We start from the raw sequence: 92,018 nt of genomic DNA, 5'->3' as shown, positions 1-92,018 counted from the left end.
GTCGGCAGACACGTAAGCGGTATCGCACTGAAAAGGAGGCTCGTGACGCGCTGGCCGAGACTTCGCAGGCGGTCCGTCGGGGCACCTATGTTCCAACTTCGACGTTGACCGTTGAACAGGCGTGCTCGGATTGGTTGGCGGGTAAGCGGGTCCGTGGAACGACTGCTACGAATTACGCGAATGCACTGCAACCTATTCGGGATCGGTACGGCGAAGAACCGGTGCAGAAGATATCGAAGCGGCACCTGGACGACCTTGTTACCGATCTGCTTGCCGGGACCGCCAAGAAAGCCAACGGCCGGGACCGGAGGCCCTGGGCGCCGGAAACGGTTAATGCCACCTTGGACCGATTCGAGACGGTATTGGATTCTCTGATTGCTCAAGGCAAATTGGTTCGCAATGTTGCTGCGCTGGTCGACAGGGTGCCGGCCAAACGGAAGAAGCGGCATAACACTTTCTCCGAGGATGAGGTACGAAAGGTGCTGGCGGCGGCGTCGAAGGATCGCAACGGCCATGCTTGGCACCTGGCGTTGTCCGGTCTTCGTCGCGGTGAGATCGGTGGGCTTCGGTGGTCGGACATCGACCTGGAAGGCGGGACTTTGACCATCGCCAACAACCGGGTGTCGGTGAATGGACGGGCCGAGGAGTACGAAACAAAGTCGGAGGACTCGGACCGCACCCTGCCGTTGACGGCGACGTTGAAGGCAGAACTGAAGGCAGCGCGCAAACGGCAGGCGGCGGAGAAACTGGCGCTCGGTGAGGCGTACGGCCCCGGGACACACGTGGTGGTCGACCCAGCCGGCTACCCGTACCATCCGGACACCCTGACGGACTACTGGGAGAAGATCACCAAGGCGGCGAAGGTGCGGCGGATTCGGCTGCATGACGCTCGTCACACTTGCGGCACGTTGATGCATCTTCAGGGTGTGCCGATCGCGGTGATATCGGAGTGGTTGGGGCACGCTGACAGCGCCTTCACGATGCGGACCTACGTGCATTCCCAGAACGACGCGCTGGCCTCCGCAGCGGGCACGTTGGAGGCTGTTGTGACAAACCGTGACAAAACGGATTCAGCGGTACCGCGCAAGAAGCGGCGGCGGAATCGGAAAACGGCTGGTTAAAGCCTGTTCCCGAGTGGAGCCGCCTGGGGGAATCGAACCCCCGACCTTTTCATTACGAGTGAAGCGCTCTACCGACTGAGCTAAGGCGGCATGCCGTTCGGCGTGGCGAGTCTATCGTCTCCTACCGCCGAACGCGAAAACGGGTGGTCAGGGGGCTTGCGCGGCAATGAGGCCCGCGACCATGGCCGCCACCGCAAAACGCGGTTTGACATTGTGGTCCAAGGCCTCACGACAGGCGAGGACGGCTTCGACCGACCGCAACAGACCCTCGGGACGTATCCGTTCGGCCAGGTCACGGGCCTGATCGGCCATATCGGGGTGGTACAGGGTGACATCGGTGGCCGCTGCGCCGGTTCCGAAACGCAGGGCCAGGGCATCGCGGTAGAGGCCGGCCACATCGATGAGGGCGCGGTCGAGGGCATCGCGGCCGGTGCGGGTGGCACGGGACTTCTGGCGGCGTTCGAGGTCTTTGAGCACACCGGCGGAACCGCGGGTGGCGCTCGCAGCGCCTTTCCCGGTGCCACCGGCGCCGAGGGCGGTCGCGAGCTCTTCCCGTTCGCGTTCGTCGCGGTCGGCGTTCAACTGCTTGGCCTCGTCATCGGCGGCCTTGACCAGTTCGTCGGCGGCGGCATAGGCGGCACCGGGGCGGGATACCGCGGCCACCAATGCCAGGGCTCGTTTGCGCCGGGTCCGGGTTTCCTCATCGGTGGCGAGCCGGCGCGCCCGCCCGATATGGCCGCCGCTGACCGCGGCTGCCCACGCCGCGGTCTTCTCGTCGATCCCGTCCTGTTCCCGCAGAACCCGCGCGATCGCCGGGACGGACGGTGTCACCAGATGCATATGTCGACACCGGGATCGCAGGGTGATCGATATGTCCTCCGGGTCCACCGACGGGGCGCACAGTAGGAACACCGTCCGGTCCGGCGGCTCCTCGACCACTTTCAACAGCACATTGCCCGCTGCTTCGGTGAGACGATCGGCGTCCTCGATCACCACCACCTGCCAGCGGCCGGTACTCGGCCGACGGGCCGCGATCTGCACGATCTCGCGCATTTCCTTGGTGGAGATGCTCAACCCCTCGGGAACGACACGACGCACATCACCGTGTGTACCGGCCATGGTGGTGGTGCAGGCATGACAGCGACCGCAGCCCGGCGTGTCCAGGTTGGTGCACTGTAGGGCGGCGGCAAAACAGAGGGCGGCGACGGACCGGCCCGAACCCGGTGGTCCGGTGAACAGCCACGAATGTGTCATCGCCCCCGCCACCACCCCCGACCGGGCGGCGACCGCGGCGGCGGTCAGCGCGGATTCCACCGCTTCCTGGCCGACCAGACGATCGAAGACACCCGCCATGCGCTACACCCTAATGGGCCCGGTGTCCGTACCGACCATCCACGGCCGACCCGAGGCGAGGAGCCGGAAACAGTGGCATCGAAACCATCCGAGCACGGGTGGTCGGGTACGTTACTCCGACTCGCCACCCGACCGCGACGATGCACGGCTCGTCGCCTTCTTGGCCGTCGCCTTGGTCGCGGTCTTCTTCGCCGGAGTCTTCTTCGCCGTGGTCTTCGTGGCGGTGGCCTTCGCCGCGGCCTTCTTGGTGGAGGTCTTCTTCGCCGCTGTCTTCTTCGCGGCCTTCTTCACCGGACCGCGCGCCCGCCGATCGGCCAGCAGCTCCGAGGCGCGCTCGTCGGTGATCGTTGCGACATCGTCGCCTTTGCGCAGGCTGGCGTTGGTTTCTCCGTCGGTGACATACGGGCCGAACCGACCGTCCTTGATCACCATCGGCTTCCCGGTGGCCGCATCCGTACCGAGTTCCCGCAGCGGCGGTGCCGCCGCGGCCTGTCTACCGCGGCGTTTGGGTTCGGCGTAGATCTTCAACGCCTCCTCCAGGGTGACCGTGAAGATCTGGTCCTCGGAGGCCAGCGAACGAGAATCGGTGCCCTTCTTCAGGTAGGGACCGTAACGACCGTTCTGGGCGGTGATCTCTTCCCCCGACTGCGGGTCGACACCGACCACACGGGGCAGCGACAGCACCTTCAGGGCCTCGTCGAGGGTGACGGTTGCCGGGTCCATGGACTTGAACAACGAACCGGTTCGCGGTTTCGTGGTCGACTTCTTGGTCGTTTTCTTGTCGTTCGTCGAATCTTCGACCGGCTCGGGCAGGATCTCGGTGACGTACGGGCCGAACCGGCCCTCCTTGACCACGATTTCATGTCCGGTCACCGGATCGACGCCGAGGGAGCGTCCCTCCTGTGGGGTGGCGAACAGCTTTTCGGCCACCTCGGGCGTCAGCTCGTCGGGGGGAAGGTCATCGGGCAGATTCGCGCGCTGGGAGACCGGCTCGCCGTCGCGAGCGTTCGGGTCGGTGACCATCCGTTCCAGATACGGGCCGTATCGACCGACCCGCACCACGACATCGCGGCCTTCCGCATCGGTGAACAGCTTGATCGAATTGACCTCGCGGGCGTCGATCTCGTCGAGCCGATCACCGACCATCTTCTTCAACCCACCGGAACGGGCGACCGACCCCTCGGCCCCGTGATCACCACCGAAGTAGAACCCGGTCAGCCAGTTGCCACGCCGCTCCCGACCGGCCGCGATGGCGTCCAGATCGTCTTCCATGGCCGCGGTGAAATCGAAGTCGACCAGCCGGCCGAAATGCTCCTCCAACAGGCCGACCACGGAGAACGCCACCCACGACGGCACCAACGCACTACCGCGTTTGTACACATAGCCGCGGTCGAGAATGGTCTTGATAATCGACGAATAGGTGGACGGCCGGCCGATACCCAGCTCTTCCAGGGTTTTGACCAGCGACGCCTCGGTGTAGCGGGCGGGCGGGTTGGTGGCGTGCCCGTCCGGGGTCAGTTCGACCGCGGTGACGGCCTCGCCCTCGGACAAGTCGGGCAGGCGGTTCTCCGCGTCGTCGGACTGACCGCCCGCCTCCTCGTCGACGCTCTCCACATACGCCTTCAGGAAGCCCGGAAAGGTGATGGTGCGTCCGGATGCCGCGAATACGCATTCCTCGCCGGTCCCGGCGGTGCCGGTGATCCGCACCGTCAGGGTGGTGCCCCGGGCGTCGGCCATCTGCGAGGCGACCGTGCGCTGCCAGATCAGTTCGTAGAGACGGAACTCGTCCTCGTCGAGCCGCGAATGCAGCTGACCGGGCGTGGCGAAGGTATCGCCGGCGGGTCGGATGGCCTCGTGCGCCTCCTGAGCGTTCTTGACCTTCCGGTTGTACTGGCGCGGAGTGGGGTGCAGGTATTCCGCTCCGTAGAGCTGGGTGGCCTGGGTGCGGGCGGCCTGGATGGCCGACTCGGACAAAGTGGTCGAGTCGGTGCGCATATAGGTGATGTAGCCGTTCTCGTACAACCGCTGTGCCACCCGCATGGTGCGTTCCGAGGTGAACCGCAGTTTGCGGCCCGCCTCCTGTTGCAGCGTGGACGTCATGAACGGCGCATAGGGTTTGCGGGTGTAGGGCTTGGACTCGACCGACGACACCGTGAGGTCGGCGCCGTCGAGCGCTTCGGCCAGCCGGCGGGCATAGGCCTCGTCCAGCACGACGACCCGTGGCGCGCCCAGCGTATTCGTCTGGGAAGGGGCCTTGAGCCGCCCATCGGGGCCGAAATCTCGGCCGGTGGCGACACGAGAGCCATCGATATCGATCAGCCGCGCCGCGAAGGTACGCGGGTTGGTGGTGTCCGCCGCACCGCCCGCGTCGAGCTTGGCGGCGATATCCCAGTACTCCGCCGAGCGGAATGCCATTCGCTCGCGTTCCCGCTGCACGATCACCCGGGTGGCGACCGACTGCACCCGGCCCGCCGACAACCGCGGCATGATCTTCTTCCACAGCACCGGGCTGACCTCGTAGCCGTAGAGCCGGTCCAGGATGCGGCGGGTCTCTTGGGCGTCGACCAGGTCGTTGTCCAGTTCCCGGGTATCGGCGGCGGCCGCGCGGATGGCCGGTTCGGTGATCTCGTGGAACACCATTCGCCGGACCGGAATCTTCGGCTTCAGGGTTTCCAACAGATGCCAGGCGATGGCCTCACCTTCCCGGTCGGGGTCGGTGGCCAGGTACAGCTCGTCGGCCTCGGCGAGCAGGCCCTTGAGTTCGGTGACCTTGCTCTTCTTATCCGGGTTGATGACGTAGATGGGTTCGAAGTCGTTGTTGACATCGACCCCGAGGCGGGCCCATTCCTGACCCTTGTATTTGGCCGGGACATCGGCCGCACCGCGCGGCAGATCCCGGATATGGCCGACGGAGGCCTCCACCGTGTAGCCGCGGCCCAGATAGGGCGCGATCTTGCGGGCCTTGGTCGGGGACTCGACGATCACGAGACGACGCAGGGGGCGCCCCTGGTCGGCTGCACTGCGGTCTCGTGTTGCCACCGGTGGATACACCTTTCCTCTCGACCTGCTCGGCACCACTGGCGCGGGCGCGGCTGGGGTAATGGCGGCAACAAACGTTCGAAGCCACCAGAGACGTTTATACCTTGACGCTGCGCATGGTCGAGCGGTTGCGAGAAACCACGGGCACAGGCGTCGACGCGTTCAGTATGCAGGGTCGCGGGTCGGCCATACCGCGCGGTGTGATGCGGATCTACCCAGATACAGCTCGTCCCTCACCACCATAACGGGGGTGAGGGACGAGCAGAATGTCCCGTGCTCAGCTGAGCGCGCGGACCCCAGTGGCCTGCGGGCCCTTGGTGCCCTGGCCAACCTCGAACTCGACCTTCTGGTTCTCCTCGAGGGTACGGAAACCCGAACCCTGGATCTCGGAGTAGTGAACGAAGACGTCAGCGGAGCCATCCTCCGGCGCGATGAAGCCGAAACCCTTCTCCGCGTTGAACCACTTCACAGTTCCCTGTGCCATTCTGTTCCTTCTCTTTTCTTACTCGGAACGGCGGACAACTGGGTTTCGTCCACCGGGCCCGTTCCGACCGCTGCACTGTTGGCTTCTTTCCGATGAAAACCGCCTTGTACACCGGTCGCAACATCGATCCCCTGCCGACGGTTTGGACTTTACATCCGTCCCTCGAACACAGAAGCTTGCGACCAGGACCCAGTGAACCATGTCTTCAAGCAATTCGACAGCGGAGTTACCGACAATTTGCAAAAAAGCTGATCTTGCGAATGCGCAGATAAGGATTGGATTGCTGTATTCTGAACTTCCGGTATGTTTGCCTCTCGATAACCAGGATTCGGTCCGGCAACCCTACTGTGACCCAGATCGCTATTGGGTATCGAAATCGCAGGTAGCGCAACTTGGACGCGCACGTTTCACACTTTCTGGCCGCCTGGAAGGCTTGGCGCCGTGAACCCCCCGGGTGAAGAACGCCGATCAATGGACACGATCGGCTCCAGTTACGGCCAATTGTTGCTGAATTGTGTCCTGAAAGGCAAGCCTGACGGGGAACTCCAACCAACCCATATCGCAGAGCTTCCGGAACGCGCCGCCGCGATCGCCGACTGGCCGGCATGGGTTGCCCCCGCGGTTGTCGACGCATTACGAGCCACGGGTATCGATGTCCCGTGGCGTCATCAGATCGCAACCGCCGAAGCGGCGATCTCGGGCCGCCATGTCGTGGTCGCCACCGGCACCGCCTCGGGCAAATCGCTGGGTTACCAACTGCCGGTGCTGAGCACACTGCTCGACGACCCCCGAGCGACCGCGCTCTACCTGGCACCGACGAAAGCACTCGGCGCCGACCAACTGCGGACCGTAGCCGCACTCACCCATGAGGGTCCGCTCCGCGATATCCGCGCCGCCGCATACGACGGCGATACCCCGGGCGAGGTCCGGCAATGGGTTCGGACCAGTGCCCGCTGGGTCTTCACCAACCCCGACATGCTGCACCTGGGAGTGCTACGCGCCCACCCGCGCTGGGCGCGCCTGTTGCGCCGCCTGCGCTTCGTAGTGATCGACGAATGCCATGCCTACCGAGGAGTATTCGGTTCGCATGTGGCGCTGGTGCTGCGCCGGCTGCGGCGCTTGGCTGCGCACTACGGGGCCGAACCGGTTTTTATCCTGTGTTCGGCGACCACGGCGGACCCCGCGGCGGCGGCATCCCGACTGATCGGCGCGAACTGTGTTGCGGTCACCGAGGACGGCTCCCCGCGCGGCCCACGCACGGTGGCGTTCTGGGAACCTCCGTTGCTGTTCGAAAGCGGCGGAGAAAACGGCGCACCGGTGCGCCGGGGAGCGGCCACGGAGGCCGCCCGAATCACGGCCGAACTGGTGCTCGCGGGTGCGCGGACGCTCGCCTTCGCTCGTTCCCGCCGCTCGGCCGAGCTCATCGCCATGGATACCCGCAGACTGCTGTACGAGATCGACCCGGTGGTGGCCGAACGGGTGGCCGCCTACCGGGGCGGCTACCTGCCGGAGGACCGGCGAGAGTTGGAGGAAGGGCTGGCCAACGGTTCACTGATGGCCGTTGCGACCACGAACGCGCTGGAACTCGGGGTGGATATCGCCGGCCTGGATGCGGTCGTGCTGTCCGGTTTTCCGGGCACGGTGGCCTCCTTCTGGCAGCAGGTGGGCCGGGCGGGCCGGGACGCCCGTGGCTCGTTGGCGCTACTGGTAGCCCGCAACGATCCCCTCGACACCTACTTGGTGCACCACCCTCGAGCACTACTGGAACGACCGGTCGAGGCCACGATCACCGATCCGGGCAACCCCTATGTCCTCGGCCCGCATCTGCTGTGCGCGGCAACGGAACTGCCGCTCACCGACGAGGAGGTGGCGCACTTCGGGGGCGACCGGATCATCCGTGACCTGGCCGCTCGAGGCCTCATCCGCCGACGGGAGAAGGCGACCGCCGGGATGGCGCGCTGGTTCGTCACCGCCGCAACCGAACCGCACGACTCCGTGGATGTTCGTGGCGGTATCGGTTCGCCGGTGGCCATCGTGGACAGCGAGACCGGCCGACTACTCGGCACCGCCGACGCCGCCCGCGCCCCCGCCACGCTGCACGAAGGCGCGGTTCACCTGCATCGGGGCGAAACCTATGTCGTCGAAGAACTGGATCTCGACACCGGCATCGCATTCGTCCGCGCCGACGACCCCGGCTGGACGACCAACGCCCGCCAGGTCACCTCCATCGAGATCGAGCAGGTACTGGATCATCGGATGTATCGCGGGGTGACCACCGCGCTGGCGGAGGTTCGGGTAACCGGGCAAGTGGTCGGTTACCTCCGCACATTGCCGACCGGGGAGATTCTCGACCTGGTGGAACTGGATCTACCCACCCGAACCCTGCCCACAACCGCTGTGTTCTACGCCGTGACCGCCGAACTGCTCGAACGAGCGGATATCGACCCCACCGAGCTGCCCGGCGCGCTCCATGCCGCCGAACACGCCGCGATCGGCCTGCTACCGCTGGTCGCTACCTGCGACCGGTGGGATATCGGCGGTGTCTCCACCGCCGAACACCCGGATACCGGCCTGCCCACCGTATTCGTCTACGACGGACAACCCGGGGGTGCGGGCTTCGCCGAACGCGGATTCACCCAACTCCGCAGCTGGCTGACGGCCACGCTCGATGCCATCGACTCGTGCGGCTGCGGCTCCGGGTGTCCGTCCTGTGTGCAGTCGCCCAAATGCGGGAACGGCAACACTCCTCTGGACAAGGCGGCCGCGGCCCGGTTGCTGAGGGTGGTGGTCGCCGACCTGGCCTCCGAACCGGGAGATGGGCTCGCAACCACGTCCTGAGCACGCAATATTTCGGCAGAACAAGGAGTTCGGAAACTCGGTCAATTGTCCAGTTATTGCGCCCGGCAGCGGATACCAATGCGTCGTTAACCGAATGATTGCCATTCCCGATTCAACCCACCCGTCCACAACATATTGCCTCATTCCCCGGTTCCACGTGGAGAATCTTTGACGACGCAACAATTCCGGTTGCTATGTAATTCGAATAATTCCCGTTAACAAATTTCGGCGCGGATGCTTCACTCCCCTGGTTCGATCCGACCGGCCCGCGCGATCGCGCGTACGCTGTGCGAGCCGAACACGCCTCCCGGCACTTCTTCCTCCACCGAGATCACCGCATCCCAATCGATGACTTCGCAGCGGGTGAGCCGAACCCTCATCCGGCGAGTGAGGGCCTCCGCCTCTGCGCAACCGGCCTCGGCACCGCGCAGGAGCGCGCTCGCCGCGGCAAGCGCTGCAAGATCGGCACCGGCCTGTGCATGGTGCCGCGCCACCGCGACAGCGCCGACCTGTACCACCGCGACCGTCACCATGAGAAGTCCGACCAACGCCAGAGCCGTCGCCACACTCGCCGCGCCCCGGTCATCCCGCCACCCCCTTCGTTTCGTCACGGTATTTCTCCCGGTTCCACAATGGCGACCGCCTCTGCTCGCAACACCAGCAGGGGCAGCAGCGGCGACCCGGCGGAGACCCGGACAATCACATGGTCACCCTCTCGCCGAATGGCTATACCCGCGTTCTCCGGCGCTATTCGCCGCGCCGCCGCCACCGCATTCACCCGATCCCCCCGGGCATCCAACCGAGCGGCTTCCCGCGCCGCATCGACACACCGCACCTGGGTCGATGCGGTCAGCACGGCACCGATACACAGCGCGACGGCGACGGCGATCGCTCCCAACGCGATCGCTGCCTCGACCGTCACCCCGCCCCGGTCACCACGAAGCGAACCCGCATCCGGCCGTATCCACGCCGCGGCCGCTACACCCCGGTGTTCAACGCTTTGTCGATGATCTTCGTCAAGGCATCCGGGATACTGTCTCCGGTCACCACCCCGTACAGCACGGCGCCGAACGCCGCTGCCGCGATCGTGCCGATCGCATATTCGGCGGTACTCATCCCCTCCTCCCCATTCCAGAACCGCAACAGCCGGGCCCGCACCTCCCACGACATCGCATGCGATCCCTGGATCGCCCGCCGTACCGAATCGATACGCATTAGCTTCCCCTCTCTCCCCCGTCCGCACGGCCCATCCATACGGACACGTCTCGTTCACCGGCTCGGGTGATGCGTTCACAGCAGACCCCCGTCGAGCACCCGCGTGGCCAGACCGATGATCACGGGCACGATCCCCAGGCAGATGAATGCCGGCAGAAAACACAGGCCCAGCGGACCGCCGATCCACACTCCCGCCCGCTCGGCCCGGGCCGCGGCCATATCCTCGACCTCCTCGCGGCGCCGGCTCGCCAGCTCGCTCACCGCATCCGCCAGCGCAGAACCCGAACGCGCCGAACGCCGCACCATACGTGCCAGCGATTCGAACTCCGGTGTGGTCACGGTGGCGGTACCGGACCTCCCCCACGCGAGAGCCGGGTCTGCGCCCAGTGCGAGCAGATCGGCCGATCGGCGTAGTGCCGTTCGCAAAGTTTGCGGAGCGCTCGGGAGGACCGCGCGGACCGCCGTGGCGGTCGGCAGGCCCGCGCGCAGGCAGGCCGCCAGGAGATCGAAGACGGTTGCGGCCGCAAGCGGATCCACGCGCACCCGATCGGAACCGCGGACCGATTTACGCGGTCGCTCGGGCGTACCACGCAGGCGAACGATCACCGGACGCGGCGCCGGGATAAGCAGTACCGCCGCCGCCGAGAGTAGGTACGACAGCCCCACCACAGAGTTCATCTCGATCTCCGTGGGTCGCGCGCGCCTCTGTACCGCCACTGTTCGGGCTTTCGGTGCCCCACCGTGTACGTCACGGAACAGCCATGCCGGGAACGCACCCACCTCGGGTGGGATCGTTCTCGGAAACCTTTCACAGCAATACCTTTCGGGTGATGGCATCGGTCCAGAGCAGACCGGCGCAGGCCAATGCGGTACCGAGCGGAAGTAGATAGGTGCCGGTGGTGGATACGAACAGGACTCGCAACGGTTCGGCACCCATCAGCTGTCCCAGCACGATCCCGAGCACCGGCAGTCCGGCCAGGACCGTAGCGGTGGCGCGCGCACCCGCGAGAGCGGCATCGGTACGGTTACGGAACCGGATGCGGCCGCTCAGATCCGTACGGGCCGCGGTCAACAGCTCGGCCAGGGCTAGCCCGTATCGTTCGGCCACCTGCCACGCATCGGCGATCCGGTCGAGTTCCACGGCGATCACCGAGCCGGGACACCGCAGCCCATCGGCTCCGGAACCACCGAGCCGGGAACGCGCCGAACTCACCGCGAAGACCTGCGCCGCTATCCCTTCCGCTTCCTCCGAGGCAGCCTGGGCCGCGGCGCTCGGATGCGCGCCGACGCGCAGTTCACCGATAACCGTCTCCAATGCGGCAAGTAGTCGGCCGCATTCGTCACGGTGGCGGCGGTCTCGGTGTATCCACCGCATCCTGATCACGATCGTGCCCAGGACGAGTATCACGGCGATGAGTGGACCACTCCCGAACGCGAACGCCACGACGCAGCCGATGCCGAGGCCGCAACGAAGCAGGATCGCCGTGGTGGGGTGCCACGGTCGTGTCCTTCGGCCGAACAGGTCACCGAACCGCCGCCGCCCCGCCGCGGGCGGTACGAGCAACAGGGCGAGCGCGCCGCATATCAGGGGGGCGCTCATGGTCGCAGCCGATCGTGCAGTAGACGGTCCAGCGTGGTCCGCGCGGGGGTGGGCTCTGTAGCATCGGCGCACCACGCGGGGTCGATGCGGACATGGCCTCCGTCATCACGGGTGACCACGCCGATCTCCCGCAATCCACGGGATCCGTCGGCCCGCCGGTATACATGCAACACCACTTGGACCGCTGCCGCGAGCTGGCTGTGCAGGGCGGCGCGGTCCATACCGCCGAGCGCGGCGAGCGCCTCCAACCTGGCGGGGACCTCCCGGGGGGAGTTGGCGTGTACGGTGCCCGCTCCGCCGTCGTGCCCGGTATTGAGCGCGGTGAGCAGGTCACCGACCTCCGCGCCGCGCACCTCACCCACAACGATCCGATCCGGACGCATCCGCAGGGCCTGCCGGACCAGATCGCGCACGGTGATCTGTCCGGCGCCCTCGATATTGGCGGGACGGGCAACCAGCCGAACGACATGTGGATGCGGTGGGGCCAGTTCCGCCGCATCCTCCACGCAGATGATCCGTTCCTGCGGGTTCACTTCGGCGAGCAATGCGGACAACAAGGTCGTTTTGCCCGCCCCGGTACCGCCGACGACCAGAAAGGCCAACCGAGCGCGGACGATTTGCCGAAGTAACGCCTCCGCCTCGGCAGGGACGGTGTTCAAGGCGGCGAGTGCGTCCAACCCCTGGGTCGCCGGCCGCAGAACACGCAGCGACAGGCAGGTCCCACCATGGGCGATCGGCGCCAACACCGCGTGCAGTCGGACGCCCAGGGTTTCCCCACGTGCGACATCGAGCGCGGGCAACCGCCCGTCCACCCAGGGTTGCGCATCGTCGAGGCGGCGCCCCGCGGCAAGCGCGAGCCGCTGCGCCAGTCTGCGCACCGCTATCTCGTCGGGGAAGGTGATCGAAGTCTTCTCCAGCCCACGGCCTCGGTCCATCCACACGGCGTCCGGTGCGGTGACCAGGACATCGGCGATATCGGGGTCGTGCAGCAGCGGCTCCAGCACCCCCGCACCGGTCAGCTCGGTCTGGAGTAATCGGAGCGCACGTAATAAATCGGTATCGCCGAGCATCCCGCCGGACTCGGCACGGATCGCCGCCGCCACCCGGGCAGGTTCCGGTGCGCCGGATTCACCCGCCAGCCGCTCCCGGACCCGTTCCAGTAGGTCGGCGGTGACCACCCCGGTGGTTTCCGACGTGGTCACCGGTTCGGGGGCGCTCGACGCGGACCGTCGCGTCCGGGACCGCAGCACGGGTGGCGGCGCGGGTAACGCCGAGTTCGCACCGAAAAGCTCTGTCTCGTCGGTCATCCTGCCCTCCGCTCGGCCGGAGGTTCCAGCACCGCCAGCACCGCATCGCATGCCTCGCGCAGCGGTCCGCGCCGCAACCGCAGACCACCGCGTTCGAGCCGAGCGGACAGGCCCGGTTGGGCACGAACGGCCGCCAGTAACGGCAGATCGAGTATTTCGGCGATTTCGTGACCACGGAGATTTCCCGGCGCGGGGCCGCGAACCACGAGTGCCTGATTCGGGTTTCGGGATGCTATCCATCCGGTGACGGCCTCGGCCGCGGCAACAGCTCTGATCCGTGCAGGCACCACGAGCACCACCAGGTCGGCCACCTCGAGTACCTGAGTGGCATGCGGACCGCGCTCACTGGATATATCGCAAACGACCAGGTCGCCCGCACCGCGACCGGCCTCGATCACCGCGTGGACCGCGGCGGAGCCGAGATCGCCGGAACATGGCGCGCCGCGAGCGCACGACAGCACCGACAGTCCGATACCGGCCTCGGGAAGGGCGTTGTGCAGGGCGGCGGCGGCCACGCGTCCGTCGTCGACCACGAGATCCGGCCAACGCAGGCCCGGCGCCTGCTCGATACCGAGCAACAGATCGAGTCCCCCACCGTAGGGCGCACCGTCGACCAATATGGTGCGCGGACGGAAGCCGGTACCGGCCGATCGCAATGCCGTGGCCGCCGCCAGGGTCGACGCTCCGGCACCGCCGCCGGTGCCCGCGACGGCCACGACGATCCCGCCGTCGGCGCGGCGCTCGGCGTGTTCGGCGAATTTCTCGATGAGTCCGACCGCGGCGTCCGGTAGCGCCACGACCCGTTCGGCGCCGACGAACGCGGCGGCCCGCCAGTCGTCCAGACCGGGTTCGCCCTCGGTGACCATGACGATGCCGGACCGCCGAGGATGCCCGGCGGCGGCGTACCGGAGAGCGGCCTCGGTATCGAGGACGATGAGCGACGCGGTGACCCATGGGTGTCTACCAATGGGTGGTTCGTGTTCCTCGAGCTGTCGCCCGGCCGCCGCGGCGACGCGACGGACTTCTTCACGCAACCGCCCCTCGCCGACGAGCGCCAGGGCCGGGGTCGCGTGTTCCGCTGTCGGATCGTGGTCCATGCAGGCCAGCCTCGCCGAAACAACGGCGGATCGATCGGCCCTGATACCGAATGTGGATAACTCCGGAGCTGTGGACAACTGTGAAGAATTCCGCGACCGGCGCCGTCACAGTGGGATCGGAGGAGAGGCCGCCGATGGAATGAGCATGCCGGAATGGCCACGACGAAATATTTCCGCGTCACTCCGAAAATCGTGTGCCGCCCGTAAATAGAGGACGGCCCCAGCCGGGGGGGGAGGAGGCTGGGGCCGTCGGGTTCAGCCCCGGGGGGTCGGGCTGAACGCGCCTGGAACATGTCCAGGTGCCAGCAATACTACACCCAAGAACCGGCCACCATGCAAGTCCGACTCGGGAAAAGATCCTTGTGTCGTGTTACCTACAGCACAGCCGGAAAAGCCACCGGGTATGACCGCCGAGTGAGGCGCGGGAGACCGGATCCGCACAATTGCGATGCCTATCCTGGACGTGTGACCGCCCTTGGCAACACAACAGGATCTCCGAACGACGCGAGCTGCCGGAACGGCCGTATCGCCGCCTTTTTCGACCTCGACAAAACACTGATCGCGAAGTCGAGCGCATACGTATTCAGCAAACCCTTCTTCGCCCAGGGGCTGATCAATCGTCGTACCGTTCTGGAGAGCAGCTATGCGCACTTCATGTTCCTACTCTCCGGAGCCGATCACGATCAGATGGAACGAATGCGGGCACATCTGACCGATATGTGCGCCGGCTGGGATGTCGAGCAGGTGAGATCGATCGTGTCCGAGACACTTCACGAACTGGTCGAGCCGCTGATCTACGCGGAGGCGCTCGATCTGATCGCCGATCACAAGATCCGCGGCCACGATGTGGTCATCGTCTCCGCCTCGGGTGAGGAGATCGTCGGGCCGATCGCCGAGGCGCTGGGCGCCACCCACACCGCGGCAACCCGTATGACCGTGGTGGACGGCAAGTACACCGGCGAGGTGGAGTTCTACTGCTACGGCGAGGGCAAGGTCACCGCGATGGAAAAGCTTGCCGCCGAGGCGGGGTACGACCTGTCCCGGTGCTACGCCTATTCCGACTCGATCACCGATCTGCCGATGCTCGCCGCGGTCGGTCACCCCACGGCGGTGAATCCCGACCGGAATCTGCGTCGCGAGGCGACGGCCCGGGGTTGGCCGATACTAACCTTTTCCAATCCGGTATCACTATGGGCGCGATTCCAGGCACCGTCGTCGACAACCCTGGCCGCGGTCGGAGTGGGCCTGAGCGCGATGGTCGCAGGTGCGCTCACCTACCGTTTCCTACGCCGCCGCTGATCCCGGCCGGCTCCCACCGGGCATACACCAACAGTGAGAAGATTCACTGCGCTAACCGCCATTGATGGGCTGACGACCAGGAATTTCGAGCTAGAACTCCGATCGAAATTCCGAGGTTCGATACCCGGTCGGCACTTGCTGTGAGTGCGCTCACAGTGGTAAAAATGGAGGCACGGAAGGACGGAAGGCCAAGGCTGAACCGGAAGAGAAGGTGCAGTCTCCCGACCATCCTTCCCGGCACGGACGCCAGGAACCCACGCGGAGCTCGCCGCGATAAAGGCAAAAGCGTTGTGGGCCTGCGAAATCCGGATCGCCGGCGGCGATGCCTCGCACAGTCTGCGGGGATGAGCCGTGGTGAGCCCCGGAGGAACGCCGAGGCCGTGAACACAACCCATTCCAGCACGCTTGGTACCCCGGCGGTCCGTGCTAGCGGGCGGTGAGGTCGTCTACAGCGACAACGCCGCCCGCTTCGATGTGTACGCCCCTATCAGCCGGCGGCGGCATTCGCGATCGACATCGCCTCGCGCGCACCGTCCTCCAGTGCGCCGCAGCACAAAATCACCCAGCCGCCGACTCCTTCGGCGGTCCCGGTGGCGAATCCGGCGGCGCCATCCAGATACGCCTGCCGCCGCCGCAACCAGAACACTTCGGGCACTCCCAGAGCATGCGGGTCCAGCCCGCTGGACACCGTGACCAATCGAGCGGCCGCCCGCGCCACGATCCCGTCCGCGGAACCGAAGGGTTGGAGAGAGAGCAGCTCACCGTGCACCACGGCGGCCACCACCGGGGCCGGCGCCGCGGATCCGAGCACCGTCTGCGCGAGTAGATCCAGGCGCTCGGAAACCCCCGTATCGGCCCGAGGGCGGCCCAGCCGGTCCTTGTCCTCCACCAGGTCCGCCGCGGCGAGCAGATGTAGACGGGCCAATGCCTGCAACGGCGCCCGCTGCCAGACACCGGTCAGATTACGCAGACCATCCCCGTCCAATGCCTGCCCCACCCGCAGCGCACCGGCCAGAATCGGATCGGGGGCACCATCGGCAGGCAGTTGGGTACTGCCACCGTCGATCGCCGCCGAGGAACGCGCCGCCCGCACCGCTGCCTCGGCGGCCGTGGCGGGCCAACCGCGTCGGTTCGCCTTGTGTCGATGGACCTCGGCGAGGGCGTCACGGGCCTTGTCGGCGGCCGCGCGCACACCGGGCAGGTCGACGAGAGGTTGCAGCGGATCGGTCACGGGACGAGGCTACTGCCGCGGGCCCGGTCACCCCACGAGCAGGTCCCGTCCCGGAATCGCCGCGAGCAATCGCCGGGTGTATTCCTCCCGCGGGGCGGTGAAGATTTCCTCGGTGCCCGCTGCCTCGACGATACGACCGCCCTGCATGACAAGCACCTCATCGGCGATCTGCCGAACCACGGCGAGGTCGTGTGTGATGAACAGGTAGCTCAGGCCGAGCCGATCCTGCAGTTCATCGAGCAGGTTCAGGATCTGCGCCTGGACCAGGACGTCGAGTGCGGACACGGCCTCGTCGCAGACCAGCAGTTCCGGTCCCGACGCCAGCGCGCGGGCAATTGCCACCCGCTGCCGCTGTCCACCCGACAGTTCGCTCGGGTAACGACCGAGCACATTGGCGGGCAGCGCCACTTGGTCGAGCAACTCCCGTATCCGGGCCTCACGTTCCGCTCGGGTGCCGATGCCGTGGATACGCAGCGGCTCGAGCAGGCAGCGGTGGATCGAGTACATCGGGTCCAGGGATCCGTACGGGTTCTGGAACACCGGTTGCACGCGTCGGCGGAAACCGAGTTGTTCGGCGTGGTTCATCCGGGTGATGTCCTTGCCGTCGAAACGGACCGACCCCGAGCTCGGGGATATCAGCCCCAGGACGAGCTGAGCGACAGTGGATTTCCCGGACCCCGATTCACCGACCAGGGCGGTGGTGGTGCCGCGACGAAGCCGAAACGAGATATCCTCCGCCGCCACGCGTTCCGTCGACTTCCAGGGCACCGATCCTCGGACCCGATATCTCTTGGTGAGCCGGTCGGCCGCCAGAATCGGAGCCGTTTCCGGCGCGGCTTCGTCCATCACATCACCCGCCGGTCCGGCGGTGACCGATATCCGGCTCCGCCGTTGCGGGCGGCGCGCCGATGCCAGTGAGGGTGCCGAGTCCACCAACCTCCGGGTGTATTCGTGACGCGGGTCGCGCAGTAGCTCGGCCGCGGGGCCGGACTCCACGACCCGCCCCCGGTACATCACCACCAGGTGCTCGGCGCGTTCGGCGGCCAGCCCCAGATCATGGGTGATGAGTAGCATCGCGGTCCCGAGTTCCGAGGTGAGCCTGCCGATATGGTCGAGTATCTGCCGCTGCACGGTCACGTCCAGGGCCGAGGTCGGTTCGTCGGCGATGAGCAGGTCCGGCCGCCCGGAGAGGGCCATGGCTATCAGCGCACGCTGCCGCAGTCCGCCGGACAGTTCGTGCGGATACCGGTCGAGCCGGTACTCGGCATCCGGTATCCCGGCTGCTTCGAGCAGTTCCACGGCGCGCTCCCGAGCCGCCCGGCCGCGGGCGATACCGTTCGCGGCGAGCGTTTCCCGGAGCTGGAAACCGATCTTCCACACGGGGTTCAGGTTCGACATCGGATCCTGCGGTACGAAACCGATCCCGGTTCCCCGCAACCGCACCAGTTGTGCCCGCGAGGCCTCGGTCAATTCGCGGCCATCGAAACGAATGCTTCCGGACACCACTCGCCCCCCGCGCGGCAGCAGACCGATGATCGCATGGGCGGTGGTCGATTTCCCGGACCCGCTCTCCCCAACGACGGCAACGGTCTGTCCCCGATGGACGGTCAGGTCGACACCACGCACCGCATCGACCTGGTTCGCCCCCGTCCCGAAGGCGATACGCAGATCGCGGACCGTCAGGAGCGGGCTGTCGGGATCGATTGTGGTCGGCCGACCGGTCATGGGCGCCTCCTGCGAGATTTGGGATCGAGGGCGTCACCCAGCGCGTCACCGAGCACGATGAACCCGAGTACGGTCAAGGCCAGCGCGGCAGCCGGATAGAAGAGGATCAGCGACCCCCCGCGCAACTGCTGCTGACCGGTGGCGATATCGGCGCCCCAGGAAATCTCCGTCGGCGGCAGCCCGACACCGAGGAACGACAGGGTCGCCTCCGTGACGATGAAAACACCCAACCAGATGGTGGTCACCACGAGCACCGGCCCGAGCGAGTTCGGCAGGACATGCCGTACCAGAATGTCGAACCGCGAGGCTCCCAGCGCCTGCGCCGCCAGTGTGTACTCGCTGTTCTTGGCGGAGATGACCGCCCCGCGCGCGATCCGCCCCGCCTGTGGCCAGGTGAATCCGGCCAGGGTGACGATCACCAGCCAGATGGTGCGCTCCTGCGACAACTGCATGAGCACGATGGCCGCGAGCATGAGCGGTATTGCATAGACGATCTCGGAGATACGCGAGATGATCGAATCGAGTGCGCCGCCATAGTAGCCGGCAAGCGCCCCCAATGTCGCGCCGACCAGTACGAACAGCAGGGCCGCGCCAACCCCGGTCAGTACCGAGGCGCGAGCCCCGTAAACGGTGCGCGCGTAGATATCACAGCCCTGTAGATCGAATCCGAACCAATGGTGCGCGTTCGGCGGCAGCAGACTGTTCTCGATCACGCAGTACCGCGGGTCCTGATCGGTGAACAGTCCGGGAAACGCCGCGACCACCAGCACGATGACAATGAGCGCGACGGAGACGAAGAACAGCGGATTGCGCCGCAATCCCTGCCATGCCTCCCCCCACAGCCCCCGCGGTGCCCCGCTGATATCCACCCGGTCGACGGCCTCGACCGGCACCTCTTCGGGAGGCGCGACCCAACGCTGTTGCCCCGGCCGAATCGGGGACCGCTCATCGGGCATGACCACACTCCTGTTCAGGCATAGCGGATCCGCGGATCGAGAACCACGTACAGCAGGTCCACCACCAAGTTGGTGAGCAGGAAGACGACGATCAGTACGGTGACGAAGGAGACCACGGTCGGCGCTTCTCCCCGTACCACGGCCTGATAGAGCGTGCCGCCGATACCGGGGATATTGAAGATGCCCTCGGTGACGATGGCGCCGCCCATCAACGCGCCCAGATCAGCCCCGACGAAGGTAACCACCGGGATGAGTGAATTGCGCAGAATGTGTACGGTCACCACGCGCCGCCGACCCAGTCCCTTCGCGGTCGCGGTGCGCACATGGTCGGCGTCCATGTTTTCCGCGATCGAGTTCCTGGTCAGCCGCAGCACATAGGCGAACGACAGCATGCCGAGCACCAGGGCGGGAACGACGAGTCTGGAGAAACTCGCGTTCGCACCCACCGTGACCGGCGCGATCCCCCATTCGACCCCGAAGAAGTACTGGGCCAGAAAACCCAGGACGAAGACCGGTATCGCGATCACCACCAGGCTGAGCACCAACATGATCGAGTCGAACGGTCTGCCCTTGCGCAGACCGGCGAAGACCCCGAAGAGCACGCCGAAAACCGTTTCGAACACCACGGCCAGGAAGGCCAATCGGAAGGTGATCGGGAACGCACGGGCCAGTTCGTCCTTCACCGGCCGCCCGGAGAACGAGGTGCCCAGATCGAGGGTGAAGATTCCCTTCAGGTAGTACAGATACTGCACCAGGAACGATCGGTCGAGGTGATAGCGGGCGCGCAGTTGCGCTTCCAGGGCGGGGGTCAGGGTGCGCTCACCGGCGAACGCGGCGACCGAGCCCCCGGAGACCCGATAGATCAGGAAGTAGATCAGCAGGGTCGCGCCGAAGAACACCGGGATCATCTGCAGCAGTCGCCGCCCGATGTACCACGCCATAGGTTCTCCTCGTAGTCTCCCGGAATCGCGTTCGCCAACCGCTCATTTCAGCTCGATGTTTTCGAAGTCGGCCAACCCGTTCCAGGCGAAGATGACATTGTGGACCCGTTCGGAATAACCGGCGGTGTTCACGTAGTCGAAGATCGGGATGGTCGGCAGATCACGCAACAGCACCTGCTGGGCCCGCCCGACCCACCGCCACGACTCGGATTCGGTGGGCGCCGCCTCGGCCGCCGCGATGAACGAGTCGAATTCTGGGTTGCGGTAGTCGAAGTCGTTGGTCTCCGAATGGCTCAGGAAACTCGGTTCCAGGAACTGCAACATGGTGGGATAGTCGCCCTGCCAACCGGATCGGAAGGCCCGGCCGACGCTGCGGGTGGTGATCCGGTCCCGCAACTGTTTGAACGTCGGATATGCGATACCCACCGCATCGATGCCCAGTGTGTTCTTGATGCTGTTGGCAACGGCATCCACCCAGGGCTGGTGGCCACCATCGGCGTTGTAGGCGATCTCGAAACGACCACTCCACGGCGATATCTCGTCGGCGCGCGCCCATAGCCGGCGCGCCTGGTCGGGGTTGTATTCGAGTACCTCGGCACCGGGTAGGTTCGGATCGAAACCGGGTAGCACGCTCGAGGTGTAGTCACGCGGGGGTTTGCGGGTACCGCGGAAGATCTTGTCGGCGATGGCCTGCCGGTGAATCGCCATCGATATGGCGTGTCTGCGCAGCTGTCCCTCCTCACCGTCGAAGTGCGGTAGGCCCGGCTGGGTTCCGATCCACTGGTTCTGCGCCGTCGGCGCCTGAACGGCCCGGTCGCCGAGATCGTCGTCCACAACGGTCAACGCGCTCACCGGAACGGTGTCGAGCACATCCAGATTGCCGGCGAGCAGATCCGAGTAGGCGGCCTCGAAATCGGAGTAGAAGATGAAGGTGAGGCCTTTGTTTCGGGCCGGACGACCGCCGCGATAGGTTTCGTTGGGGACCAGCTCCAGTTTCACGTCGTGCTGCCAGGCATCGCCGTCGGCGAGGCGGTAGGGGCCGTTGCCGATGGGGTGCTGCCCGAACGCCTCCATATCCCGAAACGCCGCCTCAGGCAACGGATAGAACGGGGCGTAGGCCAGTCGGGTGCGGAAATCGATGGTGGGAGCCACCAGATCCACGGTGAAGGTGAGATCGTCGATCACCCGAAGGCCCGACATCGTCTGCGCGCGTGGTGGGTCCGCCTGGACATCGTCGAATCCCACGATGGGCGCGTAGGTATAGCTCTGCAACTGCGCATTGGTGATCAGTGCGCCGTAGTTCCAGGCGTCCACGAACGAATGGGCGGTGACCGGGGAACCGTCGCTGAACGTCCACCCCGGTTTCAACCTGATCCGGTAGTGCTGCTGGTCGGTGGTCTCGATGGACTCGGCCACCTCGTCGTGCAGGCCGCCGTCGGCATCGATGCGGCGCAACCCGGCGAACAACCGGTCCACGATGCGACCGCCACCGTTCTCATTGGTGTTGGACGGCACCAACGGGTTCTGCGGTTCCGACCCGTTGACGGCGATGGACTCGCCCAGGGCCGGGGTCACCGTGCAGGCGGGCAGGGCGGCGGCGCACACCAGCAGCAGCACCAGTCCGATGATCCGGGTCACCGTCCACGCGCCGCGCACCTGTACCCCCATCCCCTACCACGAAGAGTCGACCGTTCGACCATAGCCACCGCACCCGTGACCTGTCCGGTGGTGCGCCGGATCACCGGCGAGTTTTCCGAGGCCGTTACGTATGACACCACCGGTGCCTGCGCCGGAAACATGGGAGGAACTTCTCGACGTGGCGCAGGTAACAGTTAGGGTCGAGAGCGGCCCGCATACGCAGGTGATCCGAAGGAAGTGACGAGATGACCGAAACCGCCGAACACTCGGAGGCGTATCCGCCCAGCGCGGAGTTCACGGCCGACTCGAACGTCGATGCCGGTATCTATCAGCGCGCCGAGCAGGATCGTGAGGCGTTCTGGGCAGAACAGGCCGGACGTTTGCACTGGCACCGTCCGTGGACCCAGGTGCTGGACTGGTCGCAGGCCCCGGTCGCGAAATGGTTCGTCGACGGCCAACTGAACGTCGCCTACAACTGCGTGGACCGTCATGTCCTCGACGGGTACGGCGACCAGGTGGCCATCCATTTCGAGGGCGAGCCCGGCGACTCCCGGTCCATCACCTACGCCGAACTGCTCGACGAGGTGGGTCGGGCGGCCAACTACCTCACCGAACTCGGACTCGTCGCGGGCGACCGGGTCGCGATCTACATGCCGATGATCCCCGAGGCCATCGTCGCCATGCTGGCCTGCGCGCGACTCGGGCTACCGCATTCGCTGGTGTTCGCGGGCTTCTCTCCGGCCGCGCTGCGGCAGCGTATCGACGATGCCGGCGCGCGGCTGGTCATCACCACCGACGGCCAGTGGCGCCGCGGTAAGACCGCCCCGCTCAAGGAGGCCGTGGACGAGGCACTCTACGCCCACGGCGATGTGCCGGCCTCCGTCGAACATGTGCTGGTGGTCCGCCGAACCGGTATCGAGGTTCCGTGGACCGAGGGCCGCGACCTGTGGTGGCACGAGACCGTGGCCGGCGCCGACCCGAAGCACGAGGCCCAGCCCTTCGACTCCGAACACCCGCTGTTCATCCTCTACACCTCGGGCACCACGGGAAAGCCCAAGGGCATTCTGCACACCAGCGGTGGATACCTCACCCAGGTCTCCTACACCCACCATGTGGTCTTCGACCACAAACCGGGGCGCGACGTCTACTGGTGCACCGCCGATATCGGCTGGGTGACCGGACACAGCTACATCGTGTACGGTCCGCTGTCCAATCGGGTCACCCAGGTCGTCTACGAGGGGACGCCGAATTTCCCTGACGAACACCGGCATTGGCAGATCATCGAGAAGTACGGCGTCAGCATCTACTACACCGCCCCGACGCTGGTGCGCACCTTCATGAAATGGGGCCGAGAGATTCCGGATTCGCACGATCTGTCCAGCATCCGGGTGCTCGGTTCGGTGGGCGAACCCATCAATCCGGAGGCCTGGCGCTGGTATCGCGAGGTGATCGGCGCGAACCGCGCGCCCATTGTCGATACCTGGTGGCAGACCGAGACGGGCGCCATCATGATCTCGCCGCTGCCGGGCATCACCGCCGCCAAACCGGGCGCGGCCATGGCTCCGCTACCCGGCATCTCCGCGCAGGTCGTCGATGAAGAGGGCAATCGGGTCGAGCTCGGGGAGACCGAGGCCAACGGCTATCTCGTCCTGGACAAGCCCTGGCCGTCGATGCTGCGCGGCATCTGGGGTGATATGGAGCGTTACAAGGCCACCTATTGGGACCGGTACGCCGAGCGGGGCTGGTACTTCGCCGGCGACGGCGCCAAACTCGACGCCGACGGCGACCTGTGGGTACTCGGCCGCGTGGACGATGTCATGAATGTTTCCGGCCATCGGATCTCCACCGCCGAGGTGGAATCCGCGCTGGTCGGGCACGCCGGGGTGGCGGAGGCCGCGGTGGTGGGCGCCAGTGACGAGACCACCGGACAGGGCATCGTCGCCTTCGTCATCCTCACCGCCGGCACCACCGATACCGGTGACGCGCTGGTGGACGAGCTCAGGAGCGTGGTGGCACGGGAGATCAGTCCGATCGCCAAACCTCGGGAGATCCACGTGGTGCCGGAGTTGCCCAAGACCCGCAGCGGCAAGATCATGCGGCGTCTGCTTCGTGATGTCGCCGAGGGGCGGGAGCTCGGAGATACCTCGACGCTGGTGGATCCGAAGGTCTTCGAGGCGATCCGAACGAGTCGCGCATAGGTAGCTCCGTCTTCGGGTCGGGTCACCGCGTGTGGCCCGACCCGAGGATTTACATACCAATCGGTTTCCATTGCGGACGGACCGTTAGACTGGCTTACGGTGTGCCGGGAAGCCTGGTCGGCGCGTGGTCGTGTACCCGGGGACCATCGGTTCGCCGAGCGGCCGCGGTGATAGCACTCCGACCCGCCGAAAGGTTGCTCGTGCCGAAGACCGCCCGCTCGGAACTCGCCCGGTATCTACGCACCGAGACGGTCGGTGGTTCACTCCTCCTGATCGCCGCCGCGATAGCTCTGCTGTGGGCCAACTCGCCCTGGGCGTCGAGTTACACAACGATGACCGGGACCGTACTCGCCGTCCCACCACTACACCTGGAACTCACTCTCGCCGAATGGGTGCAGGACGGGCTGCTCGCAATCTTCTTCTTCGTGGTCGGGCTGGAACTCAAACGCGAACTCGTCGTCGGCGAACTCGCCGACCGCAAACGCGCCCTACTGCCGATCATTGCGGCGGTCGGTGGAGTGGTGGCTCCGGCGGTCATCGCATACTGCGTCGGATTCGGCATCGACGGCATGGACCGCGGCTGGGCCATCCCGGTGGCCACCGATATCGCCTTCGCCCTGGCGGTATTGGCCATGACCGGTTCCCGGATCCCGGCCGGCGCCCGAGTGTTCCTGCTCAGCCTCGCGGTGGTCGACGACCTGCTGGCGATCATTCTGATCGCGGTGCTGTTCACCACCGGTCTCGCGCTGTTGTGGCTGTTCACGGCGATTGCCTGCTGTGTCGCGTGGTGGGCGGCCCAGCAGAAGCGGCTGCGTTCCCCGCTGATCTATCTGCCCTTGGCGTTGGTGACGTGGTACGCCTTGCACGAGGCCGGGATCCATCCCACGCTGGCCGGTGTGGCGGTCGGTCTACTGACCAGGGTGCACCCGGATCCGGATGAGGAGGAATCGCCCGCCGCCAGGTGGGAGCACGCCTTTCAGCCGCTCTCGGCGGGGTTGTGCGTTCCACTGTTCGCGCTGTTCGCCTCGGGTGTCCCCATGAACGGCGACGTCCTCGGTCGACTGTTCACCGACCGCCTTTCCCTGGCGATCGTGCTCGGTCTGCTCATCGGCAAGATCACCGGTATCTTCGGGAGCAGTTGGGTGGCCGTTCGGACCGGGATCGCCGAACGTCCCGCATTCCTGGGGTACCGCGATATGTTCGCACTGTCGGTGCTCGGCGCGATCGGCTTCACCGTTAGCCTGCTCGTGGCGGAACTCGCGCTGCACGATAATGCCGATGCAGCCGAATTGGCCAAGGCGGCAGTGCTGGTGACGTCCATGGCCGCGTCACTGGCCGGTTCGGCGCTACTGTTGCGGCGCGGGCGTGTCCACCGAGCACGGCGGGATGCGGATGCGCTAGAACCAGAAAAGCAAGGCCGAGCAGGGCCGGAACAGGGAGAGGTCGACCACGTGAGTGTCACACAGGGCGGTAACGGAACCGATGCGCGAGGCGGCCATTCGGTCACCTCGATTCCGCTGTCCGATATCGACCCGCATGCCTCGGCCAGCTTCGGCAGCCTGGTGCGCGACGCCGCCGAACAGGTCTCCACACTGGTGCGCGCCGAAGTCGAACTGGCCAAGGCCGAAGTCACCGGCGAGATCAAGAAAGGGCTCCAGGGCAGCGTCTACTTCATCGCCGCGCTGACCGTTCTGCTGTTCAGCAGTTTCTTCTTCTTCTTCGCGGTCGCCGAAACCCTCGACATCTGGCTGTATCGTTGGGCCGCGTTCTGGATCGTCTTCGCGCTGATGCTTCTGGCCACCGGGACACTGGCATTCCTCGGCTACCGCAAGGTGAAGAAACTGCGCGCCCCGGAGCGGACCATCGATTCGCTCAAGCAGACGCGCACGGTGCTGCCCGGCGGTCTCGGCGGACACGAACGGCGGGACGAGACGGCCGCGGCACAGCTGGACAAACTCACCCGCTGAGGCGGGGCAGGCACGGTGGAGGGCCGGGCGTTTACTACGCTCGGACGCCGTGGCGTCGAACTTCCCACCGGATCCGTCCAGCGTCCGATACGACGGCCCGTGGACACACCGTGATGTGCACGCCAATGGCATCCGACTACATGTGGCGATCGCCGACCCCGACCGGGTGGACGCGCCGCTGGTCGTGCTGTTGCACGGCTTCGCCGACTTCTGGTGGACGTGGCGGCATCAGTTGCCGGCCCTGGCCGAACTCGGATACCGGGTGGTCGCGGTCGATCTCCGCGGGTACGGCGACAGCGACAAACCACCCCGTGGCTATGACGGCTGGACCCTGGCCGGTGATATCGCGGGGCTGATCCGTGCCCTCGGCCACGCCGATGCCACCCTCGTCGGCCACGCCGACGGCGGCCTGGTGTGCTGGGCGACGGCCGTGCTGCATCCACGACTGGTGCGGTCCATCGCACTCATCGGCTCCCCGCATCCGGCGGCACTGAAGTACGCGGTGCTGCGCGACAGTGCCCAGCGTCGGGCCTGGCTCCCCGATTTCCTGCGCTACCAACTCCCCCGCTATCCGGAGCATCGGCTCGTCCGCCACGACGGCGCGGAGGTCGAGCGACTACTCCGCCAACGCTGCTCTCACACCTGGTCGAGCACGGCGGAATTCGCCGATACCGCACACCGGATGCGTTCGGCCATCCAGATCTCCGGGGCGGCGCATTGCGCCCTGGAATACCAACGCTGGGCCTTCCGCAGCCAGTGGCGTCCGGACGGACACCGATTCATGACGGCCATGCGCCGACCCCTCGATATCCCGGTGCTGTCGTTGCGCGGCGCGCTGGACCGGTATGTCCTGGCCGATACCGTCGCCCGGGACGCATCGCTGCGCCCGAACGGCCGAACGGTCACCATCGCCGGGGCCGGGCATTTCGCGCACCAGGAGAAACCGGAGAAGGTCACCGCCGAACTGGCCGAACTGCCGGCCTCCTGAACCGCATCGGCGCACCGGGTTCAACTCAGCACACAGGGGCCGGTGGCCACCGGTGTGACGGCCGCCGCCGCACTGTCGATGCGCCGGCGGATCTCGTTCAGGGTGAGCACATATCCGGTGTCGTCATCGGTGACGGCGGCGCCGAACACCACACCCAGCACCTGCCCCTGAGCGTCGACCAACGGGCCGCCCGAGTTACCCGCCCGCACCTGGCCGCGGACGGTGTAGACCTCACGTTCGACCGTGCCGTCCCGGTAGATGGTGGGACCGGTGAGGTCGAGTACCTCCCGTACCCGGGCCGCGCTGGCCGTGTACCGCCCGCCACCGGGGTAGCCGAGCACGATGGCACTCTCACCGGAACGGGCCGGCTCGGACGCGCGCGGGATCACGGGCGCGGTGAGTCCCGGCACGGCCAGTACCGCCACGTCCATGGAGGGATCGAAGTCGACAACGGTGGCCTCCAGCGGTCCGACGGAGGTATCCACCGCGACATGGGTGGTGCCCGCGACCACATGCGCGTTCGTCAGCACCCGTTCCGGCGCGATCACGAAACCGGAACCTTCCAGCGCCCGCTGGCAACTCGGCGCCGACCCGCGAATCCGCAGCACACTCTGCTGCAACGAGGCCGCGACCGGACTGGCCAGCACATTCGGGTCCGGCGGTTCCACGGCGGCGATCGGAGCCCGCCCGAACGGTCCGATCACATCGGGCAACCCGGAGGTGTTGAGCAGGCGGGAGAACTCGTTGGGCAGTTGGCGCAGCCAGTCCGGTGCCACCCGGTTGACATCGGCGAGCACCCGGGAACCATTGATGGTCGTGGCGATCGCCGGTTGCGAGGACGTGGCCAGCGGCAGGGCCAGCAGCCAGGCCGTCACCAGCACCGCGCCCGCCTGTAGCACCGCGCCCACGGCACTGTCCGCACCGCGTGCGAACGGATGCCGCATACCGCTGCGCGCGGCACGGCCGAGCACCATGCCGGCAACCTCACCGACAATGACCAACAGGACGATCAGCAGCACACCCGCCAGCACCCGGCTGCGTCCCTCTTCGATATGGATCAGGATGTGCGGTGCGATCAGAATGCCGGCCACCGCGCCCAACACCACTCCGAGAAAGGCCAGGGCGGACGCCACCGCACCCTGCCGCCACCCGGACGAGGCGGCCAGCAAGGCGAGTATCACGACCGCGATATCGAGCCATCCCGACGCGCTCACAGCGACATCCCCACGGCCGCCAGTGCCGCGTCCAGATCGCGCACATCGGAACGGTCCCATTCCCGTTCCCATCCCATCGATGTGACGAGTCCGGCCAACACTCCACCGGTGAAACCCCAGACCAGCATGCCGTCCACCTGGAAGGCGGGGCTCTGGTAGCCGAGGGTGCTGCGCACCAGGAACCGATTCGCCGGGTCCAACAACTCCGTCATCGGCACCCGAACCACTCGTTCGGTCTCGCTCCGGTCCACTACTCGCACCTCACTCGGCGTTCGCCAGTACGCCACCACGGGTGTCACATCGAACCGTGACGGCGGAACGAACAGTTTCGGCAATACCGCGACCGGCTGCACACCGGCGCGATCCAACCCCGTTTCCTCGTAGGCCTCACGCAGCGCGGTATCGATCGGACCGGTATCGCCGGGATCGACCGCACCGCCGGGAAAGGCCACCTGTCCACGATGCTGACGCATGGTGGACGCGCGTTGGGTCAGCAATACCTCGGCATCCGCCGGAAGTCCACCCGGTGCGGATGGATCCGCCTCCGCACTACCACCGAAAAGCACCAGCACCGCCGCCTGTCGCGGTTCGCCGGCCACCGCCATCGCACGGCGCAGGGCACGAGTGCGCCCCAGGCTGTCGGAGAAATCGAGATGCCCCGGTTCCGCCGCCCGGCGCAGCCAGGGCGGCATCCGATCCTCGGTCATGCTCGGACTCCCAGAGCAGCCGCGACAGTATCGGCGATGTCCTCGACATCTCGGAACGGGCGCGCGACATAGTCGGCGATGGAACCGTCCGGCCGCACCAGCACGGTGATCGGCAGGGCGGTGGGCGCGCCCGCCACCGTCCGCACGGTTGCCTCGGAATCCTGTAAGCCGGGTAAACGCAATTCCGGACCTCCCCGCCCGCGCAGCTCGTCGTTCAGCGCGGCCAACAACCTCAGTGCCTTCGCCTCATCGGGATCGCTGTGCACGGTCAGCACGGCAACCGCCGCCCCCGCGCGGTTCGCGTACTCCTGTAGCAACGGAAGTTCGGCGCGGCATGGTTCACACCAGTACGCCCACAGGTTCAACACCGTGGGCCGCCCCGCCACCGCCGCGGCGGCGTTCACCGGCATTCCATCGGCCAGACAGCGCAACGACAGCCCGGACCACGGGCCGACGTCCCCTGCCGAATTCGTGGTTCGGGGGCACTGCGCCACCCCCGACGCCGCCCGTAGCCCGGCGTCGATCCGTTCCGCATTCTGTCGCACGGTGGCGGGTCCGCCGGTCTCGGATTCGTTTCGCGGCCACAGCGCCACGGCGGCGGCCACCACCACGATCACCCCCGTCAGAAGCCACCGCCACAGCACCGGTACCCGGCTCACCGGCTCACCAGCTCGAGCAGATGCTCCGCTTCCGGTCCCTTCACCAACGCGGCGGCGGTTTCGAACTCCACCGGCCCGATTCCGTACGAAGGGCAATCCTTGGCCAGCACACAGGCCCCGCAGGCGGGTTTACGCGAATGACACACCCGGCGGCCGTGGAAAATCACCCGATGGGACAGCATCGTCCACTCTTTGCGTTCGATGAGTGCCCCGACCGCGTGCTCGACCTTCACCGGGTCTTCCTCGCTCGTCCAGCCCCAGCGCCGCACCAGACGACCGAAATGGGTATCGACGGTGATACCCGGTACTCCGAATGCGTTACCGAGAATGACATTGGCGGTTTTGCGTCCGATGCCCGGTAAACCGACGAGTTCCTCCATGGTGTGAGGTAATTCACCATCGTACTTCTCGACCAGGGTTTGTCCGAGACCGATCAACGCATTCGCCTTGTTCCGGAAAAATCCGGTCGGACGGATGTATTCCTCCAGTTCGGCCCGGTTTGCCTGGGCGTAGGCCCGAGCGTCCGGATAGGCGGCGAACAACGCCGGAGTGGTCATATTCACTCGAACATCCGTGCACTGGGCCGACAGAATCGTCGCCACTGCGAGTTCGAGCGGATTAGTGAAATTCAGCTCACAGTGCGCGTTGGGAAATGCGACCGCCAATTTCCGGTTCATACGCCGGGCACGGCGCACCAATCCCAACCGTGTTTCCGCTCGTCGGGACCGGATTCCACGTTTCGGGGCGCCACCCGTCGCCGGGCGCGCCGAAGCCACCGCGGCGGGGTCGGCGAGCTCGTTCCCGGCGGTTTCAGAAGGGTGGACACGCACCCATCCACCATACGGAACGGTCCTACAACGTTGCCTTCCCAGTTCTACTCCCGTATTCCATCTGAGACCTCGACAGTGTTTACTGCTCGGCATGCAAGCTCTCGCTGTGGTGCTCTTCCCAGTGGTGTTGATGCTGTTCGCGCTCATCATGGAGCGGTTCGAGAGTCGGCTGCGCAAACTCCTCGAACCCGACGAGGAAGTCCAGCTGTACCTGGACAAGGCAAGTAACGCCGAGGTGGACGAGCTGACCAAACTCGGTCTGCCGCCCGCGGCGGCCCGGGTGCGCAGACGACGGACCCGCACCCGGGAAGGTGAACAGGATCTGGATATCGCGCGCGCCAGTTGACGGTATCGAATCGCGCCGCCCGGAGGCGGCGCAGGTCGGGGACCCTTCGCGCCTCGACTCACCCCCTCCGCGCCGCCGCTGATGCGACGTCGCTCCCTTCGGTCCGGACCCGGGCAGGCCTCGATCACACGGCCGACCTTCTGCCTTGACGTGGTGTCTGTCACTACGCGGTCAGGGAACCGCGTAGACTGCACTGTCGGCCGACCCGCTTCGGTCCAGGACTTACAGCCATTTCCCTAAGGAGCACATTCGTGGACGAGGCCCTCGCCCGAGCAGGTATTTTCCAAGGCGTTGAGCCCAGCGCGGTGGCGGCGCTTGCCAAGCAGTTGCAGCCCGTGGATTTCCCGCGTGGTCACGTCATCTTCAACGAGGGTGAACCGGGTGATCGGCTGTACATCATCACGGCCGGCAAGGTGAAACTGGGTCGCCGCTCCCCGGATGGTCGGGAAAACCTGCTGACCATCATGGGACCGTCGGATATGTTCGGCGAGCTGTCCATCTTCGACCCCGGCCCCCGCACCTCCACCGCCACCACCGTCACCGAGGTACGTGCGGTGACCATGGACCGGGACGCACTCAAGTCCTGGATCGATCAGCGCCCGGAGATCGCCGAGCAGTTGCTGCGCGTACTGGCCCGTCGTCTGCGACGCACCAACAACAATCTCGCCGACCTCATCTTCACCGATGTCCCCGGCCGGGTTGCCAAGGCCCTGCTGCAGCTCGCGCAGCGTTTCGGTACCCAGGAGGCCGGCGCCCTGCGGGTCACCCACGACCTGACCCAGGAGGAGATCGCCCAGCTCGTCGGCGCGTCTCGGGAAACCGTCAACAAGGCGCTCGCCGATTTCGCCCACCGCGGCTGGCTGCGGCTCGAGGGTAAGAGCGTGTTGATCTCCGACTCCGAGCGCTTGGCTCGCCGAGCTCGCTGACTCCGTCCGGCCGGACCCGAGTGTCCGGCCGGACCCTCGACTCACCCCTCGGAACGCAGATACTCCAGCTGTGCCTCGACCGAACTACACGCGGCGGGCCACAGACTCTCGTCCACATCGGCATACACCACCCGCACCACCGCCATGGCATCGGCGTCCGGTCCGAGTTCCCGTAGTGCGGCGCGAACCTGGTCGAGTCGCTCCCGCCGATGCGTGATGTAGTACCGGGCCACCGGCTCCAGATCGGGATGGTCCGGACCGTGCGCGGGCAACAGGACCCGCCCCGACCCCGCCTCGACCAGCCGATCCATCGACCGCAGATAGGCGGCCAAGGCGCCGGGCGCAGACTCCAGGACCGTGGTGCCCCGGCCCAGAATGGTGTCCCCGGTGATTACGGCGTCGTCCAGCACGAAACTCATCGAGTCGGCGGTGTGGCCGGGGGTGTGCAGCGCAGTGAGTCGAAGCCCCGCGGCCTCGATCTCCTCACCATCGACCAACGGCTCCCCCGTACCACGCAGATGAGCCGAGTTCACCGCCCGAACCGGGGTCCCGGTCCGCTCCACCAAGGCGTCGATGCCGCCGGTGTGATCGTGGTGGTGGTGCGTGATCAGGGTCAGCGCAATATCACCACCGGTCGCCTCGACAATGCCCGCGATATGCTCGTCGAGATCCGGACCGGGATCGACCACCACACAATCCGAACGTCCCGGTGCGCGCAGAATCCAGGTATTTGTGCCGTCGAGGGTCATCTGTCCCGGATTGTTCGCCAGCAGCACCGACGCGGTCGCGGTGACCTGGCGTAACCGTCCGTACGCGGGATGGGTTGATGTCATCGGATATACCCCGGTCTTCGAAAAACTGTGGCGCGAGCCGGTTTCAGCGCACTTCGGCGATGAGTTCCACCTCCACCGGTGTGTTCTTGGGCAATTCGAACACACCCACGGCCGAGCGCGCATGCTCGCCCGCCGGACCGAACACCTCGCCCAATAGCTCCGAGGCACCGTTGATCACCAACGGCTGATCGACGAAACCCGGAGCCGAGGCGACGAAACCGACCACCTTGACGATCCGCACCACCTCGTCGAGGCCGACCAGATCGTGTACGGCGGCCAGGGCGTTCAGGGCGCACCAGCGCGCCGCGGCCACCGCTTCCTCCAGGGAGACCTCGGCGCCGACCTTGCCGGTCGCCGAGAGCCGGCCGGAGACGAACGGAAGCTGTCCAGAGGTGTAGACATGCGAACCGCTACGGACCGCGGGTACATAGGCCGCGACCGGCGCCACGACCTCGGGCAGAGTCAGCCCGAGACGTTCCAGATTGGCCCGCCAATCGGTCCCGGGCCCGTTCACCGTCGAATCCGACATCCCGGGCCTACTGCTTCGGCCGCTTGAGGTAGGCGACATGCTGCTCGCCGGTCGGGCCGGGCAGCACGGTTACCAGTTCCCAACCGTCCGCGCCCCACTGATCGAGGATCTGCTTGGTCGCATGGGTCAGCAGCGGCACGGTCGCGTATTCCCACTGGGTCGTATCGCTCATGGGCCGAGCATAGGGTGTGCCTGCCGGCGCGCTCACGGCAGTGTGGCATGCGATACAGCGGTGGTTCGGCGACCCTGTTGTTCATCGGCCTCGACAACATCCCGGTATAGGCTCGCGACCGTGGCAGTACCAACAACGGAGTCGGACAAGGCCGAATCGGAGCCGAAAACGGGGTGGCCGGAGCGGGCGGCCAACGCCCGGCTGCACTATGTATCCGGTAAGGGCGGCACGGGTAAGTCGACGGTCGCCGCGGCACTCGCGTTGGCACTCGCCGCAGGTGGACGTCGCGTACTGCTGGTCGAGGTGGAAGGCCGTCAGTCCATCGCCCAATTGTTCGACCGACCGCCACTCCCACCCACCGAAACCAAGATCGCGACCGCCGACGGTGGCGGCGAGGTGGTGGCGCTGGCCCTCGATATCGAACATGCCTTCCTCGAATACCTGGATATGTTCTACAACCTGGGTTTCGCGGGACGCGCCATGCGCCGAATGGGCGCGATCGAATTCGTCACCACCATCGCACCCGGCCTCCGCGACGTCATCCTGACCGGCAAGATCAAGGAGTGCGTGGTCCGCACCGACATGAAAGGCGCACCCGTCTACGACGAAGTGGTGGTCGACGCCCCACCGACCGGTCGGATCGCCAGTTTTCTGGACGTCACCAAGGCCATGGCCGAGGTGGCCAAGGGCGGGCCCATCGCCGGACAGGCCGAGGGTGTATCACTGCTTCTGCATTCGGACCAGACCATGGTTCACCTGGTCACCCTGCTCGAGGCCCTACCGGTCCAGGAGACCATGGACGCCATCCACGAACTGACCGGCGCCGATCTGCGCATTGGCAGTGTGATCGTGAACCGCGCGGCCCAGAGTCCGCTCACCGCCGAGCAGCGCGCCCGCGCCGCAGCCGGTGAGCTGGACACGGCCGCGATACGCGCCGGACTGGAAACCGCCGGAATCACCCTGTCCGATGAGGATTTCGCCGGCCTGCTCACCGAAACCACCGAACACGCGACCATGTTGCAGGAACAGGACGACAACGCCCTACAACTACTCGACCTCGACGTGGCCCGGCTGACGCTGCCCGCGCTGTCCGAGGGCATGGATCTGGGCGGTCTGTACGAACTGGCCGCCTATCTGAGGGAACAGGGAGTCCGATGAGCATCTCGACCGTGGGCCCCGCCCCGTGGAACATCTCGCCGATCATCGGCGACCGGCGAACCCGAATCGTGGTGTGTTGCGGTTCCGGTGGGGTCGGTAAAACGACCACCGCGGCCGCCATCGCACTGCGGGCGGCCGAGGAAGGCCGAAAAGTGGTGGTGTTGACCATCGATCCCGCGCGCCGGCTGGCCCAGTCGCTCGGCGTCGCCGATCTGGACAACAACCCGCAACGGGTGGAACTCGGGCCCGAGGCGCGGGGCGAACTGCACGCCATGATGCTGAACATGCGGCGCACCTTCGACGATATGGTGCTCGACCACACCACCCCGGAGAAGGCGGAGCAGATCTTCGCCAACCCCTTCTATCAGGCCGTGGCCTCCTCGTTCGGCGGCACCCAGGAATACATGGCAATGGAGAAGCTGGGGCAGTTGGCCGCCCGCAACGAGTGGGATCTCATCGTCGTCGACACTCCGCCCTCGCGTAACGCGTTGGACTTTCTCGATGCGCCGAAGCGACTCGGCAATTTTCTCAACGGGCGGATGATCCGAGTCATCATGGCGCCCGGACGTGGGGTCGGGCGGTTCGTCACCGGGGCGATGAGCCTGGCCGTCCGGGGCGTCTCCACCATTGTGGGCGGCCAGATGCTCAAGGACGCCTCGAATTTCCTGCAATCGCTGGAATCGTTGTTCGGTGGCTTCCAGGAACGCGCCAATCGCACCTATGAGATGCTGTCCAAACCGGGAACCTATTTCCTGGTGGTGGCCGCGCCGGAACCGGACGCGCTACGGGAGGCCTCGTTCTTCGTGGACCGGTTGTCCACCGAGCGGATGCCGTTGGCCGGGTTGGTGCTCAACCGAACCCATCCGGCATTGTGTTCGCTGTCGGCCGATCACGCGCTCACCGCGGCCGACCGGCTCGCCGAGTCCGATCCGCTGACCACCGCGGTATTACGCGTTCACGCCCACCGGGTGACCACCGCGCGACGGGAACGGCATCTGCTGCACCGGTTCACCGGAGCCCATCCGCGAGTACCGATCGTCTCGGTGCCCGCATTTCCGTTCGAGGTCGCCGATCTGACGGCATTGCGGGCCGTGGGTGGCCGGCTGGCCGGGGAGCCGTCTCATACGGGCGACCGGCCATCCACGGGATAAAGGCGTTACATCGCTACCTGATGCCGGCGCTGGGCCTGGAAGAAATCGGCCCACGAGGTCACTTCCGGGTGCTGTTTCAGCAAAGCCCGACGTTGCCGCTCTGTCATACCACCCCACACGCCGAACTCGACCCGATTGTCCAGGGCATCCGCACCACATTCCATCAGGACGGGGCAGTGCCGGCAGATCGTGGCCGCCTTGCGCTGCGCTGCGCCACGGACGAACAGCTGATCGGGATCCACTTCCTTGCATCGAGCCCGGGAAACCCAGGCGATCCTCGCTTCGGCCTGCTCTACGTTCAATCGAGCGACGGGGGATGTCGTTTGCATTTGATGTGCCCCTTTGCAGTCCGAACACCGGGTCAACGGCGCTCCGGAATCGCGTACACCCCACAGCAACCCAACCCCGCTGGGAAGTGCACCACATTCCACTTTGAGTGTTAGCTCTATCACACTGAGCTCTCAATCTAGGTAAAGGTATGCCGCGAGCGCAAGACCGAATGGTGAATTTCTGGTACGTCCGTGCCTGCAATCGTTCGATTCCCCAGGTCGTCGACCCGGGCGCCCATTCGTAACCGTGATACAGCCCCGCGCCGTATCCCATCCCGCGCGCATACCGTCGCCCGCCCGGCCGGGCGGGCGACCACCGAGAACCCGCCACAAGACATTCCGACCAAACACGCGCGCGGAGCTCGAAGGGTCACCCCGTAGTCTGTGAACCGTGTCGATCACACATTCGCTCGCGAAGCTGGCCGGTAGCTGTGCGCTTGCCGCCGTGCTCGTTGCCGGGCTGTTGTTCCCGATCGCCGGTGGTTTCGGTATCGCATCCAACCGGGCCGCCGATGCCGTCGACAATGTGTCCGCGGAATTGGTTGAGGGCAACGTACCCGCGGTCTCCACCATGGTCGACGCGGCCGGGAATCCGATCGCCTGGTTGTACGAACAGCGACGGTTCGAGGTGCCCAGCGACCGCATATCCAACGATATGAAATTGGCCATCGTCTCCATCGAGGACCGGCGTTTCGCCGACCACGACGGCGTCGACTGGCAAGGTACGCTCCGCGCGTTCCTCACCAATACCAGTAGCGGGGAGGTACAGCAGGGCGCGTCGACCATCGACCAGCAATACGTGAAGAATTTCCTGCTGCTCGTCGACGCCAAAACCGATGCCGAGCGGCGCGCCGCCACCGAGACCACCCCGGCGCGCAAGATCCGCGAGATCCGGATGGCGCTCACTCTCGACAAGGAACTCAGCAAGGACGAAATTCTGACCAGATACTTGAATCTGGTCCCGTTCGGCAACTCCTCCTACGGTATTCAGGACGCCGCCCAGACCTACTTCGGCATCGACGCCAAAGACCTCGACGTGGCCCAATCGGCCATGTTGGCAGGAATGGTGCAGAGCAGTTCCAAGCTGAACCCATATACCAATCCACAAGGTGTGCTGATCCGGCGAAACACCGTGCTGGACACCATGATCCAGAACATCCCCAGCCGTGCCGAGGAATTCCGGGCGGCGAAATCCAAACCACTCGGTGTACTTCCCGAACCGAAAGGGCTGCCGCGCGGTTGCATCGCTGCCGACGACCGCGGCTTCTTCTGCGACTACGCGCTGCAATACCTGGAAAAGGCCGGAATCACGCGGGAACAGATCGAAAAGGGCGGTTATCTGATCAAAACCACCCTGGATCCCGCCGTGCAGGATTCGGTGAAACGTGCGGTGACCCAAGCGGCCGATCCGCATCTGCCCAATATCGCCGAGGTGATGTCGGTGATCGGACCCGGTCAGGACAAACATCCGATCCTGGCCATGGCGAGCAGCCGTACCTACGGCCTGGATCGCGACGCGCATGAAACCCTGCTTCCACAGCCGTATTCGATGGTCGGTGACGGCGCGGGATCGATTTTCAAACTCTTCACCACCGCCGCTGCGATGGAAAAAGGCCTCGGTATCAACGCCCAGCTCGATGTGCCCGGTCGATTCAACGCTCAGGGCATGGGTAACGGCGGCGCGCCCAACTGTCCTCCCGCCACCTACTGCGTGGAAAACGCGGGCCGCTACAAATCGCCGATGTCGGTGACCGAGGCCCTGGCCACCTCACCCAACACCGCGTTCGTGAAACTCATCCAGGCGGTCGGCGTCACCCCGACCGTGGATATGGCGGTACGCCTGGGTATGCGCTCCTACACCGAACCCGGGACCTCGGGGCTGGAGAACAACCAAAGCCTGGCGGACATGATCAAGAGCCAGAATCTGGGCTCGTTCACCCTCGGTCCGGTGGCCGTCAACCCTCTGGAACTGTCCAATGTCGCCGCCACCCTCGCCTCCGGCGGTCGCTGGTGCCCGCCCTCCCCTATCCAGGAGGTCCTGGATAGGGACGGCAGACCGGTGCCGCTGACCGAACAGGCCTGCGAGCAGGTCGTCGAACCGGGACTCGCCAACACCCTCGCCAATGCGATGAGCAAGGACTCCGCCCCCGGCGGTACCGCGGCCTCCGCCGCGGCCGCGACCGGGTGGAACCTCCCGGTCGCGGCCAAGACCGGAACCACCGAAAGCCACCGATCCTCGGCTTTCCTGGGTTTCACCAACTCGCTCGCTGGTGCGGTCTACATCTATGGCGACAGCCCGACCCCCGGTGAGATCTGCTCGTTCCCGCTGCGCAACTGTGTCAGCAACAACTCCACCGGTCTGTTCGGTGGTAACGAACCGGCCAGAACCTGGTTCAGCGCCATCAAACCCGTGGTGTCGAACTTCCCCCCGCCCGCGCTGCCGCCGCTGGACGACAAGTACGTCCGAGGCGCACAGAACTCCCAGGTACCCGATGTGGTCGGAATGACCCGCGCCGAGGCGACGGCCGCGCTGACCACAGCCGGCTTCAAGGTCACGGCCGTGGATCAACCCGGCTCCGCTCCGAAGGGCACGGTGACCGGCTCGGCTCCGAACGGCTCCGCGATCCCCGGGTCGCTGGTGACGATCTACGTCAGTGACGGGACCATACGCTCGGCTCCGCCACCGGGACGTCCGGCCGCTCCACCACCGGGTATCCCGGGGCTGCCACTGCCACCATTCCTGCCGCCCATCCCTATACCCATACCGCGTTGACCGGATCCCGTCAGGGGGTGATATCGCCCCCTGACGGGATCGGCCGCACAATGCCCCACCGAGGACACCGGTCCCGACCAGAGACCTTCGAGCGTCGGATACCGCCCCGAACCCGGTGCGGCAAACGAACCACTATCCGGAAACGGACCGCTGGGTCCTACAGCCGTGCCTTGACGGCGGCGGAGATCCGGGAACCGTCGGCCTTACCTGCGGCCAGTGCGGTCGCCACCTTCATCACCTGCCCCATCTGCCGCATACTCGGCCGCTCACCGAGTTCCTCGGCGACCTGGGCGATAGCGGTTTCGGCGAGATCGGCGACCTCGGCCTCGGTCAGCTGGGTCGGCAGATACTCATCGATGATCCGCGCCTCGGCGTGTTCGTTCGCCGCGAGTTCACCCCGCCCCGCCTGGGTGTAGACCTCCGCGGACTCGTTGCGCTTCTTCGATTCCTTCGCCAGCACCTTGGCGATCTCGTCATCGGACAGTTCACGCGCCTGTGAACCGGCGACCTCGGCGTTCTGGATGGCGGCGAGCACCATGCGCAGGGTGTTGAGCCGCAAGGTGTCCTTGGCTTTCATGGCGGCGGTCATATCCGCCCGCAACCGCGATTTGAGTTCCGACATGTGCACAGACGGTAGCCGCTGCATACGCATGCGCCCATCAAATATAGGTGCGTTCCCAATCTATGGTGCGCGCACTCGAACGCGGTCACCTATGCTGGGCAAATGCCCGTAATCTCGACCTCCGCTCTTCGCCGGACGGCGATCGGTGCCGCCGGAGCGGCGGTAGCCGGAGTCGGCTACGCCTCGCTGATCGAGCGCAATGCCTTCGTCCTGCGAGAGGCCACCATGCCCGTACTGCGGCCGGGATCGGCGACGCTACGGGTCCTGCACATCAGCGATCTACACATGATGCCCGGGCAGAAGCTCAAACAGCAGTGGTTGCGCGAGCTCGACCGCCTGGAACCCGACCTGGTGGTCAATACCGGCGACAACCTGTCGCACCAGAAGGCCGTACCGGCGGTCGTCCAAGCGCTCGGCGGACTGCTGTCGCGCCCCGGGCTCTTCGTCTTCGGTAGCAACGACTATTTCGCGCCGGTTCCCAAGAACCCGCTGAAGTACTTCGACAAGAACCACCGCCGCACCCACGGTGCCCCGCTGCCGTGGAAGGATCTGCGCGCCGCCTTCACCGAGCGGGGTTGGCTCGACCTCACCCATGTGCGTCGCGATATCGAGGTGAGCGGTATCCGCATCGCCAGCGCCGGGGTCGACGATCCGCATCTACAGCGCGACCGTTACGACACCGTCGCCGGCACCCCGAACCCGCTCGCGGATCTGCGCCTCGGCCTCACCCACTCGCCCGAACCACGAGTCCTCGACCGCTTCGCCGAAGACGGATATGACCTGGTCCTGGCCGGTCATACCCATGGGGGCCAACTCTGCCTGCCCGGCTACGGTGCGCTGGTCACCAACTGCAATATCGATCGTTCCCGGGTCAAGGGCCCGTCCAAATGGGGCGCGCACACCCGATTGCACGTCTCGGCCGGTATCGGCACCTCACCGTGGGCGCCCTACCGTTTCTGCTGCCGCCCCGAGGCCACACTGCTGACCCTGGTCCCCGCCCCGCCACGGCGACCGAACTCCGATTCCGGCCAGGGCCGCTCCACCTCGCAGGCCATAGCCCGCTGAGTGGGTCAGCCCGCCGAGTGGGGCGAATCAGGTGCAGAAATCCGTATTCACCTGCCGGTTTAGCGTCTGACCCCACACTGATGTAAGCTACCTCAGGTCCGCTTCACGGGGTGTGGCGCAGCTTGGTAGCGCGCTTCGTTCGGGACGAAGAGGTCGTGGGTTCAAATCCCGCCACCCCGACTCGTGTGTGGAGACACGGAATAGGCCCCTGACCAGGAGTGATGGTCAGGGGCCTAGCTCTTTGTCGAGCCGGACGGGTATCCGAATTTCTGGTCCGGCCCGCGGCAGTCGGCAAGCGTGTGGAACGGTCAGCGCCCCCGGATACACCGGCTCGAGTGGTCGGTTGCACCACTCGGTCATCTCGGCGAAATGGGCGGCGATCTCGCCGGTGGTGCAGGCCAGGGCGGAACGTCCATATATCGGTGGTCTCCCATCAGGCCGGGCAGCAGTAGGTACGGGCGGCAAGTTCGGCGGCGCGGCTGTCGTACTCGGCGGAGAAGTCGCAGCGAGGCACGGTGCAGGGGCAGCTGGGTGGCAGTTCCGGCCGCATTCGACGCAGGAGGCGACCTTGACGGGGATGATGCGCCGAAGGTTACGGAAACGACAATCCACGGTGGGGCTCCTATCAGAGGTGTGCGGCGACGGAGGCACCTGGGACGCCAGGCACCGCGCCTGCTCCACGGTGTGGGTCGACGGCGTACGGGATGGGAACACCGGGGACAGTGGTGGGTGGAGGAGTGGGAGCAGTGACGCGGGTGAAGAACGTGCTCCACGCGTACTACGCGATTCATCCGTCGTGTGATTTCGGCGCCGCGGCCGACTCCATGCGATCTATCACCATCTGCCGAAAATGGGCGCACTGGGTGAAGTCCTCGTGATCGCAACCGAGGGCGCATTCGATGATTTCGAGTGACGCCTGAAGAGCCGCGATGCGGGAGCGAAGCGTCTCCGCCTCCTCGCACAGGATGTCCCGGCGCGTGGCGGGATCGGTGGCCGCGGTCAGAGAACGGACGGTGTCGAGGGAGAGCCCTGCATCCTTGGCACGCAGAATGACGGCGACGCGGGTGAGGTCGGCGCTCCCATATCGGCGACGGCCGGCAGCGTCGCGGGCAGGCGTGAGTAGCCCCATCGCCTCCCAGTGACGCAGGACATGTGTGGCCAGACCGAAGCGTTCGGCGAGGGCTCCAATGGGAATCGATGTGCGGTCGCTGTCCACGGGCCTCTTGCGCTCACTTGACTTCATGTCGACATTAAGTCGCAGACTCTCGCTCATGGCCAAGGAAACGGTACAAAAACGACAGCCCGCGGACGACCTCATCGCGCTGCTCGACACAGCTGATCGACTGCCGAGCGCTGTTGCACTGCGGGCACGTTCCTACGACTTGCTCAACGCTGGACCTGGAACGTCGGCAGTGGATGTGGGGTGTGGCGCCGGACGAGCTGTGGCGGAACTGGCCGAACGAGGCGTGAGGGCCATCGGCGTAGACCCGAGCGAGCCGATGCTCGCCGCTGCCCGCAGCCGGTGGCCCGAAGCGGACTTCCGGAACGCAGGGGCGTAGGTCTACCACTGCCGAACGCCTCGGTGGACGCATACCGAGCCGACAAAGTGTTCCACGAACTGGCCGAGCCAGAGCGAGCCTTGATAGAAGCCCGCAGGGTTCTCGTGTCCAGGGGACGGATCACGCTGATCGGCCAGGACTGGGACATCATCGTCATCGACTCCGATGATCCGGTCCTCACCCGCGCCATCGTGCACGCCCGCGCAGACATGATCACCGGACCGCGCACCGCCCGCCGGTATCGTAATCTCCTCTTGGAGGCCGGCTTCCAGGATGTGACGGTGGAGGTGCGGACCGAGGTGTTCACCGGACCGGCGATGTTGCCCATGCTCACCGGACCGGCCGAAGGAGCCTACTCCATAAGCGCTGTCACACGTGAGCAGGCGGATGGCTGGATCGCCGAGCAGCAGGCGCGGGCCGAGGCCGACCGGCTCTTCCTGGCGCTGCCGATGTTCATGGCTGCGGCGACGGCACCGCGGTAAAAGTCGGCGGCCCCCTTTGCCGGCCGAAACGACCTCGCCAACGCCTACCAGGCGGCCGGAGGCCAAAAGAGACCACCCTCATCAAGAGACCACCCTCACCCAACCTGATCAGATCCTCGGTGGCACCCGCCCAAGGCCCTGGTCAGCCGCGAAATACCCCGCTCATGCCCGTCGCGGGCTGCCCAAGCTGCGCAGCAGAGAAGTGCAGCAACCTCATCCCTCCCGATCGGCCTTCAGCAGTCGGTTACGGCCGATTGACCGGCCATTGCTCTTGAAGTCCACTCGGCCGAGAGTTCAGGACGAAGAGGTCGTGGGTTCAAATCCTGCCATCCCGACTCGGGTGTGAAGAAATGGCAACAGCCCCTGGGCGGTAGGTTCGGTCAGGGTTCCCGCCCGCTACCCCGTTTCCGGAAGCCCTCCGAAACACCGCGCGGGAACGCATGGACATCGGCCTGTTTCCGGGTCGTCCGCGCCGAAGAAATTCGGTGCGTCTCCTCCTGATCACTCCGCCTGGCTGTCGGGTGTCGTATGTGGTGCCAGGGCGGCAATGGCCGTCGCGAGATCGGCTCCGCTGGGCAGTTCGCCGTCGGGGTTGCTCACCCACTGCAATGCCAGGCCGTTGACGAGGATGAAGTACAGCTGCGCCACGGCATGCGCCTGATCGTCGCGTAACCCGGGGTGCGCCTGCCGCAGCATGGCCGCGGTTTCCGATACTGCATGCGCGTTGAGCTCGCCCATCCTCGCGCGCTCGCTTCCGGTGCGGTAGATGCGCACCATGTTCTCGACGCTCGCCACCATCACCTCCCGATTGCGCGCGAACAACTCCGCGATGCCCTCCCACACCTGAGGGAAGGCCACGGCGAGAGGTTGTCCGGCGGTGTCCCGAATGCTGGCTTCGAGGGCGTCACCGATTTCCCGGCCCGCCTCGGTGGTGAACGCCTCGGTGAGCAGCCTGTCCTTGGAGCCGAAGTGGTAACCGATCGCAGCAAGGCTCACCCCGGCCTTGTTGGCGATATCGCGGGCGGTGGTCGCGGCGAATCCGCGTTCGTAGATGCACTCACGGGCGGCCGCCAGCAGATCCTCCTTGTTTCCCATATGCCTCACTGTAGCCGGCCCTTGAACGCTTGTTCTAGACAACCGTTCAAGGGCATGTTAGACAATTGTCTTAGACATTCGACCCAAAATGGCCGGCGCGTGCCGGGACGAGGACGGACCGATGACGACAGAACTCACCACGACAACAGCGCCCCGGGTGCTCGTATCCGGTGGCGGTATTGCCGGAAACGCCGTCACCCTGCAATTGCTCCGCGCCGGAATCCGACCGACAGTGCTCGAACGGGCCTCCGCACCCCGCCCCGGCGGCCAGGCCGTGGACCTGCGCGGCCCCAGCCGTATCGTCGCCGAACGCATGGATCTGCTGCCCGCCGTTCGGCCCCGGCAACTCGACGAGCGCGGCATGATCCACATCGACGCGACGGGCCACGAACTATTGCGCATGCCCGCCGAACTGTTCGGCGGCAATGGCGCCGTGGCCGAAATCGAGATCACCCGGGGCGATCTGAACCAGGTGCTCCTGGATGCCATTGCCGAGGTCGTGGGCACCGGTCACCCGGGCGATCCGCGCGATCCCGGTATCGATTACCGGTACGGCGAATGGATCGCCGCGATACACGAGGACGACACCGGCGTATCGGTGACCCTGGCCTCCGGCGTCACGGAACGGTTCGATCTGCTCATCGGGGCCGACGGCCTGCATTCGACCACCAGGAAACTGGTATTCGGGCCCGACGAGAAGTTCGGCACCTACCTCGGCGGCCATATGTCGTTCTTCACCATGCCGACCCCGGCGGGCATCGAACCACACTGGATGTCCATGTATTCGATGCCCGGCGGCACCGCGGTCGGCATCCGCCCGGATGCCGACCCCGAGACCTGCAAGGCGATCCTGACCCTGCGCGGTGACGCCGATTCCGCCCTGCGCCGCGATATCGAGGCGCAGAAACGGCTGATCCGCACACGACTGGCCGATGGTGGCCGGCTCACCACCGCTATTCTCACGGCCCTGGACGAGGCGAACGACTTCTACTTCGACGAGCTCACCCGCATCACCATGCCCCGGTGGGTCACCCGCCGAGTGGTACTGCTCGGCGACGCCGGCTATTGCGGATCACCGCTCTCCGGACAGGGCACCGCCATGGCCCTGGTGGGGGCATACATTCTGGCCGGTGAAATCGACCGCACACCCCATGACCTACCCGCCGCCCTCGAGCGCCATATGCGGATATTGCGGCCGTTCCTCGTGGCGGCGCAGGAGCTACCGCCGGGTGGCCTGGCGGCGATGGCACCGCGATCCCGGCTCGGTATCCGGGCGGCCCTCCTGCTCGCCCGGCTCATGACCGCCCGCCCGCTGCGGTCGCTGATGACCCGAGCACTGGCGAGAACCGAAGATTACGATCTGCCCGACTATTCGATGCCGATACCGCGACCCTGAGCCAACAGTGGGCGAGGGCCGGATCGGTCACCCCTCGAAGACCGACCCGACCCTTCCCACCCCCGGGCCCGGTCCGTCACCCCGCGAGACCGACCGGGCCCATCCCCCACCCCGATTTCCTCCCCGAACGGATCGGGCCCTCCCCTGGTCCCGATCCGTTCTCGGTGGCGGTCCGGGTCCTCCCCAGAGCCCGACCGTTCCGGATCGGGCCCTCCCCTGACCCGATCCGCTCCTCCGTTCCGAACCGGTGACCTCGGCTATGGCGGTAGCCGGTGGTGCACCGTGATCGGATGTCCGCCGGGGTGTTCCGGCGTCGAGATAACAATGCGGCCTCGGACTTGGCACGCGCTTAACGAGAACTTATGACGATGCGGGCGCGACCGGTCCGGACCCCGCAGACCCGGGTAAACCCCCAGGTGAATTCGGGCATGATGGAAACAGCCGTGATGCCGAGAGTGGGAGTGTCGATGGAAACGCTGCTCGTATGGGCTCTGGCCTGCGTGGCCTACTGGTTCAGCATGCTGTAGGCGACCCCACCCTCCCGGTGGTACCGATCACACCGGGTGGGTGGAATAGCGACGAGTAACCGGTCGTTGCACAAGACTGTCGGCGTCCGGACAGCCCCGGGCCGCACCCTTCGTCGCTTCGAGCGACCACTCGCCGAGAGGCGCTTGTTGGGCGTCGACCCCCTTCAGGGACCCACGACGCCGCCGGCCGATATGACCGGCGGCGTCGCGTTGTCCGGAATGCCTTGTTCGCTCCCGATTTTGCGGTCGCCCACACCGAGTCGATAACAGACTCTGCGGTACTCGGGGCATTAGGGTGATTCACATGGTGCGTTTCGGTGGGCTCCTGGTGGGAGCCGCAGCGGTATCGCTGGTGATGGGACACGTATTCGCGACGAGCGCCCACGCCGACCCCGTGGATACGACCACGGTGGAATGCTCGGTGACTTCGGGACGCGAGCCCCAACGAGCGACACCCGAACAGGTGGGTCTGGATTCCGAGCGGCTGGCCGCGGCCTTGGAGTTCGCGAGCCACCGTAACCGCTTGAACGTCCAGGTCTTTCGGCACAACTGCCTGGTCGGTGAAGGACCCACCAACGATCGGACCGGGAATACCGCCTGGAATGTCTGGAGCGTGACCAAGAGCGTGGTCTCGCTGCTCACCGGAATCGCCTGGCACCAGGGGAAAATCGATATCCAGGCCCCCATCGACCGGTATCTGCCGCCCGGGCTGGGCGATGCCGAGCGGCGGTCGATCACCGTGGAGAACCTGCTCACCGAAACCTCCGGTATGCGAACAGGCGTGCTGACCGAAGGCCTCACCGGAGTTGTTCCCATCGATCCCAACAGCCCGGTCCAGGCCCTCGGGGTTCCCTTGGACCACAAACCCGGCACCGTATTCAGTTACAGCCAGCGCAATGTCGATCTGCTGGCGTATGTGTTGGAACTGGCCGTAGGCGAACCATTGCAGCAGTTCGCGCAACGAGAACTGTTCGAGCCGTTGGGGATACTCCGCGACGACTGGTATTGGGCCCGTGATCGTTCCGGCAATACCTACGGCTACGCGCATCTGATGATCCCACCGAACGATCTGGCCAAACTCGGTCTGCTCGTGGTCAATGAGGGGCGGTGGGGCGATCGGGAAATCGTGCCGGCGGAGTACATCCGTCGTGCGAGCACTCCCTCGCCGGCGAACCCCTGTTACGGATATCTATTCTGGGTTGGCCCCACCTGCGCCGAGAATGCGAGCTTCGTCCCGCCGGACACCTTCGCCATGTCCGGGATGGGTATGCAGAACGTCTTCGTGATCCCGAGCCTGGACCTCATGGTGATGTGGACCGGCGTCTACGGGAATGTGAGCCAACTGGGAATTCCCGGCATCATCCAGAACACCGACGAGCTACCGCACGAATTCTTCCGGCGTCTGTTCGCCGCTTTCCGGGACCCGCCCCTGCCCGACCCCGGACCGTATATAGAACCGCCGATCGCCCTCGATCCAACGGGCTTCTTCGACCTGGACATTCTCGTTGCGGTCTTCGGTATCGGCGCATCCTCCTACCCGGGCTGCAATGTTTTCGACTGCCTGGGCCGTCCGATGGCTCCCCCGTTCTCCGATGCCCCGCCCGGCTGCGCCGTACTGATCTGCCTCGGCTCCGATCCCCGCACACCGGGAATCCGCTGAACCCGACGCGGGTGGTGCGCCCGATCGGGACACACCACCCGCGTCGGTCGGTCAGCGGTTGGCGAGTAGAACCTCCGCGATCTGAATGGTGTTGAGGGCAGCGCCCTTGCGGAGATTGTCACCGGAGATGAACAAGGCCAACCCGCGCCCATCGGGCACACCGGGGTCCTGACGAATCCGGCCGACCAGGGACTCGTCGATACCGGCGGCCTGGAGCGGGGTGGGGACGTCGACCAGTTTCACGCCGGGAGCCTTGCTCAGCAGCTCCTTCGCCCGCTCCACCGACAGTGGGTCGGCGAATTCGGCGTTCACCGACAGCGAGTGTCCGGTGAAAACCGGCACACGAACACAGGTGCCGCTGACCAACAGGTCGGGAATGCCGAGAATCTTGCGGCTCTCGTTGCGCAACTTCTGGTCCTCGTCGGTCTCTCCGGAGTCGTCGTCGACCAACGAACCGGCCAGCGGCAGCACATTGAAGGCAATGGGGGCGACGTACTTGTTCGGGGCGGGGAATTCGACCGCGTCGCCGTCGTGGGTGAGTTTTTCGGCGTCGTCGATCACCGCCCGGGCCTGGCTCGCCAGTTCCGCGACCCCGGCCAGCCCGCTACCCGAGACGGCCTGGTAGCTGGATACGATCAGCCGGCGCAACCCCGCCGCATCGTGGAGCGGTTTGAGTACCGGCATGGCCGCCATGGTGGTGCAGTTGGGGTTGGCGATGATGCCCTTGGCCAGGTTGCGGGTCTGCTCCGGATTGACCTCGCTGACCACCAGGGGAACGTCGGGGTCCTTGCGCCAGGCCGACGAGTTGTCGATCACCGTGACGCCCGCGGCGGCGAAACGCGGCGCCTGGACCCGCGACATGGTGGCACCCGCCGAGAACAGCGCGATATCCAGACCGGACGGGTCGGCGGTCTCGGTGTCCTCCACCACGACCTCGCCACCGCGCCAGGGCAGTTTCTTACCGGCCGACCGCGCGGAGGCGAAGAAGCGCACCTCGTCGGCGGGGAAATCACGTTCCTCCAGTAGTTTGCGCATTACGGCGCCGACCTGTCCGGTCGCGCCGACCACGCCTACTCGTACACCCATGTTTATCGCCCCGTTCCCGCGTGTACCACGGCGACTTCGTCGCCACCGAGGTCGAAGGCGCGATGCAGCACCTTGACCGCTTCGTCCAGTTCGGTGTCCTTGACCAGGACCGAGATCCGGATTTCGGAGGTGGAGATGAGGTCGATATTGATACCGGCCTCGGCCAACGCCTCACAGAAGGTGGCGGTCACCCCGGGGTGACTCTTCATACCGGCGCCGACCAGCGACACCTTGCCGATGTGGTCGTCGTAGAGGACCTGGGAGAAACCGATCTCGCTCTGGCGTTTGGTCAGCATCTCCACCGCGCGGGCGCCCTCGGCCTTGGGCAGGGTGAAGGTGATATCGGTTTTACCGGTCTCCACCTTGGAGATGTTCTGCAGGACCATATCGATGTTGATCTCGGCATCGGCGACGGCGCGGAACACCCGAGCGGCGTATCCCGGCTCATCCGGCAGGCCGACAACGGTCACCTTGGCCTCGCTGCGGTCGTGCGCGACGCCCGTGAGGATTGCTTGTTCCAAGGGGATGTCCTCCATCGATCCGTATACGTAGGTGCCCCGTTTGTCGGTATAGGACGAGCGCACATGCACGGGCACGTTGTAGCGGCGCGCGTATTCGACGCAGCGCAGCATGAGCACTTTGGAGCCGCAGGCCGCCATCTCCAGCATCTCCTCGTAGGAGATCTGCTCGAGACGTTGCGCATCCGAAACGATGCGCGGATCGGCGGTGAACACCCCGTCCACGTCGGTGTAGATCTCGCAGACATCGGCATTCAGCGCGGCCGCCAGCGCCACGGCGGTGGTGTCGGACCCGCCGCGGCCGAGCGTGGTGACGTCCTTGCTGTCCTGGCTGACGCCCTGGAAACCGGCAACCAGCACGATGGTGCCCTCGTTCAGGGCCTCGCGCACCCGGCTCGGAGTGACGTCGATGATCTTGGCCTTACCGTGCGCGGACGTGGTGATCACGCCCGCCTGGGAGCCGGTGAACGAGCGCGCCTCGGCGCCGAGAGAGTGGATGGCCATGGCGACCAGCGCGTTGGAGATGCGCTCACCCGAGGTGAGCAACATGTCCATCTCCCGCGCGGGTGGCGCGGGAGCCACCTGCTCGGCGAGATCGAGTAGTTCGTCGGTGGTATCGCCCATGGCCGAGCAGACCACGACGACATCATGGCCCTGCTTCTTGGTCTCGACGATCCGTTCGGCGACGCGCCGGATCCGTTCGGCCGTCGCGACCGAGGATCCTCCGTATTTCTGGACAACGAGAGCCACGTCAGGGTCCTCCAGTGTCGACGAACAGCATCAGGGCACTAGCGTACCGGCCCGGAACCGGCAATTCCGGCCCCATCCGGGTCGCTGTGCAGTAACCCACAACTGTGTGATGTGGCGGTGTTTGTGGGTATCGGGGCCGGTCGACGCTCTTGTGACCCGACCTCGTCACCCGGGTCGAACCCCCGGAACGGCCACGGGAACGGGGACCCGGACCGACCGGTTCGCCATAGCGACCAAGACGGCCTTGTGATGTGTGCCACGCAATTCGATAATGGTTCCATGATTGCCAACGTCGGAGATCGACTCCATGTCCATGGCCACATCGTGGGGGAGTATGACCGCGAAGGCGAGATCGTAGAGGTACGCGGGCCGGACGGCGAACCTCCCTATATCGTGCGTTTCGAGGACGGACACGAATCCCTGGTCTTCCCCGGGCCGGACGCGACGATCGAGCGACCATCGCGGCGCTGACCCTTCTCCCCACGCGTCAACGGGCCTATCCCACTGATTCGCGGCCGGTATACCAGCACACCGGCCGGTTTTTCCCTGTTCGTCAGTGTTGACGATCACCATGACACTGGGGAAAATCGGGCCGGTTGAGTACCGGCGGGGGGTTGGAGGATAAACCATGCGCATGAAGACCGGCATCAGCTTTGTGGTCGATGCCGATCCCGATCGGACGATGGACGCGGTGACGGCCATCGAGATGATGCCGGAATGGTCGTCGGTCTATTCGGACGCACGCATCGCCACCCGGGATGAACAAGGCCGTCCGATCCGGGTTTTCGTCAAGGCCGAGCTACTCAACTTCCTCGACGACCAGGTTCTGGAGTACACCTGGACCGACAACCAGTGCTCCTGGAAGATCACCGACAGCACCCGCAGCGCCAAGGGCGGCGGGTCCATCGAGATCGATTTCGACCCCGAGACCGGCGGCACCGAGGTGCGGTACAGCGTCGACATGTACATGCCCCTCCCCGTTCCCGGAATTCTGCTCAAACGCTCGGTGCGCAAGGCGCTCGAGGCGATGGTGCCGAGCTTCACCGCTTTCGTCCAACAGTATCCCGAGCGGGAGAACTACCAGATCCTCTGATCGCGCCGGTCAGCCGTCCCGGCCGGCCGGGGACGCCGGTCCGTATGCCACCGGGGTGGTCTTGGCTCCGCTGCGCACCGCCTCGCGGATCTGCTCCACATTCTCCCGCAGCAGGTCCGACACCAATTCGTCGGTGCGCGGATCGGCGAGCACCTGGAAAACGATCCGGAACACGGTATCGGCGATGAGCCGGATGATGTCGTCGTGGAAGGGTATGTAGCGTACCCGGCCGACCTGAGGATCCTTCTTGATCATCTCCAGGATCATTTCGTCCAGCTCGTTGCGGTTCTCCTGCAACGCCGTGGCGATATTGCGGGTGTAGTGGCCGGTGCGCAGCACATCGGCGACCTCGTCCATCACCGCGATGGTCACCGGACGTTTGATGATGTCCACAATGGTGCCCACCGACCGGTTGACCACGGCGGCGGTCACTCGGTCACCGAACACCCGATCCGCCACCCGGGCCAGCCGAACCAGGATCACCACGATCCGCAACAAACGGAACGCGCGGAAGAAGGGGCTGGTCACCGGGATCATGCCGAGCACTTCGTACCAGTAGACGAACGGGAAGCTCCACGGCCACCCGGCCCGATGCCACCGCCACAGGAACTCCATCGCGAACACCGCGCAGGTCGCGTAGTCGACGAGCATGATCACCCGATATGTCTCGGGCGACACCTCGAAGAACGTGATCCAGCAGACCAGCACGACGGAGACGATGGCCAGCGCCAACATCAGAAAATCCGTCCACAGCGCCGGCGGCTTCCGGGGGAAACTTCCCCGATCGGAGGTAGTGCTGGTGTCGCCCACCGTGGGCGGCGCTGATACCACGTGCGAATCCCTTCAATGCCGATCGGTATCGCCGACCCTAATACCGGGAAAGCGCGACGACCCGAAAATGTGCCGCCTTTCCGGCATATCGGGCCGCTACCGTCCCTCGCGACGGACCGCCTCGATATTGCGTTCGGCGATCGCGGTGATGGTGAGTGAGGGATTGACCGTCGCGGTGCTGCCCGGAATCAGAGCGCCGTCCACCACGTACAGGCCGGGGTGCCCGTGCACACGGCCGTACCCGTCGGTGACCTTGCCCAGCACCGCCCCGCCCAGTGGGTGGGCGGTGAACACGGCGTTGGCGTCGTAACCCAGGGCGCCGTACTCGGCGAGCGCGCCGGCGCGTTCGGCGATCCGGTGGTCCACGGCGCGGGCCGCGGCCACAACCCGATCCTGGGTCGCGGGCGACCAGGCCAATCCCACGCCGCCCGTTGCCTGGTCGTAGCCGAATTTCGCGCGGGTGGGGTCGAGCACCATGCCCAGTGAGCCCAGGGCACCGGTCTCGAACGGGATACCGGGGATGTACCAGTTCTCCAAGGTGACCGGCACATCGCCGTCGTCGAAGATTCGGCTGGCGCTCGGCACCCCCTGTCCGAACCCGGCGACCGAGCTGGCGCCGCGAGCCAACACCACATCACCATTGGTGCCCCAGCCGGCGCCGGTGTGTTCGTTGAGGTTCGGCAAGGTGCCCGTGGCCTGGGCCCGCACCAGCAGCTCCGAGGTGCCGACGGAACCGGCGCCGAGGAACAGCCGGTCGCAGGTGAGGGTTCGGGTATCCAGTACCGCGCCGGTGGGATGGAGTTTCGTCACCGTCACCGCGAAACGTCCGCCCGATTCCTGGGCGATGGCGTCGACCCGATGTCCGGGGTACACGGTGCAGCGGCCCGTGTCCTGCGCGTACTTCAGGTAGTTCTGGTTCAGGTCGAACTTCGCGCCGTTGGAGTTGCCCAGATTGCTGCGGCCCACCGTGGCGGAGGGGCGGGTGGTGCCCGCCAGCTCACCCCGAAGCACATCCCAGTTGAAGATGGAATCGTTCGGGACCGGGGTATAGCCGGCCCGACGCACCTGGTCGTCCCAGGCGCGGGAGTGGGTGAACGGCTGTGAGGCGTAGATATCCGGCGGCATGGTGTCCAGGCGCAGCATCTGTCGGACCCGCGGGTAGTACACCCGCTCCAGTTCGCCGTAGTCGATCACGCCACCGAAGACGTGGTCGAACAACGCACGTTCCGGAGCGATCATCGCCCCGCTGAAGATCACCGATCCGCCGCCGACGGCCGCGGCGCGCCAGACATCGATACCCGAGTACCGGGTGCAGTCCAGCACCCCGCCGAAATCGGCGAACGACATCGGTACCTTGGTCACCCCGGTGAAGCTGGTGGTGTGCCAGAAACCGCGACCGTCCGGCAGGTCGTCGCCGGTGAAGATCTCCCGCCAGGGATCGTTGGGCCAGCGGGAACCACGTTCGAGCACGGTGGTGGCCACCCCCGCCTCGGCCAACCGCAGCGCGGCGACCGAAGCACCGAACCCCGAGCCCACCACAATGGCCTCGGTGTGCTCCGGTGGATCCGGGATCGGTTGGAAGATCTCCGGTACCCACTGCCGGAACAGCTCGTTCCAGACCAGATCGGCACCGGCTCGCGGCGTTCCGGTACGCGGTGTCCCGATCACCGACCCCGTCACTCCGAGCAGGGCGGCCGCCCCCACCGTTTTCCAGAAGGAACGTCTGTCCACCCCGGTATAACCTTTCTCACACACCTTTCGGCCGAGGGATCCTACCGATATTTCTGGCATCGTGACGGGCAACTGTGTTACCCATCACCCGATACCGGCCCATATCTCGTCTCTCGCCTCGGTCGACGGATTGCCTTCCGACCCAATGGGTCAGGCGCTCAACAGGCTAGGCGAAAACGAGTCGGATCACCGCGATGACCCCCACCACCACGATGACCGCCCGCAGTGCATTCGGCGGCAGCCTGCGGCCGATGGTGGCGCCGAGCTGACCGCCGATCACCGAACCGACCGCGATCAACCCGACAACGGGCCAGGCGATATCGGCGATCACGATGAAGATAACCGCCGAGACGGCGTTCGCCAGCAGCGCGAGAACATTCTTCACCCCGTTGAGACGCTGGATGTCCTCATGGACGAAAACACCGAGCAGTCCCAGCAGCAGCACCCCCTGGGCGGCGCCGAAGTACCCACCATAGATGCCGGTGCCGAAAACCGTCGCCCACAGCACCGGTCCACCGTGTGCGGGTGCGGGACCGCTGTCGCGTCGCTGCTTCACCCACGCCGACAAACGCGGCTGGAGCACCACCAGGACCAGCGCGATGCAGATCAGCACCGGGACGATTGCCGCGAACGCGCCCTCGGGCAGGGTCAACAGCGCGGCGGCCCCGGTGATCGCGCCGAGCAGTGTGGCGCTGCCCAACCGCAGGAGCCGGGCCCGCTGCCCGGCCAGCTCGCGGCGATAGCCGATCGCCCCGCTCAACGATCCCGGGACCAGGCCGACCGTATTCGATACATTCGCGGTCACCGGCGGATAACCGATCGCCAACAGAACGGGAAAGGTGATGAGGGTGCCGGAACCGACGACGGTGTTGATCCCGCCCGCGGCGATCCCCGCGCCGAGAACGGCCAGTACTTCCAGCCACGTCATGGATATTTCCTTCGATCTTCCCGGCTCGTCCGCGCGATATCTCGCCGGTTCGGCACCGGTACGCACAATCCTGACCAGCGATGCTGCCGGCTGCCCGTAATCGGGTCGGCCCCGGACCGTCCGTCGGCACGTTCCCGAGGAGAAGGTAGAATCGCACAGGTCATGCAGCGGGCACTTCTTCTCGGCCGCCGCGACGGGGTCTGATCAGGCCGGCTTCCCGTCGCGGGGTTCCGCCACGCCGGTCGACCCGCATACGCCGACACTCTCACCCACGGAGAACCGAATGTCACCCGCTGACGCCTTCGTTTCCAACACGCGCACCATCACCGCGCCCGCCAAGCCCGCCCCGGCCGACCAGCCGGCGTGGAACAAACAGAAGAATTCGGCCATGCCGGTCTTCCGCTACCGACCGTTCGCGGAAGAAGTGGAACCGATCACTCTCCCGGACCGCACCTGGCCGGACAAGGTCATCGATCGCGCACCGGCGTGGTGCGCGGTGGACCTGCGCGACGGAAACCAGGCTCTGATCGACCCGATGAGCCCCGCCCGCAAGCGTCGGATGTTCGACCTGCTGGTGCGGATGGGCTACAAGGAGATCGAGGTCGGCTTCCCCTCGGCCAGCCAGACCGACTACAACTTCGTACGGGAGATCATCGAAGAGGGAGCCATCCCCGACGATGTCACCATCCAGGTCCTGACCCAGTGCCGTCCGGAACTGATCGAGCGCACCTTCGAGGCCTGCTCGGGTGCGGCGAACGTGATCGTGCACTTCTACAACTCCACCTCCATCCTGCAGCGACGGGTGGTGTTCCGGGCCGACCGCGAGGCCGTCAAGAAGATCGCCACCGACGCCGCGAAACTGTGCCTGGAGATCGAGAAGCGCCACCCGGAGACCAACTGGCGTTACGAGTACAGCCCGGAGTCGTACACCGGCACCGAGCTGGTGTATGCCAAGGAGGTGTGTGACGCGGTCTCCGAGATCATCGCGCCCACCCCCGACAAGCCCCTGATCATCAATCTGCCCGCCACGGTCGAGATGGCGACGCCGAACGTGTACGCCGACTCCATCGAGTGGATGCACCGCAATCTGGCCCGGCGTGACTCCATCGTGCTGTCGCTGCATCCGCACAACGACCGCGGCACCGCCGTAGCCGCCGCCGAACTCGGTTACCAGGCCGGCGCCGACCGGATCGAGGGCTGTCTGTTCGGCAACGGTGAACGCACCGGCAATGTCTGCCTGGTCACCCTGGGGATGAACCTGTTCTCCCGAGGGGTGGACCCGCAGATCAACTTCTCCGATATCGACGAGATCCGGCGCACCGTGGAGTACTGCAACCAGCTGCCGGTGCACGAGCGGCATCCCTATGGCGGCGACCTGGTGTACACGGCGTTCTCCGGCAGCCACCAGGACGCCATCAACAAGGGCCTGGACGCGATGAAGGCCACAGCCGATGCCGCGAACAGCGATATCGACGATATTCGGTGGGAGGTTCCGTACCTGCCCATCGACCCGAAGGACGTGGGCCGCACCTACGAGGCCGTGATCCGGGTCAACTCGCAGTCCGGTAAGGGTGGCGTGGCCTACATCATGAAAACCGATCACGGTCTGGTACTGCCGCGCCGACTGCAGATCGAGTTCTCCCAGGCCGTCCAGCGCATCACCGACGGTGAGGGCGGCGAGGTCACGCCCAAGGAGATGTGGGACGTCTTCGCCGATGAATACCTCAACCCGATCATTCCGCTGGAGCGGATCCGGCAGAAGGTGACCGCCTCGGAAACCGACGACGGCACCGACGCCATCACCGCGGTGGTCAAGATCAACGGGGTCGAGCACGAGGTCTCCGGCACCGGGAACGGACCACTGGCCGCATTCGTGGACGCGATCTCGACGGTCGGCTTCCAGGTGGAGGTACTCGACTACTCCGAGCACGCCCTGTCGGCCGGCGACGACGCCAAAGCCGCCGCGTATGTCGAGTGCGCAATCGGCGACAAGGTCGTCTGGGGGGTGGGTATCGCCACCTCGATCACCACCGCCTCGCTGCGTGCCGTGGTCTCCGCGGTCAACCGCGCCGCCCACTGAACCGAATCATCGCAACCGAAAGGCCCGCCGATTCCTCGGTGGGCCTTTCGGTCCCACCACACGGCTACCGGTTCCGGCCCCGCTTACCAGCAAGGGTGAGAAGGGGCCATACCTGCTAGCGTGGGTCTCAACTCCAGCCGCCGAGCATTCTGCTCGAACACCCGAGCAGATGGGGGAACCTGTGACAAGTAACGACCACGACCCGACCTCTCCGCCCTGGCTGCAGAGTCCTCCGGTGGACGCCGGTGAGGTCACCGTCGAACCCGAGGGCCCGCAGCAGGCCGACGCATCGGGTGTGGCCGGGGAACAACAGCCTCAGGCAACCGAATCGTCGGCCGATACCGGCGCCTCGTCTCCCGCTGCGGACAGCAACGGCATGCCGGAAGGCGCCGACGGCGACGGATTCACCGCGCCCCTGAACAATGCGTTCGAGGCCGGGCCCGGTGAAGGCGCGCCGGAACTGCAACCGGTCGGCGCCGCCCCCTACGGTTCGTCTCCTGTGGAAGGGCAGTTCATCATGCCCGAGCCCGGTCGGGTCGAGACCGAGGGCGCGGAGCAGTCCGCCGCGCCCGGCAGCGGACAATTCCCCCAGCCCGATCCCGCACAACCCGATCCCGCACAATACGGCGCACCGGGAACCGAACAACCCCTCCCCCACGCCAGTGGACAGTTCCCCCAGCCCGATCCGGCCCAGTTCATCGGCCCGGGCGGCCAATACGCGCCTCCCGGCGCCGGGTACTGTCCTCCCGGGGTGCAGCCGGGAGGACAGTATTTCGTTCCCGGTGAACAACCCATATCGCCGGTTGGGCCGTACGGTCCGCCCGATGGTGGGCCCCACAACCCACCCACCGGGCAGTACGGCGATCCCAACGGCCTGTACGCCCCGCCTCCCGGTCCCGCCGGCCCGCCCGCGGATCCGGCCCCCGGAGCGAACGGCGAGGCGGGCGGTTACCCGTCGACGCCCGGCGACGCCTCGCCCGGTCCGCAGCCCGAATCCGAGCGGTCCGACAGTGCGATCTACAGTTGGGCTCCCCCACCGGTGTCGCCACCTCCGGCCTATCAACCGCCGCCCCCTCCCACCGGGCCGGCCGGCGGTCAATACCCGTCCGGTTCCTGGAACACCAGCGCGTATCAGCCGCCGAATCCGCCCGCCGGACCCCCTGGCCCTCCCGCCGGACCTCAACCGCCGCAACAACAACAGCAACAGCAGGTCCAGCAGTACCAACAGCAACCCCACCAACCGCCGCAGCCGCAGAACCCACCGCAGCCGGGGCAGGGGATCAACGACCTGAACCTGTTGCGGCGAACCCGCCGGGCACCCCGCAGCGGATGGCGCCGGGCCGTGCACAAGGTATCGCGCGGTGTCATCAATCCCGGCGAGTCCGCGGCCGATATCGTCTACCGCGACCTGGTCGAACGGGTGAACCAGCCGGTACGTGGTGACTACCGGATCGCGATTCTGTCGCTCAAGGGTGGTGTCGGCAAGACCACGACGACAGTCGGACTCGGCTCGACCTTCGCGTCACTGCGCGGCGACCGGGTTATCGCCATCGACGCCAACCCCGACCTGGGCACCCTCGCCCACCGGGTGCCGCGGCAGACCCGCTCGACGGTCCGCAACCTGTTGGAGGATCAGCACATCACGCGGTATTCGGATGTGCGCGCTCACACCTCACAGGCGCCCAGCCGGCTGGAAGTGCTCGCCAGTGAACAGGATCCGGCGGTTTCGGAGGCGTTCAGCGAGGCCGATTACCGCAAGGCCATCAGCATTCTGCAGTCGTTCTACAACATCATCCTCACCGACTGCGGTACCGGATTGATGCATTCGGCGATGTCCGGGGTGCTCGATATGGCCAGTTCCCTGGTGTTGGTGACCTCACCGGCCATCGACGGCGCCCGCAGCGCCTCGGCCACCCTGGACTGGCTCGACCACCACGGTTACGGGAAGCTGGTGGAGCGCACGGTGGTGGTGGTCAACGCCTCGCGGCGCGGGTCGTCGACGATCAATATCGATAATCTGCGCAAACTGTTCCTGGACCGGACCCGAGCGGTGCAGGTGGTGCCCTTCGACGATCACCTCGCCGAGGGCGCCGAGATCGACCTGGAGTTGGTGGGCAAACCCACGCGCCGCGCCCTGCTCGAGCTGGCCGCCATGGTCGCCGACGATTTCGCCTACGCCGACGGTGGCAACGGAAGGGACAACGGTCCGCAGCAGTACGGAGACGTGCCCTACTACCGATGAACCGCCCGCCCACCGGTGAATCGCCCGTGCGGAACATCACCGCAACAGGCGAACATTAGACTGCGCGGCGTGGCAGACATATCGGTGCGCGGACGGATCGCGCTGCGGCTGGCAGCAGCCGCCGCATGGGCGTCGCAGAAGGCGGGACGGGGCAAAGGGTCCATGATCGGGGGGTTGATCGCCCTGAAGATCGACCCCACGATCATGGACCAGTTGGGGCGAGGTCGGCGCACGGTGCTCATCACCGGCACCAACGGCAAATCGACCACCACCCGAATGACCACCGCGGCATTGAGCACCCTCGGCGAGGTCGCCACCCAGGCCGACGGCGCCAATATGGACGCCGGTATCGTCTCCGCGCTGAATGTGCACCGGGATGCGCCGCTGGCCGCGATCGAGGTCGACGAACTGCACCTGCCACATGTCACCGATTCGCTGAACCCGGCCGCGGTGGTGCTGCTCAACCTGAGCCGCGATCAGCTGGACCGGGTCGGCGAGATCAATATGATCGAGCGTCGTCTGCGGGCGGGATTGGCCCGACACCCCGATACGGTTGTCGTCGCCAACTGCGACGACGTCCTGGTCACCTCCATCGCCTACGACCATCCGAATGTGGTGTGGGTCGCGGCGGGCAGTGGCTGGGCGATCGATGCCACCAGCTGCCCGCGCAGCGGGGAACCCATTCTCTGGGAGGACGAGGACTGGCACAGCACCGGCGCCGATTTCCGTCGCCCACAACCGGACTGGTGGCTCGACGGCGACAAGCTGTGCGGTCCCGACGGGGTGCGTCTCCCGCTGCGGCCGGCCCTGCCCGGTCGGGCGAACCGGGGTAATGCCGCCCAGGCCGTCGCCGCCGCGGTGGCCATGGGTGCCTCCGCCGAGGAGGCATGTGCCGCGACGGGGACGGTCCGTGAGATCGCAGGCCGCTACCGGACCGTGCAACTCGGCAAGCACACGGCCCGGCTGCTGCTGGCCAAGAACCCGGCCGGTTGGCAGGAAGCACTATCGATGATCGACCCGACCGCGGCGGGCCTGGTGATCGCGGTGAACGGCCAGGTGCCCGACGGTGAGGATCTGTCCTGGTTGTGGGATGTGCGATTCGAGCACTTCGAAGGCGTACAGGTGGTCGCCGCCGGGGAGCGGGCCACCGACCTGGCCGTGCGGCTGACCTACGCCGGGGTCGAACACATCACGGTGCCGAATCCGCTGCGCGCCATAGCGTCCTGCCCGTCCGGACGGGTCGAGGTGCTGGCCAATTACACCGCGTTCCGCGATCTGAATCGGGACCTGGAGGCCCGGGCGGACCGAAAGGACACAACTTCATGAGCGAATCAACCGTCCGGATCGGGCTGGTACTGCCCGATGTGATGGGGACCTATGGGGACGGCGGCAATGCGCTGGTGCTGCGGCAGCGGCTGCGGATGCGCGGTATCGATGCCGAGATCGTCGAGATCACACTGCCCGATCCGGTTCCGGAGTCACTGGACATCTACACCCTGGGCGGCGCCGAGGATTCGGCGCAACGATTGGCCACCCGACATCTACAGCGGTATCCCGGTCTGCAACGAGCTGCCGGACGCGGCGCTCCGGTACTCGCGATCTGCGCGGCCATCCAAGTACTCGGGCACTGGTACGAAACGTCCGGCGGGGAGCGGGTCGACGGGGTGGGGCTGCTCGATGCCACCACGTCCCCGCAGGAACGGCGCGCCATCGGCGAGGTGGCCACAACACCGCTGCTGCCGGGTCTGAGCGCACCGCTCACCGGTTTCGAGAACCACCGCGGCGGCACCACCATCGGACCCGACGCCCAGGGCCTGGCCCGGGTCACCCGAGGGGTCGGCAACGGGGTGGGCGACGGCCTGGAAGGGGTGGCCCAGGGGTCGGTGCTGGGCACCTATATGCACGGCCCGGCGCTGGCCCGCAATCCGGAGCTGGCCGATTATCTGCTCATCCGGGCCCTTGGCGTCGATCACCTCGAGCCGCTGGATCTGCCCGAGGTCGACCAACTCCGCCGCGAACGTCTGCGGGCCTGACCCGAACCGAGCCGCCCGGTTCACGGCCCATGGGTGCGCGGGCGCGGAGAGATCCCGGGCGGCCCGTAGGCTGACCGGGTGAGCTACGACCACATCCTGCTGCCGTCCGGTGTCGCGTCCACCTCCGTGGAGGTGGACGCCTATCTGACGGCCCAGCGGGGGCGGCCGGAGACCGACGAGGTGGCGGCCATCGCGGCGGAGGTGAACGCGCGCAACGCCGAACTGCCGGAGGAGGACAGTTTCCTCAGCACGGCTCCCATAGGCGGCATCCCGACCGGCTCGACGCTGTATGTGCCCAGCCCGTACGACGCCATCGGCTTTGCCCGGGCACTGCTGTTCGACCTCGCGACCCCCCGTGACTACGCCCTCTACGATCCGCAGCTGGCCTGGCTGATCGATCCGACCGACCACATACCGCTCACCGTCACCCTGGGCGGGGCAGGCGAGTTCCCCTACCTCACCAAGGCCCTGGCCGGACTCTGGGTACGGGAGTTGGCCGATCCGAACCCGTATCTGATCGCCGAACGCGCCGAACAGGTCTATATCCAGACCTACCGCCTGACCGAGGATCAATTCGCCCTGGAGTACCGCGACGGCGGCCCCGACCGGCACTTCGGTACAACCGTGACGGGGGCCGATACGGTCGCGGCATTGATCTGGGATTGGGCCACCGGTGACCGCACCCGGCTCGACGCCCTGGCGTGGAGCCGACCGGAGCTGTAGCCGCCGGCGGCTACACGGCTAGAGCGCGCGCCGGCCCGATAGCGCCCGGCCCAGCGTCAGTTCGTCGGCGAATTCCAGGTCACCGCCCATCGGCAGGCCCGAGGCCGGCCGGGTGACGGTGAGACCGGGAAAATCGCGCAACATCCGCACCAGATAGGTGGCGGTCGCTTCACCCTCGGTGTTCGGGTCGGTGGCGATGATCACCTCGGTGACATCGACGCCATCGGCCTGGTTGCCGATCCGTGCCAGTAGCTCCCGAATCCGCAACTGGTCCGGACCGACGCCGCTGAGCGGGTCGAGCGCACCACCGAGTACGTGGTAGCGGCCGTGGAACTCCCGGGTGCGCTCGATCGCCTGCACATCTTTGGGTTCCTCGACCACGCAGATCATGGTGCGGTCACGCCGCGGATCGGCGCAGATACGGCAGAGCTCCCCTTCGGCGACCGTGCCGCACAGCGCGCAGAACCGTACCCCGTCTCGCACCTTCTGCAGTACCGCCTGCAACCGGTCGATTTCCGGCGGTTCCACCTGCAACAGGTGAAACGCGATCCGCTGCGCACTCTTGGGACCGACACCGGGCAGTTTGCCCAACTCGTCGATCAGATCCTGGACCGGGCCCTCGTACACCTGCGGCGCTCCGACCGGTCAGAAACCGGGCAGGCCCGGCACACCGCCACCGGCCAGCGGGCCGAGTCGCTCGGCCGCCAACCGCTGCACATTGGCCATGGCGTCGTTGAACGCGCCCGCCACGAGATCCTGCAGCGTCTCCACATCCTCGGGATCGACGACCTTCGGGTCGATGGTCAGCGACACCACCTCACCGTCGGCCTTGACCGTCACCTCGACCAGTCCATTGCCCGCCTGGCCGGTGACCTCGGCCTCGGCGAGTTCGGCCTGCGCCGCCATCACCTGCTCCTGCATCTGCTGGGCCTGCCGGAGCAACTGCTGCATATCGAACTGACCGTCTGGCTGCACGGTATTCCTCTCTGCGGGGTGTCGTCACAGTTCAGCCTAGACCTCATGAGACCGCCGTATCCGATACCCGCGTCGCCTAGGATTGATTCGATCGGCGAAGGCGGTAGGGCCGGGGCCGGAGTAGTGGTATGTGGAGTAGAACAATCAGAAGAGCACGACTGCTCGGCGCGTTGATCGCGGCGTTCGCCGCATTCCCGAGCGCCGCCGTGGCAACCGCAGCACCCCAGCAGATCACCGACTACGGCGACGGATGTGTTATCGATCCGAACGACCGCGCCGCCACCGTCGACTCGTTACGCTTCCGCTGCACGACCGAGCAGCAGGACGCCATTTATGTCGCCGCCGCGGCCGGGGCGGTGCCGGCCGGGGTGAAGAACGGCTGGGTCGCCCGTCCGCCGATCATGCAGCAGATAGCGCCGCCATTGTGGATCGGCAAAACCTTCTACACCGGCTACAACGGGCCGAACAGCGGCGGTTATCTGATGAACCGCCTCACCGGCGCCGGTTTGGAGGCCTGGGGCGCCAATGTCTATCTCGGTCCGAGCCCGCTCGACGGCGAGCCGGCCTGGATACTCGACTACGCCCCATCGCCGAGCCCGCAGTTACTGGACGAGATTCGGGAGATCTCGCCGGGGGTGTGGCTCGGTTACTCCTGGTGGCGTGGAGCGTTTCAGACACCGCTGTTGTTGACGTTCGTTCTGGCCTGAGACATTCCGGCGGCGGCTTTTCCCTCGGTCGACCTGTCGGTGTGGTGGTGCATGATGCGAATCGTCACAGCCCGACCATCGACAGGATGTCCACCCATGGCACCCACACTCGAGTGCATCACCTTCGATTGCGCGAACGCCGCGGCCCTCGCCGACTTCTATGCCGAGCTACTCGATATGCCGGTGGACGAAGGGGCGAACGAGTTCTACGCGAGTATCGGACGTTCGAACGGACACGGCCCCGGCCTCATGTTCTTGCAGGTGCCCGAGCGCACCCCCGGCAAGAACGCGGTTCATCTGGATCTGGCGGCCGCCGACCTGCCCGCGGAGGTGGAGCGGGCGGTCGCGCTGGGAGCGAAACATATCGGGGATTTCCACGAGTTCGGCATTCGCTGGAGCACCCTGGCCGACCCCGAGGGCAATCTGTTCGATATCGCCGCGTCCGAGGACTGATCGAGGACCGAGCCGGCCGGACCGAATGGCTCGTCCGGCCTCGGCCGACCGGGTCTCGCGGTCCGCGTCGGCTCAGGCGAGTTCACGTTTCAAATTTTCCAACACCTCGGCCTGGATCTTCTTCAGACCGAGGGGCGCGAAGATGCCTTCGAAGATGCCGGAGATCCCACCCGCGCCCTGCCAGGTGGTGGTCAGGGTGACCTTGGAGCCGGTCCCTTCGGGGGCAACGGTCCAGGTGTTGACCAGGCTGGAGTTGGCGTCCTTCTCGGTGACGACGGTATCGGCTACCGATACCTGGGCCCGGATATTGCGAACCCGCTTCTGGGTGGCCTGCAGCGTCCACTGCGCCACCGTCCCACCACCCTGGCCGCCCTCGATCACCTGGTAGTCCCGGTAGTGCGCGGAGAGAATCCGCGGTCGCACCTCCGTGTAGTCGGCGATCGCCGCCAGCGTGCGCTGCGGGTCCGCCGAGACCACGATCGAACTGTCGGCTTTGACCTGTCCCACAATGAGCTCCTTGTCCGCGTGCGAAATCTCGACAGGCTCATCCTGCCTGCCGCACCCCGAGCGTTCGACAGCAGGTGGGACTACTCGAGGACGGGTCGTGCGACCCCGTGACCCGACCGAGCGCGGTGCAACATATACGTGACATTTCGGGCGTGTACCCCCCCTCACGGTGGCCCGTAATGATCATTGGTACTAGCGTCGAGGCGTGGCAGTGAGTCTGTTGGGGAAGGCCGGCCACCCACCGGCCGCATACGAATCCGGGTTCGCCGCGCATCAGGCGGGCGTCGAGCGGCTGCTCGCGAGCTATCGAGCCATCCCGGCGGACGCCAACGTGCGCCTGGCCAAGAAGACCTCGAATCTGTTCCGGGCCAGAGCCAAGAACACCGCGCCGGGACTCGATGTCTCCGGTCTGACCAAAGTGATCGCGGTGGATCCGGACAACCGGACCGCCGATGTCGCCGGTATGACCACCTATGAGGATCTGGTCGCCGCAACCCTGCCATATGGGTTGGCGCCGTTGGTCGTTCCACAACTGAAGACCATCACCCTCGGTGGCGCGGTCACAGGCCTCGGCATCGAGTCGACCTCGTTCCGCAACGGTCTACCGCATGAGTCGGTGCTGGAAATGGATGTGCTCACCGGTGCAGGCGATATCGTCACCGCCACGCCGAATGGGGAACACGCGCAACTGTTTCGCGGTTTTCCCAATTCGTACGGAACACTCGGTTACTCCACCCGACTGAAGATCGAGCTGGAACCCGTAGAGCCCTATGTCGCATTACGTCACGTGCGCTTCCGTGATCTGCGGGAACTCGAAGCGGCCCTGAACCGGATCGTCACCGAGCGCAACCATGACGGCGAACCGGTCGACTATCTCGACGGGGTCGTCTTCGACGCCACGGAAAGCTATCTGATCCTGGGCCGCCGGACCGCTGAGCCGGGGCCGGTCAGCGACTACACCGGGATGGATATCTACTACCGCTCCATCCAGCACGCCGGTCCGGAACCGAAGCGGGATCGGCTCACCATTCACGACTACCTGTGGCGTTGGGACACCGACTGGTTCTGGTGCTCGCGCGCATTCGGCACCCAGAACCCGAAGATCCGTCGATTCTGGCCGAAACGCTACCGACGCAGCAGTTTCTATTGGAAGCTCGTCGCCCTCGACCACCGTTACCACATAGGCGACAGGTTGGAGGCCCGTAAGGGAAATCCGCCACGCGAACGCGTTGTTCAGGACATCGAGGTGCCGGTGGAACGCACCGCCGATTTCCTGGAATGGTTTTTGCGCGAGATCCCCATCGAACCGATCTGGTTGTGCCCACTTCGCCTGCGGGACACCGGGAACGGGTCCACGGATCGGCCCTGGCCACTGTATCCGTTGCAACCGGAGCGAACCTACGTCAATATCGGCTTCTGGTCCGCCGTGCCAACCGTACCCGGCGCGATCGAAGGGGCCGCCAATCGGGCCATCGAGAAAACCGTCACCGAATTCGATGGACACAAATCGCTGTACTCGGATTCGTACTACGAGCCGGAGGAATTCGCCGCCCTGTACGGTGGCGAGCATTATTCGGAACTGAAAAAGCGCTATGATCCCGATAAGCGCCTGTTGGATTTGTATTCTAAGGCGGTGCAACGTAAATGACGATATTCAAGGAACGGTCCTCTGATATCGCGGACCTGACTGCCCGGCTCAGCATTGCCGAGGTCTTCGAGACACTCGTCGATGGCGACATACCCATCCGGCTCCAGGCCTACGACGGCAGCAGCACCGGCCCGGCCGATTCTCCCTACGTCCTTGATATCCGTACCCCGCGAGGTATCAACTACCTGGCGACCGCGCCCGGCGATCTCGGTATGGCCCGCGCGTACATCGCCGGTGACATGACCGCCTCCGGTGTTCACCCCGGTGATCCGTACGAATTCCTGAAGGCCATGTCGGAGATGAAATTCCGTCGGCCTTCGGCCCTGGCCCTGCTGACCATCGCCCGCTCGTTGGGTTGGGAACAGCTGCGTCCGGTCGCACCACCGCCGCAGGAAACCCTGCCGCGCTGGCAGCGGATCGCGTTCGAAGGTCTGCGTCATTCCAAGGCGCGCGACGCGGAGGCCATCCATCACCACTACGATGTCTCGAATACTTTCTACGAGTACGTTCTCGGCCCGTCCATGACCTATACCTGTGCCTGCTACGGCGACGAGGATTGGACGTTGGAGCAGGCCCAGGAGAACAAATACCGGCTGATCTTCGAAAAGCTTCGACTGTCCGAGGGCGACCGACTGCTCGATATCGGTTGCGGCTGGGGCGGAATGGTGCGGTATGCCGCCAAACGTGGTGTTCGGGCCATCGGCGCCACGCTCTCGGCCGAACAGGCCAAGTGGGCACAGCGCAAGATCGCCGAGGAAGGTCTGTCCGATCTGGCCGAGGTGCGGCACTGCGACTACCGCGATGTACCCGAAACCGATTTCGACGCCGTCTCCTCGATCGGCCTGACCGAACATATCGGCGTCCACAATTACCCGTTCTATTTCGGCTTCATCAAGAGCAAGCTGCGCGACGGCGGCCTATTCCTCAACCACTGCATCACTCGCCCGGACAATGTGAGCTCCGCCAAGGCCGGTGATTTCATCGATCGCTATGTCTTCCCGGACGGCGAACTCACCGGTTCCGGCCGCATCATCTCCGAGATCCAAAACCTCGGTCTGGAGGTGGTGCACGAGGAGAACCTGCGCGAACACTATGCGATCACCCTCGCGGAATGGTGCAAGAACCTGGTCGCCAACTGGGACGCCTGTGTAGCGGAGGCCGGTGAGGGCACCGCGAAGGTATGGGGTCTGTACATGGCGGGCAGCCGGTTGGGCTTCCAGCGCAATGTGGTACAGCTGCACCATGTGCTCGGGGTGAAACCTGGCTCCGACGGCCGCACGAACCTTCCGCTGCGCCCGTGGTGGCAGCCCTGATCCATTGTTCGCGAATCGTTCGGTACAGACGAATCGTTCAGTCCAAGAGCTCGTTCAGGAATCGGACGGGCACCCGGACATCGCCGATGGTGCGGACGGCGCCGGCCGTTCCCGCACCGTCGGCGGCGGTGAGCGGTAGATCACCGCGCAGCACCCGCAGAATTTCCATGACACGTGGGCCGCTGTCCACCAGCGGTCGCGTCCAATGGAATTCCGCGCAGGTGGCCGCCGCCTGGGCCAGCAGGGCGGCTGCTTCGCCCACCCAGCCGGCGGCGGCCAGGCATTCGGCCAACAGCAGCGACATATCCAGCCGGGCTCGGGGTCGCTGCTGTTCATGGGTGCGGCCGTAGAGGGCACGGGCGCGGCGCACCGCGCGATCCAGATCGTCGGGGCCGCCGGTGAGCAGGAGTTGCCGAACCGCGGCTATCTCGAGCGCTTCGTTGGTCAATACGGCCGTCGCACCGGATATATGGCTCGACAGCCCGGTATCGCTCCCGGTCCACCCGGCGGATTCATCCCGGTCGGCGATTCCCAGCCGAATCTGTTCCGCGCGGATATGGGCCGCCAACCGGGTGAGCCGCTGGTCGTCGGCGATCCGGGCACCCTCGGCCAGTCGGGCATCGGCCTCGGCCGGATCGCCGAGCGCCGCCTTCACTCGGGCACCGGCGACAATGGTGGCGATCAGCGATTCGATCGGCCCGATCCGGGCGACCAGCTGATAACTCTCGTCCAACAGCTGTTCGGCGGCCTGGAGGTTGCCACGCCGATATTCCAGTTCGCCGAGCAGCCCGGCGGCGGTGCGCACACCGTGTGACCGCGGTCCCGACCGGATCTTCGCCGTCTCGTACGCCTGCCGGTAATAGCGCAGCGCGGTATCGATATCGAGCTGTTCGAAGGCGAGCAGGCCACGGCCGCTCAGCGCGAAGATCTCCCCGAGCGGTTCCTTGGACCGCCGGTGGTAGGGGGCCGCCCATTCCTCCAGTTCACGGGCGCCCGAGAAATCGAATTCACACAGCCGCACATAGGCGGCGACATTCGCCGCCGTCGAGACCGTCCACGCCGGCAGCTCGTCCGGATTCCGCAGGGATTCGCTCACCTTGTCGAGCACACCGTCGAGCCGGTCGTGAAATACGTCGTCGGCGGCGGCCAATACATCCGCCTGACAGCGCTGCCGCTCGGTATCGCCGTCGGCGGGGGAACCGCGCGAAAGCACATTGGACAGGCGGCCCAGGGCCGATCGCGCGGCCGAGGATTGTTGCAGGTTCACATTCGCCCGGGCAACCGCCATCAACAGTTTGGAACGAGATGCCACCTGCGAAACCGGAAGTTTCGACACCGAACCGAGCAGTGTCCCCAGCCGGGAGCCGTCGATCAGATCCATCCCGCCGCTTTCGAGCAGGTCCAGCGCCATTTTCAGATCGGTCGCCGCCAATGCCTCGTCGACGGACTTGCGGAGCAGCTGATGTTCGGCATACCAGCGGGAAGCCCTGCGGTGCAGCGCCTTCACCCGGCCGGGCCGGGTGTGTTCCAGTCGGGCACGCAGGTGTTCGGCGAACAACGGCTGGATCCGGAACCATTCGGGGTCGTCGTCGACCCGGTGCAGGAACAACTCGCGTTGTTCGGCCTGCTCGAGCAGTTGCTGGGCGTCGGTGACACCGCTCAGCGCCGTCGCCAACGAAGCGCACACCTTTTCGACGACCGAGATATCGGACAGGAACTCCACCATGTCGGGTTCCAGGGCGTTCAGCACATTCTCGGCGAGATACTCCCGAATACCGTGACCGCCCTCGATCAGCTGCTCGAGCAACCGCTCGGGGTCGGGATTGTCCCGCAATGCCAGGCAGAGCAACTGCACCGCGGCCGGCCAGCCCTCGGTCGCGGTGTAGAGCCGATCGAGCCGATCGGCGTCGAGCGGACAACCCTGCCGCCGCACCAGGATCTCCTCGGTTTCGTCCCGGGTGAGCCGCAGCTGGGTCAAACCGATCTCCACCAGTTCGTCGAGCACCCGCATCCGGCTCACCGGTAGGTCCGACTGTTCCCGACCCGTCACGACGAAACGAAGATGATGGCAGCCGCTGTCGAGAAGATCGCACAACACCCGCCGAGCGCCCTCATCGGTGATGCGATGCCAATCGTCGATGATCACCACCACCGACTCCCCGCTGGTGTGTAGTTCGTCGACCAGGGTGCTCACCACATAGGCCACCGCGTCGTCGGGCCGCTCCTCTAGCACTTGGTCGAGTCCGGCACCGATATCGGGCCTGACCTGGTGAATGGCCTCGACCAGATGCGCGAGGAACCAGACCGCATTGTTGTCGCCGCTATCGATCCCGATCCAGGCGACCGCCGTCCCCGCGGCGGCGAGTTCGTCGCGCCACTGTGCAGCCAGGGTGCTCTTACCGAACCCGGCCGGTGCGTGGATCACGGCGAGCCGACGCCGACCACCCGCCCGCAGGATCTCCAGGAGACGAGGGCGGGCGAGCGGCTCGCGGCTCGGGGTGGGCGGCCGGAATTTCGTGGTCGGGGACGGGGGACGAGTATTCGTACCCGACGGGGACGTTCTGGCGATACTGTGCGATCGCGGCGCGGAGGGATGCAGATACAGCGGCCAACTGTGCGGGGCGGTGACCGCCGGTGGTGTCCCGATCGCGCGTGCGGTCTCCCGGTCGGTTCCGGCCACTTCGGACGGCAGGATCTCCGTCTCCAGCAGGGCCATCTCGTCGGAGACCAGTCCATGGCTCATCTGCGCGGTGCGCAACATCTCCCCGAGCTCGTATGCCGAGGCCGGGCGGTCCGCCGGATCCTGCGCCATAGCGTGTTCGATTACGGCGGCCACATCGGCCGGAATGTCCTGATCACGCAGATCCGGGATGGGCTGGGTGGTGATCCGCAGGAATTGCGCCACCACCTTTTCCCCGGCCCGGCGTTCGAAGGCCGCGTGGCCGGTCAACAGCGCGAACAATGTGGAACCGAGGCTGTACACATCCGATCGCACGGTCGGATCGTCACCCTTGAGCACCTCGGGCGCGGTGAAGGCGGGCGAACCGGTGATCAGGCTGCTGGAGGTCTGGAAACCACCCGGAACCCGGGCGATGCCGAAATCGGTGAGCTGCGGCTCCCCGTAGGGGCTGATCAGGATATTGCCCGGCTTCACATCCCGGTGCAGGATATGCGCCCGGTGGGCGCTTTCGATTGCACCGGCCAGTTTCACACCGGCCCGCAGGGTATCGGCCCAGTCGAGCGGGCCCTGCTTGTGCACCACCTGTTCCAACGAGCCGCGATGACAAAAGGGCATCACGATGAACGGCAACCCGCTGGGGGTGATATCCACCTGCAGGATGTCGACGATATTCGGATGCCCGGACAGCCGGCCCATCGCCTGTTCCTCACGCAGGAACCGCTCCCGGCTCTCGATATCGATATCGGAGGACAGCACCTTCACCGCGACCACGCGGTCCAGTGCCTTCTGCACACAGCGGTACACCACACCGAAGCCCCCTCGACCGATTTCCTGGGCCTGTGACAGCCCCATCCGGTCGAGTTCCTCGATGATCTGTAACGGTTCGCAGGCTTTGGTGTCCGTCTCGAGATCGACGGTTACCCGTCGGGTGGGCTCCGATTCGGCGCGGACCTCGGCACCGCGATCCGAGCCCGAGGCATCGCGGTTCGATACGGCATCGACCGACTCGTGACCGGTCTTTTCCATCCGCTCGACCGGGCCCGAACGCGTTCGTGGATTCATTTCACCACCTCGCCCTCTCGACGGATCGGCGGCACCGAGATACCGGAACGGTTATCCGTCCGGCCACTCGGATCCCACTGCGGCATTCGTCGGTGTGCAGTTCCAACGTAGCGCGCCGGTACTTCCCGGGGCCGGGTTTCCATCGGCGTGTGCCGCGGGTCGGCGTCGGCCGGATAGCGTCACGGGTCGGTGCCCCTCCATCACCAACTACCCGTGTTCATGGCAACAACACAGTTTCGGCGAACATTCCCGAAACGGGCCGAGCCCGCCCCGCACGAGGCGGGACGGGCTCGGTCGTCGTCCGTCCGCGAAACCGGGTCCGCTCGGCGGCGAATCCGGTGCGTAGAACTACTTGCGCAGCGATTCCGGCACCTGGAACCGGGAACCGTACTTCGCGGCGAGCTCGTCGGCGCGGGCCACGAAGGCCTCCTTGCCGCCGGGGTAGCCGACGATGAACTGGTGCACACCACCGGTCCAGGCGGGGAAGCCGATACCGAAGATGGAACCGATGTTCGCATCCGCGGTGGACTCGAGCACACCCTCGTCGAAGCACTTCTGGGTTTCGATCGCTTCGGCGAACAACATACGGTCGATCAGGTCCTGGATCGGCGCGTTGAACCCGTAGGTGGTCTTGAACTGCTCGCGCAGCTGCGGCCACAGGTGCAACCGCTTGCCGTTCTCGTCGTACTCGTAGAAGCCGGCCTTCTCCAGGCGGCCCGGACGACCCTGCTCGACCATCCAGTCGATCACGTCGAGAGCCGGGTGGCGCTCGGCGCCCATGGTGGCGTCACCGCGCTTGGCCGCTTCCTCGGTCTCCTTGGCGATCTTCTGCATGAGCTTCATGTTCAGCTCATCGGTCAGCTGCAGCGGCGGAGCCGGGTAACCCGCCTGCGAACCGGCCTGCTCGATGGTCGCGGGCTCGATGCCCTCGCCCAGCATGGCGATCGCCTCGTTGACGAAGGTGCCGATGACGCGGGAGGTGAAGAAGCCACGGCTGTCGTTGACGACAATCGGGGTCTTCTTGATCGCCAGGGTGTAGTCGTACACCCTGGCCAGCGCCTCGTCCGAGGTCTTCTCACCCTTGATGATCTCCACCAGTGGCATCTTGTCGACCGGCGAGAAGAAGTGGATACCGATGAAGTCCTGCTGCCGCTTCACACCGGTGGCGAGCAGGGTGATCGGCAGGGTCGAGGTGTTCGAGCCCAGTAGCGCGTCCGGGGTGACGATGTCCTCGATCTCCTGGAACACCTTGTGCTTGAGCTCGGTGTTCTCGAACACGGCCTCGATCACGAAGTCGACGCCGGCGAAGTCGGCCGCATCGGCGGTCGGCTTGATCCGATCGAGCAGCGCCTTGGACTTCTCCTCGGTGGTCTTACCGCGGGAGAGCGCCTTGGCCTCGATCTTCTCCGAGTAGTTCTTACCGCGCTCGGCCGCCTCCAGGCTGACGTCTTTGAGGACGACCTCGAAACCGGCCTTGGCCGACACATAGGCGATACCGGCGCCCATCATGCCTGCACCGAGCACACCGACCTTTTTGATCTCGCGCTTGGGCACATCCTTCGGCCGCGAACCACCGTTGTTGATGGCCTGCAGATCGAAGAAGAACGCCTGGATCATGTTCTTCGCGACCGGCCCGGTGAGCAGGTGCACGAAGTACCGGGACTCGATCAGCGAGGCATTGTCGAAATCGACCTGCGAACCTTCGACCGCCGCGGCCAGGATGGCACGCGGAGCCGGCATGTTCGCACCCTTGAGCTGCTTGCGCAGGTTGGCCGGGAAGGCCGGCAGGTTCGCCGCGAAGGCCGGGGTGGACGGGGTACCGCCGGGGATCTTGAAGCCCTTCTTGTCCCACGGCTGCACACCGGCCTCGGGGTTGGCCTTGATCCACGCCTTGGCGGCCGGGACCAGTTCCTCCACCGAACCGACCAGCTCGTCGACCAGGCCGATCTCCTTGGCCTTGGCCGGCTTGTTGCGCTGGCCCTGCAGCAGCACCTGCATCAGCGCGTTCTGCAGACCGAGCATGCGCACGGTGCGAACGATACCGCCGCCGGCGGGCAGCAGGCCCAGGGTGACCTCGGGCAGACCGATCTGCGAACCGGGCACGTCGGCCGCGATCCGGTGGTGACAGGCCAGCGCGATCTCCAGGCCGCCGCCGAGCGCGGCGCCGTTGATGGCGGCCACAACCGGCTTGCCCAGCTGCTCCAGCCGGCGCAGCGCGGCCTTGATCTCGGTCAGCTCGTCCATCAGCGGCTGAGCGTCGTCCGGGCCGACCTTCATCATGTTCTTCAGGTCACCACCGGCGAAGAAGGTCTTTTTCGCCGAGGTCAACACCACGCCGGTGATGTCGTCCTTCTCGGCCTCGAGCCGATCGACCGTCGCGGTCATCGACTTCTTGTAGAGGTCGTTCATGGTGTTGGCGCCCTGGTTCGGGTCGTCCATCGTCAGCACGACGATGCCGTCCGAATCCTTCTCCCAACCGATCATGTTGGCTTCGCTCACGGTTTCTCTGTCTCCTGGTGAAATAAATCCGAATCCGGTTGGGGATGCGTCAGACGCGCTCGATGATGGTGGCTACACCCATACCGCCGCCGATGCACAGGGTGACCAGCGCGTAACGGGCGTTACGACGCTCCAGCTCGTCGACCATGGTGCCGGTGATCATGGCGCCGGTGGCGCCCAGCGGGTGGCCCATGGCGATGGCGCCGCCGTTGACGTTCAGCTTCTCGTCCGGGATCTGCAGATCCTTCTGGAACTTGAGCACCACCGAGGCGAAGGCCTCGTTGATCTCGAACAGGTCGATATCGTCGACGGTCAGACCGGCCTTGGCCAGCACCTTCTTGGTGGCCGGGGTCGGGCCGGTGAGCATGATGGTGCTGTCGGCGCCGCTGGTGGCGGTGGCGACGATGCGGGCGCGCGGGGTCAGGCCCGAGGCCGCACCGGCCTCTTCACTGCCCACCAGCACGAGCGCGGCACCGTCGACGATGCCGGAGCTGTTACCGCCGTGGTGGACGTGGTTGATCTTCTCCACGAAGTGGTACTTCTGCAGCGCCACCGCGTCGAAGCCACCCATCTCGCCGAGTCCGGCGAACGATGGGTTCAGCTTGGCCAGACCCTCCAGGGTGGTGTCGGGCCGCATGTGCTCGTCGTGATCCAGGACGACCAGGCCGTTGATGTCCTTGACCGGAACGATGGACTTGGCGAAGTAACCACCGGTGGTGGCCTTGGCGGCCAGTTGCTGCGAGCGCACCGCGTAGGCGTCGACGTCCTCACGGGAGAAGCCCTCGATGGTGGCGATCAGGTCGGCGCTGATGCCCTGCGGCACGACGTAGGTGTCGTAGTTGGTGGCCGGGTCCAGCATCCAGGCGCCACCGTCGGAACCCATCGGCACGCGGGACATGGACTCGACACCACCGGCGAGCACCAGATCGTCGAATCCGGAGCGCACCTTCTGGGCAGCCATGTTCACGGCCTCGAGGCCGGAAGCGCAGAATCGGTTGATCTGGACGCCGCCGACCGTTTCGGGCAGGCCCGCGGTCAGGACGGTGGTACGGGCGATGTCGGAGCCCTGATCACCGACCGGGGAGACCACACCGAGGATGAGATCCGAGATCCGCTCCTCGTCGAGGTTCGGGAAACGGTTGCGCAGCTCCTGGACCAGACCGGTGGTGAGATCGATCGGCTTGACCGAGTGCAGCGACCCCTTCTTGTTGCGGCCGCGCGGGGTGCGAATGGCCTCGTAAATGTAGGCCTCTGTGGTCATATCGGAGTGTTTCCTTCCTAGGAATACGCCCGCGCCGCACCTGGCGGAGCAGACGCGAGATACCTCGCCGACCGGCCGTTCGACCGACCGTCTGTATTCAGTTGGCAGCGCCGGAAGCTTCGCGGGGACGCGAGCAACCGCAGCATACGCTGTACAAACAACGGCACGAAACGGCGCGGAGGTCCGATGAGCCGTGTATCACGGCCAACCATAGAACCTCGCTCGCCGAAGCTCGCAACCACCCGCCCATAGTACCGCCGGATGCGAACTCCGGTTAACTTAACGCGGAGGCTCCGGTGCTTGTCAACTGTCCAGGCGGGTAGCGCCCAACTCGCTCATCAACAGCTCCAATGCCACCTCGTCCGGGTCGCGTCGATCCCCCGGCGCCACCGGCCGCGCCGATTCGGCCATCATTTCCTGCTCCTCCTCGGGCGTGGAGGGCGGCACACCACCCGGGCCGTAGCCGTAATCGGCCGACCCCGGGTCATCGGGCAGATCCGGATAGTCCGGCGGGGGGATGTCCTCGTCCGGATAACCACCGGTCGCCCGGGCCCGGCTGGGACGGGAGAATCGGGGAGTACCGGAGGAACCTCGCCGGCTCCCGGCCGGACCCGCACCGGATGCCGAATCGGCTCCCACTCCCCCCGCGGAGCCCGGTGCCGACACACCACCGACCGGATCGGAGCCCTCGGACCGCGACGCGGCGGATCCCGCATCCGCTCGGCCCTCGGTCGGGCGCCGCGGCCCTCCCGCGTCGGGTACGCCGGACTCGGCATCGAAACCACCGGGGCGTCGCCCACCGGATTCGCGACCCGAGGTCCGGGAACGGGCACCGGAACCGCGCGGTGCAGATGTGGGCGCAGCAGAGCCCACGGTCACCCAGCGCACCTGATAGTCACGACCGAGCACCGTCCGCACCGCCGCCCGAACGGCCTCGATATTGTTCGGTGCGGACAGTCGCTGCACCAGCGCCGCGTGATGGGCGAAGACGATCACATCGTCCTCGACCGCCACCACCGAGGCGCCCGATGCCAGCATCGCGCCCACGGTGGTCCGGTAATCCCTTGCCTTGGCCTTGATCTCGCCCCAGGCGGCCTGGACCCGGGCGAGGGTATCCACCGGCGCGACCGAAGGCGGTTCCGTTCCTCGCTCGGTATCTCCTGGCGCGGTGGACGCCGAAACATCACGGGGTTCGCCCCCGCGCCGATCCGAGTCCACGGTCGAAGCGCCGGTCCCGCTCGGGTCCGCATCGGCGGCCTCCGCCGACGAATCCAATGGTCCACCACCGAGATCTTCGGGGCCCCTGTTCCCGGTCGACCCGACGGATGCGACCGTCTCCTCACCCCCGCGCACCGCCTCCGTCACGCCCCCGGCCCGCGATTCCACGCCCCCGGCCTCAACCACCGGAGACGGGCCCGGCCTGGCGCCGCCACTTCCCACCACAGCGCTGTCGGCGGCGTATCCCGGCCCGCGTTCGACATCGGGCGCCCCCCCACCCGCATCGCCCCGCGCACTCCCGGCCGCGTCCCGATCCACCACATCCGGCACGGCTCGCTCCGCACGGGATTCCCGAGCGGCGGCCAGGGCTTCGGCGCCGCGCCGCCGCGACTCCCCCGGTCGTCGGGGCCCGACCGGACGGTCCCCGCTGGGAGCGTTGTCCCCGCCGGAGGCCACCCCAACGGAACCCGTGGCCAGTTGCTGCTCCAACCGCTCGAGTCGCTGCAGGGTTGCCGCATCGGAGTCGGAGGCGGCGGGCAGCAACATTCGCGAACAGACGACCTCGAGCAGCAGCCGTGGAGCCGCGGTACCGCGCATCTCCCCCAACCCCTCGTGCAGCAGTTCGGCATACCGGGTGAGGGCAGCCGAACCGATCCGACCGGCCTGGTCCCGCATTCGTTCCAAGAGGTCGGCCGGCGCGGCGATCAGAGAACGCTCGGCGGCGTCGGGGACGGCCCGCAACAGAATGAGGTCCCGCAGCCGTTCCAGCAGATCGACAGCGAACCGGCGCGGGTCGTGGCCGGCCTCCATGACCCGGTCGATGGTGCCGAACAGGGCGGCACCGTCGGAGGCGGCCAGCGCGTCCACCGCATCGTCTATGAGCGCCACATCGGTGACGCCGAGCAACGCGACGGCACGCGCGTAGGTCACTCCCTCGGGACCGGCGCCGGCCAACAGCTGATCCAGCACGCTCAGGCTGTCGCGCGGGGACCCTCCGCCGGCCCGAATCACCAACGGATACACCGACTCCTCGACCGCGACGTTCTCCTGCTCGCAGATTCGACCGAGCAGTCCGCGCATGGTCGCCGGCGGGAGCAGCCGGAACGGGTAGTGGTGGGTGCGCGATCGGATGGTCGGCAACACCTTGTCGGGTTCGGTGGTAGCGAAGACGAAGATCAGATGTGCCGGCGGCTCCTCGACAATCTTGAGCAGCGCATTGAAACCGGCCGTGGTGACCATATGCGCCTCGTCCACGATGAACACCCGATACCGCGATTCGGCGGGAGCGTAGAAGGCCCGATCCCGTAGTTCGCGGGTGTCGTCAACACCGCCGTGACTGGCGGCGTCGAGTTCGACCACGTCGAGATTGCCCGGCCCACCCGGAGCCAACGCTATGCACGACGGACAGCTACCGCACGGTGTCGATGTGGGCCCCTGCGCGCAGTTCAGCGAACGCGCGAGAATTCGCGCCGACGAGGTCTTTCCGCAGCCTCGTGGACCGGAGAACAGATAGGCATGACTGATGCGGCCGGTGTCGAGGGCGGTGCGCAAGGGGTCGGTGACATGCTCCTGCCCCACCACCTCAGCAAACGTTGCCGGTCGATACTTCCGGTACAGAGCCACGGCCAGAGGCTACCGGCGTACGACGACAAAGAACATCCCGCAGGCACCTGCCGGCAGACCGATACCATCGACCATTTGTGATCCACATCACACCATACTCGGGTATCGGTTCCGCTGTACCCGCCCATATCGGCGATGGCAGGTCCGGGTGAACGGCAACCATCGGTACCCCCGCCCCGGCAATCCGCCATCCCCTTACGGCACAGCCGGGCGCGTCGGTACCCTCGCCCCGATTCACCCGGCATTTGCCGCGATAACGAATCCGTCGCAACAATGCCCCGACCGCAAGTCCCTGGCTACCGTGATAACGGCGGCATCGGTCGCCGAACCTTTTATCAGGTTGGTGACCCCGGTCGGCCTCTCGACCGGCCGGGGCACAACAAAATCACCCATCGATCTCTCGTAGCGCGGAGGCCCATCGTGTCCTCGTGTGACGAAATAGCAACGGCCTGGCTCTCGGGTACCGATTTCGCCAATGATCCCACCGCGGTCGACCTGCTCAGCCGGGCGATCCGTCCGGACGGGTCCGACAACTACCGAGAGCCCCTGCCGATATCCGTCGTGGCCGACCCCACCACCTCGGCAACGGTCCTGGAACTGCTCGAACGCGGCCAGGTCCCGACCATGGCCGCCGTCCGCTCACTGACCGCGCAGAACGAGATGCGTCGCGAAACCGAGCGGATCGAACGCCTCGGCAAATTGGCCCAGCGCAGCATCGACGATTTCGGCCGAACGATCGCCCATATCGCCGACGAGCACTGGCTCACCCACGGCACCGGACCGACCCGCCGCGATGTGCTGTGCAGCGAGCCGGTGATGGCATTGATCCGCAACCGGATCGGCGATGTCCCGCCCCATGCGGTGAAGCACCTCTGGCTGATCGAACGCGCCCAACGCGCGGGCTGGATCGCCTACAACGAACATCCTCGATCACTGTGCGCCGGCCGCCGCTATCATGCCGCACGGCACGGTCGGCGGGTATCGCGTCGACCCGCCAATGTGATCGGGGCGCTGGTGGCGAGCTATCTGGCCGATACCCTCGCCGCCGAGGGAACCCCGCCGACCTGGTCGGTAATGGCCCACGAGCTACGCGACGACCTGAACCGCCCCCTCTTCCACGACACCGCCGACGCGTGTACCCAGCGACAGTGGTTGACCACGGCGGGCTGGGTCACCGTCCATGACCGACTGCCCTACCCCGGCCCCCGGGGCAAGCGAGCCCTGGCCCGATCGGAAAACGGTGGGGCTTCTCGATCCTGATCCCTTCCCCCCGAAGGTTAACGGCGTTACGCTAACGCCACTAACCTACTGAGGGGTACGGGATGCTGGTCCGAATCGCACAACTGTCCACTCGATTCCCGCGCGTGGTGCTGTCGGCCACAGTCGCCATCGCCCTGCTGTGTGGTGTTTTCGGTGCCACCGTGCCCGCTCATCTGAAACCCGGCGGATTCGTCCCCGAGAACGCCGAATCCAGTCGAGCGGCCCGGCTGATCGCGGACAACTTCGACGGCGCGACCCCCAACTACGTCCTGCTGGTCGATTCCCCGAACGGAGTGGACACTCCCGCGACCCGCGAACGCGCGCTGCGAGTCGTCGAAACCCTACGCACCCACGAGAACGTCTCGGGCGTGCAGTCGTATTGGACCGCGCAGCCCATGGTCGCCGCCGCGCTCCGCAGCACCGACGGTAAAAGCGCCCTGATCGCGGCATACCTCGGCGGCGACGAAACTCAGATCCAGCAGACCGCGGGCGAGATCACCGACCAGGTGACCGGCACCCACGACGGGATCACCGTCCGCCAAGGCGGGGTCGCGGCGGTCTACCACGACGTCAACGAACAGATCACCCACGACCTGGCCATCGCCGAGGCGGCCGCCATCCCCTTGACGCTGATCGTGCTCGTGCTGGTGTTCGGCAGCATGGTCGCCGCCGCGCTCCCGCTACTGCTCGGCCTGTTCGCCATTGCGGCCACCCTGGCGATCCTGCGACTGTTCACGACGTTCACCGATGTGTCGGTCTTCGCCATGAACCTAACCACCGCCCTGGGTCTGGCCCTGGCCATCGACTACAGCCTGTTCATCGTCAGCCGTTACCGCGAGGAGCTCGCCGCCGGACTGGATACGACGGCCGCCACCATTCGAGCGGTGCAGACCGCCGGCCGCACCGTGCTGTACTCGGCCCTGACAGTGGCGCTGTCGCTCGCGGTCATGGCGATATTCGACCTGTACTTCTTGAAATCCTTCGCCTACTCCGGGGTCGCGGTGGTCGCCGCCGCGGCGGCCGCCGCCATCATCACTCTGCCCGCGGCCCTGGTCCTGCTCGGTCATCGGGTCAACAGCCTCGATCTGCGTGCCCCCATCCTGCGTCTTTTCGGACGCACCCCCACCACACCGGGCACCATGATCCCCGAACAGACCCTCTGGTATCGCACCGTGATGCGCGTGATGCGCCATGCGATTCCGATCTCGGTGGTGATCGTGGCGCTGCTGCTGGTGCTCGGGTCGCCATTCCTGTCGGCGAAATTCGGTTACCCCGATGACCGGGTCCTGCCCACCGAGGCCGCCGCGCGCCAGGTCGGCGACGAACTCCGCGCGGAATTCCCCCGAGCGAATTCCGGCGAATACACCACCATCATGCTCGCGGACTTCCACGATCGACAGGCCGTCGGCACCTATGCCGCCCAACTGTCCGAGGTCGACGATGTCACCGCGGTCCTGTCCGCCGCCGGGGTGTACATCTCCGGCAACCGACTCGCCTCCGCCCCGCCCGGTATGGCCAACGACACCGGCACCTACCTGACCGTGGCCAGTTCGCTCGATCCCTTCTCCCCGGCCGCATCCCGACAGCTGGACGAGCTGCGCTCGATACCCGCTCCCGCCCCCGCGCTGTTCGGCGGGGCACCGGCGATCAATGTCGATTCTCTGAACTCGCTCGCGGCGCGCCTGCCCTTGGCCGCGCTGTTGATCGCGCTCACCACTTTCGTGGTGCTGTTCTTGTTCACCGGCAGCCTGGTGCTACCACTGAAAGCGCTGATCCTGAACACTCTCTCACTGACCGCCGCCTTCGGAGCGATGGTGTGGATCTTCCAGGACGGACATCTGGCGGATCTGATCGGCTTCACCCCGGTCGGCTATCTGGTGCCGACCATGCCGATTCTCATGTTCTGCCTGGCATTCGGACTGTCCATGGACTACGAGGTGTTCCTACTGGCCCGAATCCGGGAAGAATGGCTGCGCCGGCGCGCCACACGAACCGGTCGCGAACACGCCGCCGAGGACAATACCCAGGCCGTCGCCATCGGGGTGGCCCGCACCGGTCGGATCTTCACCGCCGCCGCGGTGCTCATGGCCATAGTGATCGGTGCACTGACCACCTCGAAGGTTTCGTTCATCCAGCTCATGGGATTGGGCCTGACCCTGACCGTCCTGGTCGACGCCACCGTTATCCGCGCCCTGCTCGTCCCGGCCCTCATGCGGCTACTCGGGCCCGTCAACTGGTGGGCGCCGAAACCCTTGGCCCGCCTGCACGAGCGCATTGCCCTCACCGAGGAATCCGACCCACCGGTGCGCCCCACACCCGAACCGGTGGGATCGTCAGGACCCGGGAAACGAATATGAGCCCATCCCGCCGACCTCGATCACCGCGCGGCTCGGGTGAGCAGTTACGCGATGAAATCCTCGCCGCCGCCGCCGAACTGCTGCATCGCACCGGTAGCGCCGAGGCGGTATCGATCCGGGAGATCGGCAGAATGGTCGGCGTCACCGCACCGTCCATCTACCGTCATTTCGCCGATAAGGACGCATTGATCGAGGCGGTGGTGGTCCAGGTCTTCGAAGACCTGGACGCCGCCATGCGCGCGGCCGTCGACCCTGCGGACCCACCCGCGCTCCGAATGCGCGAACTCGGCCTGACCTATATTCGCTTCGCGCTGGAACACCCCGAGCAGTATCGGATCGCCACCGCCCCGACCGAGACCCGGCGGGCCGTAGATCTGGTGTTCACCAGCGGGCCCTTCCGGCATTTCGCGGCCACCGTGGAAGAGGCCATGGCCGACGGGACCATCGAACCGGGCGATCCGGTGCCGGTGGTACTGGAACTGTGGGCCGTCGCCCATGGCATCGCCTCGCTGCTACTCGCCAAACCGTATCTGCCCTGGGGCGACCCGATGACGTTCGCCACGCACGTACTCGACGCCGCCTATGCCGGACACGTGGTCACCGAACTGGTGGGTCGCGACGCGACACCTGCGCAGATGACCCAGTGGCTGATGGACCTACGCGCGAAGAAACGCGACCTCAACCGACCTCGTCCGCCGATGCGGTGAACGTATTGCACTGCATAGCCCGGTTGTCGTCCGCCCCGCGGCCGAACCACCGGCCGCTGTTCTCCGGCGAACCGTGATCGCGCATATCGCCGCTCTGATCGCCACGCCAACCGGCGTCCTGCCGAGCCAGGTCCAACTGGCCGGTCGTCAACGCCCCACCCTGCGTCGACGACCCCAGATACATGCCGTCGAAACAATTGGCCTGCAACTCGACCCGACGGGACAACTCCAGTCCCTGCGGCGTCCGGGGTCCGAGATCGATCCGATCGCTGTTGACCCGACGCAGAATCCCGGACATGTTCTGTACATGATGGCCGTACTCGTGGGCGAACACCGATAGATAGACCACCCAGTTGTCCCCGTACATATCGGTCTGCAACTGGCTGATCGGCATATAGATGCTCTTGTTCGCCGGACAATAGAACGCCGCGAAATTACTGGTGGATCCGGTACACGGGGTGGTGATGCCTTCCGTGTCCGCCGACACCTTCACCGTCGGCGGGGTGAACGGCAACCCGGCCTGCTCCAATACCGGACGCCAGGCTTCTTCCAGACATTTCTCCGCGCTCTCGAAGAACGCGCGCGCCGTCGCCTCGTCGGTACCCCACCGGGCGTAATCGCAGTGGGCGGGCAACAGGGTGGCGTTCGGGTCGGTCAGCAGCGGGTTCTGCGCGGTTTCGGCGGGCCCGGAGTCGTCGTTGCCGTAACTGTGCGCCGGTCGCGGACCGGCGCTGATCTCCGCCACCACCGAGGTGAGCGCGACCCGCGCCAGACCGAACGCCACCACCAGGACCAACACCACGAACAGCGTGCTCGCGAGACCCCCACCGCCGGAGCGGCGCGGTGGTCGCCCCGGACTGCGATAGGCCACAGGTGGCGGCATGGGCGATGCGGATCCGGGCCGCCGACCGGGAACCGGTCCGTGGGACGGGTACCCGGGCGGCGGACCGTATGGTGGGCGCGGAAAACCCTGTGGCGCGGCATATCCGGGAGGAGTGGGGGCATAAGGCGGACGGTGACCGGGCGGAGCCGACGGCGGCGATCCGTAGGGTGGACGTCGACCTCCCGAAAGCGGCTGTCCACCTGGCGGAACCGGCCCATATCCATATGGTGGTCGCGTCACTCCCCCGCCCTTCCCGATCTTCTACAGCCCTGACGAAGATATAGCAGGCTGTTTAGAGTATCGAGTCATGCTCACTATTCGGGGGGGCGCTGTAGCGCTGCTGCTCGCTGTCGTCGGACTGTTCACACTGGGAACACCGGACGCCGGCGCGCAGCCCGCCGGCGTCGCCATCACTGTGGATATGAAGCTGAACCGTCAGGGCGTGCTCGAGGTCGACGAGCGGGTGACCGTCCCCCCGGACGGCCGGTTCCAAATGTCGCTGCCACTGCGGTTGCGCATCGACGAGAACTCCGAACGGCGTTTCCAGGTCACCGATATCGAGGCATCCGGTGCGGGCACCGCACAGGTGGTCGACGATCTGTTCACCGTCGATGCGGGTCCCGGTGAATCGACCTTCCGGTATGCGGTGCACAACACCGTCAACGACGCCGAGGGCAGTCAGGTCTTCCGTTGGATGGGTGCTCTGAACGCCGATATCGCGGAGATTCACGCCTCGCTCATCAGCCCAAGTTTCGAGATGGGCATCGTGGACTGCAAACTCGGCCCACCCGGCAATACCCGGCCCTGCGCCCAGGTGCGGATCGAGGCCGACGGCATGCTGTACCTGGAGCAGACGAATCTCCGCAAAGGCGAAGCCGTCGATCTCACCCTGCAGATCCCACCCGGCACGGTGCCGGCGAATGCCGATATCCACTCCTCGGGCGGTTCGTTCTTCGCCCTCACCGGCCCGGTTTTCCTTGCGTTCGGCGTATTGCTGGCGGCCATGGCAGCATTGGCCGCCTATATCGTCCGGGCTCGGCGACCGATCACGATCGAGACCATCGATCCGCTGGTACACGCCGATGGCCGGACCCAGTTCGCCTCCCCCGACGGCCTGCTCCCCGGCGAGGCCGGGCTCCTGTTGAACGAGTACGCGGCTCCGACCGATATTGCCGCCACCGTTGTCGACCTCGCGGTGCGCTGCTATATCCGGATCGAGCCGATCGGGGATTCCGACTGGCGTATCACCCGGATCAACCCGCCCGACGACGGGCTACGTGGTTATGAACGGGCCCTCTATGACACCCTCCTGCCCGCCGGCACCGAGGCGACAACCCTGTCCGAACTGCGCCGTCCCGGTCGGATGCCGGTGGAATCGCTGCGTGCGGCCATGTTCGCCGACGCGGTGGAGCGCGGGGTTCTCTTCGGTACCGGTCGGCGCAGGCTGCCACTGTGGCTGGGGGGCGGACTGCTCGTGGTCGGCATAGCCGCGACCATCGGCGCGGCAGTCGTCTCGGGACATGTGCTGGTGGGTATCGCCATCGCCCTCGGCGGCCTCGGCGTACTGGTCGCCCAACGCTTCCTACCCTCGCGCACCGGCCTCGGCCGGGAACTCACCGCGCAGGTCCACGGCCTGCGCCGTGGACTGGACGAGCTTCGCGCCGATCGGGTGCCGGCCGCCGATCGGGAGCTGGTCTTCTCCCGCGCCCTGCCCTACACAGTGGTGTGGGGCAGGGCCGACAACTGGATCCGCGCCTTCCGCGACCTGGATCCCGCCGCGGACAACACCCCCGGCCTGTACTGGTTCGGCGGGTTCGACCGGGACCGCGACCTGCACCGTTTCGCCGGTCATTTCCCGTATTTCATCACCGCCGTGGAATCTCTTTTCCCCGCGGCGTGAGCAGACGGCCGGCGAATATCAGGCCTGAACCCGGCGGATGGCGGCCGCCGGGTCGGCGTACAACACGCTCAACGAGGTGACCACGGCGGCGAACTCCTGCACCTTCGACGCATAGCCGGTGACCCGGATATCGGTGGGCGGCAAAACCGTCGCCTCGGCGAATGCCCGCGCCACGTGGGCGAGGCCGGGACGGTACGCCGTGAAGGCCTGGCCGCCGAGCAGCACCCGGTCGGGGTTGAACATATCCCGCACGAGCGCCACGGTGCGGCCGAGGATGGTGGCCCGTTCGGCCAGCAGTCCCCGCGCCGGTTCCGAACCGTTGGCCGCGGCCCGGTAGAGGTCGGCAATGGTGGTGCCCTGGCTGCCATTGTGCGCCGGAATGATGCCGCGGCCCACCGCCTGCGCGTGCAACGCCCGATCGCCCACGGTCGCCTCCAAGCAACCGCGCCGGCCGCATGCGCAGGTGATATCGGAGCCGGTGGGCAGATGGGCGATCGAACCGGGACCATTGCTCGGGGTGTGGACCCGACCGTCCAGGCTCACCGCCACACCGGCAGTTTCCCGGAGATAGAAATACAGGCTGCTGCCGCGGGGGGCGCCCACACGGGTGAGTTCGTCACCGGCGGACGGATCGGCCGGAGACAGCAGCAGTTCGGCGGCGGCCATCGCCTCCACATGCGGCGCTACCGAGACCGGCAACTCCAGAACGTCGCTGAAAACCGCCCCCACGGGAGCTTCTTGCCAACCGAGTTTCGGATGGTCCACCACGCCGGTGCGGGTATCGACCCGGCCACCGATCGCCACACCCACCCATAACGGTGTCCGCTTGTGCCAGCGCTGTAAGAACGCCTTGGCGCTGCGGGCCACGGTGGTGACGGCGAATTCCTGACCGGATTGCGGAGTCGCGATGGACAATCCACCCAGGATCCGTCCGCGCAGATCGGCGACCACGATCTTGGTGGAGGTGGCACCCACATGGACGCCGAGGGTCAGATAGCGTTCGTGGTTCACCTCGAACGGCACCCGCGGCCGGCCCACCGCCCCGGAGGCCGTCAGATCCTGACGTTCACGCAGCAGACCCGCGGTGAGCAGGGCCGCGACCTGACGGTTGACCGTCGCGGTGCTCAGGCCGGTGGCCTTGGCGGCGACATCACGGAAGGTGGGGCCGGTGACGGCGGCCCGCAGCACCGCCGCGGCGGGGTTGTCCGAAATCCGCAGTTCGGGTGCGACAACCGGACGCTGGGGGCGGGTACGACGGGGAAGGGCGACGATACCGGAGTGGTCCAGGGTGGGGAGAGACATTGCTGCTGTTCCTTGCTGAGGTCCCGGGGAGGTGGGACATATGCCTGAGAATGGGCGAAAAGGCAGCTCAGAGGGTGAAGAACCCGCTCAGCCGCAGCAGGAGGAACAACACAATTCCCGCGTGGGCGGGAGCCGCAGACCCAGCGCGGCGGTCACATAGGTGACCCGCGGCGGCTTGGCGCGGTTGATGTTCATAACAAATAAGTTAACATCACCGCCTCCGGCGCACCAAGGTTTCGCCGAATCGTCTTGATCATCTCTTTCCGGCGGCGGCCTTGAGTTGTTTCTTGAACGCGCGGACCTCGAGTAGGGTTTGCGCGTCCACCACATCGGCGGCGGAACGCCGGGAACCGGGCTCGGCGTAGGCGCCCGCGGCGGTCTCCCAACCATCGGGGCGGACCCCGAGCTGCTTCCCGAGCAGCGCCAGGAAGATACGCGCCTTCTGGTCGCCGTACCCCGGCAGCTCCTTCAGACGACGCAGAACTTCTTTCCCGTCCGGTTCGTCGGCGGTCCAGATGGCCTCGACATCGCCGTCGTACCGTTCGACCACGAAATGGGCGAGGTCCTGGATCCGGCGCGCCATGGCCCGGCCGTACCGGTGGATGGCCGGTGGGGTGGCGCACAGTTGCTCGAACTGCTCGGGATCGGTCTCGGCGATTCGGTGCACATCCAGCCCGTCCATCCGGTCGGCGATCTTCCAAGGACCCCGAAACGCCTGTTCCATCGGATACTGCTGGTCCAACAACATCCCGATGAGCAAGGCCAATGGATCCTTCGACAGCAGCTCGTCCGCCGCGGACTCCTGGGCCAGACACAACTCGGCCATATCGCGCACCTCTCCTGTTCCCGACACGTCTTCCGCCAATCCCGCCCGACCCCGGCGGGCCACCCCGCACAGTACCCGTTACACACGCGCTACCAGCGAGTTCATTACCGATCGGTAGCGAACCTCGGGTGCGTTCCTGCCGCGCAAGGGGCGTGATCGACGCGTAGGCTCGGCGCATGCCACACACGGCGACAATCACTTCCGCACTCCGCACAATGGATGGACACGGATTCATGGATAGTTTCGGGTTACGACCCGACCGTTTCGACGCCGCGGGCCAGGATCAACTGGTCGATGTCCACGATCTTCGGGCCGCACTGCCCGGCCTGGCGCGCCTGCGGGCCTGGGCGCACGAGGCACTCGCCCTGCGACCCGGCGAAAGCGCCGCCGATATCGGCTCCGGTACCGGCTCGGAGGTGATCGCCTTCGCCGAGGCGGTCGGCCCGACCGGCCGAGCAGTGGGGGTGGAACCCGATCCGCGCCTACTGGCCGCCGCCGAACGCCGGGCGGCCGACGCCGGATCACGGGCCACCTTCCACTCCGGCGATGCCTATGGCGTGCCGTTCGGTTCCGACACTTTCGACGCCGTCCTGTGCGAGCGCGTCTTCCAGCACCTCACCACCCCTATCCGGGCCGCTCGAGAGATCGCCCGAGTGCTGCGTCCCGGGGGCCGCGCGGTGGTGGTGGACGCCGACTGGGATACCGCGATCGTGCACCCCGGTGACCGCAAAGTGGTGCGAGAGGTCATCGAAACCCTGATCGTCAACACCACCAACCCGTTCTCCGGCCGTCGCCTACCGGGCCTGTTGACCAAGGCCGGGCTCGTGGTCGACGAGGTCGGTTCCCAGGCCCTGGTCCAGGACCGTTCGGTCGGGGCGGGCGCGCTGGTCAGCCGGATCTCGGCCATGGCCGTCGCCCGCCGGGCCATTACCGAAGAGCAGCGGACGAAACTGCTCGACGATCTGGCCGCCGGTGCCGCGGTCGGAGATATCCACCTTTCGGTGACCATGTTCGCCGTCCTCGCCCACAAACCCGCCTGAACGCACGAGGGTGGTGCCGGTCCGGGAACCGACACCACCCTCGTGGCCCGTCCTCCGCGTGATCGCCGCGGGGCACCGAATTATTTGCCGAGCAATTTCTCCGTCGCGGCGAGCAACACACAGGTCGCCAGCCCATCCATCGCCTTCTCCAGTTCCGGCAGGGAAGGGAAGCTCGGGGCGATCCGGATGTTCTTGTCCTCCGGGTCCTTCTTGTACGGGAAGGCCGACCCGGCCGCGGTGAGCGCGATACCAGCATCCTTGGCCAGCTCGATCACCCGCGCCGCGGTGCCCTCCAGCACATCGAGGCTGATGAAATAACCGCCTTTCGGCGCGGTCCAGGACGCAACCTTGCTGGGGCCCAGCCGTTCTTCCAGGATCTTCAGTACGAGCGCGAACTTGGGTTCCAAGATGGCGCGATGTTTCTGCATATGTGCGCGCACACCGGCGGCGTCGGTGAAGAACCGCAGGTGTCGTAGCTGGTTGATCTTGTCCGGGCCGATACTCTTCTTACCCGCGTACTGCAGATACCAGTCCAAGTTCTCGGTGGAGGCGCCGAAGAAACTCACCCCCGCCCCCGCGAAAGTGATCTTCGAGGTGGAGGCGAAGACCAGGGGACGGTTGGGGTGCCCGGCCGCCGCGGCCATACCGAGGACATCCAGCACCGGGGCGGCGGTATCGGTCAGCGGATGCACCGCATAGGCGTTGTCCCAGAACAGGCGGAAGTCGGGAGCGGCGGCGGGCATCGAAACAAGTTCGCGCACAACGTCTTCGGAGAAGACAACACCGGTCGGGTTGGAGTAGTTCGGCACCGCCCACAAGCCCTTGATCTGGGGATCGTCGGCCAGCAGCGCGGCGATGGCGGCGGCGTCGGGGCCATCGTGCAGTATCGGGACGGGGATCATCTCGAATCCGAGCGATTCGGTGATCGCGAAATGCCGGTCGTATCCGGGGCAGGGACAGATGAACTTCACCGTCGGCTCGTCCGCCCAGCGTCGCGGCGAATCCACCGTGCCGTGCAGGGTCGCATAGACGATGACGTCGTGCATGAGCTCGAGGCTGGCGTTGTTGCCCGCGATCAGGTTCGACACCGGGATGCCGAGCAGTTCGCCGAAGATGGCACGAAGTTCCGGCAGCCCCTGTAGGCCGCCGTAGTTGCGGCAATCGGTGCCGGTGCCGTCCCGGTAGTCGCCGTCACCGGGCAGGGACAACAGGGCGGCGGAGAGGTCGAGTTGTTCCGGCGAGGGTTTACCCCTGGTCAGATCCAGCGTGAGCTTCTCGGATTGGAGCCTCGCATAGTTCGCGGTTTGAAGCTCGTGTTCGGACACGAGCTCCTCATGGCTCATCAAGCCGATCTGCGTTTGCCGGGGCATCTTGGACAGCCTTTCCAAGCAGCGTGGATTTGGTCGATTTCGGGGAGCCGGCCGAGCACCGGCCCCGGGACCACGTTACCCAAGTGGTTGCCGAGAAACAGCGGCAATGGAAGGCACAATGGAAGACAACAGAATCGAAGGGAGAAAGAAAGGGGACCCCGCGCACCCGGCAGAGCCCGTTGACCCTTGCTGCCTTCCGGCCCTGGGGGGGTTCACAGGATGCGCGCCGCGCGGGATCCGCCAGCCAGTGTAGCTGCTGCGTCCACCCCCCGTTACCAGGGGCCGTGTCGACGTCCCCGAACCCCACGTTTTCCCCGGTCACCGCCCGATCAGCCCGTATACGTGGCGGATCTCGGGAACGGACTCCATCGAACCGGACACCGCGATCGGATGAGGACGTCGGTCGGGCTGCGCGAGTGGGCCCGACCCGGAAGAAAAATCCGCCGGTAGCGATCGAATTCGATCGCTACCGGCGGATTCGTGGCGGAGGATGCGGGATTCGAACCCGCGAGGGCTGTTAACCCAACCCGCGTTCCAGGCGAGCGCCATAGGCCACTAGGCGAATCCTCCGCCGAGCAGCATACCGTCACCCGCACCCAGACGTAAAAACGGCCGGTCCCACCCGGTGAACCGCACCACTCGAGGTGATGGCGGGAAAACCGATTCGGGGTCACATATGGTCGCCGTATCGGCGTGAGTGGCAATACGGGCGTCTATGGTCCGGGAGCCATCCGATGCGCCGCGACGACCTCGCCCAGCGCCGAACGCAGCAGATCGGTGTAGTCGTCGATATCCGGCACCGTGGCCGGATCGGCGTGCACCGAGAAGGTCACGGTGTCGCCGAGCCCGTGCAGCCCGTGGGTCAGATGCATCACCGACCCGAGCGCGGGAAAACCGGCGGTGAATCGGACCGGGGCCCCACCGAAGGTGAGATCCGCGGGACCGCGGTCGACACTCGACAACACGGTGTGACCGGCCACGGTGTCCGGAATGACTTCGATCGGGAACCGCAGCACATCCCGACGGTGTATCGGGGCGGGTACTGCCGCGGTCACGGCATCCTGCGCGGCCAAGAGGGGGTGCGCGGCCCGTCGGCGTCGCGCCGCGAGCGTCTCGGCTATGCCGGTGGCCCGCCGCCGCGGATCGGGCTCCCCGGCGCACAGGTCCACCCCGAGACTTCGATAATTGTTGCGCACCCCCGGCACCTCGGGTAACGCCATCGGCACCTGTGCCCCCAGCCGTGACCCGTTCTCGCCGCGGGAGGCCAGATACCGCTCCACCGCCAGGGACACCGTGGTCAATGCCACCACCGTGATACTGCGCTCCACCACGCGGAGGTCCTCGATCGGGCAAACGATCATGCGGACCGTATGCCCGGTGACCTGCGCAGGCCCGTTCAATGGTCCCGGTGGATAGCCGGGTGCGGGTTCGGGCAGGAGGCCCGCCGCGGTCAATTCGGCCAGTTCCCGCTGCGCCCGGCGGGCCCGCACACCACGGCCCAGAGTTCGCGCGATATCGATCGGTAGGCGCATCGCCGCGTACCCGGCCGAGAATCGGGAGGTCACCGCCCGTACCGCTCTACCCGGCCATCTCCCGGCCTCACCGTCCCCGGCCGGCGCCCACGGTGCCCGATCACCGGTGGACGTGCCCGCCGTATCACGATCCGCCCGGCCGCGGCCGATCTCGTCGGAACCGGTGAACAGTCCTCGAGCCAGCCGCGCGGCACCCCGACCGTCGGCGAAGGCGTGTGATATCTGCAGCACCGCCACGGTAGAGAACGGATCACCGGTGGGCGCGGCCCGGATACCGCGGAAGACATGCAGCCGCCACGGGCGATCAGTGGGGTCGACCCCGGTGTCCAGCAGCTCTCCGAGCGCCCGCAGCAACCGTGACCACTCCCATCCTCGTGCGGCGTGATCCACGAATTGATCGGCCGTCGGCGCACAGGAAACCCACCTCGGATACGACAGACCGGTGGGATCCTCACGCAGCCGCACCCGTAGTTCCGGAATCGCGGCGCACCGCTGCTCGACCTCCCGCCGCAGCTCGGTGATATCGCACTCGGGTTCGGCGAAGCAGTACAGCAGGAACTGGTCGTTGCGGATACGGCGCGACAGCCAGTACATGGTCGCGTCCTGCGGCGCCAATGAGCTCATTCGCCCGACCCTACGAGCGGCAGCGACCATCGGCTTCATCGTGTCGAGCGTCGACGCACCACGGACCGAGCGCTACGCTTTGTAGTAGGTCCAATCCATCTCTCGGACGAGCGGGTGTCGCCATGGCAGCTCGAACAGGCCGGCTGATCGGTGCACAGGCCAATGATATGGACGAGCGGTACAAGGCCGCCGCGTTCGTCAAGCGCTCGGTCAACAAGGTTTTCCCCACGCATTGGTCGTTCCTGTTGGGTGAGATCGCGCTGTACAGCTTCATCATCCTGTTGCTGTCCGGTGTGTATCTCACGCTGTACTTCGACCCGTCGATGGCGCATGTCACCTACGACGGCGCGTACCAGCCGCTGCGCGGTGTCGGTATGTCGCGGGCGTACGAGACCGCGTTGAACATCTCCTTCGAGGTGCGCGGCGGGTTGTTCGTGCGGCAGGTGCATCACTGGGCGGCGTTGTTGTTCGCCGCCTCGATCATCGTGCACCTGTTCCGGATCTTCTTCACCGGCGCGTTCCGCAAGCCGCGTGAGGGAAACTGGGTGATCGGGTCGCTGCTGTTGATCATGGCGATGTTCGAGGGTTTCTTCGGGTACTCGTTGCCCGACGATCTGCTCTCGGGCACCGGTCTGCGGGCGGCGTTCTCCGGTATCACCATCGGTCTCCCGGTGATCGGCACCTGGTTGCACTGGTTGATCTTCGGCGGTGACTTCCCCGGCGAGATCATCATCCCCCGCCTGTATGTCACCCATGTGTTGCTGTTCCCCGGGATCATGTTGGCGCTGATCGCGGCGCATGTGGCGATCGTGTGGTACCAGAAGCACACCCAGTTCCCCGGCCCCGGCCGCACCGAGAACAATGTGGTGGGTTCCCGGATCGTGCCGGTGTTCGCCGCCGACCAGGGCGCGTTCTTCGCCATGACATTAGGGGTGACCGCGCTACTGGGTGGGCTGTTCCAGATCAACCCGATCTGGAACCTGGGTCCGTACAACCCCTCGCAGGTGTCGGCGGGTTCGCAGCCGGACTTCTACATGATGTGGACCGACGGTCTGGCCCGATTGATGCCGCCGTGGGAGCTGTACATCGGCAACCACACCGTCCCGGCGGTGACCTGGGTCGCACTCACCATGGGGCTGGTCTTCGTGGTGCTCATCAGCTATCCCTGGATCGAGAAGCGACTCACCGACGACCGGGGAGCCCACCACAACCTGCTACAACGGCCA

Annotated in this window: 77 protein-coding genes, 3 tRNA genes, 1 other RNA gene and 2 pseudogenes; 36 read left to right on the top strand and 47 right to left on the bottom strand. The window is 66.1% G+C overall.

Going from position 1 to position 92,018, the window contains the following annotated elements; all coding sequences use genetic code 11:
- Positions 1-1,121 (top strand): tyrosine-type recombinase/integrase (locus ON32_RS01385; protein WP_083873857.1); only part of this gene is annotated, 1,121 nt, incomplete at its 5' end.
- 14 nt (positions 1,122-1,135) lie between these two features.
- On the opposite strand, the gene ON32_RS01380 is transcribed toward ON32_RS01385, so the two are convergent.
- The 4 genes from ON32_RS01380 to ON32_RS01365 all read right to left on the bottom strand — a co-directional run bounded on the left by ON32_RS01380 (position 1,136) and on the right by ON32_RS01365 (position 5,997).
- A tRNA-Thr gene (locus ON32_RS01380) sits at positions 1,136-1,211 on the bottom strand.
- A gap of 57 nt (positions 1,212-1,268) precedes the next feature.
- Positions 1,269-2,474, bottom strand: a complete 1,206-nt coding sequence (locus ON32_RS01375; protein WP_040788067.1) for a DNA polymerase III subunit delta' — start codon at positions 2,472-2,474, stop codon at positions 1,269-1,271.
- Between the two features lie 111 nt (positions 2,475-2,585).
- Positions 2,586-5,513: a type I DNA topoisomerase gene (gene topA, locus ON32_RS01370; protein ID WP_051132750.1), complete on the bottom strand. Its 2,928-nt coding sequence runs from the start codon at positions 5,511-5,513 to the stop codon at positions 2,586-2,588.
- Between the two features lie 277 nt (positions 5,514-5,790).
- Positions 5,791-5,997 (bottom strand): cold-shock protein, encoded by a 207-nt coding sequence (locus tag ON32_RS01365; RefSeq protein ID WP_011206895.1) that lies wholly within the window; start codon positions 5,995-5,997, stop codon positions 5,791-5,793.
- A gap of 471 nt (positions 5,998-6,468) precedes the next feature.
- Here ON32_RS01365 and sftH point away from each other — a divergent pair, with 471 nt between their 5' ends.
- A complete protein-coding gene (sftH, locus tag ON32_RS01360; RefSeq protein WP_040788064.1) occupies positions 6,469-8,835 on the top strand; it encodes a DEAD/DEAH box helicase in 2,367 nt (788 codons plus the stop codon).
- A gap of 239 nt (positions 8,836-9,074) precedes the next feature.
- On the opposite strand, the gene ON32_RS01355 is transcribed toward sftH, so the two are convergent.
- The 7 genes from ON32_RS01355 to ssd all read right to left on the bottom strand — a co-directional run bounded on the left by ON32_RS01355 (position 9,075) and on the right by ssd (position 14,054).
- Complete coding sequence (locus tag ON32_RS01355; protein WP_051132744.1) at positions 9,075-9,446, bottom strand: Rv3654c family TadE-like protein; 372 nt, start codon at positions 9,444-9,446, stop codon at positions 9,075-9,077.
- Positions 9,443-9,757 (bottom strand): TadE family type IV pilus minor pilin, encoded by a 315-nt coding sequence (locus tag ON32_RS01350; protein WP_040788060.1) that lies wholly within the window; start codon positions 9,755-9,757, stop codon positions 9,443-9,445. The genes ON32_RS01355 and ON32_RS01350 overlap by 4 nt, the downstream gene beginning before the upstream one ends.
- 56 nt (positions 9,758-9,813) lie before the next feature.
- The gene (locus ON32_RS01345; protein WP_040788099.1) at positions 9,814-10,005 is read right to left on the bottom strand and encodes a DUF4244 domain-containing protein; all 192 of its coding nucleotides are present in this window, start codon (positions 10,003-10,005) and stop codon (positions 9,814-9,816) included.
- Positions 10,006-10,125: 120 nt separating this feature from the next.
- Positions 10,126-10,728, bottom strand: a complete 603-nt coding sequence (locus ON32_RS01340; protein ID WP_174361593.1) for a type II secretion system F family protein — start codon at positions 10,726-10,728, stop codon at positions 10,126-10,128.
- A gap of 130 nt (positions 10,729-10,858) precedes the next feature.
- On the bottom strand, positions 10,859-11,650 hold the full coding sequence (locus tag ON32_RS01335; protein WP_040788059.1) for a type II secretion system F family protein: 792 nt from the start codon (positions 11,648-11,650) through the stop codon (positions 10,859-10,861).
- Entirely contained in the window at positions 11,647-12,957 is a 1,311-nt protein-coding gene (locus ON32_RS01330; protein WP_083873847.1) for a TadA family conjugal transfer-associated ATPase, read from the bottom strand. The genes ON32_RS01335 and ON32_RS01330 overlap by 4 nt, the downstream gene beginning before the upstream one ends.
- Positions 12,954-14,054, bottom strand: a complete 1,101-nt coding sequence (gene ssd, locus ON32_RS01325; protein ID WP_051132742.1) for a septum site-determining protein Ssd — start codon at positions 14,052-14,054, stop codon at positions 12,954-12,956. The genes ON32_RS01330 and ssd overlap by 4 nt, the downstream gene beginning before the upstream one ends.
- Before the next feature lie 465 nt (positions 14,055-14,519).
- On the opposite strand from ssd, the gene ON32_RS01320 reads away from it, so the two are divergent.
- Positions 14,520-15,353 (top strand): HAD-IB family hydrolase, encoded by an 834-nt coding sequence (locus ON32_RS01320; protein ID WP_040788058.1) that lies wholly within the window; start codon positions 14,520-14,522, stop codon positions 15,351-15,353.
- 487 nt (positions 15,354-15,840) lie between these two features.
- Here the strand turns inward: ON32_RS01320 and ON32_RS01315 are convergent, their stop codons facing one another.
- The 5 genes from ON32_RS01315 to ON32_RS01295 are packed head-to-tail and all read right to left on the bottom strand — an operon-like array spanning position 15,841 to position 21,874.
- Positions 15,841-16,584: a Fic family protein gene (locus ON32_RS01315; protein ID WP_040788057.1), complete on the bottom strand. Its 744-nt coding sequence runs from the start codon at positions 16,582-16,584 to the stop codon at positions 15,841-15,843.
- A 27-nt stretch (positions 16,585-16,611) separates the two neighbouring features.
- Complete coding sequence (locus tag ON32_RS01310) at positions 16,612-18,309, bottom strand: dipeptide ABC transporter ATP-binding protein (protein WP_040788056.1); 1,698 nt, start codon at positions 18,307-18,309, stop codon at positions 16,612-16,614.
- Positions 18,306-19,265, bottom strand: a complete 960-nt coding sequence (locus ON32_RS01305; RefSeq protein WP_051132749.1) for an ABC transporter permease — start codon at positions 19,263-19,265, stop codon at positions 18,306-18,308. Before ON32_RS01305 ends, ON32_RS01310 begins: the two co-directional genes overlap by 4 nt.
- Before the next feature lie 14 nt (positions 19,266-19,279).
- Positions 19,280-20,206 carry an ABC transporter permease gene (locus tag ON32_RS01300; RefSeq protein ID WP_040788055.1) on the bottom strand — a complete coding sequence of 309 codons (927 nt, stop codon included), beginning with the start codon at positions 20,204-20,206 and terminating at the stop codon, positions 19,280-19,282.
- Positions 20,207-20,248: 42 nt separating this feature from the next.
- A complete protein-coding gene (locus tag ON32_RS01295; protein ID WP_051132741.1) occupies positions 20,249-21,874 on the bottom strand; it encodes a peptide ABC transporter substrate-binding protein in 1,626 nt (541 codons plus the stop codon).
- 215 nt (positions 21,875-22,089) lie between these two features.
- Between ON32_RS01295 and acs the strand changes: the two genes are divergently transcribed.
- From acs to ON32_RS01280, 4 genes and pseudogenes are all read left to right on the top strand, one after another.
- Positions 22,090-24,042, top strand: coding sequence for an acetate--CoA ligase (gene acs / locus ON32_RS01290; protein WP_040788054.1), 1,953 nt, complete (start codon positions 22,090-22,092; stop codon positions 24,040-24,042).
- A gap of 200 nt (positions 24,043-24,242) precedes the next feature.
- Positions 24,243-25,430, top strand: a pseudogene (gene nhaA, locus ON32_RS01285) (Na+/H+ antiporter NhaA); the annotation flags it as partial.
- A 63-nt stretch (positions 25,431-25,493) separates the two neighbouring features.
- Positions 25,494-26,009 (top strand): phage holin family protein, encoded by a 516-nt coding sequence (locus ON32_RS29825; RefSeq protein ID WP_169331569.1) that lies wholly within the window; start codon positions 25,494-25,496, stop codon positions 26,007-26,009.
- Positions 26,010-26,058: 49 nt separating this feature from the next.
- Positions 26,059-26,997, top strand: coding sequence for an alpha/beta fold hydrolase (locus ON32_RS01280; protein WP_040788052.1), 939 nt, complete (start codon positions 26,059-26,061; stop codon positions 26,995-26,997).
- 20 nt (positions 26,998-27,017) lie between these two features.
- Here the strand turns inward: ON32_RS01280 and ON32_RS01275 are convergent, their stop codons facing one another.
- The 4 genes from ON32_RS01275 to nth are packed head-to-tail and all read right to left on the bottom strand — an operon-like array spanning position 27,018 to position 30,353.
- On the bottom strand, positions 27,018-28,211 hold the full coding sequence (locus tag ON32_RS01275) for a MarP family serine protease (protein ID WP_040788050.1): 1,194 nt from the start codon (positions 28,209-28,211) through the stop codon (positions 27,018-27,020).
- On the bottom strand, positions 28,208-28,918 hold the full coding sequence (locus ON32_RS01270; protein WP_040788049.1) for an NUDIX hydrolase: 711 nt from the start codon (positions 28,916-28,918) through the stop codon (positions 28,208-28,210). The genes ON32_RS01275 and ON32_RS01270 overlap by 4 nt, the downstream gene beginning before the upstream one ends.
- Positions 28,915-29,577, bottom strand: coding sequence for a TlpA family protein disulfide reductase (locus ON32_RS01265; RefSeq protein WP_051132740.1), 663 nt, complete (start codon positions 29,575-29,577; stop codon positions 28,915-28,917). The genes ON32_RS01270 and ON32_RS01265 overlap by 4 nt, the downstream gene beginning before the upstream one ends.
- On the bottom strand, positions 29,574-30,353 hold the full coding sequence (gene nth / locus ON32_RS01260; RefSeq protein ID WP_051132748.1) for an endonuclease III: 780 nt from the start codon (positions 30,351-30,353) through the stop codon (positions 29,574-29,576). The genes ON32_RS01265 and nth overlap by 4 nt, the downstream gene beginning before the upstream one ends.
- 160 nt (positions 30,354-30,513) lie before the next feature.
- Between nth and ON32_RS01255 the strand changes: the two genes are divergently transcribed.
- Together ON32_RS01255 and ON32_RS01250 are read left to right on the top strand one after the other, a co-directional pair.
- Positions 30,514-30,753 carry a hypothetical protein gene (locus tag ON32_RS01255; protein ID WP_083873843.1) on the top strand — a complete coding sequence of 80 codons (240 nt, stop codon included), beginning with the start codon at positions 30,514-30,516 and terminating at the stop codon, positions 30,751-30,753.
- Positions 30,754-31,004: 251 nt separating this feature from the next.
- The gene (locus ON32_RS01250) at positions 31,005-31,679 is read left to right on the top strand and encodes a Crp/Fnr family transcriptional regulator (RefSeq protein WP_040788047.1); all 675 of its coding nucleotides are present in this window, start codon (positions 31,005-31,007) and stop codon (positions 31,677-31,679) included.
- A gap of 41 nt (positions 31,680-31,720) precedes the next feature.
- On the opposite strand, the gene ON32_RS01245 is transcribed toward ON32_RS01250, so the two are convergent.
- The 3 genes from ON32_RS01245 to sp36 are packed head-to-tail and all read right to left on the bottom strand — an operon-like array spanning position 31,721 to position 33,213.
- Positions 31,721-32,512 (bottom strand): MBL fold metallo-hydrolase, encoded by a 792-nt coding sequence (locus ON32_RS01245; protein WP_040788046.1) that lies wholly within the window; start codon positions 32,510-32,512, stop codon positions 31,721-31,723.
- 43 nt (positions 32,513-32,555) lie between these two features.
- Positions 32,556-33,041 carry a RidA family protein gene (locus tag ON32_RS01240; RefSeq protein ID WP_051132739.1) on the bottom strand — a complete coding sequence of 162 codons (486 nt, stop codon included), beginning with the start codon at positions 33,039-33,041 and terminating at the stop codon, positions 32,556-32,558.
- Between the two features lie 7 nt (positions 33,042-33,048).
- Positions 33,049-33,213: a Sp36 family protein gene (gene sp36 / locus ON32_RS28410; protein WP_085995098.1), complete on the bottom strand. Its 165-nt coding sequence runs from the start codon at positions 33,211-33,213 to the stop codon at positions 33,049-33,051.
- A gap of 120 nt (positions 33,214-33,333) precedes the next feature.
- On the opposite strand from sp36, the gene bagA reads away from it, so the two are divergent.
- Complete coding sequence (gene bagA, locus ON32_RS01235; protein ID WP_040788045.1) at positions 33,334-34,371, top strand: ATPase BagA; 1,038 nt, start codon at positions 33,334-33,336, stop codon at positions 34,369-34,371.
- The gene (bagB, locus tag ON32_RS01230; RefSeq protein ID WP_040788042.1) at positions 34,368-35,522 is read left to right on the top strand and encodes an ATPase BagB; all 1,155 of its coding nucleotides are present in this window, start codon (positions 34,368-34,370) and stop codon (positions 35,520-35,522) included. The genes bagA and bagB overlap by 4 nt, the downstream gene beginning before the upstream one ends.
- 5 nt (positions 35,523-35,527) lie before the next feature.
- Here the strand turns inward: bagB and ON32_RS01225 are convergent, their stop codons facing one another.
- A complete protein-coding gene (locus ON32_RS01225) occupies positions 35,528-35,851 on the bottom strand; it encodes a WhiB family transcriptional regulator (RefSeq protein ID WP_040788040.1) in 324 nt (107 codons plus the stop codon).
- 391 nt (positions 35,852-36,242) lie between these two features.
- On the opposite strand from ON32_RS01225, the gene ON32_RS01220 reads away from it, so the two are divergent.
- The gene (locus ON32_RS01220) at positions 36,243-38,624 is read left to right on the top strand and encodes a penicillin-binding protein (RefSeq protein WP_040788038.1); all 2,382 of its coding nucleotides are present in this window, start codon (positions 36,243-36,245) and stop codon (positions 38,622-38,624) included.
- Positions 38,625-38,781: 157 nt separating this feature from the next.
- On the opposite strand, the gene ON32_RS01215 is transcribed toward ON32_RS01220, so the two are convergent.
- A complete protein-coding gene (locus ON32_RS01215; protein WP_040788036.1) occupies positions 38,782-39,246 on the bottom strand; it encodes a GatB/YqeY domain-containing protein in 465 nt (154 codons plus the stop codon).
- Positions 39,247-39,348: 102 nt separating this feature from the next.
- Between ON32_RS01215 and ON32_RS01210 the strand changes: the two genes are divergently transcribed.
- Together ON32_RS01210 and ON32_RS01205 are read left to right on the top strand one after the other, a co-directional pair.
- Positions 39,349-40,311 (top strand): metallophosphoesterase, encoded by a 963-nt coding sequence (locus tag ON32_RS01210; protein ID WP_040788034.1) that lies wholly within the window; start codon positions 39,349-39,351, stop codon positions 40,309-40,311.
- A gap of 106 nt (positions 40,312-40,417) precedes the next feature.
- A tRNA-Pro gene (locus ON32_RS01205) sits at positions 40,418-40,491 on the top strand.
- Positions 40,492-40,744: 253 nt separating this feature from the next.
- On the opposite strand, the gene ON32_RS30760 is transcribed toward ON32_RS01205, so the two are convergent.
- Complete coding sequence (locus tag ON32_RS30760) at positions 40,745-40,861, bottom strand: mobile element transfer protein (RefSeq protein WP_373284225.1); 117 nt, start codon at positions 40,859-40,861, stop codon at positions 40,745-40,747.
- A 237-nt stretch (positions 40,862-41,098) separates the two neighbouring features.
- Positions 41,099-41,554, bottom strand: a complete 456-nt coding sequence (locus tag ON32_RS01200; RefSeq protein WP_051132747.1) for a MerR family transcriptional regulator — start codon at positions 41,552-41,554, stop codon at positions 41,099-41,101.
- On the opposite strand from ON32_RS01200, the gene ON32_RS29500 reads away from it, so the two are divergent.
- From ON32_RS29500 to ON32_RS29495, 3 genes and pseudogenes are all read left to right on the top strand, one after another.
- Positions 41,499-41,870 carry a class I SAM-dependent methyltransferase gene (locus ON32_RS29500; RefSeq protein WP_306307639.1) on the top strand — a complete coding sequence of 124 codons (372 nt, stop codon included), beginning with the start codon at positions 41,499-41,501 and terminating at the stop codon, positions 41,868-41,870. The genes ON32_RS01200 and ON32_RS29500 overlap by 56 nt on opposite strands.
- Positions 41,834-41,935: pseudogene (locus ON32_RS30755) on the top strand (hypothetical protein); the annotation flags it as partial. The gene ON32_RS29500 and the pseudogene ON32_RS30755, both read left to right, overlap by 37 nt.
- Before the next feature lie 39 nt (positions 41,936-41,974).
- Complete coding sequence (locus tag ON32_RS29495; RefSeq protein WP_245550745.1) at positions 41,975-42,352, top strand: methyltransferase domain-containing protein; 378 nt, start codon at positions 41,975-41,977, stop codon at positions 42,350-42,352.
- A gap of 501 nt (positions 42,353-42,853) precedes the next feature.
- Here ON32_RS29495 and ON32_RS01190 read toward each other — a convergent pair.
- Entirely contained in the window at positions 42,854-43,447 is a 594-nt protein-coding gene (locus ON32_RS01190) for a TetR/AcrR family transcriptional regulator (RefSeq protein WP_040788031.1), read from the bottom strand.
- A gap of 121 nt (positions 43,448-43,568) precedes the next feature.
- Between ON32_RS01190 and ON32_RS01185 the strand changes: the two genes are divergently transcribed.
- Both ON32_RS01185 and ON32_RS01180 read left to right on the top strand, forming a co-directional pair.
- Positions 43,569-44,843 (top strand): FAD-dependent monooxygenase, encoded by a 1,275-nt coding sequence (locus tag ON32_RS01185; protein ID WP_040788083.1) that lies wholly within the window; start codon positions 43,569-43,571, stop codon positions 44,841-44,843.
- Positions 44,844-45,674: 831 nt separating this feature from the next.
- Complete coding sequence (locus ON32_RS01180; protein ID WP_040788081.1) at positions 45,675-47,030, top strand: serine hydrolase domain-containing protein; 1,356 nt, start codon at positions 45,675-45,677, stop codon at positions 47,028-47,030.
- Positions 47,031-47,081: 51 nt separating this feature from the next.
- On the opposite strand, the gene ON32_RS01175 is transcribed toward ON32_RS01180, so the two are convergent.
- Together ON32_RS01175 and ON32_RS01170 are read right to left on the bottom strand one after the other, a co-directional pair.
- The gene (locus ON32_RS01175) at positions 47,082-48,116 is read right to left on the bottom strand and encodes an aspartate-semialdehyde dehydrogenase (protein WP_040788030.1); all 1,035 of its coding nucleotides are present in this window, start codon (positions 48,114-48,116) and stop codon (positions 47,082-47,084) included.
- A gap of 2 nt (positions 48,117-48,118) precedes the next feature.
- Complete coding sequence (locus ON32_RS01170) at positions 48,119-49,384, bottom strand: aspartate kinase (protein ID WP_040788029.1); 1,266 nt, start codon at positions 49,382-49,384, stop codon at positions 48,119-48,121.
- Between the two features lie 279 nt (positions 49,385-49,663).
- Between ON32_RS01170 and ON32_RS01165 the strand changes: the two genes are divergently transcribed.
- On the top strand, positions 49,664-49,855 hold the full coding sequence (locus ON32_RS01165; protein WP_040788080.1) for a DUF1918 domain-containing protein: 192 nt from the start codon (positions 49,664-49,666) through the stop codon (positions 49,853-49,855).
- A gap of 157 nt (positions 49,856-50,012) precedes the next feature.
- A complete protein-coding gene (locus tag ON32_RS01160; RefSeq protein WP_040788028.1) occupies positions 50,013-50,477 on the top strand; it encodes an SRPBCC family protein in 465 nt (154 codons plus the stop codon).
- 9 nt (positions 50,478-50,486) lie between these two features.
- Here ON32_RS01160 and ON32_RS01155 read toward each other — a convergent pair whose 3' ends face one another.
- The 3 genes from ON32_RS01155 to ON32_RS01145 form a co-directional block, all read right to left on the bottom strand.
- Complete coding sequence (locus ON32_RS01155; protein ID WP_245550744.1) at positions 50,487-51,308, bottom strand: ion transporter; 822 nt, start codon at positions 51,306-51,308, stop codon at positions 50,487-50,489.
- Between the two features lie 96 nt (positions 51,309-51,404).
- Positions 51,405-53,039, bottom strand: a complete 1,635-nt coding sequence (locus tag ON32_RS01150; RefSeq protein ID WP_040788078.1) for a GMC oxidoreductase — start codon at positions 53,037-53,039, stop codon at positions 51,405-51,407.
- A gap of 166 nt (positions 53,040-53,205) precedes the next feature.
- Positions 53,206-53,967, bottom strand: coding sequence for a sulfite exporter TauE/SafE family protein (locus tag ON32_RS01145; RefSeq protein ID WP_040788027.1), 762 nt, complete (start codon positions 53,965-53,967; stop codon positions 53,206-53,208).
- 283 nt (positions 53,968-54,250) lie between these two features.
- On the opposite strand from ON32_RS01145, the gene leuA reads away from it, so the two are divergent.
- The 5 genes from leuA to ON32_RS01120 all read left to right on the top strand — a co-directional run bounded on the left by leuA (position 54,251) and on the right by ON32_RS01120 (position 61,045).
- A complete protein-coding gene (gene leuA / locus ON32_RS01140) occupies positions 54,251-56,047 on the top strand; it encodes a 2-isopropylmalate synthase (RefSeq protein ID WP_040788025.1) in 1,797 nt (598 codons plus the stop codon).
- Positions 56,048-56,564: 517 nt separating this feature from the next.
- Positions 56,565-58,289, top strand: a complete 1,725-nt coding sequence (locus ON32_RS01135) for a MinD/ParA family ATP-binding protein (protein ID WP_083873851.1) — start codon at positions 56,565-56,567, stop codon at positions 58,287-58,289.
- A gap of 69 nt (positions 58,290-58,358) precedes the next feature.
- Positions 58,359-59,615: a MurT ligase domain-containing protein gene (locus tag ON32_RS01130; protein WP_040788023.1), complete on the top strand. Its 1,257-nt coding sequence runs from the start codon at positions 58,359-58,361 to the stop codon at positions 59,613-59,615.
- Positions 59,612-60,322, top strand: coding sequence for a type 1 glutamine amidotransferase (locus tag ON32_RS01125; RefSeq protein WP_040788022.1), 711 nt, complete (start codon positions 59,612-59,614; stop codon positions 60,320-60,322). Before ON32_RS01130 ends, ON32_RS01125 begins: the two co-directional genes overlap by 4 nt.
- 78 nt (positions 60,323-60,400) lie before the next feature.
- Positions 60,401-61,045: a hypothetical protein gene (locus ON32_RS01120; RefSeq protein ID WP_040788021.1), complete on the top strand. Its 645-nt coding sequence runs from the start codon at positions 60,401-60,403 to the stop codon at positions 61,043-61,045.
- Positions 61,046-61,063: 18 nt separating this feature from the next.
- Here ON32_RS01120 and recR read toward each other — a convergent pair whose 3' ends face one another.
- Together recR and ON32_RS01110 are read right to left on the bottom strand one after the other, a co-directional pair.
- Positions 61,064-61,672, bottom strand: coding sequence for a recombination mediator RecR (recR, locus tag ON32_RS01115; RefSeq protein WP_040788019.1), 609 nt, complete (start codon positions 61,670-61,672; stop codon positions 61,064-61,066).
- Between the two features lie 18 nt (positions 61,673-61,690).
- Positions 61,691-62,020: a YbaB/EbfC family nucleoid-associated protein gene (locus ON32_RS01110; protein ID WP_083873841.1), complete on the bottom strand. Its 330-nt coding sequence runs from the start codon at positions 62,018-62,020 to the stop codon at positions 61,691-61,693.
- 128 nt (positions 62,021-62,148) lie between these two features.
- Between ON32_RS01110 and ON32_RS01105 the strand changes: the two genes are divergently transcribed.
- On the top strand, positions 62,149-62,727 hold the full coding sequence (locus ON32_RS01105) for a hypothetical protein (RefSeq protein WP_040788015.1): 579 nt from the start codon (positions 62,149-62,151) through the stop codon (positions 62,725-62,727).
- 96 nt (positions 62,728-62,823) lie between these two features.
- Positions 62,824-63,180: a VOC family protein gene (locus ON32_RS01100; protein ID WP_040788014.1), complete on the top strand. Its 357-nt coding sequence runs from the start codon at positions 62,824-62,826 to the stop codon at positions 63,178-63,180.
- A gap of 72 nt (positions 63,181-63,252) precedes the next feature.
- On the opposite strand, the gene ON32_RS01095 is transcribed toward ON32_RS01100, so the two are convergent.
- Positions 63,253-63,687, bottom strand: coding sequence for an SRPBCC family protein (locus tag ON32_RS01095; RefSeq protein ID WP_040788012.1), 435 nt, complete (start codon positions 63,685-63,687; stop codon positions 63,253-63,255).
- A 211-nt stretch (positions 63,688-63,898) separates the two neighbouring features.
- Here ON32_RS01095 and ON32_RS01090 point away from each other — a divergent pair, with 211 nt between their 5' ends.
- On the top strand, positions 63,899-65,335 hold the full coding sequence (locus ON32_RS01090; protein ID WP_051132738.1) for an FAD-binding oxidoreductase: 1,437 nt from the start codon (positions 63,899-63,901) through the stop codon (positions 65,333-65,335).
- Positions 65,332-66,648, top strand: a complete 1,317-nt coding sequence (locus ON32_RS01085) for a class I SAM-dependent methyltransferase (RefSeq protein WP_040788011.1) — start codon at positions 65,332-65,334, stop codon at positions 66,646-66,648. The genes ON32_RS01090 and ON32_RS01085 overlap by 4 nt, the downstream gene beginning before the upstream one ends.
- 37 nt (positions 66,649-66,685) lie before the next feature.
- On the opposite strand, the gene ON32_RS01080 is transcribed toward ON32_RS01085, so the two are convergent.
- The 4 genes from ON32_RS01080 to ON32_RS01065 all read right to left on the bottom strand — a co-directional run bounded on the left by ON32_RS01080 (position 66,686) and on the right by ON32_RS01065 (position 76,991).
- Entirely contained in the window at positions 66,686-70,390 is a 3,705-nt protein-coding gene (locus tag ON32_RS01080; protein WP_245550743.1) for a serine/threonine-protein kinase, read from the bottom strand.
- Between the two features lie 348 nt (positions 70,391-70,738).
- A complete protein-coding gene (locus ON32_RS01075) occupies positions 70,739-72,889 on the bottom strand; it encodes a 3-hydroxyacyl-CoA dehydrogenase NAD-binding domain-containing protein (protein ID WP_040788009.1) in 2,151 nt (716 codons plus the stop codon).
- A 49-nt stretch (positions 72,890-72,938) separates the two neighbouring features.
- Positions 72,939-74,150: an acetyl-CoA C-acetyltransferase gene (locus ON32_RS01070; protein ID WP_040788008.1), complete on the bottom strand. Its 1,212-nt coding sequence runs from the start codon at positions 74,148-74,150 to the stop codon at positions 72,939-72,941.
- Positions 74,151-74,453: 303 nt separating this feature from the next.
- Complete coding sequence (locus ON32_RS01065; RefSeq protein WP_040788007.1) at positions 74,454-76,991, bottom strand: DNA polymerase III subunit gamma and tau; 2,538 nt, start codon at positions 76,989-76,991, stop codon at positions 74,454-74,456.
- Positions 76,992-77,411: 420 nt separating this feature from the next.
- Here ON32_RS01065 and ON32_RS01060 point away from each other — a divergent pair, with 420 nt between their 5' ends.
- The 3 genes from ON32_RS01060 (at position 77,412) to ON32_RS01050 (ending at position 81,315) form a co-directional block, all read left to right on the top strand.
- A complete protein-coding gene (locus ON32_RS01060) occupies positions 77,412-78,251 on the top strand; it encodes a hypothetical protein (RefSeq protein ID WP_040788006.1) in 840 nt (279 codons plus the stop codon).
- Between the two features lie 62 nt (positions 78,252-78,313).
- Positions 78,314-80,608 (top strand): MMPL family transporter, encoded by a 2,295-nt coding sequence (locus ON32_RS01055; RefSeq protein WP_040788004.1) that lies wholly within the window; start codon positions 78,314-78,316, stop codon positions 80,606-80,608.
- Positions 80,605-81,315: a TetR/AcrR family transcriptional regulator gene (locus ON32_RS01050; RefSeq protein WP_051132737.1), complete on the top strand. Its 711-nt coding sequence runs from the start codon at positions 80,605-80,607 to the stop codon at positions 81,313-81,315. The genes ON32_RS01055 and ON32_RS01050 overlap by 4 nt, the downstream gene beginning before the upstream one ends.
- Here the strand turns inward: ON32_RS01050 and ON32_RS01045 are convergent.
- On the bottom strand, positions 81,287-82,198 hold the full coding sequence (locus tag ON32_RS01045; protein WP_040788002.1) for a neutral zinc metallopeptidase: 912 nt from the start codon (positions 82,196-82,198) through the stop codon (positions 81,287-81,289). The genes ON32_RS01050 and ON32_RS01045 overlap by 29 nt on opposite strands.
- A gap of 307 nt (positions 82,199-82,505) precedes the next feature.
- On the opposite strand from ON32_RS01045, the gene ON32_RS01035 reads away from it, so the two are divergent.
- Positions 82,506-84,098, top strand: a complete 1,593-nt coding sequence (locus ON32_RS01035; RefSeq protein ID WP_040787998.1) for a DUF2207 family protein — start codon at positions 82,506-82,508, stop codon at positions 84,096-84,098.
- 18 nt (positions 84,099-84,116) lie between these two features.
- Here ON32_RS01035 and ON32_RS01030 read toward each other — a convergent pair whose 3' ends face one another.
- Together ON32_RS01030 and ON32_RS01025 are read right to left on the bottom strand one after the other, a co-directional pair.
- Positions 84,117-85,400 (bottom strand): ROK family transcriptional regulator, encoded by a 1,284-nt coding sequence (locus ON32_RS01030; protein WP_040787997.1) that lies wholly within the window; start codon positions 85,398-85,400, stop codon positions 84,117-84,119.
- A 253-nt stretch (positions 85,401-85,653) separates the two neighbouring features.
- Entirely contained in the window at positions 85,654-86,226 is a 573-nt protein-coding gene (locus ON32_RS01025; RefSeq protein ID WP_040788070.1) for an HhH-GPD-type base excision DNA repair protein, read from the bottom strand.
- Positions 86,227-86,459: 233 nt separating this feature from the next.
- Between ON32_RS01025 and ON32_RS01020 the strand changes: the two genes are divergently transcribed.
- Complete coding sequence (locus tag ON32_RS01020) at positions 86,460-87,266, top strand: methyltransferase domain-containing protein (RefSeq protein WP_040788069.1); 807 nt, start codon at positions 86,460-86,462, stop codon at positions 87,264-87,266.
- An 80-nt stretch (positions 87,267-87,346) separates the two neighbouring features.
- Here ON32_RS01020 and ON32_RS01015 read toward each other — a convergent pair whose 3' ends face one another.
- From ON32_RS01015 to ON32_RS01005, 4 genes are all read right to left on the bottom strand, one after another.
- Entirely contained in the window at positions 87,347-88,636 is a 1,290-nt protein-coding gene (locus ON32_RS01015) for an aspartate aminotransferase type Ic (protein ID WP_040787996.1), read from the bottom strand.
- A 147-nt stretch (positions 88,637-88,783) separates the two neighbouring features.
- An RNA gene (ffs, locus tag ON32_RS27465) (signal recognition particle sRNA small type) lies at positions 88,784-88,878 on the bottom strand.
- Between the two features lie 239 nt (positions 88,879-89,117).
- Positions 89,118-89,206, bottom strand: a tRNA-Ser gene (locus ON32_RS01010).
- 143 nt (positions 89,207-89,349) lie between these two features.
- Entirely contained in the window at positions 89,350-90,792 is a 1,443-nt protein-coding gene (locus tag ON32_RS01005; protein WP_040787994.1) for a WS/DGAT domain-containing protein, read from the bottom strand.
- A 122-nt stretch (positions 90,793-90,914) separates the two neighbouring features.
- Between ON32_RS01005 and qcrB the strand changes: the two genes are divergently transcribed.
- Positions 90,915-92,018, top strand: a 1,104-nt coding sequence (gene qcrB / locus ON32_RS01000) for a cytochrome bc1 complex cytochrome b subunit (RefSeq protein ID WP_040788068.1), incomplete at its 3' end; no start/stop codon positions are given.

Source organism: Nocardia paucivorans NBRC 100373, assembly GCF_000308675.1.
GTDB classification, from domain to species: domain Bacteria; phylum Actinomycetota; class Actinomycetes; order Mycobacteriales; family Mycobacteriaceae; genus Nocardia; species Nocardia paucivorans.
The sequence above is the reverse complement of the archived record's forward strand: the minus strand, read 5'-3'. Positions and strand labels throughout refer to the sequence as shown.

Excerpts from the sequence above, each read along its gene's own strand:
- ON32_RS01375 (WP_040788067.1), bottom strand. The coding sequence starts at position 2,474 with ATGGCGGGTGTCTTCGATCGTCTGGTCGGCCAGGAAGCGGTGGAATCC.
- ON32_RS01365 (WP_011206895.1), bottom strand. The coding sequence starts at position 5,997 with ATGGCACAGGGAACTGTGAAGTGGTTCAACGCGGAGAAGGGTTTCGGC.
- sftH (WP_040788064.1), top strand. The coding sequence starts at position 6,469 with ATGGACACGATCGGCTCCAGTTACGGCCAATTGTTGCTGAATTGTGTC.
- ON32_RS01345 (WP_040788099.1), bottom strand. The coding sequence starts at position 10,005 with ATGTCGTGGGAGGTGCGGGCCCGGCTGTTGCGGTTCTGGAATGGGGAG.
- ON32_RS01340 (WP_174361593.1), bottom strand. The coding sequence starts at position 10,728 with ATGAACTCTGTGGTGGGGCTGTCGTACCTACTCTCGGCGGCGGCGGTA.
- ON32_RS01335 (WP_040788059.1), bottom strand. The coding sequence starts at position 11,650 with ATGAGCGCCCCCCTGATATGCGGCGCGCTCGCCCTGTTGCTCGTACCG.
- ON32_RS01330 (WP_083873847.1), bottom strand. The coding sequence starts at position 12,957 with ATGACCGACGAGACAGAGCTTTTCGGTGCGAACTCGGCGTTACCCGCG.
- ssd (WP_051132742.1), bottom strand. The coding sequence starts at position 14,054 with ATGGACCACGATCCGACAGCGGAACACGCGACCCCGGCCCTGGCGCTC.
- ON32_RS01310 (WP_040788056.1), bottom strand. The coding sequence starts at position 18,309 with ATGACCGGTCGGCCGACCACAATCGATCCCGACAGCCCGCTCCTGACG.
- ON32_RS01305 (WP_051132749.1), bottom strand. The coding sequence starts at position 19,265 with ATGCCCGATGAGCGGTCCCCGATTCGGCCGGGGCAACAGCGTTGGGTC.
- ON32_RS01300 (WP_040788055.1), bottom strand. The coding sequence starts at position 20,206 with ATGGCGTGGTACATCGGGCGGCGACTGCTGCAGATGATCCCGGTGTTC.
- ON32_RS01295 (WP_051132741.1), bottom strand. The coding sequence starts at position 21,874 with ATGGGGGTACAGGTGCGCGGCGCGTGGACGGTGACCCGGATCATCGGA.
- acs (WP_040788054.1), top strand. The coding sequence starts at position 22,090 with ATGACCGAAACCGCCGAACACTCGGAGGCGTATCCGCCCAGCGCGGAG.
- ON32_RS01270 (WP_040788049.1), bottom strand. The coding sequence starts at position 28,918 with ATGACCGAGGATCGGATGCCGCCCTGGCTGCGCCGGGCGGCGGAACCG.
- ON32_RS01245 (WP_040788046.1), bottom strand. The coding sequence starts at position 32,512 with ATGACATCAACCCATCCCGCGTACGGACGGTTACGCCAGGTCACCGCG.
- ON32_RS01240 (WP_051132739.1), bottom strand. The coding sequence starts at position 33,041 with ATGTCGGATTCGACGGTGAACGGGCCCGGGACCGATTGGCGGGCCAAT.
- sp36 (WP_085995098.1), bottom strand. The coding sequence starts at position 33,213 with ATGAGCGATACGACCCAGTGGGAATACGCGACCGTGCCGCTGCTGACC.
- bagB (WP_040788042.1), top strand. The coding sequence starts at position 34,368 with ATGAGCATCTCGACCGTGGGCCCCGCCCCGTGGAACATCTCGCCGATC.
- ON32_RS01225 (WP_040788040.1), bottom strand. The coding sequence starts at position 35,851 with ATGCAAACGACATCCCCCGTCGCTCGATTGAACGTAGAGCAGGCCGAA.
- ON32_RS01215 (WP_040788036.1), bottom strand. The coding sequence starts at position 39,246 with ATGTCGGAACTCAAATCGCGGTTGCGGGCGGATATGACCGCCGCCATG.
- ON32_RS01210 (WP_040788034.1), top strand. The coding sequence starts at position 39,349 with ATGCCCGTAATCTCGACCTCCGCTCTTCGCCGGACGGCGATCGGTGCC.
- ON32_RS30760 (WP_373284225.1), bottom strand. The coding sequence starts at position 40,861 with ATGCGGCCGGAACTGCCACCCAGCTGCCCCTGCACCGTGCCTCGCTGC.
- ON32_RS29500 (WP_306307639.1), top strand. The coding sequence starts at position 41,499 with ATGGGAATCGATGTGCGGTCGCTGTCCACGGGCCTCTTGCGCTCACTT.
- ON32_RS01200 (WP_051132747.1), bottom strand. The coding sequence starts at position 41,554 with ATGAAGTCAAGTGAGCGCAAGAGGCCCGTGGACAGCGACCGCACATCG.
- ON32_RS01190 (WP_040788031.1), bottom strand. The coding sequence starts at position 43,447 with ATGGGAAACAAGGAGGATCTGCTGGCGGCCGCCCGTGAGTGCATCTAC.
- ON32_RS01185 (WP_040788083.1), top strand. The coding sequence starts at position 43,569 with ATGACGACAGAACTCACCACGACAACAGCGCCCCGGGTGCTCGTATCC.
- ON32_RS01180 (WP_040788081.1), top strand. The coding sequence starts at position 45,675 with ATGGTGCGTTTCGGTGGGCTCCTGGTGGGAGCCGCAGCGGTATCGCTG.
- ON32_RS01175 (WP_040788030.1), bottom strand. The coding sequence starts at position 48,116 with ATGGGTGTACGAGTAGGCGTGGTCGGCGCGACCGGACAGGTCGGCGCC.
- ON32_RS01165 (WP_040788080.1), top strand. The coding sequence starts at position 49,664 with ATGATTGCCAACGTCGGAGATCGACTCCATGTCCATGGCCACATCGTG.
- ON32_RS01160 (WP_040788028.1), top strand. The coding sequence starts at position 50,013 with ATGCGCATGAAGACCGGCATCAGCTTTGTGGTCGATGCCGATCCCGAT.
- ON32_RS01145 (WP_040788027.1), bottom strand. The coding sequence starts at position 53,967 with ATGACGTGGCTGGAAGTACTGGCCGTTCTCGGCGCGGGGATCGCCGCG.
- leuA (WP_040788025.1), top strand. The coding sequence starts at position 54,251 with ATGTCACCCGCTGACGCCTTCGTTTCCAACACGCGCACCATCACCGCG.
- ON32_RS01135 (WP_083873851.1), top strand. The coding sequence starts at position 56,565 with ATGCCCGAGCCCGGTCGGGTCGAGACCGAGGGCGCGGAGCAGTCCGCC.
- ON32_RS01125 (WP_040788022.1), top strand. The coding sequence starts at position 59,612 with ATGAGCGAATCAACCGTCCGGATCGGGCTGGTACTGCCCGATGTGATG.
- ON32_RS01105 (WP_040788015.1), top strand. The coding sequence starts at position 62,149 with ATGTGGAGTAGAACAATCAGAAGAGCACGACTGCTCGGCGCGTTGATC.
- ON32_RS01100 (WP_040788014.1), top strand. The coding sequence starts at position 62,824 with ATGGCACCCACACTCGAGTGCATCACCTTCGATTGCGCGAACGCCGCG.
- ON32_RS01085 (WP_040788011.1), top strand. The coding sequence starts at position 65,332 with ATGACGATATTCAAGGAACGGTCCTCTGATATCGCGGACCTGACTGCC.
- ON32_RS01080 (WP_245550743.1), bottom strand. The coding sequence starts at position 70,390 with ATGAATCCACGAACGCGTTCGGGCCCGGTCGAGCGGATGGAAAAGACC.
- ON32_RS01070 (WP_040788008.1), bottom strand. The coding sequence starts at position 74,150 with ATGACCACAGAGGCCTACATTTACGAGGCCATTCGCACCCCGCGCGGC.
- ON32_RS01055 (WP_040788004.1), top strand. The coding sequence starts at position 78,314 with ATGCTGGTCCGAATCGCACAACTGTCCACTCGATTCCCGCGCGTGGTG.
- ON32_RS01050 (WP_051132737.1), top strand. The coding sequence starts at position 80,605 with ATGAGCCCATCCCGCCGACCTCGATCACCGCGCGGCTCGGGTGAGCAG.
- ON32_RS01045 (WP_040788002.1), bottom strand. The coding sequence starts at position 82,198 with ATGCCGCCACCTGTGGCCTATCGCAGTCCGGGGCGACCACCGCGCCGC.
- ON32_RS01035 (WP_040787998.1), top strand. The coding sequence starts at position 82,506 with ATGCTCACTATTCGGGGGGGCGCTGTAGCGCTGCTGCTCGCTGTCGTC.
- ON32_RS01030 (WP_040787997.1), bottom strand. The coding sequence starts at position 85,400 with ATGTCTCTCCCCACCCTGGACCACTCCGGTATCGTCGCCCTTCCCCGT.
- ON32_RS01025 (WP_040788070.1), bottom strand. The coding sequence starts at position 86,226 with ATGGCCGAGTTGTGTCTGGCCCAGGAGTCCGCGGCGGACGAGCTGCTG.
- ON32_RS01020 (WP_040788069.1), top strand. The coding sequence starts at position 86,460 with ATGGATAGTTTCGGGTTACGACCCGACCGTTTCGACGCCGCGGGCCAG.
- ON32_RS01015 (WP_040787996.1), bottom strand. The coding sequence starts at position 88,636 with ATGCCCCGGCAAACGCAGATCGGCTTGATGAGCCATGAGGAGCTCGTG.
- ON32_RS01005 (WP_040787994.1), bottom strand. The coding sequence starts at position 90,792 with ATGAGCTCATTGGCGCCGCAGGACGCGACCATGTACTGGCTGTCGCGC.